Here is a 111,576-nt window from a genome sequence, read left to right on the forward strand (position 1 = left end):
CGCCGAAGGACCGCGACATCGCCATGGTGTTCCAGTCCTATGCGCTTTACCCGACGATGACGGTGCGCGAGAACATCACCTTCGGCATGGAAAGCCGCCGCGTCCCGAAGCCGCAGCAGGACGAGGCCGTCAAGCGGGTTGCCGCTTTCCTTCAGATCGAACCGCTGCTTGGACGCAAGCCCGGACAGCTCTCGGGCGGCCAGCGCCAGCGCGTCGCCATGGGCCGGGCGCTGGTGCGCGATCCCAAACTGTTCCTGTTCGACGAGCCGCTCTCCAATCTCGATGCCAAGCTGCGCGTCGACATGCGCACCGAAATCAAGAAGCTGCATCACCGCGTCGGCAAGACCACCGTCTACGTCACCCACGACCAGGTCGAGGCGATGACGCTGGCGTCGCGCATCGCCGTGATGCATCAGGGCGAGGTCCAGCAATTCGACGATCCCGCCACGATCTACAACCGTCCGGCCAACATGTTCGTCGCCGGCTTCATGGGGTCGCCGGCGATGAATTTTTTGGCCGCCGAACTGAGCCAGGAAGGCGGTCGCCGCACTGTTGTCCTGCAGACCGCCGACGGCAAGACGGCCAGCCTGCCGATCGTCCAGGCGCTCCCATCCGACACGCCGCGACAGCTCGTGCTCGGCATCCGTCCCGAGCACATCTACCGCTTCGATCCCGATCTTGCGCGCCGCAAGCCGGGCATCGCGCAGATCGATGCCGTGGTCGAGTTGGTCGAGCCGACAGGCGCGGAGACCATGGCCGTCCTGCGCCTGGGCGGCAAGGAGATCACCGGTCGTTTCGACCCCGACGGCACGCCGCTTATGGGTGAGACGGTGACGCTCGGCATCGACATGGCGCGTGCGTGCCTGTTCGACCCGACGACCCAACGCCTGATCTGACCCGATCTGACCGAAGCTTGATCTGAAAAGAGTTCCGCCTTGTCCTTCGCCACCTATCCGAGCCTGTCCGAGCGTGTCGTGCTGATCACCGGCGGTGCGTCGGGCATCGGCGCCGACACGGTCCGCGCCTTCGCCGCCAATGGCGCACGAGTGGCGTTTCTTGATCTGCAGCAGGAGGCCGGCGAGCAGCTTGCCCGCGACCTCTCCGCCACGGCAGCGCATCCGCCCCTGTTCCTGCGCTGCGACGTGACCGATATCCCTGCCCTGCAGGCCGCGATCGGCACGGTGCGCGACCGCCTAGGGCCTGTCGCGGTGCTGGTCAACAACGCCGCCGATGACAATCGCCTCTCCGTCGCCGACGTGACGCAGGAATATTGGGACCACGCCCAGGATGTGAACCTCAGGCACCACTTCTTTGCCGCTCAGGCCGTGCATCCGCACATGAAGGAAGTGGGCTTTGGTTCGATCGTCAATTTTTCCTCGATCGCCTGGCGTTTCGGCGCGTCAGAGATGGCGCCCTATGCGGCGGCCAAGGCTGCGGTGGTCGGGCTGACCTTCGCGCTGGCGCGGGCGTTTGGCCCCGACAACATCCGCGTCAACGCCATCGAGCCGGGCGCCGTCATCACCGACCGGCAGCGGGAGCTTTGGTACAAGACCCAAGGTTCGGTCGACCAGGTCGTGCAGCGCCAGGTGATCCGCAAGGTTCTGCTCGGCGAGGAGATCGCGCGCACGGTGCTGTTCCTCGCCGCCGACGACAGCCGCATGATCACCAAGCAGTCGATCACCGTGGATGCCGGCCTGCGATGACCACACCTGACTCAAAGGATCGCTTCATGCTCGAGGTCGGCCTGAACCCCTACGGCCTGACCTATCATCTCGGCCTCCAGGGCCGCGGCACGCCACGCGCCAATCCTAGACCTGCGGGGCTCGAAGGTTTCATCGCGCTCGCGACCGAACTCGGCGCGCGCGTGCTGGAGATCTGGGTGCCATGGCTGACCGAGCTTTCCGACGACGCGGTGATCGCGCTGCGCGAACGGCTCGCCGGCCTTCGCATCGCGCCGGTCGTCAGCGGCGGCCTGCTGGTGGGCGAACCGCTCGACGATGCCTTTCGGGCCGCGCGCCTGCTCAAGGCCAAAATCATCCGCACGGCGCTGACGCCCATTCTCTGCGGCGACCGCAACGCCGCCGGCGAAAAATGGAGCGAGTACGTCGGCATCATTCGAGAGCGATTGGTGGAATGGGGTCCCCGCGCGAATGCCGAAGGGTATGTCCTTGCGATCGAAAACCACCAGGACTTCACCAGCCGGGAACTCGTCGAATTCTGCGCGCTAGGTGGTGACAGTGTGGGCGTCACCTTCGACACCGGCAACACGTTCCCGGTCGGCGAAGCGCCGCTCGATTTTACGAAGGTGATCGCCCCCTATGTCCGCCATGTCCACCTCAAGGATTATCGCGTGCAGTTCACGACCGAAGGTTACCGGCTGATCCGCTGCGCCATCGGCGACGGTGCGGTGCCGTTTGCCGAGCTGTTCGCCATTCTTGGCCAACACCACGATCGCATGACCGCCGTTCTCGAACCGGGCGCATTGGAGGCGCGGCATGTCCGCTATCTCAGCGACGACTGGTGGCGCGGCTACCCCGCGAAGACGGCGCGCGAATTTGCCGCCTGTCTGGCGGCCGCGCAGCGCAACCGGCTGCCCGACGATGCCGACTACCGCACGCCTTGGGAGCGCGAGGACGACGTCTCACTGGTTTCCTATGAGCTCGACATGATCCGGCGCAGCGCCGCCAACATGCGCAAATTTGGTTTGATGGAGAAAATCCGATGACGGCACGTGAACTCGATGGATTGACCGCCTTCGTAACCGGCTCCGGCCGAGGCCTCGGCCGCGTGATGGCCGAGCGCCTGGCCGAACTCGGCGCCAATGTCGCGATCCACGACATGGACGAGGAAGCGCCGGCCAAATATGGCGAGTTCGCCAATCTGAGCGAAGTGGTCGAGCGCCTGAAGCGGCATGGGACGAAGGTCACGTCGGTGACCGGCAACATTGGCGACCAGAAGGCGGTGGCCGAGATGAAGCGCAGGATCGAGGCCGATCTCGGCGACGTCCATGTGCTGGTCAATTGCGCTGGCGGCGACATCGGCGCCAAGGGCGGCAAGCCGAACCCGAACAACGCCCTCGACATCGAACTGGACGACATCCGCGTGCTCACCGAGAACAATCTGATCGGCACGATGCTGGTCTGCCAGGCCTTCGTGCCGCCGATGAAGCAGCGCGGCGGCGGCTCCGTCATCAACATCGCCTCCGCGGCGGCACATCTCGGCTGCTCACCCGAGGTCGTTTACTCCACCTTGAAGGCCGCGGTCGTGCATTACACGCGCTGTCTCGCCAAGGAACTGATCGACGACGGCGTGCGCATCAATGCGGTCAGCCCAGGCGCCACGAAGACGGCTCGCTTCCAGGCGACCCGCGTGGTCGATCCCGAGCGCATGGACTCGAGCAGGAAATCGCTGAACCGCTATGCCGAGCCCGAAGAGATCGCCGAGGCGGTGGCGTTTCTGGCTGGCCCGCGGGCGCGGTTTATCAATGGGCAGGTGCTCCGCGTCGATGGCGGGTTTACGATCTTTCCGGGGTGATGGGGCGGGCCTCCAATTTCAATTTCGGGGCCGAAAGCTGAAGGTCCGTTTTCGGGATTCCTGGGTCAAATTGCCCCCTCACGCCTCGAGCTTTTCGCAGCGTCAAAACGGCTGTGGAGGGATTGGCAGGCTATACCGCTGACGAAGCGCACATGTGACGCACCGAGGAAAAGTAACCCCGCTTGGTCACGAGGGCGCTGCCGACCGGTTGGTCGAAACTGGCGCTGGTACTCGCTATTCACGAACTTGCCGATCACCCTGACGAGGTCCACTAAGCAATGGTGAACGTCATTTCTGAAGTTGCAAGCAACTCGGCCGCCCTACTCCATTGAGGTCAGCCATGCCTTCGCGGAGCCGACGCAATCTCTGCTGGAGCCTGCATGCTTCTTCAGGCGCAAGCGCTGTGTCTCAGTGCGGCATGAATCCTTTTCTCAGCCAAGCCAATATCTTGCTCCCATTGAGGACCCTGCGGACACGCCCGGCGGCCCAGCCAGCCTGCATGGTGGCGCCGGTGTGGCAACTGCAGACGATCTCATGCAACTGCCAATCGGAGAGTTCGAAGAAGCGTCTGGCTTCCCCGTAGGTATCCGATTGCATGCCCGATGCACGCAGCAGTGGATCGTCAAAGGCGACACTGATCGCCGATCCGACCGCGCGCGCTTCTCCGCGGACAGAGGGATGCAGATGCTCAGTCCCGGTGAGAGCCACAAGGGAGCGCGTCGGATTTCGATAGAGCAGTTCCGCCCACCGCTCTATCCGTTGCGTCCTTGTAGCCAGCAGAGCCGGCGATAGTGGACTGATGTCCGCGACTGACTGGAGTTGATCGAGTGTCTGGTGCTTCATGACTGCCTCCTGTTGGTCGTTCCAATCCCAAGGCCTTTGCTGCAGGATTGGCTCACACGCTAAGCCGCCTCGTAAAGGAGCGGCGGCCGATCAGGTGTTGCCACCAATCGCCCACAGGCACCACGCGGCGGCATCTGCAGCGACCCCAACTGCATTCCTTCGCCAATGTTCCAGCGGGATGAAAAAAACTGTGCGGCCGGCCGACCCGGCGGACCCGGCTGGCGCACGCAGGATCCTGAACTGCTGGACGATGATGACGCAGGCCTGGAAAGGCGGTTAGGTTGGACCTTGCTTTTCAGGCTTGACCATGATGTTTCACTACCCGCTCGGTCATCGGGGGAAGGCCAGGAGCAGAGCCGCTGGCAACGGTGAGTTGCGGACGAGGGCGGGCGGTGGAGCACGACGCCCTTGGGCCGCCAGGTCACTGAAGGACCAACCGAAGCGGCGCTTCGGGCGTAAAAGCGATGTCCTTGTAGGTCTGCAATGTCTGCTTATGGAGGAACGGCGGCAAGGCCTCTTTGACCGGCATGGGGCGCATTGCTGACCGGCAGATTTTCGGCCGACAGCAGACCCTCTGCTGCTTGGGTACCTAGCACGCAAGCTGACATGTGAGACCTCGGTGCGAAGGCCGGGACCAGGCCCACTGCGAACGTACGTGTTGGTTCGCATGTTGGCGCTGAAGCGCCTTATCGTTCAGCCTCGCGGCACATAGATCATATGAACCGTATCGTCATCGATCAATGTGCTCGACACCAGTTGCAGCGGAGGCCTTGCCTCGTGGAAGAAAGGCTTGCCCTTGCCGAGCACGAACGGCCTCACGTGCAGGTGATATTCCTCGATCAGGCCCAGCCCGGTCATAAGACCGGCCAGTTCCGGACCGGAAACGCTCAGGATACCCTCCGTGCGGGCCGCGATCTCGCGAATCTGCGTTTCAATATCGCCGGAGATGAGGGTGGCGTTCGGGCCGACCCGTGAAAGTGTGCGCGAAACGACCCATTTGGGCAGCTTGCGCCAGAGTGTCGCGAACTGGCGAAGCGAAGCATCCCATTCCGCGTGATCATCGTCCCAATAGCGCATGACCTCGTACATCCGGCGGCCATACACAGCGCCGGAATGGTTGCGAAGCGTCTCGATCCAGTACTCGAAGTGCTTCTGGCTTGGTGCGCCCATAACCAGATTTCCGGCAAGGTCATCGACATAGCCATCGATGGAAACGTTCATTCCCAAGATAAGTTTGGCCATAAGCAGCGCCTTCACATAGTCGGCTCACGGATTAACCGCTTGTAATTTGCAAGCAGCCAGACGCTATAGCAACTGATTGCAAATCGCAAGCAGCATGGAAGGAAGCGTTCGTTCCGCAAACGAGCCCTGCCTTGTCCCATCAACCCTGCATCCGTCCCGGCTATCGCCCTCTACGCCTGCCTTCCCGAATCAAGCTGCACCCCAAGTCGCTCGTTCCGTCTCCACCGCACCACGGCGCGATAGCTGGTATGATCGACAGGCACGTGAAGGACGAAACGGTCGGGGATTGCGATATCGGCCTTCACCCGCAGCTCCGCACCGTGAGCGTGCTGGTTGCAAACCAGACAATTGATACTGGCGTCGCCAACGCGGATTGTCGCTTCCTTCAGAACAAGATCACGGATATGCGACCGTCGCTCTATCGGTGGGTCAGCCGGCATTGCCTTATCCCTCTGATTTGACGACCTGAAACTCTTCTGAACCCGGAATGCAAAGCGCACTACCGGCCCAGCGGTTGCCTCGAAAGACTGACGAGCTCGGCTTCGTCGACCACGCCGGCCATATAGTTCGCGATAATCCGGGATGCGATGGCGTCGCGTGCTTCGGGCGACTGACCGTCGCGCTTAAGCTGCTCGAATACACGGCCCAACAGCTCGAGTTCGGATGGCTGCAAAACGCCGGCCTCCGTGGCTTTGCGTCGAATGGGCATTTGTGATCCTCCACTGCGGTCAACAACATACGACCGCGGCAGGGAAACTCAACTCACCTGTCGAGGGCGCCGCGCAGGCGGCGCCGACCACAAATCCCGTTTACCCGAGCGGGGAGTTTTTCACTCAAAGCCACAGTGATCTGGCGTCCATACAAAGCCCGCCAGCAAAGCCGGCGGGCGCAATAGTCATAAGATACCCCACTAGAACCAGCTTCGGTCGCGTTCCTGGCTTTGCCCGAGCAGCATGCCGATCAACAACCCGGCAATGCCGCCAAGCACGAAAGCGCTGCTGATGGTGCCGGGATTTTGCTGGACGGCTTCGGACACCGTCTGCGCCTGCGATCTCAGCTGCTGCGTTGCCCGTGCCGCGCGCTCGGTCACGCCGCCGTACCAGCCGCCGGCTTCGCCGACGGCATCTTCTGCGCGCTCGGCAAGCGTCCGGTTGATCTTGCTGATCTCGCGCTTCAGCGATGCGACCTGCTTCTCCAGGGCCTCCTGGGCCTCTCGGGCGGACATCTTCGGGGTGTCCTTGGGGGTGTCCTTCGGGGTGTCCTTCGGGGTGTCGTTCTCGGCCATGGCTGTTCCTCTCGTTGAGGCAGGGGGAACGGCCAACGGACAGGGATGGTTCCGCCGCCTGCGCTCACAGTCATTCACCCGGCCGGCCGCCAACTTTGGGAACACTCTCCCGATCCAACGGTTGTGGCTGATGGAGGGCACGCATTTGTCGAATCGATCGAGCCATGCTGAAACGCTGCGGACGGTCTCCGACCTGCTCCACCGCACCCGCCGTGTCATTCGCGACGGCGGCCATGCGGCGGCGATGTTCGAAATAGACACGCTGCTGCAGGTCGCACAAACAGAGGTTGCGCGCCGCCTCGAACGCAACGATCGCTGAACCTCGATAGGCCACCGCGGGCGGTGTTCATTTGCGGGCGGCGAAGGCCTCGTTTCCCTTTGCGATGGACTTGCAAGGCGCCCATCGAGCGGGTCGCCGTCCGCGCCACGCGTCGACATCGCAAAGGCGCAAAAGCCGAGGATGAGGGGCCATCATCGCGGCATCGACCCTCCCGGTTATAACGCTTGGGAGGCGGAACAAAGCTTGGCCGCACTGGTTAGGCTCACAGCACGATGTGTGCCCCAACGAGGATCTCTGTCCATGAAAACACGTGTTCTTCTAGCTTCGCTGGCCACCGCCACAGCCATGGTCTTCGCCCTGCCCGCCTTCGCCGCCGACAGTGCTCAGGACTTTGTCGACAAGGCCGCCATCGGCGGCATGTTCGAGGTGGATTCGAGCAAGATCGCCGAGGGCAAGGCGCAGGATCAAGGCGTCAAGGATTTCGCCAAGAAGATGATCGACGATCACGGCGCCGCCAACGCCAAGCTTGCGACCATCGCCGGCGAACAGAAGCTGAAAGTGCCGACGGAGCTGGACGCCAAGCACAAGGCCGATCTGGAGGCTCTGCAGAATGCCAACGATGCCGTCGACAAGCCCTATGTCCAGATGCAGCGCGATGCGCATTCGGAGGCGGTCACGCTGTTCGAGAGCTATGCCAAGGACGGCGACAACGCGCAGTTGAAGACTTTCGCCTCCGAGACCTTGCCGACGCTCAAAATGCATCAGGAAATGGTCGAGAAGATCGCTTCCACCGACAATGCATCGTCGACCACCAGCTCCACCACCCCGGCCGTGAGCACGACCGACACCACCAATCCGGCCGCCCCGGTCCCGGGTGCCAACAGCTTCACCGAGGATCAGGCGAAGAGCCGCATTCAGGATGCCGGCTTCTCCGGCGTGTCCAAGCTGACCAAAGACGACCAGGGCATCTGGCGCGGTCAGGCCACCAAGGATGGCAAGACCACGACCGTGGCGCTCGATTATCAGGGCAACGTCGTTGCCGGCGCCAACTGAACCTCTGAACCAGATCGAGGAGATCAAGACCATGAAAACCGTAACAGGACTTTTCGACAACTACGATGATGCCTCCGATGCCGTCGGCGAACTGGAGGCAATCGGCGTGCCGCAGGCCGACATCAGCATCGTCGCCAACAATTCGGACGACTGGTACGACGATGGCGGCACCTCCAACGCCGCCGAGGATGCAGCCGGCGGCGCCGGTCTCGGAGCCGTCATTGGCGGCGCCGGCGGGCTTCTGACAGGGCTCGGCATCATGGCCATTCCGGGCGTCGGTCCGGTCGTGGCCGCAGGATGGCTGGCCGCCACCGCGGTCGGCGCCGTTGGCGGCGCGGTCGTCGGTGGCGCTGCCGGCGGCATCGTCGGGGCGCTGACCGAGTCAGGCGTCCCCGAAAGGGATGCGCATGTCTATGCGGAGGGCGTTCGCCGCGGTGGCACGATGGTGACCGCCAGGGTCAGCGACGAACTCGCCGACGAGGCCGAGCGTATTCTTGGCGAGTCCAACTCGGTCGATCTGCAAGACCGCCGACGCGCCTATGAAGCCGGTGGCTGGACCGGCTTCGATGCCAATGCCGACCCCTACACCGACATCGAGGCCGAGCGCGACAGAACGCGCAACGCCAGCCCACTTTGATCATCGAGCCCCGTCGCCGCACGGCGGCGGGGCCAAGGGTGCTGTCGGCGCGCTGCAAGCGGCGTTCAAATTCGGCCATAAGGGGTGGGTTCTCATTGGACCTGCCCCTTTTCGCTGTTGCCTTGGCTTGACCGGCTCTTGCCGTGTTAACGTAGAACCAACGAAATCAGCCCCGGGAAAGCATGAGCCCGTCCCCGCAACTGATTGCCGAATGGCCGCTGTCGCCGTCAGCGACACTCGGGTCCGCCGTGCGCTCCAAGGGGATCGAACGTGAAGTCAGAGCCCGGCTGCCATGGGCAGTCAGGAAGCACGTCAAGGCCGAGACGGGCCGCATCGCATTGCGAATGTCGAAATCCGAAGCGGAAGCGTTCAAGGCCGCCTCTGCCAGTATCTCCAAAACACTGGAGGGAGTGGAGGCGCTGCCTGTGCTTCCGCGCGAGGTCGAGGATATCCTTACGATCTCTTCGCGCGAGCGCCACAAATGGCTCAAGGACGGTCGGCTGCAAAGCACCGGCACACGCACCGTCAAGATGCGTGGGCGATCAAAGTCTGTCACCTTCCACGTTTTCGACCCGCGCCACATCGAGGACGTCCTGGACCGCGATCTGGCAACCGTGTGGAGAGAGCAGGATGTCCAGGAAGTCGCCGAGAACAGGCGGCGCGGCGCGGGCAAGGCCGCGCTGACGCGCGCGGGAAAGGGCACCGGCCAGGCGCGCACTGCGAGGAAGGCCCGGAACACGGACGGCCCGGCGCCCGGATTGAAGGGCTGGGATGCGTTCGAGGACGAAGGCCTGCTGCGATAATGATGCTGGCGCTTGCCTTGTATTTTGGGCGTATGCGCGGGGCGAGCCTCAGCCTCAGCGCATCAATCCCGCTGCCCGCAGCGCGTCCTCGATGACCTTGGTAATCCCGCCCGCCGGACCGCCTGGCGGATTGACAGGCTCCGGGGCCGGATCGACACGGACGGCTCGCGGTTTTTCCTTCGGCGAGAAAGGCTGCAATGCAGTGCCTGAAGCGGCCTCGGCTTTCGCCGCGCGTCGTACCTCTGGCTTCGTCAGCCCCCAGAAACGGGCGATGTGGCGCGTCGAGGAAATCCCGACATCCAGCATGAACGGCCCTGCTTTGCCGAGAGCATTGTCGCCGCTCGCCTGCAATGGCGTGCCATGGCCCATGCCGGCAATGCTGTATGCCTCGACCACGTCGCGGCCTTTGCCATCGGACCAGGCTTTTCGGCTCTGACCGTCGACCTTTTCCGTGCGTGTCGGCGCTTGAGCGAGGCCGTGCACGCCCTGCCATTGCGCCAGCACCGCGTCGGCATTGGAAGGCACCACGGTCGTATCGGCCGAGCCCTGCCAGACCGAAATCCTCGGCCACGGCCCCTTGTGCGGCGAGGCCTCCCGCAACAGACGCTGCAGCTCGGATCTGGACGGTCCGCCATGGCCACGCATGCGGTCGAAGGCTTCGGGGATGGTCGAGGCGCTGCCATAGGCAAGCCCGGCAATGATCGCGCCACCGGCAAACACGTCCGGGTAGGTCGCCAGCATCACCGCCGCCATGGCGCCGCCGGCGGAAAGACCGGTGACGAATATCCGCTTGCGGTCGAGACCGTGGGTGACCACCGCCGCCTCGATCATCTGGCGGATGGACAGTGCCTCGCCGCTGTCGCGGCTTACATCGCCCGGCACGAACCAGTTGAAGCAAAGATTGGCGTTGTTGGCGCGCTGCTGCTCGGGGAGAAGCACGGCAAAACCCTGCTCGGCAGCAAGTTCGGTCCAGCCGGAACCATGATCGTACGCGGCTGCATTCTGGGTACAGCCATGCAGCACCACGACCAGCGCTGCCTGCTTCGGCAGGTTTTCAGGGAGATAAAACCGCGCGCGCAAGGCGCCGGGATTGGACCCGAACCCTGTCATCTCGGACAGGTGATCGTCCTTGCTCTGTCCTGCACCGGCTGGCCGGCCGCGCATCGCGCTCAGCCGGGCGATCGTATCGGATATGTCTCGCAAATCGTTATCCTTGCGCGCCGGAATGGGCAGACTCGTGCACACAACGCACACGCAGCAATATCGTTGCTGCACTGCACAATAACAAGCGGCGCGGTCGATTAAATGACCGATGGATCACAGGATCCGCTGCACAGCTTGTAACGACGAGCGCAATTTGCGCCCGGCCGACCTCTTGTCAGTCAGCCGGTCGAGGCCGGCAGGCGCTGGTTACCAGCGCTGATGCACGTAGGGCTTGATGTTCTCATCATAGACCGCCTTCACCTTGGCCATCAACTCGGAGGAAAACGGCGCAAGCTCCGCCGCTTCCGCATTGGAAACCGCCTGCGCCGGATTGCGGGCGCCGGGAATGACAACCGTCACAGCGTCGAACATCAGGATCCAGCGCAGAGCGAATTTCGCCATGGTGGTGTCGCCTGACACCAGCGGCCGCACCTTCTCGACCGCCGCCAGCCCGACCTCATAGGGCACGCCCGAAAACGTCTCGCCGACATCGAAGGCTTCGCCATTCCTGTTGAACAGGCGATGGTCGGTGGTCTCGAACTTGGTGTCCGCCCTGAACTTGCCGGACAGCAGGCCGCTGGCCAGCGGTACGCGGGCGATGACGGCGACATCGTTCTTCTTCGCCTGGTCGAAGAACAGCTCGGCCGGGCGCTGGCGAAAGGGGTTGAAGATGATTTGCACGCTGACGACACCGGGATATTGCATCGCCTTCAGCGCCTCTTCGACGCGCTCGACGCTGACGCCGTAATTGCGGATCTTGCCCTGCTCGGTGAGCTTGTCGAGACGCTCGAACACCTCCGGATGATAGTAGAGATCGGTCGGCGGGCAATGCAGCTGCACCAGGTCGAGCGTGTCGGTCTCGAGGTATTTCAGGCTGCGGTCGATCCAGCCGGTGAGGTTCTCGACGCTGTAGCCCTCGACCGTCTGCTTCGGCAGCCGCCGTCCGGCCTTGGTGGCGATGAACGGGCGCGCGCCACCGCGTTCCTTCATCACCCGTGCGATCAGCTTTTCCGAACGGCCGTCGCCATAGACGTCGGCGGTGTCGAGGAAGCTGACGCCGGCATCGAGCGCGGCATGCAGGGCGGCGACCGCATCGTCGTCATTGACCTCGCCCCAGGCGGCGCCGATCGCCCAGGCGCCGAAGCCGATCTCGCTGACTGATCTGCCGGTACGGCCAAATTTCCGTGACTGCATTTTGCTTCCTGACTTGCGGCTTTGGGATGACGGTTCTGATTTCGGGAGCCTCATACCGCATGGCAACGCGATTGACATCCCTCTTCCTAGGATTTACCAGATTACAGGGTTGTATGACAACGGGGTAAGACTGCAACAGTGGGAGCCGGGAGGAACATGTCGCTGATGCGCGAACTCTATCTCGGCGGGTCGCCGGATGAGCAGTCCGTCAACCGTGGTTAGCCCCCTAATCGTGAACAGCTTTGTCGCGCAGATCCTCGAACCTGGCATAACTTTTGGTCAGATGGCTGCGCATGGCGCGGCGCGCGGCGTTGACGTCCCTGGCTTCGATGGCCCCGAGAATGGCGCGGTGCTCGCGCTGCATGCGGTCGAGATATTTTTCCCGCTCGGCCTCCGTCATCCGGTCGAGCCGCGTCCAATGGCGCGGGACCATGGCGCTGCCGAACGTGTCGAACAGCCGGGTGAAATTCGGGTTCTGCGTCGCGGCGAGAATGGCGCGGTGGAAGCCGAAATCCTCTTCCGAGCCGGAGCCGCCGGCGCGCACCGCCGCTTCCAGCGCGTCGAGCCGCGCGCTCATCTGCTGGAGCGCCGCCTCGCTGCGCCGCTCGGCGGCAAGGCCGGTCGCTTCGACCTCGATGCCCATGCGCAGTTCGAGCACGCGCAGCACCTCGTCGATCGATTCGAGATCGTCGGGCAGCACGGAAAAAATCTTCGGCGGCGGATCCTTGGCGACGAAGGCGCCGAGCCCCTGGCGCGTGGTAATCAGCCCGCGCGCGCGCAGCGCCGCCAGCGCCTCGCGCACCACGGTGCGGCTGACGCCTGTGGCAGCAACAATCTCCTGCTCGGTCGGCAGCCGCTGCCCCGGCGCAAGGTCACCGGATTCGATCTGCGCGATCAGCGTGTTGACCAGACCCGTCCGCAGGTTGGGCGCCTGCGGTATGGCGTCGAAAGTCATGGGCTCCGCCATCGGTGGCACTCCGGTTCCATTCTTGTTCGAAGGCCGAATCTTATTCAAAGAATTGCATCGACGGGTGCCCGCCGCAAGGTGACGAAAGTTCGGCCCGCTGGCGCGGGTCATAGGAGAATTACATGAAAGAACCCGAGGATTGCATGAAAGAACGCATCGGCTTCATCGGCCTGGGCAGCATGGGCGCCGGCATGGCCGACAATCTGCTGCGCAAGGGCTGGCCGCTGACGGTGCATGTGCACCGCAGCCGCACCGCCGCCGACCGCCTGATCGCGGCCGGCGCCACCGAAGCGCCAAGCCCGCGCGAACTCGCCGCCGCCTGCGACATCGTGATCCTGTGCGTCACCGGTTCGCGCGAGGTCGAAGCGCTGGTCAAGGGCGCGGACGGGCTTGCTGCGGCCAAGACGCCGCTGCTGATCATCGACTGCTCGACCTCCAACCCGTCATCGACGACAGCGCTTGCCGCCGACCTCGCCCAGCAAGACATAACGCTGATCGACTCGCCGCTGGCGCGCACGCCCAAGGAAGCCACCGAGGGCAAGCTCGACGTCATGGTCGGCGGCCCGGCCGAAATCGTCGCCCGCGCGCGACCGGTGCTCGAAGCCTTCGCCGCGCGAATCGTCCACACCGGCCCGACCGGCAGCGGCCACACCATGAAGCTGCTCAACAATTTCGTCTCGATGGGCTATTCCGCGATCTACTCGGAAGCGCTGAGCCTCGGCACCAAAGCCGGGCTGACGCCGCAGGTCTTCAACAGCGTCATCTCCGGCAGCCGCATGGATTGCGGCTTCTACCAGGCCTTCTTCGATTTCGTGCTCAACCGCAACGAAAACGCCCAGCGCTTCGCCATCGCCAACGCGCTGAAGGACATGACCTACCTCGCCTCCTTCGCCCAGGCCGCCGGCATCGCCAACCCGATCGGCGCCGCCGTGCGGAATGGATTTGCCACAGCGGTTACCACCGGTCATGGCGAGAAGTTCGTGCCGGCGCTGTCGGATATTGTGGCTGGGCTGAATGGGGTGTCGCTGGTGGAGACGACGGGGGCGTGACGGAACGATGGAGGTATCCTCCAACCCACACCGCAGATTGTCGAGGTAGTGGGTCAGAAATGGCTGGGATTATTCTCTCATTTGCGCCTCTTACGCGCTTGTGCAATGATTGCAATGCCTGACCGTTCGAGAAAACGCCCGCGCGATATCAACGAGCTTGCCACGACCATCGTCGCGGCTGTAACCGGGAAATCGTCTGGCGAGAACGAGACCGATACGACTGGGAAAAGCCCAGCTGCGGTCGAGCTAGGCCGCTTGGGAGGGCTTTGGGGGAGGGAAGGCACGAGCGAACCGCTTGTCGTCTGACCGGCGAAGTGAGATTGCCCATAAGGCTGCTCAAGCGCGATATGGGAAGAAACCATAGAGCGACTTGGGAGTTAGTGATCGTACAAAAAGACGAGTTTCCGCCTCTGTTGCCAGCTGGTCTGCATAGAATGACTGAGGATGAGTTGAAAGTCCTTGTCGTTGACGCCTTTCCGCTTTCCACAAAGCGGCCGCTTTTGTGGCAGAGATTTCTCAACCTCATGGACGAAGCTCGTCAACTCAAGCTTGAGTTTGAAGTTTGGATAGATGGAAGCTTCCTTACACAGAAGATTGAACCTAGCGATGTCGACTTCGTTTTAGATTTTGATGTGGACGCAATAAACAACCCGGCACCAAGTCAAGTTCCCTTCCTCCGAGAATTGGCGAACCAGGCCTTCAAGCCACAAAAACTGCATAGTTTCATTATGTTTCACGCACCGACGGCGCATGGCCAACATGCTGAAGGCGAACGTTTACACGATCAGTGGGTGAAAGATTTTGGGTTTAGTTATGTCGCGCGTGAGCCTAAGGGAATAGCTGTTCTGGAGGTGATCCCATGAGCAGGATGCGCGCTATCCTCGACAGAATTAATGATGTCGAGTCGACAATATTGAAAATCGAACAGGCACAATCTGGTACGCCAACCCTTGCAACCGAATTAAGCTTGAGATCCTTGGAAGGTCGCCGTGAAAATTTGACCGCTGAACTCTCGGAAATAACAAGGACTGGCCTGATTGACGTTTGCGACTACAAGATTATTCCAGACAGTTTGCATTCATACGCCATATCTGCGGTAACCGCTGCCCTCCACGACTTCCAAGACTTGGTTTCAATTGTCTTTGCTTCTCTCGTATCAGGGCCACGCCGAAGCGCTAAGATTAGTGCTGATGTGGCGCAAAAGACAGAATTTGGATTTGGTTTTGCTTATTCCGGCTCGCTCGGCGTCGTCCTGACGATACCAAACGACAGATTAATAGGCGGTATGGAATCTGAGCTAGACCGGGCTGTATCGGAAGTCTTTGCGCTTTTGAGGATTAGGAATTCCAAAGCCGTCAACGAAGCTGCCACCCGACTTGGAGTTCCGGTAGTGAAAAAGCTTCATCACTGGACGAAAACTCACAGCCAGTACGGCATGAGTGCGGACATTAAATGGACCAGGGAAGAGGAAATACGAGATCGCGTTGTGGCTCAATCCAGAGAAATGGAATTGATCTACAAGTTAATTGAGGAAAGCGATAAGAGGATATCTGACCCCATAGAACTGACTGGAGAGTTGGTGGCTTGGAGTGTCCCGCGTCGCACGTTCGTGTTGACGTTTCCAGACTCCCCACCGATCTCTGGTCATTGGTCGAAGACATTTAACGGCCAAGCGCAACGCAAGGTGCCCAGTCGATATCGTGCGAGGCTGACTAAGGAAACGTTGGTTCGATATGGCGATGGAGATATTGAAACTTGGACGCTAGATGAACTGATAGATATGGTTGATACCGATTAAAACTGACTTTTGTGCTTGACCGATAAAGCATGATGATGCCGGTTGCGTGACTGGCAAGCCTTGGGAAATTTGCGACGTCATCGCGCTTGTCTAGACGAAGGAAGCCGATGGTGCGCGGACCATACAAACGTCCAAAGACTGGCTAGAATGGCGAATGGCCTACAATGGATTTCGATTGTGGCGGCCTTTCTAGGCGCATTTTTTTGGTTTTGGTCTGCCAGTGTTTCGATCCCGCCGGTCACCATGGCTTTATGGCGCGATGGGAAAATCACTAGGCCTCCCCACGAAAAGGCGCTCAAACGGCAGAGCCAACTTAGTGCGATCGCCGCTGTCTTTGCTGGTGTTGCATCCGCCTTCCAGGGTTTGAGTTTTTATCTGTCTATTTCAAGCTGACCCATTACCGACATCGGATATGGCGCTCCCCCTCTCCGTCGCGGCATCGCCGCGCCGAGACGGAGTGGGGGCCGGCGCTGCTACATCGGGACTAGACTGCGTGAAGCCGTCTTGCGGATAGGCAGGCTAGGCCACCTCATAGCAACCGCTAGCGGCCACCTGTCCATCCATGTCAAACCGCAAGATCGGTCGAGCGCGACATATCAGGCGGCGCCTATCTGGTGTCGCCACGCAGGACGAGACGATGAAGGCACCACTTGAAAACTACCATGCCCGGATGCAGCGGGTGCTGGACCACATAGACCAGCATCTGGACGACGATCTGGGCCTGGAAGCGTTGAGCGGCGTCGCGGCGTTCTCGAAATTCCATTTCCACCGGCAGTTCACGTCCACCTTCGGGTTGTCCGTGCATCGCTATGTCCAGCTCGCCCGCCTGAAGCGCGCTTCGTACCGGCTTGCCGAGAGCGACGCCCAAAGCGTCACCGACATAGCGATGGATGCCGGCTACGACGCGCCGGATGCCTTCGCCCGCGCCTTTCGGCAACGGTTCGGACAATCGCCTTCGTCGTTCCGGAAGTCTCCCGACTGGGGGTCGTGGCTCATGGCCTTCGGGCCGCTCGAAAAAGCAAGGACCACGCTCATGCAGATAATCTTCGAACACGACGACGTAACGATCCGCGATGTGCCGCCGACGCCGGTAGCTGTTATGGAGCATCGCGGCGACCGGGCGACGCTCCAGGACACCATCCAGCGGTTCATCGCCTGGCGCAAGGCAGTCGGCCTGTCGCCCGAGACCAGCCCGACCTTCAACATCTTCCGTTCCGAAAGGGAGCCGGCGAACCCGGCCGATTACAGCATGGATATTTGTGCCGGAACCGACCTGCCGGTAGAAGGCGGGCCGATCGAGGCCGCGCAGATGAAGGCCGGCGTGATCCCCGGCGGACGCTGCGCGGTGCTGCGATATCCCGGCAACACCAACAATCTCGAGCCGGCAGCGCTCTACCTCTACCGCGAATGGCTTCCGGCCAGCGGCGAGGAGGCGCGCGACTTTCCGATCTATTGCCAGCGACACTTTTCGTCGAACGGACCGGTGCGCGAGGTGGTGCTTGAGCTGTTTCTGCCGCTGAAATAGCGCGGTGGGGTGGCGGCCTATCTCCGGCCCTGAGCTGGTTGAGCCGACGACCGTGTGAAATCTGATATGGCGCTCCCCCACTCCGTCTCGGCTTCGCCGAGCCACCTCTACCCCCACATTCGTGGGGGAGAGGAAACCCAAGCTTTTTGANCCCCACTCCGTCTCGGCTTCGCCGAGCCACCTCTACCCCCACATTCGTGGGGGAGAGGAAACCCAAGCTTTTTGAAGGGCTGCGATCTCGGAGATTGGCATTTCCTCATCCCCCATGAAATGGGGGGTCCGAAGGACGGGCGAGACCCGTGGCTCGCCCCGGCAAGGTGGCTCGGCGAAGCCGAGACGGAGTGGGGGTCAGCGCCGCCATAGGCGATTGGCCCAGCGCGCGGATAAGGCAAGGCTATCCCTAAGCCTGCCCGCGCACAGCCTTCCGCAACCGCGAATGCCGTACCGGAGACGCTGCCTCGGGCCCCGGCGCTATCTCCGCAGCTTCCCCCTCATGCAACCCCACCCGCAGCGCCGCGCCCGCCAGATGGTCGCGCATCGCGGCTTGCGCCCCTTCGGCGTCGCCGGCACGGATCGCTCTCAGGATGCGCTCATGTTCGCCGAGCGTGATGCGGGCCATGTCGTCCGACTTTTGCTGGTTGCCGGCGGCGAGAATGCTTTCGCGCACCCGCTCGGACACGAAGACCAGGAATTGGCCCATGTAGGAATTGCGCGTCGCCTCGGCGACGGTGCGGTGGAATTCGAGGTCGCTGCGCAGCCAGGCGACGCTGCCATAGGGGGCGGCGCGCATGCCGGACAGCGCATCGCCCATGGCTTTGAGATCGGCGTCGCTGCGCCGTTTTGCGGCAAGGGCCGCCGCCTGCACTTCGAGGATGCCACGCAGTTCGAACAGATTGCGAAACGAGTCGGCGCGCTGCAGCGTCTCATGGTCGATGGTCAGCACCGTCGGGTTGTTGCTCTCGACCACGAAGGCGCCGCGCCCCTGCTGCGACCAGATTCGGCCTTCCGAGCGCAGCCGCGCGATCGCCTCGCGCACCACGTTGCGGCTGACCCCGAAAGTGGTTGCCAGCGCCGCCTCGGTCGGCAGCTGGTCACCCGGCTTCAGCCGGCCTTGCGCGATCTCGCGCGAGATGGAACTGGCCACCAGAGTGGAGAGGTGTGGGCCGCGATTGACCTTGTCGAGTTTCAGCGTCATCGCTCACCTATAGTCGACGGCGGGTGCGGACGCCAGAATGCGGCCGTTGCTGAGAATGTGGCGCGGGTCGAATGCGTCCTTGATGCCGGCGGCGAGGTCGAGCGTCACCGGATCGATGCGTTCGAGGAACGCCTTCTGCTTGACCCGGCCGATGCCGTGCTCGGCGCTGATAGAGCCGCCATAGCGATCGACGACGGTGAAGATCTCGGCTTCCGCCTGCTCGAACAGATGTTCCATCGCCTCGGTGCCCATGCCTTCCGGCGGCACGACGTTGAGGTGGATGTTGCCGTCGCCGACATGGCCGTAGGTGACGGCCAGCGCGCCGGGCCGGGCTTTCTCCAAGGCGGCCAGCGCATCGGTGACGAAATCGGCAAGCCTGGAGATCGGCACCGACACATCGGTGCGCAGGTAGCGCCCGCCCCTGCCCTGCCGCTCGACCATGATCTCGCGGTAGAGCCACAGCCGCTCGCCCTGCGCCCTGGTCGAAGCGATGACGCCATCCTCGACGATGTCCTCGACGCTGCCGAGAAACCCCAGAAGCATGTTGGAGAGGTCGATCAGCCCGCCCGACGACACCTCGATCAGCACATAGACGGGATAGGGCTGGCTGAGCGGATCGGGAAAATCCTGGCCTTCGCGCATGGTGATCTCGATGCCGACGCGCAGGATCAGTTCGAAGGCGGTGAGCAGGTCGCTGCAGTCGCGCCGGGCGCGGGCATAGAGCGCCATCGCATCCTCGACCGAGCGCAGGCCGACCAGCGCGGTTTCGATCTGCGTCGGCTTGGGGAACAGCTTCAGCGCCGCCGCGGTGACGATGCCGAGTGTGCCCTCCGAGCCGATGAAGATCTGCTTCAGATCATAGCCGCGATTGTCCTTGCGCAGCACTTTCAGCCCGTTCCAGATGCGGCCGTCGGCCAGCACCACTTCGAGGCCAAGCACCAGATCCCGCGTCATCCCGTAGCGCAGCACGTTGAAGCCGCCGGCATTGGTGGCGACATTGCCGCCGATGCGGCAGCTGCCCTGCGCGCCGAACGTGATCGGCAGCAGGCAGTCGCTCGCTTCGGCGGCGCGCTTGGCGTCCTCGAGGATGCAGCCGGCCTCGACCACCATGGCAAAGTCGATCGGGCTGATCGAACGGATACGGTTCATGCGCTCCAGCGAGATGACGATCTCGCCGCCATCCGCCGCCACTGCGGCGCCCACGAGCCCGGTCAGGCCGCCTTGCGGCACCACCGGAATGCGCTCGGCATGGCAGAACCTCATCAGCGCCGACATTTCCTCCACCGAAGAGGGCCGCGCCACGACCAGCGGCCGGCCGAAATGGTCGCCCGACCAGTCGCGGCTGTAGCGCGCCAGATCCGCTTCGTCGGTCAGCAGCCCGCCATTCGGCAGCACGCCGGCCAGGGCTGCGATCTGCGATGCGGAGGTTGGCGGCACGGCATTCATGGATTGGCTCTAGGCCCCTCGGCAAAACGACTGGACAAATACCGATGTTGTCGTGTTATCATACAACCCTGATTGAGAACATCAAGCGAGGCCGTCTTGCCGCCAGGCGTGCGATGTGGATGATCAGACCCGCAAATCACAGAATTCGGAGGACTCCCCCAATGAGCGACGCCCCGGGCTTTCGCTATATGCACACCATGATCAGGGTGCTCGACCTTGACAAGTCGATCGCCTTCTACACCGAGGTGCTCGGCATGACCCTGCTGCGCCGCGACGACTACCCCGGCGGCAAGTTCACCAACGCCTTTGTCGGCTATGGCCCCGAGGACAAGGAAGCCGTCGTCGAGCTGACGCTGAACTGGGGCCGCGAGGAACCCTACGAGATCGGCACCGGCTTCGGCCATCTGGCGCTCGGCGTCAACGACATCTACGCCGTCTGCGCCGAACTGGAAAAGCGCGGCGCCAAGATCCCGCGCAAGCCCGGCCCGATGCAGCACGGCACCACCCACATCGCTTTCGTCGAAGACCCCGACGGCTACAAGATCGAGCTGATCGGCCTCGACACGATGTGATCCGATCGGGCCGGACCGCATCGGCCTCGCGCCGATGCGGTCCCGTCCTGTCCGCGCTTGCCTGGGAGGCGGGATCACTTGATGACCGCGATCTTGCTGCGGTCGATGGTAATGGCGACGGCAGCGATCAGCACCGCGCCGAACACCATATTTTCCAGGAAAATGTTGACGCCGACAAAGGTCATGCCGATGCGCACGATCGAGATGATCAGCGCGCCGACCGCCGTGCGGGCAACGCCGCCGAGCCCGCCGGTGATCGCCGTGCCGCCGACGATGACGGCGGCGATGGCCGGCAGCAGCAGCTGGTTGGCCAGCACTGGCGAGCCGCTCGACAGCCTGGCCGCCAGCACGACGCCGGCGATGGCCGCGAGCATACCCGACGCGGCAAAGGCGATGATCTTGGTGCGGTCGACATTGATGCCCGCCGCCCACGCCGCCGGTTCGCCGGCGCCGACCGCAATCGCCTGGCGGCCGAAGCGCGTGTAGCGCAGCGCCAGAAAGGCGGCGATGCCGATCACCGTCGAAATCAGCACCACCACGGGAATGCCGGCGACAGTGGCGTTGATCCAGGCGGTGTTTTCGCGACCAGCCTCCTCGATGGTGATGGCGCGGCCGTTGGAGACCCATAGCGCAAGGCCGGTGACCACGCCGCCGGTGGCGAGTGTCGCCACGAAGGACGGCACGCGTAGCTTGACGTGAACGACGCCGCTCAACACGCCGAAGGCGAGCCCCGACAGGATCGCCACCGGAAAGGCGGCAAGGCCGAACGAAGGCAGCAATTGCGCCAGGATGACGCTGGCCAGCGATGCCACCGCCTGGATCGACAAATCGATGCCGCCAAGCAGGATGGCGAAGGTGACGCCGGTCGCCAGGATGAACAGCACGGCGGTGTTGGCAAACAAAAGCGCCACGGTCTCGCCGGTCAGGAAGCCGGGCGCGGCGATCTCGATGATCAAAAGCAGGCCGACAAGCAGCACCAGCGGAATGGCGCCTTGCGTCCACTTGCCTTCGAAAACCCGCCTGATGGAGAACGCTTCATTCATCGGTTCACACCATTGCCCTGAGGAGATCGACCTGGTTCGGCTTGTTGCCCGGACTGGCATCGAAGCGCGCGGTGATTGCACCGTCGCGCATCACCAGCACCTGGTGCGACAGACCGATCGTTTCCTCCAGCGTGTCGGAAATCAAAAGGATCGCCACGCCTTGCGCCGAGAGATCGCGCACCAATTCGTAGACCTCCTCCTTGGCGCCGACATCGAGGCCGCGTGTGGGATGGTCGAGCACCAGGATGCGCGAGCCCGCCGTCATCCAGCGCGCCAGCACCACCTTCTGCTGGTTGCCGCCGCTGAGCTTGCGGCAGGCGGCATCGGGACCGGGCGCCTTGATGCGCAGCCGCTTGATCCAGTCGGCGGCAAGCCGGCGCTCCTTGCCATAGTCGATGGCGCCATGGCGCATGACGCTGGAGAGATCGGCCAGCGAAATGTTCTCCGCGATCGACAGGAACATCACCAGCCCTTCGAGCCGGCGCTCGCGCGGGACATAGCCGATGCCCTTGCGCACAGCCGGCTCCGGCGAGGAGAAGCGCACGGCATCGCCGGCGATTTTCATCTCGCCGGCATCATGCTGGACGAAGCCGCCAACGGTGCGCGTCACCTCCTCGCGGCCGGAGCCGACGACGCCGGCAATGCCGACAATCTCGCCGGCCCGGATCGAGAGATCGACGCCGTGATAGTAACCGTTGGCGCCAAGCCCCTTGGCCTCGACCATCACGATATCGCGCGGCGCCAGCTGGCGGGCCTCGCGATAATACTCCGCCTGCAGGCCGCGCCCGACCATGATCTCGTGCATCTCAGGCGCGGTGACTTCGGCTGCACGATGTTCGGCAACGACGGCGCCGTCCTTCATCGTGTAGACGCGGTCGGAGATATTGAGCACCTCGTCGAGGCGGTGCGAGACGAAGACGAAGCTGGCGCGGGATTTGAGCGAGCGCACCCGCGCGAACAGCACCTCGATGTCGGCGGCGTTGAGCACCGAGGTCGGCTCGTCGAGCAGGATCAGCAACTGCCGCTCGACCACTTCCTCCAGGGTCAGCGCCTTGGCGAGCTCGACCATCTGGCGCGCGGCGAAGGTGAGTTCGGAGGTGCGCGCGGTGACGTCGATGTCGATGCCGATCTTGGCCAGTTGCCGCCGCGCCGCCGCGTTCATGGCGCGCCAATTGACGAGGCCGAAGCGGGTGAAGCGGTCCTCTTCGCCGAGATAGATGTTTTCGGCGACCGTCAGGTTCAGCACCAGCGACTGCTCCTGGAACACCATGCCGATGCCATGCCTGGCCGCATCACGGGCGTTGCGCATGCGCAGCTGTTCGCCATCCAGCGTGAGCGAGCCGCCATCCGGCCGGTAGCCGCCGGCCAGCACCCGCATCAGCGTCGACTTGCCGGCGCCGTTCTCGCCGATCAGCCCGACAACTTCATTGGGCCGCACCTCGATGGAGACGTCGCGTAGCGCCTGGACGCCGGGGAAATTCTTGATGATGTTGCACGCCTGCAGCATGGCGCTCACTTGACGATTTTCAGGCGGACGCGGTCGAGCGACAGCGCCACCGCGGCGATGATCATCAGCCCCTGCACCGTCTGCTGGATGTAGGGCGAGATGCCGAGCAGGATCATGCCATTGGCAAGCACGGTGACGATCAGCACGCCGATCAGCGTGTTGACGACACCGCCCTCGCCGCCGGTCAAAGCCGTGCCGCCGACGACCACTGCGGTGACCGCTGCAAACAGCCTGCCGTCGCCGATGACGGCATGCGACTGGCCGAGCTGTGCGGCGGCCAGCACACCGGCAATGCCGAAGAAGAACCCGGCCAGCGCAAAAGCGGTGATGCGCACGCGCACCACATTGACGCCGGAGAGCTTGGCGACATCCTCGTCGCCGCCGATCGCCAATATGTGGCGGCCGAGCTTGGTGTGATACTGGATGACGGTGGCGAGCAGGAAGGCGCCGAACGCGACCCAGACCGCCACCGGCAGGCCGAGGAAACGGTGCAAGGCCAGGTCGCGGATCGAGGCGTCGTTCAGCTTGATGGCCGTGCCGCCCAGCATATAGACCGACAGGCCGAGGCCGATGAACCACATGCCGAGCGTGCCCATGAAGGATGGGATGCGCAGCATGGTCTGGACGAGACCGCTGACGAAGCCCATGGCGGTGCCGGCGGCGATGGCAGCGAGCACCGCCCACCAGCCATAGTCGTTGCCGTTGCCGTCATTGGCGGCGAGCAGCACAAGCACCATCGCCGCCACCGAAAGCGTGCCTTCGACTGCGAGGTCGATGCTGCCCATCAGGATGATGAAGGTCAGCCCCATGGCCAGCGTCAGCGGCACGGCGGCGGAATTCGCAAGCCGCACCAGATTGCGCAGCTCGATGAAATTGGGATTGGCAATGGCGATGAGTACGCAGAGTACAATCAGCACCGCCAGCGGCGCCAGGCTGCGCCAGCGCCTGCCGCCCAGGAATGTCGCGATGCGGCCGGGGAACGGTGTCATGGGCGTCGTCCGCTCGATGTCCGAAACGGACTTCAGGGGTTCTGTATGGATTGTCAAGAAACCGCTTCCCGTCTGCTGGTGACAGCCGTCGCGACAAGGGGATCGCGACGGCTGCGGGAGGAAGCGGGCCGCCAGGGAGGTGCAGCCCACTCCGATGGATCAGGTACGGATTGCTCCGGTGACCCGGCCCCACAGATCGTTCCAGTCGATCTCGGGCTTCGCATCGACATTGGTCTTGTAATATTCCTCGACATTGTCGTGCGAGATCAGCACCGCCTTGCCGTAGAACTCGCGGTGCTCCGGGGGCTCCTTGGTCGGGTCGAACTTGCCGATCTTGGCGTTGTAGCCGATGGCGAGACCCATGCCGCCCTGCCAGAACGGATCCGAAGTGACCGTGCAGGCGAATTCGCCGGTGCGCACCGCATCGACCGCCGTCTTGATGCCGTCGACGCCGACGATCGGCACCTTGCCGGCGAGATTTTCGGCACGCAGCGCTTCCAGTGCGCCGGAGCCCATATCGTCATTGGCCGCCCAGATGCCCTTGATGTCGTCGCCGAAGCGGGTGAGCAGATTGCCCATCAGGTCGAAGGCTTCGGTCGACTTCCAGTTGGCGACCTGAAAGTCGAGCAGCTTGATGTCCGGGTTGGCGGCGAGCGCCGCATCGAGGCCCTTCTTGCGTTCGATCGCCGCCGTGGTCGAGATCAGGCCGCCGAGTGCGACGATGCCGCCCTTGCCGCCAATGGTCTTGAACAGGATCTCGGCGATGGTCTTGCCGCTGTCGATGCCGTCGAACTCGATATGCGAGACATAGTTCGGGTTGAAATCCTTCGGGTGCAGATCCCCAGGCTTGTTCCACTGCGTCACCACATAGGCGCCGGCCTTGGCGCAGGCCTCGACGATCGGGCGCGCATCGGGCGTGTCGTTGGGATCGGAATTCAGCACCATGTTGCCGCCGGTCTTGGCCAGCATCGCCTTGATGTCGGCAATGCCCTTCTCGCTGTTGCCTTCCGAAACCAGCGTGACGTGTTCCAGCCCGGCCCATTTGGCATACGCTTCGGCGCCGGTCTTCCACACCGCGTGATAGGGGTTGGACAGCGAGCGGATCGACGTCACCAGAGTCGGCTTGTCCTGCGCGCGCAGCACGCTCGGCATGGCGAGTGCCGCCACGCCGGCGGTGGCGCCCATCATCAGCGTGCGCCGGTTGACCGCAAAATTCTTCGTGTCGTTCATACCTCGAAACCTCCCGATTGAATTCTGTTCCGCCCGGCATCTTGCGCAGGGAGCGCGGCCGGGACCTCCTGGTGAGGATCGTCAAGCTCCTCCACTTGTACGACAACCCTTCAACACGATAACCATACCCTTTCTCTTGACGCGGCACAAGCGACTTGAGATCGTCGCGCGCAAGAGGAGGGCGGTGATTTTCATCGCCCGCCGGAGCATGATCCCTAGAAGTGGGAACCGGTTTTCTCGGACAAATCGGGAAACCGTTTTGTCCGGGAGATCATGCTCCAACAAAGAGAACCCGGGAGTGGAAATGACGGATTACATCATTGTCGGCGGCGGTTCGGCTGGCTGCATTCTGGCCGCCCGGCTGAGCGAGGACCCGGACGTGTCCGTCGTGCTGCTCGAGGCCGGTCCGCCCGACACCGATCGCTACATCCATCTGCCGGTCGGCTTCTTCAAGATGACGTCGGGGCCGCTGATCTGGGGCTATGACACCGCGCCCGGCAAGGAAATCGACGGCCGCACCATGGTCTATCCGCAGGCCCGCGTGCTGGGCGGGGGCTCCTCGATCAACGCCCAGGTGTTCACCCGCGGTTGCCCGCAGGATTATGACGGCTGGGCGGCTGACGCCGGCTGTGCCGGCTGGAGCTATGCCGACGTGCTGCCCTACTTCGTCCGCTCCGAGGGCAACGACACTTTTGCCGATGCGCAGCATGGCATTGACGGCCCGCTCGGCGTCTCCAGCGGCGCGCCGCATCCGCTGACCCGCATCTTCGTCAAGGCGGCGCAGCAGGCGGGCCTTCCTTTCCGCGCCGACTTCAACGCCGGTGAGCAGGCGGGCGCCGGCTTCTACCAGACGACGACGCGTCGGGGGAAACGCTCGAGCACGGCGGTCGCCTATCTGAAGCCGGCGCTCGGCCGCAAGAATCTGACGCTACGCACCGACGCCTCCGTCAGCCGCATCGTGGTCGAGAACGGCCGCGCCATCGGTGTCGAGATCATCGTCAATGGCCGCACCGAACTGCTCCGCGCCGAGCGCGAAGTCATCGTCGCCGCCGGCGCCATCGGCTCGCCGAAATTGCTGATGCTGTCCGGCATCGGCCCGGCCGTGCATCTCGGCCATCACGGCATCGAGGTGGTCCACGATTCCAAAAACGTCGGCCAGAATCTGCACGATCACATGGACGTCGATGTCGTCGCCGAGCTCAACGGACCGCATGGCATCGACCGTTACAAGAAGAAGCGCTGGCAAGCGGTCGCTGGTCTTGAATATGCGCTGTTCGGCAAGGGGCCGGTGGCCTCCAACATCGTCGAGGCCGGCGGCTTCTGGTGGGGCGACCGCGCGGAGAAGACGCCGGACATCCAGTTCCATTTCCTGCCCGGCGCCGGCGTCGAGGAAGGCATCGGCTCGGTTCCCGGCGGCAATGGCTGCACGCTGAACTCCTACCATGTGCGCCCGCGTTCGCGCGGCAGCGTCACGCTCAAGTCCGCGGACCTGCGCGATGCGCCCATCATCGACCCCAACCCGTTCGCCGAGCACTATGATCTCGAACGCGCCATCGACGGCATCGAGATCAGCCGCGAAATCCTGTCGCAGCCAGCCTTCGCCAGATACATCAGCCGCGAGCATCTGCCCGGCAAGGCGATGCAGGGGCGCTCAGCACTCGAAGCCTTCGCCCGAGAACATGGCCGCAGCGCCTATCACCCAGTCGGCACCTGCCGGATGGGCGGCGATGCCGACAGCGTCGTCGATCCCGAGCTGCGCGTGCGCGGTCTGCAAGGCCTGCGTGTCTGCGACAGCTCGGTCATTCCAAGCATCGTGTCGTCGAACACCAACGCCGCCGTGGTCATGATTGCGGAGAAGGCTGCGGATCTGATTGCGGGGCGAACGCTGCCGGTGGCGTAAGCAGGACAATCGCATGTGGTGGCGCCACGCGATTGCCCTGCCTTGAGCACCTGTCGCTGAGCGCATAGCACTCGAACCGCACTAAAAACGACAGCCTCCCGCAGCGCCTTCAACCGACGCTTGCGCAACCCACCAACCGACCGGAAACCCCCGGTTGCGGGCTCGTTGCCGACGCCGGCGCGGGGATGTGAAAGCGCTTTTGCGCCAGTTCCGCGATCACACCATATGAACCGATCCAAGCTCTGCTAGCTTGTGGGCGTGGGACGTGTCCCGCTTTGGCCGGTGCTTCAGGCAACCCCATCCCAACCCCCCGCCCCCTGCGGCACCGGCCATCCCCCTCCCCCTTTTGGCAGGCTTCTCGACCTGCCATCCTCAGCCGTCCCTGCCAACTTCGAGGTCGACGACGAGGCCTGATGCGTGGCATGCAAATCCAGACCATCGGCAGCGTATCGAGGGATTTCACATCGGCTGTCTGGACGACGTCCTGGAGAGCGACAGATCGGGGTCGAGCCGCCTCAGCTCCCGGTTGATGGCCGCCAGGCGCTCCGGTTCGCCTTCCGTGTTGCAGACATTGAGAGTAACGACGCGTAAGCGCATCAGCGAACCACCGCCGCGATGCGTTCCAACGTGGTGCGCGAAACGGCTCGGCCATCGGCGCGGTTCGGCTTGCCAAATGCCGCCATGCCGCCCATACACGGCTTGAACAACCGCCCCGAGGGTCCGCGCCCATTTTGCCAAAGGATACTCTCCGATGTCTGTGACGCCGTCCCCCTGGTCAAAGCCGTGACGGCCTCCCTCGCAAGCCTGGGCTGGACGGATTTCTTCGGCGACCAGCTTGAAGCCGATGAGGCAGACCTCGTGCCGACGCGCATCGCCTCGGTGCACCGCGACCGCCTGGCCGGCCTGTCCCGGGCAGGGCCAGTGGATCTGACGCTGCCGGCCAATGCCAACACCGGCGACTACGCCGTCGGCGACTGGGTGCTGGTCGAGCAGCATACACATCTGCTGCTCCGCCGGCTGACCCGCAAGACGGTGCTGGAGCGCCGTACCCAGGGCGGCAGGATCCCGCAGCTGGCCGCGGCCAATGTCGACACGCTGTTCATCGTGACGTCCTGCAATGCCGATTTCAACATCGCCCGGCTCGAGCGCTATCTGGCGCTGGCCAACGAGGCCGGAACGACGCCGGTGATCCTGCTGACCAAGGCCGACACCGCTGACGATGCCGAGAGATACCAAAGCCAGGCTGCCGCCCTTCAGCGTGGTTTGCCCGTAGTGACGCTGAACCCGCGCGTCGCCGATGCCGCAGCGGCGCTTGCTCCCTGGTGTGGCGCAGGGCAGACGGTGGCGCTGGTCGGCTCCTCCGGCGTCGGCAAATCGACGCTGGTCAACACGCTGGCCGGAGCGGCGCAGCAATCGCCGCAACAGACTGCGGGCATTCGCGAGCACGATGCCAAGGGTCGCCACACCACCACGGCGCGGTCGCTGCACCCCATCGCCGGTGGCGGCTGGGTAATCGACACGCCGGGCATGCGCACGCTGCATGTCAGCGACGTCGCATCCGGCATCGACACGCTGTTTGCCGAAATCACCGAGCTCGCACCGCTGTGCAAGTTCCGCGACTGCACCCATGTCCACGAACCGGGCTGCGCGGTGCAGGCTGCGTTGAAGGCGGGTACGCTCGACCCTGAGCGCCTTGCCCGCTGGCGCAAGCTGTCGGAGGAAAACCAGGGCAACACGCCGGTTCAGAGCGGCCCGCGCGGCAACAAATCGCCTGCCGGGCGCCCGAAGCGGCGTTGAGAGGATAGGAATTGCGGAACGAGACTTCGGAGGCCCGGCATGTGCCGGGCCTCCCTTTTTTCACTCTCCGCGCATCGTTGCCTGGAAGGTCGGCAGGTGCTTCTGCTGCGCCTCCAGCATGCGCTCGCGGTAGACGCCGTAGATGACGTCGGTGTCGTGCAGCGTCACGCCGGCAATGGTCGGCGAGGCGAAGACCGGCAGTTCGATGCCGCGCTTGGCGAGCTGCTCGGCCGTGCGCGCGATCAGCTCATGCGCCAGGATCATGGCAAGCACCGTCGATGAGCCCGACACCGGCCGGCTCCAGCCCTCGACCGGCACGATGGCGTCCTCGATCGGCGAACAGGTGTCGATGACGAGGTCGGCGGCATCCGCCAGCCGCTTGCCGGACGAGTGCGTCGCCGGCTTGTCCAGATTGTTCTTGCTGGTGACAGCGACGACGAAGATGCCGCGCTTCCTGGCGTAGAGCGCGGTGTCGATGCCCGACGAGTTGCGGCCGCTATGGCCGAAGATGATGATCGAATCGCCCTTGTTGAGCGGCTGGTGGTCGAGGAATTTTTCGGCGTATCTTTCCGTACGCTCCAGCCACAAAAGCTCGCGCACGCCGCCGGCGCCGAGCACATTGTGCCACATCACGCGCGGGTCGGTCAGGGGGTTGAAGCCGACATAGCTGCCATAGCGCGGAAACACTTCCTGCACCGGCAGCACCGAATGGCCGGAGCCATAGAGATGCACCAGCCCGCCGCCCTCGAGCGAGTCGGCAAAGCGGCTGGCGGCCTGGCCAAAGGCCTCTTCATTGGCTTTCGCAGCCTGGTCGATGAGGGCGGCGAGACGGTGGATGTAGAGATCGGACACGTGGGTACTCCTGTTTGCTGTGTCGGTCTGGAATGGATCAGCTTCTCGGGTTCAGCGGCACGCGTCCGGCGCGCAGCGTCGAGCGGATTTCGTAGCGGTCGCCGCGCATGATCGAGACGGTGAATTCGAACGGGCCGCGCTCGTCGGTGGTGATGCGTTCGACGACGAAGGCCGGGCTGCCGACAGCGAGGTCGAGCAGTTCGGCGTCCGCCGCGCCGACCGCGCCGACCCGGTAGTTTTCCCGCGCCGCCACCGGCACGATGCCGTAATGGCGCTCCAGCGCCTCGTAGAGCGAGCCCTGCAGCAGGCCGGCATCGAGGAAGCCCGGCACGCGCACGGCCGACAGCTGCGCCGTCTGAATGCCGATCGGCTCGTTGTTGCCGAGCCGCAGCCTGCGAATGCGCACCACCGGATCGCCTTCCTCGATCTCCAGCGCGCCGGCAGCCGCCGCGTTGGCGGTGGTCAGGCTGCAGTCGAGCAGGCGCGAGCCCGCGACCACGCCCATATTGCCCATCTCCTGGGTGAAGCTGGTCAGCTCGCGCGTGCCGGCGACCAGCGTGGTCGAGCGCACGAACGTGCCGCGGCCATGTTCGCGCCTGAGCAGTCCTGCCTCCTCGAGGTTGCGCAAGGCGTGGCGCAGCGTGATGCGGCTGACGCCGAACAGGGCGCACAGCCTGTCCTCCGCCGGGATCTGGTCGCCCGTTGCCCATTCGCCGCTCTTGACGATGGCGCGGATCGCCTCTTCGACCTGATACCAGAGCGGCTCCGGCCGTCTGCGGTCCGGCTGCTGAAAGCTTGCTTCGCTCATCGCACATGCCTCCACCCTTGCCCAACGGCGCCGGCCAGCGCCGCGCCGACGAGGCCGGCGCGGGGACCGAATTTTCCGGGCTTGACGTCGATGCCGCGCAGATGCGGCGGCAGTTGGCGTCGCAGCGCTGCAAGCAGCGGCGGCCGGATCACATCCAGCGCCTCCGCCAAACCACCCGAAATCAGAACCGCTTGCGGATCGAGCAGCGCGACAGCGCCTGCAAGCGCGGTGCCGAGCTGTCGCGCCGGCAGTTCAAGCAAGGTGAGTGCGGCCAGTTCGCCGGCCTGGGCAGCGGCGATCAGCTGGCGGCCGTCGGCAAGGCCGATCTGTCCGGCAAGGGCATCAAGCGCCCGGCCCGACGCGACGCGCTCCAGCCAGCCGCTGCGCTCTTCACCATGATCCCTCACGTCGGCGCAGGCCCAGCCGAACGAGCAGGCGCCGCCATGCGCGCCGGCAACGATGCGGCCATTGGCCAGCACCGCCGAACCGATGCCGGTGCCGATGGCGAGCAGGATCGCATCCGACATGTTTTTCGCACTGCCTTCGACAGCCTCCGCCAGCAGCGCAATCTGCGCGTCATTGCCGAGCGCTACGCGCAGTTTGGGAAACAGCGGCTGGATATCGACGCCGTCGAGGAACGGCAAGTTGGGGATCCAGCGGCAGATTGAGCCCTCGACCAGACCCGGCACCGCGATGCCAAGCGCTGAGACCGACCCGGCCTCAGTGCACAGCGCGTCGATGCGCGCAATGAAGGCATCAAGGGTTGCCGGCGCCGGCTCGCTGCCCAGCGCCTCCAACGCACCGACATCGCCCGTAGATACGGCAGCGCGCAGATTGGTGGCGCCGAGATCGATGGCGAGTACCCGCGTCATCGACCCGACCCTTTGCCGAAGGGGAGCGAGAACAGACCGCTGCCGGCATTCCACGAATGCGACGCCGCCGCGAAGGCCTGCGCATGGCGCGTGCCGCGCAGGCAGCCGCGCAGCCGGTAGAGCGAACTGTAATAGTCGACATAGGGGAAGCTGCTCAGGCCGCGCGCCAGCTCATACTCCATGACCGCGTCGCGCCAGGCCTCGAACCCGTCGCTGACATCGACGAGATGCTCGGGCCGGAAGCCGTCATCGTCCTCCCAGTTCTCGCCGAACAGCAGCAGTTGCGGCGTGTGCGCCGGATGGTCGCTGGCAACGGTCGGCAGTCCGGCGAAGAAGATACCGGTCTTCGTCAAATGCGCGGCGGCGCGATGGTCCTTGTGCCAACTGCCATGCCAATGGGTGATGACGATCTCGGGTTTCAGCTCGCGAATGATGTCGCCCACTTCGAGCGCCGTCTGATCGTCTGTGGGCAGGAAGCCGTCGCGCAGGCCAAAGCCACGCATGGTGACGCCGAGCCGCTCCGCCGCGCTGCCCGCTTCCTCTTCCTTCTGCACGCAATAATGCGCGGGAACCAGGTACGGATGGCCCTGCTCACCCATGGTCAGATGCAGGAAGGTCACCGTGGCGCCGCGCTTGACGGCAGCGGCCGCCAGCGGCCCGGCCATCACCTCGGCATCGAAGGCGTGCGCGCCGACCACCAGGATGGATTTCGCCGCATAAATTCTGTCTTCGATCATTTCATGCCTCCTCCGGTGCCCACGCCTTCGCGAATCTGGCGCGCCAGCAGACAATACATGATCAGGATGGGCGCCATGGAGATCGCCAGCGAGGCGAACACCAGGCCCCAGTCGGTGCGGAACTGGCCGACGAAGACGCTGATCGCCAGCGGCACCGTCTTGTAGCGGTCGTCGAAGATGAAGATCAGCGGGAAGAAGAAATCGTTCCACACCGCGATCGCGGTGAAGATGGCCACGATCGACACCGCCGGCTTGACCATCGGCAGGATGATCTGGAACAGGATGCGGACCTCGCCGGCGCCGTCCATGCGCGCCGCCTCGTCCAACTCGGAGGGCAAGACGCGCATGAAATTGGCGAAGATGAACACGGCGAAGGGAATGCGGATCGCCGAATAGACCAGGATCAGCCCGGTCAGCGAATCCAGCAGGCCGAGATTGCGCATCAGCGTGAACAGTTCGACCGAGGCCAACCGGATCGGCAGCATGATGCCGGACAGGAACAGGCCGAGCATGATGGCATTCCAGCCAAGCTTGTAGCGGCTGAGCGGATAGGCGGCCATCGCCGAGACGACGATGGTGAGGATGACGGCGCCGCCCGTGACGATCAGGCTGTTGATGAAATTCTGGCCGAGATCGGCGCGCGTCCAGGCGTTGATGAAATTGTCGAAGGCAAAGCTTTGCGGCAGGCCGAGGCTGTTGTCGTAGATCTCGGCCGTGGTCTTGAAACAGGAGACGATGAGGATGTAGAGCGGCAACAGCACGGCCGCCGTCCAAACGACCAGCACCGTCCAGCCGGGCAGCCGCGCAAGCTGCCGAGAGATGGCCGGTCTTTGCGCAATCGCCAGCGCGCTCATAGCTGCACCGTGCGGCGGTCGAAGAAGCGCAGCATCATGAGCGTGCCGATGCTGAGGATCAAAAACAGCACGGTGCCGAGCGCCAAAGCCAGACCAATATCGGTGATGCCGACAGCACCTTCCGCGCCGAAGGCCAGCCGGTAGAAGTACGTCACCAGCGTGTCGGTCGAATAGCTCGGATTGCCCTGCACGCCCTGCATGACATAGACGATGTCGAACTGGTTGAAGGTGTTGATGAACGACAGCGTCGTCAGCGTGCCCAGCGCCGGCATCAGCAGCGGCAGCGCGATCGAGAACAGCATGCGCGCATTGCCGGCGCCGTCAAGTTTTGCCGCCTCGAAAATCTGGCCGGAAATCTGCCGCAGACCTGCCGTGTAGGTCAGCACCGGCAGGCCCATCCAGTTCCAGGCATCGACGGCGATCAGCATGGCGAGCGCGGTGTGGCTGTTGCCGAGCACAGTCAGGCTGCCCTGGTGCAGGCCGAGCCCGTTCAGCGCCCATTCGACGACGCCGCCCGGTGCCAAAAGCAACCGCCACAGCGCGCCGACGATGACCGGGCTCAGCACGGCCGGAAAGAAGAACACCGACTGGAAGAAGGCCGCACCCTTGTCGCGCAGGAACAGCAGCCAGGCGAACAACAGGCCGAGGCCATTTTGGAAGACCATGATGCCGAAGAACCAGGCGGTGTTGTGCCACAGCGCGCCGTAGATCCGCGCGCCGCTGGGGAAAACGAACAGCCTTGAGAAATTCGACGGGCCGGCGAACTCGACCATGCGCAGCCCCTTCCAGACGAAGAAGCTGCCCCACAGCGACATCCCCAGGGGATAGAGGACGAACAGCGCATAGACCGCCAGCGCCGGCAGGATGAACAGCACGGCCATGCGCTGCTGCGTGCGGCGAAGGCTGCTGGTGCGGCGAAGGGTGCTCATGCGCTTTTCTGGTCCGTGAGAGGCCGGCCGCTTTTGCGACCGGCCGCGCCTACTGCTTCGGCTTGAACCAGGTGGCGACCGCGGCATGCATGTCGGCCGCCAGCTTCTCCGGCGCGATGTTGCCTTCGACCATGTCGATGATCTCCGACTGCAGCACCGAAGACGCCGTCGGCGACTGCCAGCGGAAGCCGACCAGCGTCAGATACGGCGTCGAATTCTTCGCCATCTCCATCATCGCGGCCAGCACTGGATCCTTCACCGTCACATCCGTGCGGGCCGGCGGCCAGCCGAGCTCGTCGGCGAACATCTGCGCGAACTCTGCCGAAGCGATGAAGCCCAGCACCTTGGTCGCGGCCTCCTTGTTCTGGCTCTCAGAGACCAGGCCATAGGAGCCGTCGGAGAAGGCCGAGGTGTAGAGTTTTGCACCGGCATCGTCGGCGGGGAACGGGAAGATCGAGAATTTCAGCTTCGGGTTCTGCGCCTTGAAGCTGCCGTTCTCGAACGAACCGCCGAGGAACATCGCCGCCTTGCCGCCGATGAACTGCTGCGTGGCGGTGGTGTAGTCGATGCCGGCGAAGCCGTCGGGGAAATACGGCTTCAGCTCGGCGAAGCGCTTCAGCGCCGCCACATAGCGCGGATCCTGGAAGGTCGCCTTGCCGCTCATCATCTCGTCGTAGAAATCAGGACCATAGATGGTCGGGCCGACGACGCCGACGGCGATCTCCAGCTCCCAGCCCGAGCCGTTGGCGCCGCCGGTGGCGATCGGCGTGATGCCGGCCGCCTTCAGCTTCTCGCAGACGGCGGTGAAATCCTTGTAGGTCTTGGGGATCTCGATGCCCTGGGCGGCGAAGATATCCTGGTTGTAGAAGACGCCCATCATCGGCACCGAGTAGGGCACGCCGTAGAGCTTGCCGTCAGCGCGGCCACGCACGCCGCCAAGCGCTGCGTCCTCCATGTTCTTCAGCTCCGGCACGTTGTCGTCCAGCGCGTCGAGATAGCCCGCCTCGACGAAGGGCTGCAATTCGCCATAGGCCTTGAGCTGGGCGATGTCGGGCCCGCGCCCGCCGCGCAGCGCCGTGCTCAGCCGGTTCTGGTAGTCGGCATCGGGCGTGAACTGGATGGCGACCTTGATGCCGGGATTCTTCACCTCGAAGGCATCGAAGATGCGGCGCATCGCGGCCTCGTCCTCGGTGCGCCAGCTCCACAGCGTCACCGTGCTGTCGGCGGCTCGCGCCGGCAATGAGGCGAAGACGCCGGCGCAGGCGGCGGCAAGGCCGCCGATCAGCCCAAGTGCTGCGCGCCGGTGAAGTGAAAGCATGCTCATTGCCAGTCTCCCATTGTTCTCTGTCCTTGGCGTCCCGCGGCGTTTCCGTGCCGTGAGAAGTCATTGGTTCGGCAAAAGTCATTATAACGACATAGCGGTATTCGCAAGAGGTCTGCTGCGCCTCAGGAATGGCGGCGTTGGCCCCCTCACGACATTGCAGTACCTGTATCCGTTTGTTACCTAACGATAAATATCCACATTCCAGCGCCGCAAAGAAATCTGTGACCGTACCATGTGAGACTTTTTCGCCAGCAAGCCCTTGCGTCGCCGCGCTGACTTGTCATAACCTCATGTGAACCGATAGGGAGGATGAGGAATGTCGTTTGCCTGGACGTCGAAACTGGCACTGGCCGCAGGCCTCGCCATCCTGCCCGCCACGGCCTGGGCGCAATCGGTCAACATCTCCTATCTCACCCACTGGTCGCCGGAGACGGTGGCGCTGCTGGAAGCGGCGGCCAAGGATTATGCCAAGACCAATCCGGATGTCAGCGTCACCGTGCGCGCCGTCCCCTTCGGCGACCTCCTGACCACGCTGCGCTCGCAAGGCGGCGGCGCGGACGGCCCAACCATCGGCGGCATCTACGATCTCTGGTTGCCGGAACTGGCGCGCGACAAGCTGGTCGCGCCCGCTCCCGATGCGGTGGCCAGCGAGGTCAAGGCCGCCTGGCCGGCGGGCATCACCAACGCCGCCTCGGTCGGCGGCACGCTTTATGGCATCCCCAACGAAATCGATGTTTATGCGCTGAACTACAACAAGGCGCTGTTCAAGCAGGCCGGCATCGCGGCGCCACCCAAGACCTGGGACGAATTCAAGGATGCGGCCAAGAAGCTGACCAACAAGGATGCGGGACAGCAAGGCTTCGGCATGATCAATTCATGGGCCGCCGGCGTCGTCCACCCCTTCGCCTCGCTGCTGGTGTCCAATGGCGGCGACCTGGTCAAGGACGGCAAGCCGGTGCTGGACAGCCCGCAGGCGACCGAGACCTTCCAGTTCTATGAGGACCTGATCAAGTCGGGCGCCAGCGTGCCGGCGATGGCGACCGCAGACGCCAACACCACCGGCCCCTTCCTCGACAATTTCGTCTCCGGCAAGACCGGCATGATCATCATGGCCAATTGGTGGGAGAGCGCGCTGAAGGCCGGCATGGGCGACAGATTCGCCGACATTGCAACGGCGCCGATTCCCGTCGGCCCGAGCGGCGACAAGCCGCATTCGATCTCCTATTCCTGGATGACCGTGGTCAACGCCAATGCAGGTGCGGCCGAGCAGAAGGCGGCATGGGACTTCCTCGCCTGGCTGAACAATCCAAAGTCCGGCAAGAGCGGCGCTTCCGCGATGTCGGATATCCTGATGTCGATGGGCATCCTGCCCTCACGCCTCTCCGACATCGAGGCGCACAAGGACAAGCTCGGCTCGGAATTCCTCTCCGGCTATGTCAGCGTGCTCACCGGCGCCAAGCCGTTCCCGGTGGTGCCGGGCGGCCAGGAATTCTCGGAATCGCTGCAGCAGACGCTCGAGGCGTTGCAGTATGGCCAGGTCTCGGCCAAGGATGCGCAGGCGACGGCGCAGGCCGACGCCATTTCGATCCTGGAGCGCGCCGCCAAATAATGATTCAGAGGTACCGTGCCTCGGCGGGCATCATGCTGGCGCCCGCCGTGACGCTGATCGGCATCTTCGTCCTGTTGCCGATGCTGCTCACCGTCTGGCTGTCGTTCCAGGACTGGTCGACGCAGACGCCGTTTTCCAGCGCCGGCTTCATCGGCCTCGACAATTTCCACGAGATTTTCGGGGTCTCCTCGGTTGGCCGCGATTTCAAGGCCGCGCTCGCCAACACAGCCGTCTACACCGCGCTCTCCGTCATCCTCATCCTGCCTCTGTCGGTGGCCTTCGGCCTGATGGTCTACCAGCAGGATGTGCCCGGCGGCACGGCGCTGCGCACGGTGCTGTTTGCCACCTACATGGTGCCGATGATCGCTGTCGCGCTGGTGTGGTCGAAACTCTATTCGCCGAGCGAAGGCCCTCTCAACCAGATGCTCGGCCTTATCGGCATCGGCCCGCAGCCTTTCCTGTCGTCGCCGCGCACGGCGCTGATCTCGATCGTCTTCCTCAATGTCTGGCAGCAGGTCGGCTATTTCACCGTGCTGGCGATCGCCGGGCTGACGCAAATACCCGGCAGCCTGTATGAAGCAGCAAAGCTCGACGGCGCCAACCGTTTCGAGCAGTTCCGCTTCATCACCCTGCCGCTGATGCGGCGCACGCTGTTGTTCAGCGCCGTCATCGCCATCATCAACGCCGTGCAGGTATTCGAGCCCGTGGCCCTGATCACGCAGGGCGGGCCGGTCGGCTCGACCAATGTGCTCACCTACCACATCCGCCGCGTCGGCATCGAGCGTGCGCAGGGTGGACTGGGTTCGGCCATGGCGGTGATGCTGATGCTGTCGCTGGTCGTCGTGGTCTGCGCGCTGTTTGCCTTCGCCAACCGGAAGAACGACGAATGAGCGCGGGATCGTCGAGCCGGCTGTCGCGCCGGCGCCCGTCCGGCCACAAGGCGCTGCTGGCGACGCTGATGCTGCTGGTCGCCGTTGCCTCGGCCTTCCCGCTGGTCTGGATGGCGCTGTCGAGCCTCAAGACGCCGGCCGAGAGCATGCAGGTGCCGCCGGTGTGGATCCCCGGCACGCCGAGCCTAGATGCCTATGAGAAGGTGTCGGGCGTGGTCAATGTCGGCCGCTCGATGTGGAATTCTCTGGTCATCGCCTCGATCACCACCGCCGGCATTCTGCTGACCAGCATGATGGCCGGCTACGCCTTCGCCAAATACCACTTCCCCGCCAAGTCGCTGCTGTTTTCTGTGTTGATCGCCACCATGTTCCTGCCGCCGATCGTGACGCTGATCCCGCTCTATCGCCTGGTCGGCTCGATCGGCCTCAACGCCAGCCTCGCCGGCATCATCGTGCCCAATCTCGCCAACGCTTTCGGCATCTTCCTGATGCGCCAGTTCATCTCCGGCGTGCCCGACGAGCTCATCGACGCCGCGCGCATGGACGGCGCCACGGAGTTCTTGATCCTCTACAAGATCGTCGCGCCGAGCGTCGCCCCCGCAATCGCGGCTCTGGCCCTCTTCGCCTTCGTCTATCACTGGAACAGCTATCTGTGGCCGCTGACCGTGCTGCAGGGCAATGCCGACGCCTATCCGATCGTCATCAGCTTGAGCCGCTTGCTCAGCTACAACAGAGGTGCGGTCAACACCGGCTTGGTGATGGCCGGCGCGACGCTGGCCGTGCTGCCGCCGCTCATCCTGTTCGTCTTCCTGCAGCGCTTCTTCGTCGATTCCATCGTCGGCTCGGCGATCAAGGGATAGCTGCACCAAGCCTTCAAGCGCTCGACCTGGTTCCGCCACAGATCAGATAGTAGCACTCGTCATAGCGCATGTAGTCAGCCGCGCCCTTGTCCGGCCATTCGCCCGTGTCGAAACGGATTTTGAGTAGGCTTCTGCACTGCGCCACCTTCGCTGCATTGCTGTCCGGGAACAGGGTGACGAGCAGGCCTTGCGGAGCGCCGAAGGAAACCGCCGAGAGAACGAGGCAGCCGAGGCTGGCAGCAAGGAAGAGAGACAAGTTGCGCATTGTTACCGAATACGGCTGGGCCGATGCTCTGACAATGAACAACCCATATCATGATTAACACATGCATAGCAGCGTTTTGCCCAGTAAAGCGACCGAAGAGTACTTGGCGCCCCGCCGCTGCCAGGTCTGCTGCGGCGGCGGTAGCGCCTTCGGCAGGTCAATCCCTTAGGGCAGCGTCAGTCCCCCACTCCGTCTCGGCTTCGCCGAGCCACCTCTACCCCCATGTTCATGGGGGAGAGGAAACGCCAACCGCCGGAGTCACTGCATCGAAAGACTTGGGTTTCATTTCCCATCAAAAAGCTTGGGATTTCCTCTCCCCCACGAATGTGGGGGAGAGGTGGATCGGCGAAGCCGAGACGGAGTGGGGGACCGCCCTAGGCGGCTGGCCTCTACATCCGCATCAGCCCCTCACCCAAACCGCGCCGAAGTCCATGTCCCACCCGCCGCATTCGACTCCACCGCCGCAGCAACAAACTTCACCCCGCGCGCGCCATCCACAACGTCGGGCACCTGCGCCGCACGCGCCGGATCGACCACCCCACCAGAGCGATGGGCGCGAATGATATCGGCGGCGTCGCGGTAGAAATTGGCGAAGGACTCGATATATCCCTCCGGATGCGCCGCCGGCATGCGCGACACGCGCTGGCTCTCAGTGGTCGAGCCATGGCCGCCGCGCACCAGCGTGCGGGTCTCCTCGCCGTAGATGGAGAAGCGCAGTTCTTCCGGCCGGCCGCCCGACCATTCGAGCCCGGCTTTGTCGCCATAGATGCGCACCGAGAGATCATTGTAGTGGCCGGGCGAGGTCTGGCTGGCGAGGATCGTGCCGCGCGCCCCGCCGGTCCAGCGCACCAGCACATGCGCATTGTCGTCGAGCCGGCGTCCCGGCACGGCAGTGAACAGATCGGCCGACACCGCCTCGGCCTCACAGCCGGAGATATAGCTTGCCAGGTTGAAGGCATGCACGCCGATATCGGCCAGCACCGCCGACTGCCCGGCGCGCGCCGGATCGGTGCGCCACTCCGCCTGCTTCTGGCCCTCGGCGTCGATCGGCTTGGTCAGCCAGTCCTGGATGTAGGCGCCATGCACGGACACGATGCGGCCAAGCGCGCCCGCCGCCACCATCTCGCGCGCCTGGCGGACCATGGCGTAGCCGGTGTTGTTGAGCGTGACGACGAAGCGACGCTTTTTCTCCCGCGCCAGCGCCACCAGCGCCTCGGCCTCATCCAGCGTCGTCGACAGCGGCTTGTCGCAGATGACGTTGATGCCGGCCTCCAGAAAGGCCGTGGCGATCGGCGCGTGCAGATGGTTGGGCGTGACGATGACCACCGCCTCGATGCCGTCCGGCCGAGCAGCTTCCGCCTTTGCCATGACATGGTAATCGGCATAGCTGCGCTCCGGCGCGATGCCGATCTCGGCAGCCGACGCGGCGGCGTTTTCCGGGTCCGACGACAGCGCGCCGGCGACCAGCACGATCTGGTCGTCGAGGCGCATGGCCAGCCGATGCACGGCGCCGATAAAGGCATTGCGGCCGCCGCCGACCATGCCGACCCGCAGCCGCTTGCCGGCTGATCCGTCCGATGTTGCGTAGACCATTTTCAAGCTCCTCCCGGCACACCGCTTTCGAACATGATTTCCAATTTTCATATTGTAAAACGATCGTATCGCGCTAGCCTGAAATCATGAGTGGGGCAAGCAAGGCATCCGCACGGTCCAGCACCGACGAGGCGGCGACGCGCAAGCGCGGACGCTCGCTGGCCGCGCTCGGCTACATCCAGCCGCAGACCTATGAGGAGCTGCGCGCCGTGCTGTCGTCGGGCACGGTGCACTTCCCCAAGCGGCTGCGCCAGGTGGCGATCTTCCTGTGGCAGCACCCGAGCGACGTCGCGCTCGGCACCATCGCGCAGGTTGCGGCACAGGCCGGCGTGCAGCCCTCGACGCTGGTGCGCTTTGCCCAGATCTTCGGCTATTCCGGCTTTTCCGATTTCCAGGGCCTGTTCAAGGAGCACATTAAGGGCTCATGGCCGGAAGGGCGCGGCGAACCGCGCACCGAGACCGAGCCAAATCTGCATTTCCTGCACGGCATGGTCGGCGCATCGCAGGCCTCGCTGGGCCGCATCGAGGCCGGCTTCGACGTCGAGAGTTTCGACAAGATGGTGGCGCTGCTGGCGGCGGCCGAGCTGATCTATGTCATCGGCTCCAAGCGCGCCTTTCCCGTCACCGCCTATCTCTCGCTGACGCTCTCGCAGCAAGGCGTGCGCAACGTGCTGGTCGACAATGTCGGGTCCTCCGCACTCGACCAGATCGGCTGCATCGGCGGCCGGGATGCCGTGCTCGCTGTCTCCTTCAGCCCCTACAATTCGATCACGCCCGATCTCGTCGCGGTGGCGCATGAGCGCAAGGCGCGTATCGTCACCGTCACCGACAGCACCTTCAGCCCGCTGATCCCGCTCTCGGACAGCTGGTTGGAAGTGGTGGAATCCGACTTTGCCGGCTTCCGCTCACTGGCGGCCTCGCTCGCCGTTGGGATGGCGCTGGTCCATGGCGTGGCGGCGCGGCGCGGCGAATGAGGCGTCACTGGTCCAATTGACTGTCGGGAATTGCCGTTCCATATTTCTCAAAATAGAAACTTTATTCCCGGGAGGAGGAATGGAGATCCGGCTTGACGGCAAGGTGGCTCTGGTCACCGGGTCGACGCAAGGCATTGGCCGCGCCATTGCCGAGACGCTGGCGCGTTCCGGTGCCGCCGGGCTGCTGGTCACCGGGCGCGAGAGGGCGCGTGGCGAGGCCGTGGCGGCCGAGCTTTCGCAATTGGGCATGCCGACCATCTTCGTCGCCGCCGACCTTGCCGATCCTGACGCCCCCACCCTTCTGGCGCAGGCCTGCATCGAGCGCTTCGGCCGCATCGATGCGCTGGTCAACGCCGCCGGCCTGACCGATCGCGCCTCTTTCCTCGACGCCAGCCTCGACGACTGGGCGTCACTGTTTGCCGTCAATGCGCGCGCGCCGTTCTTCCTGATGCAGGCGGCGATTGCCGACATGAAGCAGCGCGGCCAAGGTGGCGCCATTCTCAACATTCTGTCGATCAACGCCCATTGCGGCTCGCCGGAGCTTGCCGTCTATTCCGCCACCAAGGGCGCGCTAGCGACGCTGACCAAGAACGCCGCCAACGCCCACCGTTTCGACCGCATCCGCGTCAACGGCATCAATGTCGGTTGGACGGACACGCCGGCCGAACGCATCATGCAGGCGGAGACTTTGGGCAACGGCCCTGGCTGGCTCGAGAAGGCCAACGCCGCGCAGCCTTTCGGCCGGTTGCTGACGCCGGACGACATCGCCAGCCTCGCCGTCTTCCTGCTGTCCGACGCCGCCGGCCCGATGACCGGCGCGGTTGTCGACCAGGAGCAGGCGGTGATCGGAGCGAACCGGTGAGCGCTTCCATCGAAACGCTTGGGCCGGCGCTGCTCGATCGCTTGCCGGCATCGGTGCAGACACCGTCCTATGACCGTACGCTCCTCTCGCCCGGCATGGCGCATCTCGGCGTCGGCGCTTTCCATCGCTGCCATCAGGCCGAATACACCGACGATCTCATCTCGCTGCGCTTCGACCGTTGGGGCATCGTCGGCATCAACATCCGTCCGCCCCGCCTTGCCGACACGCTGGGACGGCAGGGCGGGCTCTACACAAGGCTGATCCGCGAGAACAGCCACATCGAGGCGCGCGTCATCGGCAGCATCGTCCGGGTGGTCGACAGCCAGGAGAGTGCGGCACCGGCGCTGGGTGTGCTGATCTCACCCGATATCGAGTTGGTGACGATGACGGTGACCGAAAAAGGCTATTGCCACGTCCCGTCCAGCGGCGAACTCGACCTTGGCCATCCCGACATCGTCCATGACCTCGCCAACCCCGAGACGCCACGCAGCGTTCCCGGCCTGTTGGTGCGGGCGCTGGAGCAGCGCAGGGCCACAAATGGGCGGCCGCTGACACTGCTGTCCTGCGACAACATTCCGGCCAATGGCGTTATCCTAGCCAATGTCGTGCAGACCTTCGCCAAGCAGCGCGGCAATGGCTTGGCCGCATGGATCGCAGCCAATTCCGCCTTCCCTTCGTCAATGGTCGACCGCATCGCGCCGGCGGTATCGCAAGATGACCTCGACAGTGTCGAGCAATGGTTCGGCTACCACGATGCCGCCGTCGCTGTCGGTGAGCCGTTCCGGCAGTGGGTGATCGAGGAAAAATTCGCCGGCCGCATGCCGCGCTGGGATCTGGTCGGCGCCACCTTCGTCGACGACGTCACGCCGTTTGAGCATCTCAAGATGCGGGTGCTGAATGGCGCCCAGACGGCACTCGCCACGCTCGGCGTTCTGGCTGGTCTCGAGCACACATCGGATGCCATGGCCGACCCGCTGCTGTCGGACTTCATCAGGCGCATGCTGGTCGAGGAGACTGTGCCGACGCTGATGCCGGTATCCGGCGTCCTGCCGCTTGCCTATGTCGAGCAGAGCCTTGCCCGGCTGAAGAACACCGCGATCCGCCACCGCAACCACCAGGTCGCCACCGACGGTTCGCAGAAGATCGTCCAGCGCCTGCTCAACCCGATCCGCGACCGGCTCGCGATGGGCCAGAGCATCGGCCTGCTGTCGGTGCCGGTCGCCGGCTGGATGGCCTATCTGATCCAGGCCTCGGAACGTTTCGGCAGACGCTGGCCGGTGTCGGATCCCTATGCCGGCAAGGTCGCCGCAATCGCCGACGCGACGGGTCCCGATGCCAGCGCGCTGGTGTCCGCCATCCTTGCCATCGACGGGATATTCGACCCCGGCCTTGCCGCTGACGGGACGTTCCGCGCGGCCGTCACATCGGCGCTGGGCGACCTGCTGTCGGACGATCCGACGGCGGCTGTCCGGCACAGTCTCGAACAAGATGAGGTCGCGAGGTTGAAGCGATCCAAACAATCGGCATTATAGTCGTCGGGTCTAGGGAGGCAGAATGAAACTTGGAGTTCTTACAGCACCGTTTGCGGAGACGCCGCTTGGCGAGGTCGCCGACTGGGCGCACTCGGCCGGCTTCGAGGCGCTGGAAATCGCCTGCTGGCCGAAGACCTCCGGCGCGACGCGACGCTATGCCGGCACCAGCCATATCGATGCCGCTTCCACCTCGCCCGCGCAGGCCAAGGAGATCGTCGCTTCGCTGACGGAGAAGAAGCTGACGGTCTCCGGCCTCGGCTACTATCCCAACCCACTGCATCCGGACCCCGCCCATCGCGAGGCCGTCATCGGCCATCTGAAGAAGGTCATCGTGCTGGCCGCCAATATGGGCGTGCCGGTGGTCAACACCTTCTGCGGTGGCGATGCCTCGAAGACCGTCGACGTCAACTGGCAGGACGCGCTGAAAGTCTGGCCCGAGACAGTCGCCTATGCGCGCGATCACGGGGTAAAACTCACCTTCGAGAACTGCCCGATGATCTTCAGTTATGACGAGTGGCCGGGCGGGCACAACATCGCCTATTCGCCCTACATCTGGCGGCGCATCCTCGAGGCCTGGGGCGGCGAGGTCGGCATGAATTTCGACCCCTCGCACCTGGTCTGGCAAATGATCGACCAGGGCCGTTTCATCCGGGAGTTCGGCCCCTACATGCTGCATGTCCACGCCAAGGATTTGATGATCGATCATGATGGTTTGTATGAGCGCGGAATCCTTTCCGCCGGGATAGGCTGGCAGGTGCCGCGCATAGATCGGAAGAGCACACGNTCTTTCCCTACACGACGCTCTTCCGATCTTTCCTGCTCGCCCGCGACGTGCTGCGTCCCTTCGTCAAATGACGAGGTAATGACTTGGTCCGATCCTGCCGAAGGGTCTGGCCCTGAGACGAAAAACAACAATGTGGAGGAGTACTGACATGAAGAAAATACTGACCATGGTCCCGTTGCTTGCGGGCGCTGCCTTGCTGGCATCGATGGGCGTGTCGTCGGCCGATGCCAAATATACGATCGGCATTTCCAACACCGTGCAGGGCAATGGCTGGCGCGAGGAAATGGTCTGCGCCATGAAGGCGCAGGCGCTGGCTTCGGGCGAAGTGACGAAGCTCAACATCGCCCACCGCAACACCGATGCCGCCGGCCAGCTCGAAGACATCCGCAATCTGATCAGCGCTAAGGTCGACGCCATCGTCGTCAACCCCGCTGATCCCGCCGGCATCAAGGCGGGCCTGGAAGAAGCCACCAAGGCCGGCATCGTCGTCGTTGCCGTCGACCAGGCGGTGACCGAACCGTCGGCCTACATCATCTCCAACAACCAGGAACAGTATGCCTATCTCGGCGCCAAATGGCTGTTCCAGCAGATGGGCGGCAAGGGCGAAGTGTTCTACATGCGCGGCGCCGCCGGCGCCTCGGCCGACAGCGATCGCGACAAAGGCTTCAAGAAGGCGCTGGCCGAAAACCCCGGCGTGAAGGTGGCGCAGGAAGTCTTCACCGGCTGGCAGCAGGATCAGGCCAAGCAGCAGATGCTGTCGTTCCTGGCCACCGGCACGCCGTTCAACGGCGTGTGGACGTCGGGCATCGACAACGTCATCGTCGACGCGCTGGTCGAATCGCAGGCGCCGCTGGTGCCGGTGGTCGGCGCCGACAATGCCGGCTTCGTCGGCCAGCTGAGCTCGGTGAAAGGTCTCGTCGGTGCAGCCGTCACCAACCCCGGCTCGATCGGCGGCGCGGGCGTGACGCTGGCGCTGCAGATCCTCGATGGCAAGAAGCCGGCGCAGCAGACAGTGCTGGTCGACCCGCAGCTGTGGGACAACGCCACCGACGAAGGCAAGGCCAAGCTGAAGGCAGCCGCCGACCCGTCGCTGAGCCCGGAATGGCCGGTCTCGATCTCGATCCCGGAGTGGACGACCTACACGAAGGACCAGATCGTGGCCTGCAAGGGGCCGGGGGAGTAAGCCTGGTTTGAATGAACGCGCGAGGACGGCGACCTGCCGTCCTCGCTGCACAGACTAGCGCTCTACGGCGCCCCCCTCTGTCCTGCCGGACATCTCCCCCACAGGTGGGGAGATTGGCTGTCATCTCGGCTTTCGCTAATTTTCTACGTCGCAAGACGAGGGGCGGCGCCGGAACTGCCAATCTCCCCCCTTGTGGGGGAGATGTCCGGCAGGACAGAGGGGGCGCCGTAGAGCGCCGACATTAGTTTCTGGAACCATCAATTTTGACAACAAACCATTTGACCACCAGCCCCGTCCTCGACGCCACCGGCGTCGCCAAGAACTACGGTGCAGTTGCAGCGCTTCGCAACGCGTCGCTCTCCGTGCTGCCGGGCGAGGTCCACGCGCTGATGGGCGCCAACGGCGCCGGCAAGTCGACGCTGGTGAAGATCCTGACAGGCGCCATTCCGGCGAACGCCGGCCGCATCCTGATCCGCGGCGAGGCGCGCGACATTCGCTCGCCGGCCGCCGCGCGCCGCGCCGGGCTGCTGCCCGTCTACCAGGAGCCGTCGCTGATCCCCGATCTCGACGTTCTCTCCAACCTCAGGCTCACCGGCACGCCGGTCGAGCTATTCCGCGCCTGGGTGCGCGAGCTCGGCATTCTTGACCTCGATCTGCGCGACACCGCGCGCGACATCCCGCTCGCCGTGCTGCGCGTGCTCGACCTGGCGCGGGCGCTCGCCGTCGAGCCCGACGTGCTGCTGCTTGACGAGATGACGGCGGCCCTGCCCGCCAACCTTGCCGAAAAGGTGCTGGAAGTGGTGCGCCGCCAGGGCGATTCGGGCCGCGCCGTGATCTTCATCTCGCACCGCTTCGTCGAGATCTCGGCGCTGTGCGACCGCGCCACCGTGCTGCGCGACGGCGAGACCGTCGGCGTCGTCGACATCGTGCCGGGCGTGGAAGAAAAGATCGTCGAGCTGATGCTCGGCACCCGCATCGTCAAAACCCATGTCGCTGCCCGCAGCGCTGCCGAGAAGGCCGCGCCCGCGACCACCCGGCCGCGCATTTCGGTGCGAAACCTGCGCGTCGGCGCCAAGCTCAGCGATGTCTCCTTCGATCTCGCCGACGGCGAAGTCGCCGGCGTCGTCGCGCTCGAAGGCCAGGGCCAGGACGAGTTGTTCGCAGCGCTTGCCGGCTCGATCCGGCCCTCCGGCGGCACCATCGAAGTCGATGGCCAGCCCGTGAAATTTTCCCACCCGATCGACGCCATCCGCGCCGGCATTGCCTATGTGCCGGGCGACCGCTCCGAGGCGCTCGCCATGCAGCGCTCGGTCCGTGAAAACATCGCCCTGCCCTTCAGTGCCGCGCTGCGCAACTGGGGGCCGATCAACATGCGCCGCGAGCGCGCGACCGTGCTCAGCGCCATCGAGCGGCTGCAGATCGACACCCGCGCCCAGGGCGAAGTGCAGCGCCTGTCCGGGGGCAATCAGCAGAAGGTGACCATCGCCCGCTGGATCGCGGCGGATGCCCGCACCATCCTGTGCTTCGACCCGACGCGCGGCATCGATGTCGGCACCAAGCAGGAGATCTACAAGCTGCTGCGCGAACTCGCCGGCAACGGCAAGTCGGTGCTGTTCTACACCTCCGAACTGGAAGAGGTGCAGCGCGTCTGCGACCGTGTCATCGTCATCTTCGGCGGCCGCCTCGTCGACATTTTTCCGGTCGAGGAGGCCGACGAGCCGGCGCTGATGCGCGCCGCCTACGGCCTGCCGCGCGGCGCCAAGGCCGATATCGGCATATTGGCTGATCCGACCGCGAACACTTCGGCTTCGCCGGAGGCCGCGCCATGAGCCATTTCCTGCGCCGCCAAGGCTGGGTCGTCGGCCTGTTCGCCCTGCTCATCGTCCTGTTCATCGCCACCAGGATCATCCAGCCGGCCTATGGCAGCAATGATTTCGGCTCGCTCGCCCGAGCCGTTCTGCCCTATGCCTTCGCAGTCGCCGCGCAGACCGTCGTCGTCATCGCCGGCGGCATTGACCTGTCGGTCGCCGCCATGATGGCGCTGACCAGCGTCACCGCGGCGTCGATGATGAATGGCGCGAGCGAGGAATACGCGCTGTTCGTGGTGCCCTTCGTGCTGGCCATGGGTTTCGTGCTCGGCGCACTCAACGGCCTGCTCATCGTCGTCACCCGCGTGCCCGACATTGTCGTGACGCTGGCCATGCTGTTCGTGCTGCAGGGTGCAGCCCTGCTGGTACTCGACGCGCCGGGCGGCGGCATCGCCGAATGGCTGAAGGCGCTGATCTCTGGCACCGTACCGATCCCCGGCCTGCCCGACGCCATAGACGCCTGGCTGCCCAAGGCGCTGCTGGTGCTGATCGTGTGCCTCTGCGTCATCTGGATACCGCTGCGGCGCTCGCGCCTCGGCCTCTCCATCTACGCCATCGGCTCTAGCGAACTGGCGGCGTTCCGCTCCGGCGTGCCGGTCAAGCGCACTCGCATCATCGCCTATGCGCTGTCCGGCCTGTTCGCCGCCTTTGGCGGCCTGGCGCTGACCATGAGCACCGGCATCGGCGCCCCCATCCCCGGCCCCTATCTGCTCGCCAGCGTCGCCGCCGTGGTGCTGGGCGGCGTCGCGCTCGGCGGCGGCAAGGGCGGCCTGCTCGGCCCGATCGTCGCCGTCTTCGTGTTGCGCCTGGTGCGCACGGATTTGACGCTGCTTGCCATCGACCCGAATGTCACCGCCATCATCGAGGGGCTGATCATGGTGGCGGTGGTGATGTTCGGGGCGTTTATCACGATGCGGGGGCGGCAATGATGGGTGTGCTGTCGCAGAGAGACGTCGGCGTTCCTTCGCGCCCCCCTCTGTCCTGCCGGACATCTCCCCCACAAGGGGGGAGATTGGATGTCGCGACGACCTTCGCCAATCTCCAACCTTGCAAGAATGAGCGAGGCGCTGAAGCTGCCAATCTCCCCACAAGTGGGGGAGATGGCCGGCAGGCCAGAGGGGGGCGCCGTAGAGCACTGTCCTCGCAGAACATTGGGCGCACCCCATGAGCACCACCGCCATCACCCCGGTCCCCTTCGGCCGCCGCATAAAGCGCTTCATGGCCGATCGCCCGCTCATCCCGCTGATCGTCCTGCTCGCCATCCTGGTTATAATCCTGCAGGTCCTGCGCCCCGGCATCGTCAACGAGCGCTGGATCGCCAACACCATCAAATTCGCCATCCCGCTGGCGATCCTCGCGGGATGCCAGACCATGACCATGCTGACCGGCGGCATCGACCTGTCGGTCGGCACGGTGGCAACGATGAGCGCCTTCATCATGGCGACGCAAGTGGTCAACCAGGACCCGGCGGTGGCGTTCCTGCTGGCGATGATGCCGGCGGTGCTGATCGGCCTCGTCAACGGCATCGGCGTCGGTGTCTTCCGCGTCCACCCGCTGATCATGACGCTGGGCACCAGCCTGATCGGCACCGGCTGCCTGCAGGTCTACCAGCGCACGGTGATCGCGTCGGGCGCAAAAATCCCCGACTTCTTGGCTTGGCTCGGCACCGGCGTGACATGGGGCTTCCCCAACGCGCTGCTTTTGTTCGTGCCGCTCGCCGCCCTCATCGTCTTCACGCTCGCCCGGACCGGCTTCGGCCGCCTGCTCTACGCCGTCGGCGACAATGAGCGCGCGACCCGCCTGTCGGGCGTGCAATACTGGCAGGTCATCACCGCGCTCTACGTCACCTCCAGCGCGCTCGCCGGCATCACCGGCCTGCTCTATATCGGCCTGATCAAGGCGCCGTCGCTGTCGCTCGCCGAACCGCTGGTGCTGCCCTCGGTCGCCGCCGCCGTCATCGGCGGCACCTCCATCTTCGGCGGCCGCGGCGGCTACACCGGCACCATCATCGGCGCGCTGATCCTGACCGTGCTGACAACACTGCTGACCATCCTGCAGATGCCGGAGGGGGCACGGCGGATCTTGTTCGGGCTGATCGTGCTGTTCGTGACGGCGGCGTATTTGCGGATTGTGGAGGAGCGGTAGGGGGCCGAGGCCAGCGCCAGCCCCCACTCCGTCTCGGCTCGCCGAGCCACCTCTACCCCCACGTCCGTGGGGGAGAGGAAATGCCAAGCTTTTCGAGCGAAGAAAAAACTCAACACTGTCGAGGCCGCAACCTCGAAAATTAGCGTTTCCTCTCCCCCACGAATGTGGGGGTAGAGGTGGCTCGGCGAAGCCGAGACGGAGTGGGGGGCACCCTAAGCGATTGCCATCACCCTGGGCGCCTGTGCCCACCCAGAGCTCGCCCGCCCCCCTACTTCAACGAAATCGCCATCCCGCTCAAATCTGCATTCACCTGCAGCCCCACCTGCCGGCCCGTAAGCTCGAGCTGGGCGCCCTTGTCGTTGGTCATGACGATCACCTGCGCGCCCTTGCCGAGCGCGCCGCCACCGCCGGCCGCGCCATAAACCCCGGTCGCATCCCGCACCCTGCGGATATGGCGCACGGTGCCCCGGAAATAGGTCTTGGAAACCCCGAAGGCGAAGCCGCCCGAAACGCCGCCGATCGTGATGGGATAGGAGCGGCCGTGGAAGGTCAGCGTCCCCTCGCCGCCGGAACCGCCGACGAAGAAGGCCGCCTTGTAGACGGCAAAGCGGATCGTGCCGCTATCGGCATGCGCGGCGCTGGCAGCGCTGACGGACACAGTTGTGATGGCCGCAACCGCGAGCGAACGAAAGCTGGACGAGATGGTCATGGTGGGAGCTCCTCAAGTGCGCCGCTCACCCAACCGGCAGGGCTCGTCGGCGTCGTAACCAACTTGAACAATCTAGCCCGTGATTTGGTTCCAGGCAGGCTGTGACAAGATCCGACGAAACGTGACGTGGTGTACTTTCGGGTTGCGGAGGAGGCGGCGGCTATTTCCTCTTCCTGAGCACTTTTCGCAGCGTTAACTTCAACCGCCTCATCTGGTAATGGCGCCGCAACTTGGCCAGCGCCGACTGGTGGGCGGTGTCGATTGCAGCCAGCGAGTCCGCCTCGGTAGCCTGCGGCAGCGCGAGCAGCGCGTCGGCCTGAAGATCGGCAAAGGGCTTGGGGTCATAGATGGCGAACGGCGTCGGCGGGTCGCTGAGCACGGTGGGGTTGCTGTTGATCTCGAACACTACAAGCCTGCCGTCCACGAAAGTGTAGTCGATGCGGCCATACTGCATGCGGGCTTTTTCGAAGACCTGCATGACCGCATTGGCGTCAGGATTCGTATCGACATAGGTCCTGATTTCTTCGATATGCGCCGGCAGCAATTGCTCGGGCGAATTCTTGACGAACCACGATTTCGACATGGCGCAATGCTGGCCGTAGATCGTATCGCCGACCCGAAACGCCGCGTACTTCCTGAAATAACCGTCCATTCCGGGGGTGCCGATCATCTCCACCACCATCGGCCGCACCAGATCGCTACCGTCCAGCCGGGCGATCGCGGCGTCCAGCGCCGGCCGGTCGTGCAGCAGCGGCGGCTCCCTGTAGAGTGCGCCCGTCTCGTCGCGGATGAAAACGGGATAGCGTATCGCCTCTTCCAGCTCGTCCGGCCTGAACACACGAAAAGCGTTGCTGCCGTCGGCATGAAGCAGGCGCAGCAGGTCGAAGCGCTGCAGGCTGGCGGTCGGGTGATTGAGCTGCGTCAGGCCGGTGTTGTCAGCCAGTTCGGCGCTGATGCCGGCCGCGCGGCTCAATTCGTCCGATGTCAGCCGGTCCATGTCGGACCAGATGACCACCCCGGCGCGAACGCCGCGCAGCAGCCCGGCATCCTCGTAGCGCACCAGCCGGAACCACGCCTCCAGGTCAGTCCGGTGATACAGAAGCACCACCGCCTGCGTGTAGGCGTGCTCCCGGTGCGCGACGTAAAATATCATGCGTTTCCGTTGTCCGTATGTAATTGCAAAGGGGAACCATGATAATTAGACAGGCTTGTGAAAGCCGTGAAATGGTTCTCGATCCGGCATGCGTCAAACAGGAGATAGAACAGGTTGACGTTTCCGTGAAGCTGCAAACCGCATTGGCAAGAAACTGCCATGCGCCATCAACGCGTTAGAAGTCGAGGCAGCCGACACATGAATTTAGACGATGTTGCGATACCCATCCGCCGGTTAGACCTGGAAGACATCCCTTTGCTGATGGAGCTTGAGGCTGCCGCCTGGGCCGCACCGCTGCAGGCGAGCGAAACGACCATCCGCCACCGGCTGGCACTTGGACACACCATGTTCGGCGCGATCGATGGCGATCTGCTTGCTGGCACCATCTGCTTTACCGAGACCAGCCAGGATCCGCTGGTGCGCGCCGATTTCCCCAGGAATTTCGATGCCTATGCATCGCTGCCGCGCAGCGAGCCGGTTTACGCACTTTACGCCTACAATCTCTGCGTCCGGCCGAGCCATCGCGGCTCCAACACGGCGGTGCGGCTCTTGAAGGAGATGGAGAGCCACGGCCGCCGCCTGGGCGCCAGCTGGCTGATCGGCGATGGCCGCTGCTCGTCCTATGCCGGCTCCTCGGGCGAAGAGTATGATCATGTCAAGGCCGATGCGCGGTTCCGCGCCACCATCGACCGCTGGAACCAGACCGGCACAAGACCGCCGCTGGAAGAGATCATCCGCGATCCGCTGCTGCGCATGCACTACCGCGTCTACGGATGCGAGTTCCTCTACGTCATGCCGGACTTCTTCCCGCAGGACGCCACGTCAGGCGGCTTCAGGGTCATTTCAGCCAAGAATCTCAAGGCATGAGATTCGAGCCGTCATGACAGCTCCGCATTTCGATCCGTTCGCGCTCGGCGACGACCCGTTTCCGCATTTCGCCCGCATGCGCGCCGCCGGCGGCATTGCGCGCGGCGTCGCGCCCTATCCCGAGCTGGCCGACGCGCATTATGTGTTCAGCCATGAGCTGGTGTCGGGCGCGCTGAAGCATCCCGCTCTTCTTCAGGCGCCGCCGGGTACATATGAAGAGGTCCGCCGCAAGCTCGTCGACCATGCGCCCATGGCTCTGCTCAGCCGCTCGGTGCTGCTCGCCGATCCGCCTCAGCATGGCGCCTTGCGCCGGCCGGTCGCTGGCTTTTTCTCACGGCCGGCCATCGAAGCTCTGACGCAAGGTCTTCGCGCGCTGAGCCACGAGCTGGTCGAGCGTGCGCTGGCGGATGGCCGCGTCGACGCCGTCGCCGGGCTCGCCGTGCCGGTGTCCTTCTGGCTGCTGCAGGAAATCCTCGGCATCGAGATCGAGGACCCTTGGGCGTTGAAATCGGTGACCCGCCGCATGGCCAGCGCATTCGACCTGCGAAGAGCGCAGCCGCCGGCAGCAAGCGCCGAGGCTTATCGCGAATGCCAGGCTTTTGTCGAGGAGCGGCTGGCTCGACAGGCCTACCGGCCGGACGGAATGGTTGCCGGCATGGTGCGGGAGGTTGCGCAAGGCCGCTGGTCGCGCGGGGACATGGTGGCCAACATCGTCTTCATGCTGTTTGCCGGACAGGAGACTGTCGTCGACGCTCTCGGCAACGCAATTGTTGCGCTGGATCGCTTTCCCGAACAGCGCGCGCTGCTCGAGCGCGGCGCTGTCGACTGGAGCAGCGCGGCGGCCGAACTGCTGCGCTATGGCGCCTCGGTGCAATACGCCGTCGCCCGCATCGCGGCGCAGGACATCGACCTCGGCGACGTCAGGATTGCGGCTGGCGAAGCGGTCGTGCCGGTGCTCGGCAGCGGCAATCGCGACGATGCCGTCTTCGCCGATGGCGACCGGCTGGACCTCACGCGCCCGCCAACCATGTCGATGACCTTCGGCACCGGCCTGCATGTCTGCCTCGGGCAGCATGTCGCCCGTATCGAGATCGCGGCGATGATAGAAGCCCTGTTCACCCGTGCGCCCGGATGGCGGCTCGATGCCGCAAATGCCGAGCGCCGCGCCTCGATGTCGTTTCATGGCATGGCTACCGCGCCGCTGATCCTCAACCCCGCTGCGTGAAAAGCGGCCGCGTCTGGGGGATGACCGCCGGGTCGAGCGACCTGACGATTTCCGAAACCTTTGCCCGCAAGGCGCCCACCGTCGCATCGTCGAGCGGATCGAGAATATCGTTCTGATCTCTCGATACCCGGTACTCGTCCAGCGACGGCGCCTCGCTCGACGGCGTGAAGCCGCCGCCGCGGGCATGCTTGTCGGCCAGTTCCTGCCTCGATTTCACGGCATAGTGGCGGATCCAGCCGATCTTCCATTCCATCGGCATGGCCGCCGGGTGCTTGTCGAGCGTCATGCCGTCGACCAGCGTCCTGCGCAGCGAGATGCGGAAACCGTGCGGGTGCGGCATGAACTGCCCGGGATCCCGCAGCGCCTTGCGCAGCACCGAGGACACGCGGGCAAACGACTTCTTCCAGCGCGCGGTCGGGGCGTCATGCGTGCCGCGCCTTTGAAACCGCACCGTCACCAGTTCGTCGTCATAGGCCTCTTTGCCGTCGCTGCCGAAATTCACCCAGCGAAAGGCGACGCTGCGCACGCCCGGGCGGCTCAAAAGCGAGCGGACCAGTTCGGCTCCGCTCCAGGGCGGCGCGTTGAGCGGCTCGAGGAACTCGTCGGCGTCCATGAAGCCCAGATAGCGATAGCCGTGGAGCAATGCCTGCCAGTAAAGATAGGAATAGGCCCGCCGCTGCGGCAGCACCGTGTCGTGTCGCCAGTCGACCAGCCGAATCCAGCCGGCATCGCGCAACGCCTGGAGCACCGCCGTCTGCGGTCCGGCGCTGCAGTTGTCGGCGATCATCAGGTCGAAGCCATGCAGCTTGTGCCAGGCGACCCACTCGATCACATAGGGCTGCTCCAGCTTCATGATCGCGCAGATCACCGGCCTGTTGACGGAAAACGGAATTCTCATCGCAACGCTTTCCCCGCGCCACCCGCTGCTGCTTGAGGCTCGACCTGCCGGAACGGGATCGCATCGCCATAAAATGCCGCAAGCTGCTCCGAAGAGCCCGTCCAGTCGCCCATGTCGAACTGGTGGAACCGATAGCGTGGGTCGTCAAGGGGCAGCAGGTCGATATCCGGCCTGATGCACCGGTCGAATATGCCGGCCACCGGCAGATGGATCGTCCGCGCCGAAGACAACCAACCGGCCAGCCAGGAGAAGCTGCTCACCCCCGTGACGAGATGGCTCGCCCGGCGCAGCGTCTCGAAATCGGTCAATGGCGACGCCTTCGGCGCGAAGACAGCATCGGGAAAACGCTGACGCAGGCGCCGGCAATAATCGTTGTCGTCATGGGTCTGGCCGACGAAGACCGGCTTGCGGCCGCTATCCTTGATGAGCGTCTCGAAGAAGCCGAATGGCATCGGGCAATAGTTGCGGTGGAAGCCGTCGAGGATGTCGCCGGCCCGCACATGGATGACGAGAAAATCGTCGCCATGGGTCGGCGCGGCGACGGCACGCCCGTCGAACAGCCCGGAGACCTCGTCCCGGTCATAATAACCCAGCCGCTGCGCGAAGCCCTTGAAGCGGATGCTCCGCGCCCGCCTGTCGCGGAACGCGGCTATGATCCCGTCGAGGTCGTAGCGGTGATAGCCGTCGACCCGAAGCAGCCGGTATTTCCACAACAAAGGCGGCCGCACCCTGGCAATGGACCATTCCGGCAGGTCGGCGTCGCAGACATAGCCACCGGGGATACGCTTCGCCAGCACATGGCAAAACATGTACTGGAACATCTTGTTCGCCATGCCGCCAAACGGCTGCATCACGATGGGCACTTGCCGCATTGGACCCCTTTCGCCAAAGACGGTCATTGTTACCCGAGCTGCGCGGGCCGGTCGACTGGCCTCTGACGCCAAGGGCGCATCATGATCGCCGCCGGCAAGCCACCCTCAGGGGTAATGCGTCGGCTTTGGCGCGTAGATCTTTGGATCGAAGTCCAAATCCTTCGGCAGCGGCAGGCTTGAGCACTGCAAATGCACCTCGCGCGCCAACAGCCTTCGCTGCTGCTGCTCATGCTCCTTGATCGCCGCCACGAGACCCATGCTGTAGGGCCCCAGCACGACGCCGGCGGCCCATCCCGGATGCTCCTTCTCGCGCGCGTCATAATTCATGGCATCGGTGCGGGCCTGCTGGCATTCCGGCGTCGCCCATTTCGGGTCTTGGGTCGAGAGCGAGGCTCCATACTGGACCGGAGACGATACGCACCCTGCCACTGTCGCAGTCAACGCGACGACCATTGCAATTCTCATCCGCAAGCCCCTCCTAATGTAGGACGCGACTACAAGACGATTCCAGCGGGAAAAAGGCAGCTTCAGGATGCGGATTTTGCAGGGGCCGCTCACCCCAGCAGGTTGCGCGCCGTGCGCATGAAGATCTTCGAACCGATCGGGATCAGATCGTCGGGAAAATCATAATCGGGGTTGTGCAGCGAAGGATGGCGCTCGCCGGCGCCGAGAAAGAACATGGCTGAGCTCGCCTTGTGGCCGAAGATGCCAAAATCTTCCGAAGCGCGCATCGGCAAGGCTTCCTCGCTGCGCGCGACGCCCTCTTCGTCCAGCGCGCGGTTGAGATGTTCCACCGCGTCTGGAGCGTTGACGCTGGCGACGAAGATCTCGTGATAGTCGCAGCGCACGGAAAGGTGATGCTCGGCCGCGATCCTGGTGGCCAACGCTTCCGCCGCCGCGACCAGTTCCGCCATGCGCTCGTCGCGCCTTGTACGCAGCGTCGCCCACACCTCGGCGTAGCCGGGCGCGATGCCGAACACGGCCTCGCCCATGGTAGCATGGGTGACGGTCACCATGCTGAAATCAGCATCGGCGAAAGTGCCGCGCCCCAGTGCCGGAAGCGCCGGCATCAGTTGGCTGATCGCCGGCATCGGCGACACGCCGGTTTCGGGCATGGAGGAATGCGCGGTCTTGCCCTCCAGCACGATGCGTATGCCGCGCGAGGCGCAGTTGACCACGCCGGGCTTGAGGCGAACCTCGCCGAACGGCACGCCCGGCAGATTGTGCAGGGAGAAAGCAAAATCCGGCGCGATCTCGTCAAAGCGCGCATCGGCGACGACGCCGGCCGCGCCATTGCCGGTCTCTTCCGCCGGCTGGAACATCAAGACGACGCGGCCGCGCGCCGGCCGTTCTCGTCCGAGCTGGCGGCCGAGTGCGGCCAGGATCGCGGTGTGGCCGTCATGGCCGCACATATGCGATTTTCCCGGCACCTGCGAGGCATGCTCGACGCCCGAAAGCTCCTCGATCGGCAGCGCATCGATCTCCGAGCGGAACAGCACCGTCGGCCCCGCCTGGCCGCTGTCATAGACCGCCGCCACGCCATGACCGCCGAGGCCGGTCAGCACCTTGTCCGGCCCTGTATCGGCGAGGAAGCTGACGACTTCCTTGGCGGTCTGTTCTTCCTCGTTGGAGATTTCAGGCCGCTGGTGCAGCTTGCGGCGCCATGCCGTCAGCTCGATGATATCGCGATTGGTCAGGGTCATGGCTTGGGCTCCGCTTTGGTGCTGCAGGTTACACAAACACGATAGGGTTTTTCTCACGCCGTGCCATACTGATCAATTCCACTAGTCCATCGGCAAATTCCCGAACCCATGGGTCGGTGCTGGATTCGATCAGTCGCAATTCGCGCTCAAGCTCGCCGAAGCTCGGCTCCTCGATGACGTCTCCAACACCGCTGGCTGAAAGGAGGACCATCCGTTCCAGCGCTGACCCTTCGCCGAGAAGACCGGCAATCAGCTCCCCGAGCGCCGCAATGTGGGCTATGTTTCCGACACGCCAGTCACGCGTTGTGACATCGTCCCAGGTGAGAGTCACGTCTTCGGGATGGATCACCTCGCATTCGCCGTTTTCCGGATCCCGCTGAAAGCGATAGCCGGGGAATTCCCGCTCCATGGTCGAAACGCTTTTAAAAACCGCCAAGTCGAGACCCATGCTCCCTCCCGCCTAACCGAAGATCATCCTTACATTCGGCTCCAACAATCGGTCAAAGCTCTTTTGGACCTATTCTCGAAACATTGGAGAAGAGATGGCCGACCGGTTGCACACTAAGGTCGTCAATCTCATCTCCGACATCTGGCGGCCAATCCTGAGGGGCATGGTGCTCGAGTCCGTGCCAATCTTCAGCAACTAGGCTCCATCCACCCGAAGGAACGGTTTCGGAGCAACAATGGCCAGGCGGTTTGCGTTTCTCTTGGTTCGCGACTTCACGCTGTCGCCGCTGTCGCTGTTCATCGACACGCTGCGGCTGGCCGGCGATGAAGGCGACCGCAGCCGCCGGATCGAGTTCGACTGGGAGATCGTCGGCGAGCGTGGCCTGCCGATCCGGGCGAGTTGCGGTGTCGAGTTGCTGCCGACCAAGGCGATCGGCAATCCGCAGGAGTTCGACAATGTCGTCGTGGTCGGCCTGCTCGACACCAACCGCAGCCTCAGCTCCGAAAAGGAGGCCTTCCTGTTGCGGGCGGCCGAAAAGGGCGTGCCGCTGACGGCACTCTGCACCGGCAGCTTCGTGCTCGCGCGCTACGGTCTGCTCGATGGCTACAGTGCTGCCGTCAGCTGGTTTCACATCAAGGATTTCCGCAGCCAATTCCCTGATGTGAACGCCCATGCCGACAGCCTGTTTTCCGTCGATAGGGGCCGCTCGACCTGCGCCGGAGGCACGGGTGCGGCCGACCTTGCCGGCCATTTCGTGTCGCAGTTCATCGGCCGCAAGGCTGCGGAAAAAGCCGCCAAGACCCTCGTGCTCGACCGCATCCGCTCGAGCCTGGATGTGCAGCCCGTCGGCGATCTCTTTCCGGCCGCGTCGAGCCGAGCGGTGAAACGGGCGCTGCTTCTGATGGAAAGCAATCTCCAGGAGACGCTGTCGGTCGCCGAGATCGCGGGCCGGTTGCATTTATCCCGGCGCCAGCTTGAGCGGCTGTTCGGCGCCGAGCTCGGCATCGGCCCGATGGCCGCCTATCTTGCGCTGCGCGTACATCAGGCCAAGTCGCTGCTGGAGGGGAGCGACTTGGCAATCGGCGACATCGCCTACCGCTGCGGTTTTCCCAATGCCGGCCATTTCAGCCGTGTCTTCCGCCAGCAGACCGGCATCACGCCGACCCATCTCAGGCATCCGAACCGAATGTCCGGTGTCTTTGCCGACGCCAAGGGGAGCGGTCCCTAAGCCTATATTGGGGCGTGCGATCTCGCCGTTGGTATGATAATATCATACCAACCTGATAGGAGGGATCCATGTCCGCCACCGAAAAACGCACCTTCAGCCTGCCGGCCGAGCAGGCTGCTTTCATCGACCAGCTCGTTCGGTCCGGCACATACGCGACCAGCAGTGAAGTGATCCGCGCCGGTCTTCGCGCATTGCAGGAACGCGACGCCGCTGTGGAGCGCTGGCTGCGTGAGGAGGTCGCGCCGACCTATGATAGGTGGAAGGCAGACCCCTCCCAGGCCATCCCGGCCGACAAGTCTTTTGACAGCATCCGCGCACATCACGCAGCTCGCCTCAAGGGGAACGTGTGAAGCGCCGGCATGTTGTCCTTTTGCCGGAAAGCCCAGACGGACCTGTTATGGATATACGATACGGTCGCTCACGCATCCGGCAACCTCACCGCCCTTCGCTACATCGAGCGGATCGAGCGATTTTGCCTGGGTCTCGACTATGCCTCGGAACGCGGAACCGTAAGGGATGATGTGCGGCCGGGGCTTCGCATCGTTGGCTTCGAGCGCCGCCTGACTGTGGCCTTCACCGTAGAAGGCGACCAGGTGGTGATTCTCAGGGTGTTCTACGGCGGCGTCAACTGGGAGGACGAGTTGGCGCCTATCGCTCCGTGAACGCCCGCGCGAACGAGTCCAGCATCGGCCGCGCCAGATATTCGAGGAAGGTTCGGTCGCCGGTACTGATAAACGCCTCGACCGGCGTTCCCGGGTAAAGCTGCTCGGCTTTCACGCCCTGCGGCAGCGTGTCGGTGATCTTCAGCCTGGCGCGGAAATACGCCTCATGCGTGGTTTCATCGATCAGCCGGTCGGCGGAAATTTGCGTCACCGTAGCCGGGACCTCAGGGGTGAGGCGCGCGTTCAGGGCGGACAGCCTGAGCTTCGCCGGCTGGCCGACGCGAACCAGATCCACGTCCTTCGGCCGCAGCTTCGCGTCGACGATGAGGCCCGACGCGGTCGGCAGGATCTCCATGATCTTCTGCCCCGGCGCAATCACGCTGCCTTTGGAGTTGTAGGTCGACGATACCACGATGCCGGCTGCCGGCGCCTTGATCGTCGTGCGCCCCAGCACCGCCTCGGCTGCGGTGATCTGTTCGCCGATGTCGGCCAGGCTGGTGCGGACCTCGTCGAGCTTGGTCAGCGCGTCCTCTACGCGTTGCGTCGTCGCCCGCTCGATCTGCGCCTGGGCTTCGACGATCTGCGTCTTGGTCGCTGCGATATCCGCCTCCAGCGCGCCGGCCTGGCCGACCAGATCGGCCTCGCTGCGCAGAAGCTGCGAATATTCGCTGCGGTTGGTGAGACCCTTGTCGAGCAGGCCGGTCTTGATGCCGAGTTCCTTCTTCACGATCTCGGCCTGTTGCTGGATGGCCAGTTTCTGCGCGTCCAGTCCCAGCGCCGACTCACGATGCATGGCGACGCGCTGCGCCAGGATCGACTGCTCGGAGCGGAACCGGGCGAGCCTGGCCTCGAACTCCTTCTGCTGTTCGTGCACCAGATTGTCGAAATCCCTCTGGAACGGCGCGGGTGCTGCTTCGGCGATCGGCGCCAGCCTGTCCGATCCGTCGCGCTCGGCCTCCAGCCGCGCGGCACTTGCCCTGAGCGCGATCGACTGTCTGGTCAGCCGGTTGAGGTCGGCCTCGGCCGCCGTGCGGTCGAGGAGGACCAGCGGTTCGCCTTGTTGCACGCGGTCGCCTTCATGCACCAGCAACTGCTCGATGATGCCGCCCTCGGGGTGCTGGATGAGGATGTTGCCGCCCGTTGCCGAGATCGTGCCGGAGGTGATCACCGCGCCGGAGAGCGGCGCGTTCGCCGCCCAATAGCCGAAGCAGCCGACGAAGAGCGCTATGGCCACGTAGCCGACGACGGCCATGCGGCGGAAGTCGGTGCGCGGTCGACCTTCGAAGGCGAGGCTCTGCTGCATCATCGTCTATGACCCGAAGCGGACGCTGTGCGGGCGCACGGTCGGCACGAACGAGCCTGTCACCACCGCGCTCCCGGCCTTGCCGGCCGCCGGTTGCCTCAGCACCTCGCTCGCAGGGCCGAAAGCTTCGACCATGCCGTTGCGCAGGACCATGACGCGGTCGCAGGCCGCGGCGATCGAAGGGCGATGCGTGATGACGACTGTCGTGACGCTTACACTTCGCGCGGCCGAAAGCATCCCTTCGAGCGCCGCCTCCCCACTGCCGTCGAGATGGGCGTTGGGCTCGTCCAGCACCAGCATGCGTGGCTTGCCGTAGAAGGCGCGCGCCAGCCCTATCCGCTGGCGCTCGCCGCCCGACAGCACGGTATGCGACGGGCCTATCATGGTCTGATAGCCGTCGCGCAGCGTGAGAATCAGCTCATGCGCCTCGGCGCGCCTGGCCGCTTCGACGATCGCGGCGTCATCGGCGTCGGGTTCGAAGCGGGCGACATTTTGCGCGATCGATCCCGGGAAAAGCTCCACCTCCTGCGCGAGATAGCCGATATGCCTGCCAAGCTGGGTTTCGCCCCAGCTCCTCAGGTCGGCGCCGTCGACCCTGACCGCGCCGCCGGTCGGCTGCAGCGCGCCCACAAGCAATTTCGCCAGCGTCGATTTGCCGGCCCCGCTCGGGCCGACGATCGCCACCGCTTCGCCGGCGCCGATGGCAAAATTCAACCGCTTGAGGATGGGCTCCGTGCCGAAAGCCGCAGTCGGCGCGATGAAGAACAGATCCTGCACCGAAATCGCGCCCAATGGATCGGGCAGTGCGAGCTTGCGCCCCTGCGCTGGTTGCGCCGCAAGGGCGGTGTCCAGCCGTTTCCAGCATCGCTTGGCGTCGACGATCTGCCGCCAGGATCCGATCAGCTGGTCGAGCGGCTGCAGCGCGCGCGACGACACCAGCGACGAAGCGAAGATCATGCCGGCGGTCATCTGCCCTTGTAGCACCAGCCACGCGCCGGCGCCGAGTATCGCCAGTTGCAGCATCATGCGCAGCGCCCGCGACGTCGCGCTGAAGATCGCATTGGCGCTTCCGGAACGGTCATGCAGGGTCAGCGCCTCAGCAACGTGCTGTCCCCAGACCGCGGCGGCATTTTGCACCATGCCCATGGCGCGCAGCGTGTCGGTGTTGCGGGCGAAGGCCTGCTCCGCCTGGCTGGCCACCGCCGAGCGTTCCGCCGACATGGCATCGTTCCTGCCGATGGCAAGCTGGTTGGCCACGACCAAGAGAAACAGCAGCACGGCGCCGGCGAGCGTCAGCCAGAACAGGACGGGATGGATGAAATACAGCAAGGCCAGGAAGACGGGCGCAAACGGCAGGTCGAACAACACCGCCACGCCGCGCGACCTGATGAAGGCGCAAGTCGTGGCAAGGTCGTTCAGCGGCGACAGCCCGCTGCCGGCATGTCTGGCGCCAAGCGAGGCGGCGAATGTCCGCGCGCCCAGTTTCTGGTCGACGGTGGCCGCAACACGTTGCGCGTAGATGGCGCGGACCGCGTCCAGCAGGCCGAGGAAGGCGAGCGCGAGGACCGCCATGGCCGAGAGATAAAGCAGCGTCTCGACGCTGGAGGACGGCAACACCCGGTCATAGACCTGCAGCAGATAGAGCGGGATCACCAGGAGCAGGATGTTGATCAGCAACGAAAAGATGCCGATGTCGGCGATGCCACGCAGGAAGACCGGGCGCAGGCCGATGGCCGCATCGCTGATTGGCGCGCGGTCTCGCGACATCTAGACCGCGTGCTCGGCTGTCGTGCTCAGATGGCTCTGCTGCACATCGTTCAGCGTATAAGCGTGGATATAGTCGATCTTCATTTGCGCGGGCGTCGCCAGATGGTCCGGTGGCGCGCCGGCTTGACCGCCGACCGCAAGGTCGACCAGCATATACATGGGCTTGTTCATATCGGACGGCGTCGCAGCTTCCGCTACCTGGACGCCATCATAGGTCCAGACCAGCTTGTCCGGCGTCCACAACAGGCCATAGGTGTGATAGCCGTCGGTGTTGGAGACATTCACCGTCGACCCGACCGTGGTGTGGGTTCCCGTCTCATTTGTGTGCGCGGTCATGAGAAGCGCATTCTGGTTCTGCCCATACATTTCGATCACGTCGAGTTCCGGGGGCCATGAACCGTCTTCGGGCAGAAGCCAGAAGGCCGGCCACGCGCCGGCGTTTTCCGGGAGATCGGCCCGCATTTCGAAATAGCCATAGGTCTGCGAGAAGGTGTCGTGCGTCGTCAGTATGCCGGAAGTGTATTCGTAATTGTTGATCAGCGGCTTGATGTCGTCGGGCGTATGCGCCGCGGTTATGGTGAGCACGCCGCTTGCGACGCTGAACGGATGGACCGAGCTGGTCGGCGCATAATTGGCGTCGATATACCATTGCAGCTCGCCGTTCTGGGGCTGCGAGCTGCCGTTCTGCGCCCCCCACCAGAAATTCGAATCCCAGATGCCGCTCTGGCCGTTCCACAGGCTCAGCGTGTTGAAATCGTCGTTGAAGGACAGCGTCATACCGGCCTTGTCGATCGGCAGCTCGAACTGGCCGGGCTGAAACTTGTCGATCGTGGTGTTGTGGAACACCAGCACCTCGCTCGAGCCGAGGTTCAGCTGCACGTTCGATCCCACCTGGACCATATTGGCGTGGACGGCCTCGAACGAGGTGAAGGCATAGCCGTTGAGGCGCACCGTGTCGGTCGCGCCGAAATCGGAGATAAGGTCGCTGCCATTGCCCTTGGTGATGATGAAGGTGTCGGCGCCGGCGCCGCCGATCAGCACGTCATTGCCCTTGCCGCCGTCCAGCGTCTGGCTGCCAGCGCCGCCCGTTATGATGTTGTCCTGACCATTGCCGAAGGCATAGTGGCCGTCGCCGGTGACGACGAGGTTCTCGAAATTCGCGGGCAGCTTGTAGCTCATCCAGGTATCGATCGTGTCGACGCCCGCGCCGTAGTTCTCGACCGCTTTGTTGATCGTCGAATAGAGATGGTAATAGTCGTCGCCCGCGCCGCCATACATGGTGACCTTGACGTTGGTGTCGCCCCAGAAGGAATCGTTGCCCGAGGTGCCGTAGCGGTAAGGCGCGCCTCCAGTCGCCGAGAACCAATGGGTGGAAGCGCCGGTATACGGAAGTGGAATGCCTTTGGCGTTGAGGACTGTGGTCATTCCGACACTCCTTGCGCGTGCTGCCTTGGTCGTTCGACAACCTTCGAGCGACCATTTCGGATCAACTCTTAAATTGATCCGTCGTTCCAGGGAATCATTCTATAGTACACCAAGGAGATCGTCGCCCATCATTTAATAGATAATGCCGAAGGCGTTAAGCTGATCCTAATACAACTTTGTAGGAGAGACTTACAATTTTAATAAATTGTGAGATCCGCGCCGAAAAGTTAGGCAACCTGTCAATGATGCATGCAATTTGACGCGACACGACCGCCTGCCTGAGGCGGCGGTCGAAGTCGCGGGCGGATGGCCGCGGGCAAAGGGCTCAAGAAAATTTGACAGGCTATGTCGGACCGGGTGAGGTTCACCCGTCCTTGGGGCATCGGACAACGAAACCACAAAGGATACCGAAGAGATGCCAAGCACCGTACGTTTGCACCGCGTTCTGACGACCAGCCCGGAGAAGGTCTACCGCGCATTCACAGAAGCCGACGCGCTGGCGAAATGGCTTCCGCCGAACGGCTTCACTTGCACCGTGCACAGCTTCGACGCGAAAGTCGGTGGCGCCTTCAAGATGTCGTTCCGAAACTTCACGACGGGCGGCAGCCATTCCTTCGGCGGCGAATATCTCGAACTCGTTCCCGGCGAGCGCCTGCGCTACACCGACAGGTTCGACGACCCCAATTTGCCCGGCCAGATCGAAGTGACCGTGCTCCTGAAGAAAGTGTCGGTCGGCACGGAACTCGACATCACGCAGGCCGGCATTCCGGACGTTATTCCGGCCGAAGCCTGCTATCTCGGCTGGCAGGAGTCGCTGCGCAATCTGGCAAAGCTCGTCGAACCCGAGATCAATCAGTAGAGCCCATCGGATCGGCGGCGCCGCCCAGCCAGTCCGCGCCGCCGACAATGCCGAGCCGAGGACTCATCCCTCACGGCCCGGTGCAGATCGGCAACGGTTGTGGCGGCGGTGGCGGGTTGTCCTTGGCGTATTGCGCGATGATCGGCTCAAGGCTCTTTCGCGGCCAGAATTTCGGCTTGCCGATCTCCTTCAGGCAGGACGCATTCCAATAGGCGCCCGATTTACCAACGGCGGTGATGTCGCGCGATTCCGGGTAGATATAGAGCGTCGTCGGATTGCCCTTCACCATCGAGATGATCTGGTCGGCGTCGGACGGCGGCCAGCTGGTGCAGCCATTGCTGCGGCCGCCGGCATAATCCACCAGCTTGCCGTATGGCACGAAGCCGTCATGGTCGGCATAGGAGCTGTTCGGGTTCTTGCGCACGCACATGCCGCGCAACAGCCGCGCCGCGTGGCCGCCGATCACCCGCTGCCTGGCATTCGCCGTCTCGCCCTCGCCGTCGAACTGGATGAAGGTGCGCAGCAGCGCCTGGTCTTTTTTTGCGCCGATGCGGTAAAAACCCTTGAATGAGGTCTTTGCCTCGCCGGTCATATAGGCGCCACCGGTCGTCAAGGACGAGTCCAGGGCATTGCCGAAGTTTCTCGCGCAGCGCTTCCCGTTGGAGAAATCGACCACGCCTTTCAAATTGCGGCCGCCGCCATGGCCCGACGAGATCGCCCTGAACGACTGCTTGGCCTCGCAAATGACGTAGTAGCGCCGCCCCAGCACGCCATTGCCGAGATCGCCGGGGCGCGTCGCATCCATGGCGAAATAGCAGCCATTATGGACCGCGCCTTGCGCGACCTTCTTCAGGTAAAGCGCGCGCGCCCGCTCCAGCACCACTTGCGAAATCTCGCCGTCGTCATTGCCGACATGGGCCTGCAGCCAGGCTGGTATATCGGAGGACGCGGCAAAAGACCGGGCAGACACCGTCAAGGCGTTGCCGGCGATGGCGAGGAGGCCAAAGACAAAGACAGCCAAAGATTTCAACCGCACCGGACAACCCTCCCGCCCGAACCGTTCTGCGATTCTCGGAGACCCATCATAAATCGTCACGCGCCGATCGGCGAAACACATCTTGTTCAGAACCGCGCAAGCAAGTCAGGTAGCTGCCTGTTCGCGTTTCACAGCGCCAGGCTGCCCTGTTCCGCCTCCGCGGCATTGGGGTCGCCCGGCGCCGTCGCCCAGGCGAGCTCGACCAGCGTCACCGTGCGGCGGCCGGTGCCGTCGAGCTGGCAGACGATGAGGCCCTGCTCCTCGATATAGGTGAGCAGCCGCCGGGCGCGCCGCAGCGAATGCGAGCCGTAGGCGCGCGCGATCGCCGCGTCGCTCGGGCACGGCCAGCCCTCCTTGGCGGCGCGGGCGATCATCATGAACACGCCCTGCATGTCCTCGGGCAGCAGCGAGGCGCGCACGGAAACGTCCTGCCAGGCGTCATCGCCTGCCATGTCGGCGCCGAGCCCGGCGCGGGCGCGCGTCAGCATGCGACGGAATTCTGAGAGGTCCGGCACCACCGAAGCGAGGCCTTCGATGCGGCAGCGGACGACGAACTCCTGATAAAGCACGCCGATGACGCGGAAACCCGCATCGGGCTGCGCCAGGATGGCGCGCAGGACACGGTCCACCCGCTCTCGCCGCTCGGCCATATCCTCGGCGCTTACCGCCGGTTCCGCAGGTTCGGGGCGGATGTCCAGCGCCGCCGATTTGGCCGCCATCAGCTGGTCGAGCAGCTCCGGCGACGCCATCCGGCGCGGCGCGCGGATCGTCTCGGGCGGCGGCGCCGCCAGGATGATGGCGCGTGCGTCTTCAAGCGCTGTTTCCGGCATTGCCATCAGCCGCGGCGTACCGTTGCGCGGGCTGGTCTCGGTCTGGCCGATGCGCACGCCGAGCGGGCGGCGCGACAGCGCCGGTCCCAGCGCCATGAAGTGCCCGCGCTCCAGATCGCGAAACGCCTCCGCCTGGCGCCGTTCCATGCCCAGAAGGTCGGCGGCGCGCGCCATGTCGATATCGAGGAAGGTACGGCCCATGAGGAAGTTGGAGGCCTCCGCCGCAACATTCTTGGCGAGCTTTGCCAGCCGCTGCGTGGCGATGATGCCGGCAAGGCCACGCTTGCGGCCGCGGCACATCAGATTGGTCATGGCGCCGAGCGAGAGTTTGCGCGCCTCGTCGGAAACCTCGCCGGCCACCGCCGGTGCGAACAGCTGCGCTTCGTCGACCACCACCAGCATCGGATACCAATGCTCGCGGGCGGCCTCGAACAATCCGCCGAGAAAGGCAGCGGCGCGCCGCATCTGGTTCTCGGCATCGAGCCCTTCGAGATTGAGCACCGTGGAGACGCGGTGGATGCGCGCCCGCTCGCCGGCTGCTTGCAGGCCACGCTCCGTATGCTCCTCGGCATCGATGACCAGATGGCCGTAATGGTCGCCCAGCGAGACGAAATCGCCTTCCGGGTCGATGATGGTCTGCTGCACCCAGGGCGCGCTCTGCTCCAGGAGCCGGCGCAAAAGGTGCGATTTGCCGGAGCCGGAATTGCCTTGCACCAGAAGCCGGGTCGCCAGCAGCTCCTCAAGGTCGAGCGCCGCCGGCGCACCCGCCGTCGTCTGTCCCATCTCGATGGCTACGGTCATGTCACGACTCTCCTTGCGGACAGGGCTTATCAACCCGGCCGCGAGCCGTCGAGCGCGCCATGGCAACTCGCCCGCTGTTCCACACCTATGCTGCCAAAGCGCCACACATCAGCCCATCTGCCCATAGGGAAGGCACATCAAGCGGAGTTGACCGGCGGCAGAAGCGGCGCTTCCAGCCCGTCGAAGGGATCGCGCCAGGCATCGATGGCTTCGAGCCGGCGATACCAACCCAGAACAGAGGGATAGTCCGCCAGCGGCAGGCCGGCTGCATCGTTGAACGGCAAAAACGTCGCCATGCGGAAATCGGCATAGGAGAGCGACTTGCCCACAAGCCATGGCCGCTTGGCGAGCTCCGCCTCGAGAATCGCTGCCGCGATGCGGAACTCCGCCAGCCCCTCCTCGACCTTGCCCTGGTCGACGGGCCCAATCCCGTAGCGCTGCTTGGTTCCGCGCTCGAAATGCACGGTGTCGCAGGCCCGCACGAAATTTTCCTTGCCCCAGCTTAGCCAGCGGATCATGTCGGGTTGGTCGCCGCCGCCGCGCCAGAAATCCGAACCCGCTTCGCGCGACAGAAGGCAGGCTATGGCGTCGGCTTCCCACAGGCTGCCGCCCGTCCATGCCAATATCGGCAGGGTAAGATTGGGATTGAGCTGACGAAACCGCTCAGCCTGCCCGGGCGCCATGGGTGCCGCGAACTCAAACTCGACCTTGGCCTGCAGATGACGTGCCGTTGCAACCGCGAGGCGCGGATTGGGATTGCGGCTGAAGTACAGTTTCATGTCCGGTCCTGGATGCTGTGGGCTCGATCCTATCAAACACGCAAACGTGCCCGCCAGGCAATCTGGTCGGACCACGATTCCGCTGGCGCACGACGCCGTTCGGCGTATTATTTCCTTCGGGAGAGGGTTCTTGGCAGGAGGAAGCCATGAACGTAGTGCCGAGCGTACCTGTCATCGACGTGACAACCCAGAACCTTGTTTCCTCTGCGCTTTCCAGATTCCGCGCCGGCGATACCGTCTCGACCAGGGCGGCGCTCGACGCCATCCGCCGCATGGATCCAACCTGTGTCGACAGCGACGACGATCTCGTCGAACTCGTCGTCATGGCGGCAATTGGTAAGACCATGGCGGTCGTGTTCGACCACCGCTCCCGCTAGCCCTGTTGGACGAACCTGTCCCGTTCAACTCGCTTGAGCTCGAGTGAGTTCGGTTGGCGAGCTTTTAGAACTGCAGCCCGGGAGGCACACGTCTTCGTGCGCGAAGGCCGGCAATAGCATAAGCGGCAAGACTCAGATCCCCAAGGGATGTGGCATGTAGCCGACGAAGCCGCCGATCTTCCAGTGGCCCGCCACCTTCCTGCAAAAATACAGCGTCTGCCATTTCAGCTTGTCGACGCTGCCATCGGCCTTGGCCACCGAGCCGTTGAACTTCTTGTGCAGCACGGCGCGGTCGCCATCGACGTCGATGTCGCGCATGTTGGTGACGCGAAACAGCGCCTCGCGCAGCGGCTCGGCGAATTCGGTCGCCGCCGTCTCCTTGGCCTGGCGCAGCCATTCGTCGCGATAGACGGCAAGGCTCGGGAATTGCAGACGCCAGGCGTCGGCATCGCTGAGGAAATGCGCATGCATGCCGAAGAAGCTGTCGGCGAGGAAATCATCCTCGACCATCGACCAGTCCTGACCGATAAAGGCGTCGATGTCGCGCCGCACCAGCATTTCCCAGAGCGCGTGACGATCGGCATCGCCCTCTGGAAACGGGTTCTTGTCGAAGGTCATTGAAATCTCCTGTCGGGAAAATGCGACGCGCAAGATGCTGGCGAGCCTGCGATAAAGCAACACGCGTTTGGAAAAATGTTGCTTTCCAAAAAGCCCCCTATGAGGATCACCGGGACAGGCGTAGAGCGGTCGTCGAAAACGGGGCGCGGCCCGCCATTCTGAACAGGAGTTTCCTTTGCCTAAAGAGTGTTTTGGAACATCCCACGTGCCGCTGTCGCCGGCCGTGCGCGCCGGGGATTTCGTCTACATCTCAGGTCAGGTGCCGGTCGACGGCGACCGCATTGTGGTCAAGGGCGGCATTACCGAGCAGACCGAGCAGGTGCTGCAGAATGTGAAGGCGGCACTCGCGCTGGCCGGCTGCACCATGGACGATGTCGTCAAGACCACGGTCTGGCTCGAGGACGCGCGCGACTTCGGCGCCTTCAATGCCGTCTATGCCAAGCACTTCCCGAAGAATCCGCCGGCCCGCACCACGGTCGAATCGCGGCTGATGATCGACATCAAGATCGAGGTCGAAGCCGTCGCCTACCGGCCGGTTTGACCAGTCGGGGCATGATCCCGAAAGTGGAAACCGGTTTTCTCGGACAAACGGAAACCGTTTTGTCCAGAGATCATGCCCCAAAACGAAGAGAGGCAGGCGCCGATGCAGTTCGATCTCCTGATCAAGGGCGGCCGCCTGATCGATCCGGCCTCGGGCCTGGACGCGCCGCGCGATGTCGCCGTTGCGGGCGGTCGCGTCGCGGCCATCGAGACTGCCATCGACGCCGAGCATGCTACGCAGGTCGTGGATGCCAGGGATTGCATCGTCACGCCCGGCCTCATCGACCTGCACAGCCATGTCTATTGGGGCGGCACCTCGCTGGGCGTCGACGCCGACCGGCTGGCGGCCAAGAGCGGAACCACCACCTTCATCGATGCCGGCAGCGCCGGCGCCGGCAATTTTCTGGGCTTTCGCCGCCATGTCATCGAGCGCTCGAAGGTGCGTATTCTCGCCTACGTCAACATCTCCTTTGCCGGCATATTCGGCTTCTCGCAAAGCGTCTCGGTCGGCGAATGCAGCGATCTCAGGCTCTGCGAGCCACGCGAGACGGTGGCCGCGGTGCGCGAGCACGCCGATGTCGTCGTTGGGGTAAAAGTGCGCTCCGGCAAGCATGCCGGCGGCGCCAGCGGCATCGCCCCGGTCGATCTTGCGCTGGAAGCCGCCGACCAGGTCGGTCTGCCGCTGATGGCGCATATAGACGAGCCGCCGCCCGGCCGTTCCGAGGTGCTGCCACGGCTGCGCCGCGGCGACATCCTCACCCATTGTTTTCGGCCATTCCCCAACGCGCCGGTGTTCGCTTCCGGCGCGGTGCGGCCGGACATGCGGCTGGCCCGCGAACGCGGTGTCATCTTCGACATCGGCCACGGCATGGGATCGTTCGACTTCGCCGTGGCGAAAGCGATGCTGGCCGAGGGCCTCGCGCCCGACGTCATCTCCAGCGACGTGCATCTCTATTGCGTCGACGGTCCGGCCTTCGACATACTGGTCTGCATGTCGAAGCTGATGGCGCTGGGCATGCCGCTGGTCGAGGTGCTGCGCGCCGCCACGCAAAGGCCAGCCGAGGCGATCGCCAGGCCGGAGCTTGGGACGCTGAAAGTTGGCGGTGTCGGCGATGTCGCGGTGCTGAGACTGCGCCCCGGGCGCTTTACCTTCGTCGATGCGGTCGGTGCGGCGCTGATCGCGGATCAGCGGCTCACATCGGACGGCATCGTCGTGGGTGGTGTCTGGTGGCCGAACGAAGCCGCCGACCACAACGAGACCGAGCGCTTCGAGGCCCACACGCACCATACGCATGTCGAGGTCGCGGCACGGCATTTCGGGCGTAGGCACGATTAGCTGGTCTCCCCTTCATGGGAGATGGTCTGTCTTTCGGCGGCGCGTTTGAGGACCGCCTTCCCCCACTCCGTCTCGGCTTCGCCGAGCCACCTCTCCCCCCTCCGGAGGGAGAGGAAAGGCGCCAGCTGGAATCGCTTCGCGCCATTCCTCTCCCCCGTCGATCGGGGGAGAGGTGTCGAGCGAAGCTCGACGGAGTGGGGGTCGAACCTTACCCCGAATTACTCACCGCCCCAAACACCGGCGTCGCAATCCCTTCCATCCGCGCCTTGATCTGCAGCGCCACATATTTCGAGTAAAACCGCGACAGCGCCAGATTGCCGCCGTGGAACCACAGCGCGTCGTGGGCCGTCGGCTTCCACATGTTGCGCAGCTCGCCTTGCCAAGGACCGGGATCGCCCTTGACGCCGGAGCCGAGGCCCCAGCATGGCCCTACCTTGTCGGCGACCTCGCGCGAGACGATGGCCGCCACGGTCTCGTTCATCGACTGGTAGCCGGTACAGGCGACGATCGCATCGACGGCCAGCTCGCTGCGGTCGTCGAACAGGATGCCGGTCGGCGTCAATGAACTGATGCCGACGCCGCTCTTCACTTTGATCTCGCCATTGATGATCAGTTCGCAGGCGCCGACATCGATGTAGTAGCCGGAGCCGGTGCGGTAGGCCTTCATCAACAGCCCGGTCTCGTCCTCCCCGAAATCGATGGCGAAGCCGGCGGCGCGTAGCTGGTCGTAGAAGTCTGCGTCGCGTGCCTTGATCACCTCGTAAAGATCCCGCTGGCCCTTGGGTACAAGCGCGAACGGCGTGGACGCGACGATCAGGTCGGCCTTGTCGGTGCTGATGCCGCGCGCCAAAGCCTTTTCCGAGAAGATCTCGAAGCCGACTTCCATCAGAGTGTCGGATTTCACCACTGTCGTCGGCGACCGCTGGATCATGGTGACGTCCGCGCCGCTCTCCCAGAGGTCGACGCTGACATCGTGCCCCGAGCTTGCCGCGCCGATGACAGCGACACGTCTGCCGCGGAATTTCTCGCCGCTTGCATACTGGCTGGAATGCAGGAGTTCGCCCTTGAAGGTCTCGGCGCCGGGCAGCGCGATCTGGCGTGGCGGGCCATAGGCGCCGGTGGCAAAGACAATGTGCTTCGGCTTCAGCGTGATCTGCCGGCCGACACGGTCGACCACCACAGTCCACACCTTCTCGGTCTCGTCATAGCTGGCGCCGACGCATTTGGTGGCGACCCAGTAGTTGAGCTCCATCACCCTGACATACATCTCCAGCCAGTCGCCCATCTTGTCCTTGGGCGTGAACACCGGCCAGTTCTCCGGGAACGGAATGTAGGGCAGATGGTCGTACCAGACCGGATCGTGGAGCACGAGCGAGCGATAACGGTTGCGCCAGGAATCGCCGGGGCGCGCATTTTTCTCGATGATGATGGTGGGCACACCGAGCTGCCTCAGCCGCGCGCCGAGCATGATGCCGCCCTGCCCGCCGCCGATCACCAGGCAATAGGGCTGCTCGGTGGCGCCGAGGTCGCGCGTCTCGCGCGCCCGCGCCTCCGCCCAGGTTTCGCGCTTCGGATCGGCCTTGTGACGGATACCAAGCGGCCGCGCCGGTCCCTTTTGTTCCTCGAACCCCTTGAGCTCACGCACCGCCGTGAACAAGGTCCGGCAGCGGCCGTCCGTAAGGCGCACAATCCCTTCGCCCCGCGCGACCGCCGTTTCGAACGTGAACCAGGCCTCGACGGTGCCCTCATCCGAGGTCGCCTCGCCGGACAGCGTCCAGTGTGAGGGCTTCGCTTCCGCCAGCGTCGCTTGCAGCATGTCGCGGATCTCATCGCGGCCTTCCATCGTGGTGATGTTCCAGGTGAAAGCCAGCAGATCGCGCCAGTAGCAATCCTCGACGAACAGGTTGGCGGCCGCCTCGGCGTCATCAGCTTCCAGCGCCCGTGCAAGCGCGCAAAGCCATGTCGCCGCCTGTTTCGATGGTGCCATGTCGAGCATCTGTTTTTCCCTCACTTTGCGTTCCCATTGTTTCGAAAGACGGAGCCGCCGCAAGAGGGGTCGCGATATCATGGCGTCGGTTTCTAGCGGCCCGGAACGGAGCCATCTCCCGGAAATCTTTATAGGAATTTTATATCTTTCCTCCCGGCCCCGTCTCGAACCTTTATGGCGATCGGGTCCATATTCCATCTCGAGCAAAACGCTGCGGACGCCGTGACCCCAGAGTTACGGCGGGCCGTTCTCATGGAATTTCTGGCTCGCCAGTCGCTGGCGCCAAATACAAGCAGAAGCAAGGACCAACACATGGACATTGTCGTCATCGGGATCGACGTTTTGTTTTTCACGCTTTCCCTCGCCTACATCAAAGCCTGCGACGCTCTTTAGCGGAAGGATCGCACCATGCTTGTCGATTACATCCTCGGTGGCGGCGTGACCTTGTTCCTGCTCGTCTACCTGACATACGCCCTCGTTCGCCCAGAACGCTTCTGAAGCAAGGCACGGAAAGCCATGACACTCAACGGATGGATACAGATCCTGGTTTATTGCGGGATCGTCGTTTTGCTGGTGAAGCCGCTCGGCGGCTACATGTACCGCGTCTTCAATGGCGATCGCACCTTTCTCTCGCCCATACTCGGGCCCGTTGAGCGCGGCCTCTACCGCATTTCGGGAACCAGCGAGCGCGAGGAGCAGCACTGGACGACCTACGCGGCAGGAATCATCTTCTTCAGCCTTGCCAGCTTCCTGGTGCTGTACTTTCTGCAACGCCTGCAGGGCGTCCTGCCTTACAATCCGGCCGGGATGGCATCGGTCGAACCCAATCTCGCCTTCAACACTGCCGTCAGCTTCGTCACCAACACCAACTGGCAGAATTACGGCGGCGAAAGCACGTTGTCCTACCTCGTGCAGATGGCCGGCCTGACCGTGCAGAACTTCATGTCGGCCGCCGTCGGCATTGCCATCGCGGTGGCGCTGATCCGCGGCTTCGCCCGCGCCTCGGCAAAATCGATCGGCAATTTCTGGGTCGATATGACCCGCTGCACGCTCTACATCCTGCTGCCGCTCAGCATCGTGCTCACCCTCGTCTATGTCTGGCTCGGCATGCCGCAGACGCTCGGGCCTTATGTCGACGCCACCACTCTGGAGGGCGCCAAGCAGACGCTCGCCCTTGGGCCGGTCGCCTCGCAGGTCGCCATCAAGATGCTTGGCACGAATGGCGGCGGCTTCTTCAACGCCAATGCCGCGCATCCTTTCGAAAACCCCGACGCCATCTCCAACATGATCCAGATGGTGACGATCTTCGCGCTGGGTGCTGCACTCACCAACCTCTTCGGCCGCATGGTCGGCAACCAGCGCCAGGGCTGGGCGATCCTGGCCACGATGGGTGTGCTGTTCATCGCTGGCGTCGTTATCTGCTACTGGGCGGAAGCCGCGGGCAATCCGCTGGTCCATGCGTTGGGCGTCGACGGCGCCAACATGGAAGGCAAGGAGAGCCGCTTCGGCATTGCCGCTTCGGCACTATTCGCCGTCATCACCACGGCTGCGAGCTGCGGTGCGGTGAACGCCATGCATGACTCGTTCACAGCACTTGGCGGCCTGGTCCCGATGCTCAACATGCAGCTCGGCGAAGTCATCGTCGGCGGCGTCGGCGCCGGCTTCTACGGCATCGTCATGTTCATCGTCATCACCGTGTTCGTCGCCGGCCTGATGGTTGGCCGCACGCCCGAATATCTCGGCAAGAAGATCGAGGCCAAGGAGGTCAAGATGGCAATGCTCGCCATCCTCGCTCTGCCGTTGGTCATGCTGGTCTTCACGGCAATAGCGGTCGTGCTGCCAAGCGCCGTCGCCTCGATGGCCAATGGCGGTCCGCATGGCTTCTCCGAGGTTCTTTATGCCTACACTTCGGCGGCGGCCAACAACGGCTCGGCCTTTGGCGGCCTTTCCGGCAACACGCCCTGGTACAACATCACGCTCGGCATCTCCATGTGGGTGGGTCGCTTCTTCGTCATCATTCCAGCGCTTGCCATTGCCGGCTCGCTAGCGACGAAGAAGACGGTTCCGGCTTCCGCCGGCACCTTCCCGACCGACGGCCCGCTGTTCGTCGGCCTGCTCGTCGGCGTCATCCTGATCGTCGTCGGCCTGACCTTCTTCCCGGCACTGGCGATCGGACCGATCGTCGAGCACCTGGCTGCCATCAACGGCCAGACATTCTGAGGCTTGTCATGTCCTGGTTCTACCCAAAACGCATGAAGGCCCGGCCGCGAGCCGGCCCACGAGCCGGCAATGAGGGGGAGGAAACGCCCCCTCCCTTCCCCAGCGTATCTACCTTCCTCGGCCTCGCGGCAGTCATGATCGTGATCTGGCTGCTGGCCTATGGTCCGCCGCCCCTCTTTTCGGCATCCGATCGGTCGGTGCCGGCCAACAGTTCAGATACTGGAGCCACCAAATGAGCCAGTCCAAATCCGCGAGCATCATGGATGCCCGCATCCTGTGGCCGGCCATCGGCGGCGCCTTCAGGAAACTCGACCCCCGCACGCTGGTCAGGAACCCGGTGATGTTCGTCGTCGCCATCGTCTCGCTTCTTACCACGGTCCTGTTCGTCAAGGATCTCGCCACCGGCGGCGGCGATTTCGGCTTTACGCTGCAGATCATCATCTGGCTGTGGTTCACCGTGCTGTTCGCCAACTTCGCCGAGGCCGTCGCCGAAGGCCGCGGCAAGGCGCAGGCCGATTCGCTGCGCAAGGCGCGCACCGAAACCCAGGCCAAGCTGCTTGCCGGCGAAGACCGCTCCAGGTTCAAGCTGGTGCCCGGCACCAGCCTGAAGGTTGGCGACATCGTGCTGGTCGAAGCCGGCGACATCATCCCGTCCGACGGTGAAGTGATCGAAGGCGTGGCCTCGGTCAACGAGGCGGCAATCACCGGCGAGTCCGCACCCGTCATTCGCGAATCCGGCGGCGACCGTTCGGCGGTCACCGGCGGCACGCAGGTTCTGTCCGACTGGATTCGCGTGCGCATATCAGCGGCCTCCGGCCACACCTTCCTCGACCGCATGATCTCGCTGGTCGAGGGTGCCTCGCGCCAGAAGACGCCCAACGAGATCGCGCTCAACATCCTGCTCGTCGGCATGACGCTGATCTTCGTGCTGGCCACCGCCACGATCCCGAGCTTTGCCTCCTATTCCGGCGGCTATATCCCGGTGACGGTGCTGGTCGCGCTGTTCGTCACCTTGATCCCGACCACCATCGGCGCCCTGCTGTCGGCCATCGGCATTGCCGGCATGGACCGCCTGGTGCGCTTCAACGTGCTGGCCATGTCCGGCCGTGCCGTCGAAGCGGCGGGCGACGTCGATACGCTTTTGCTCGACAAGACCGGCACCATCACGCTCGGCAACCGCCAGGCCACCGAATTCCGCCCGGTCAAGGGCGCCACCGAACAGGAACTGGCCGATGCCGCGCAGCTCGCCTCGCTCGCCGACGAGACGCCTGAGGGACGCTCGATCGTCGTGCTGGCCAAGGAGAAATACGCCATCCGCGCCCGTGACATGGCAACCTTGCATGCCAGCTTCGTGCCCTTCACCGCGCAGACCCGGATGAGCGGCGTCGACATCGATGGCTCGTCGGTGCGCAAGGGCGCCGTCGATTCGGTTCTCGCCTATGTCAGCCAGTCGTCATCGGCCACTCACGGCACGCGCCCCGGCAGCGACACCGTCAAGGATCTCCAGGCGATCGCCGACGAGATCGCCAAGTCGGGCGGCACGCCGCTGGCCGTCGAGCGTGACGGCCGCCTGCTCGGCGTCGTCCACCTCAAGGACATCGTCAAGGGTGGTATCCGCGAGCGCTTTGCCGAACTGCGCAAAATGGGCATCCGCACCGTGATGATCACCGGCGACAATCCGATGACTGCGGCGGCGATCGCAGCCGAAGCCGGCGTCGACGATTTCCTCGCCCAGGCCACGCCCGAGGACAAGCTGAAGCTGATCCGCGACGAACAGGCCAAGGGCAAGCTGGTCGCCATGTGCGGTGACGGCACCAACGACGCGCCGGCCTTGGCGCAGGCCGATGTCGGCGTCGCCATGAACACCGGCACGGTTGCCGCCCGCGAGGCCGGCAACATGATCGACCTCGATAGTGACCCGACCAAGCTGATCGAGATCGTCGAGATCGGCAAGGCGCTGCTGATGACGCGCGGCTCGCTGACGACCTTCTCGATCGCCAACGACGTCGCCAAATACTTCGCCATCATCCCGGCCATGTTTGCCGTCTTCTACGTTGCGCCGGGACATACAATCGGCCCCCTGCAAGCGCTCAACATCATGCATCTGGCGACGCCGCAGAGCGCCATCCTGTCGGCCATCATCTTCAACGCGCTGATCATCATCGCTCTGATCCCGCTGTCGCTTAAAGGCGTCAAATACCGCGCCATCGGCGCCGGCGCGCTGCTCAGCCGCAACCTGCTGGTCTACGGCCTCGGCGGCATCATCGTTCCCTTCGTCGGCATCAAGGCGATCGACATGATCGTCACCGGCCTCGGCCTCGCTTAAGGAAATACGTCCATGCTCACTCAGATAAGACCCGCTGTTATCATGATCGTCTTTTTCACCGTTTTGACCGGCCTGATCTATCCCCTGGGCATGACCGGCATCGCCCAGGCGCTGTTTCCGCACCAGGCCAATGGCAGCTTGATCGAGAAAAACGGCACGGTCATCGGCTCCGAACTGATCGGCCAGGGCTTTGCCGACGACAAGTATTTCCATGGCCGCCCCTCGGCTGCCGGCGACGGATACAACGCCGCAGCGTCCAGCGGCTCCAATCTCGGTCCAACCAACCCCAAGCTGATCGACCGCATCAAGGCCGACGCCGAAAAGCTGAAGGCGGAGAACCCGAACCAGCCGGTGCCGATGGATCTGGTGACGACGTCCGGCAGCGGCCTCGACCCCGCCATCAGCCCGGACGCCGCCTATTTCCAGGTCGCTCGGGTGGCCAAGGCCAGGGGCTTCGACGAAGCCAAGGTCAAGGCGCTTGTCGACAGCCATGTCGAAGGCCGCGAACTCGGCTTCCTCGGCGAGCCGGTCGTCAATGTGCTGGCGCTCAACCTGGCACTGGACGATACCAAGCAGTGAGAGACAATCTCTGAAGCCAGGGGCCAGGGATCGACACGATCCTCGGCGCCGTTCATGATCGAGCCTGATGCCGGACGCCAGAAGCAACTATACCAGACCCTCTCCGGACGCGCTGCTCGAGCATGCGGAACGGGAAGAGCGCGGCCGCCTGCGGATATTTCTGGGTGCTGCACCCGGTGTCGGCAAGACCTACGAAATGCTGATGGCCGGCCGCGCCATGCTTGCCGACGGCATCGACGTGGTCATCGGCATCGTCGAAACCCACGGCCGCAAGGAAACCCTGGCGCTGGTCCAAGGCTACGAGGTCATCCCGCGCCAGAAGGTCGACTACAGAGGCCGCGTGCTGGACGAGATGGACATCGATGCCATTCTCGCCCGCCGGCCGGCGCTGGTGCTCGTCGACGAACTCGCCCACACCAATGCGCCAGGCAGCCGCCACCCCAAGCGCTATCTCGACGTCCAGGAAATCCTGACGCGCGGCATCGATGTCTACACCACGCTCAACATCCAGCATGTCGAGAGCCTGAATGACGTGGTGGCGCAGATCACCCGGGTCAGGGTGCGCGAAACGGTCCCGGACTCCATCATCGACCAGGCCGATGACATCGAGATCATCGACCTCACGCCCGACGACCTGATCAAGCGGCTGAAAGAGGGCAAGGTCTATTTCCCCAACACTGCCCAGCGCGCAGTCGAAAACTATTTCTCGCCGGGCAATCTGACCGCGCTTCGGGAATTGGCGCTGCGCCGCACCGCCCAGCGCGTCGACGAGCAGTTGCTCAACCACATGCAGTCGCACGCGATTCCCGGCCCTTGGGCGGCGGGCGAAAGGGTGCTCGTCTGCGTCGATGCGCGTCCGGGCGGAGCGTCTCGTGTCCGCTATGCGCGCCGGCTGGCCGACCGGCTGCGCGCACCGTGGACGGCGCTGCATGTCGACACGCCGCGTTCGGCCGCCATGTCGGAGGAAGACAAGGACCGGCTGGCCACACTGTTGCGCCTGGCCGAGCAGCTCGGCGCCGAGGTGACGACCATTCCGGGCCAGAACGTCGCCCAGGACATCGTCCGCCACGCCATGGCCAACAACTTCACCCATATCGTCGTCGGCAGGCCGACCCGCTCGCGCTGGCGCGAACTGATCGAGGGTTCGCTCACCTACGATCTGATCCGCAATGCCGGCGATATCAGCGTCCATGTCATTTCAGGAACGGAGCGCGACAACGAGGCCACGTCGAGGGTCAAGGCGGCGGCCGAGCAGACGCCATTTCAAATCTGGCCTTATCTTTTCTCGACCGTCTATGTCGCCGGCGCGCTTGCCGTCAGCGCCGTCCTCGATCAGTTCCTCGACGTTCGCAACCTTGCCAGCGTGCTGCTGCTGGCGGTGCTGACATCGGCAGTGACCTTTGGCCTGTGGCCGGCGCTGTACGCCTGTTTCCTCAGCGCCATTGCCTTCAACTTCTTCTTTCTCGAGCCGCGCTACACGATGACGATCCGCGATCCGGAGAAGATCGGAAGAGCACACGTCTGAACTCCAGTCANGTCTTCCTCGTCGTTGCCGTCATCGCCAGCAATCTGACGGCGCGTGTGCAGCGTCAGGCAGCCGCCGCCCGTTCACGCGCCCGGGCCACCGAGGACATCTACCTCTTTTCAAAGAAGCTCGCCGGCGCCGGCACGCTCGACGACGTTTTGTGGGCCACAGCCTTCCAGATCGCCTCGATGCTGAAGCTGCGCGTGGTGCTGCTTTTGCCGGAAGAAGGCACGATCACCGTCAAGGCCGGTTATCCCCCCGATGACACGCTGGCCGAGGCCGACATCGCGGCTGCACGCTGGGCTTGGGAACACAACCGGGCTGCCGGCCGTGGCGCCGATACCCTGCCCGGGGCAAAACGCCTCTACCTCCCCTTGCGCACCGCACGCACGGCCGTCGGCGTCGTCGGCCTCGACAATGACAAGCAAGGCCCGCTGCTGACGCCCGAGCAACAGCGCCTGCTCGACGCGCTGGCCGATCAGGCGGCGGTTGCCATCGAGCGCATCCAGTTGGTCGCCGATGTCGATCGCGCGAGGCTGGCGGCCGAGGCCGACCGCTTGCGCTCGGCACTGCTGACGTCGATCTCGCATGATCTGAAGACGCCGCTCGCGGCCATCATGGGCGCGGCCGGCACGCTCAGGGAATTTGCGCCGGCACTGCCCGAGAACGATCGGGCCGAGCTGCTGACCACCGTGCTCGACGAGTCCGAACGGCTGAACCGCTTCATCGCCAATCTGCTCGACATGACCAAGATTGAATCGGGCGCCATGGAACCGAATTTCGCCCTGCACTATGTCGGCGATGTCGTGGGCTCGGCCTTGCAGCGGGCACGCAAGATCACTGCCGGGCACAAGACCGAGGTTGATATTCCGGCCGACCTGCCGATGCTGAAGCTAGATCCGGTGCTGTTCGAGCAGGTGCTGTTCAATCTGTTCGACAATGCCGCGAAATACGCGCCACCGGGATCGACAATCCGGCTGCAGGGCTGGGCCGACAATGGCTCCGTCGTGCTGCAGATCATGGATGAGGGATCGGGCATTCCGCCCGCCGACCTGGAGCGCGTCTTCGACAGCTTTTACCGGGTGCGCAAGCGCGATCAGGTCCAGGCCGGCACCGGGCTCGGCCTGTCGATCTGCCGGGGCTTCATCGAGGCGATGGGCGGCACGATCATGGCGGCGAACCGCAGCGATCGCCAAGGCGCGGTCTTCACCATCCGCATGCCGAAGCCGGCACGATCGCCCGGCCTGGACGAACGGAACGCGGACGGGCAAAACTCTGGTGATCCGGCATGACAAATTCCAACGTCAGCATACTGGTCGTCGACGACGAGCCGCCGATCCGCAAACTGCTGCGCGTCGGCCTCGGCAGCCAGGGTTATGCGGTCAGCGAAGCGCCCAACGCCAAGGCTGCGATCGAACTCGTCGATGCACAAAAGCCGGATCTGATCCTGCTCGACCTCGGCCTGCCCGGCATGGGTGGCCTCGATCTCCTGCGGAAATGGCGCGACGACGGCCTCGACGTGCCCGTGGTCATCCTGTCCAGCCGCACCGACGAAGCCGGCATCGTCGCGGCGCTCGAACTCGGCGCTGACGACTACATCACCAAGCCGTTCGGCATGAACGAGCTGGTCGCCCGCATCCGCGTCGCGCTGCGCCACAAATTCCAGCAGCAGGGCGAAAAGCCGGTGTTTCAGACCGGCGATCTCTCGGTCGACCTGGTCAAGCGCATCGTCAAGGTCGAAGGCAAGGAGATAAAGCTCTCCCCCAAGGAATACGACATATTGCGTATTATGGTGCAGCATGCCGGCAAGGTGCTGACCCACCATTTCATTCTGAGGCAGGTGTGGGGCGATTCGACCGACGTGCAGTATCTCAGGGTCTATGTCCGCCAGCTCCGGCAGAAGATCGAAAAGTCGCCCGACCAGCCGCGCTACATCACCACCGAAACCGGGGTGGGATACCGGCTGCGCGAGGTTGAGTAGCCGCGCGCTCGCTGCTCAGTCCGCCGAGAGTTCCGCGGTCCGTGCCAGTGCGCCGCCGAAGCCGTTGAGCGGGATGGTGAAACTCACCGCTTGACCGGTGTCGGCCGCGAAGGCGTCGATCTTCAGCGTGGTGGCTGCCTTGAGCAGCGGCGTGACGCTGGCATCGAACGCCACCGGCACCAGGCAGCCGACGGCCTGGCAGGTGTTGAACGGCAAGCTGCCTTCCAGCTTCTGGTCGTCGATGGTCAGGCTGACTCCTTTGGCGAGCGCCAGGCCGAACGGCAGCGCCAGCGTTCCGGCGGCATCCTCGCCGCTCTTGCTCGACAGCTCGATCGCCAGCAGGCGCTGATTGGATTGCTTGTTGAACTGCTGATGCGACAGGCTGCAAACCTTGGCCGTGCCGGTTACCTGGCAATTGACCGTCCAGTCGCCATGTGTCTCGGACAGCGCCGAGGCGCCGCCAGGCAATGTCGGGCCGGCAGCAGGGGCGGGCGCTGCGGCGGCAGGCGCCGTCTTGTCGGTCTTGGTTTGCGCCGCGACTGCCACCGGGCCAAGAATACAGATGCTGCCCAGTAGCGCCGCGAAATATACTTGCCTGCTTTTCATCAATATGCTCCCGATTGTGCCTCGAGTCAGCAGCGATTGAGCCCGAGATCCGCGCCCGATAGAGCGGTCAATCGATCTTTTCTGTCAAGTGCGGCCAGGCCGCTTCCTCAGGGATTTCGCCAACCCGTGGCAGATCGGCCCATGGCAGACCCGCCCATGGCAGATCGAGACGAACGCCCTATATAGAGAGGAGGTTATATCTGTACGGGAATGAACTGATGTCGACGCTTCGCCTATCGACAGTTCTGATGTCGGCAATGCTGGCAGCAGCAACGCTCGCCGGCATCATGCAATCTGCTGCGGCTCAATCCGTCAATCCCAGCGCCAACCGGCTGATCCAGCAGAACCAGCTGCAGCAATTGCGCAACAGCCTGCAGCGGCAGCAGTTCCAGCAACAGCAGCAGCAATATCGCGAGCAGGACCGTCGGATCGTGCCGCAGCCGCGCCCCGAAGTGCCCGTCGTCCGGCAAGCTTGTCCGATTCAGATCGTCAACAACCAGATTGTGCGTGTTTGCCGTTGATATCGGTCGCTTGCGATTTACTTAGTCGACTTATTTACTAAAAATGCTCATTGCCTCGCGGGCATATCAGGGTTTGCAGGCGGCGTGCGGCGGTGCGCCCGCCGACCGGATTTTCAGCACATGGCGACGACGAAGAAAAAGGCGGTACGCAAGGCAAGGCGAGGCGAACGCATTCGCCAGGTCGCCGCCATTCCCTTTCGCCTGGACGTTTCAGGCAATTTCGAAGTGATGCTGGTGACGTCGCGAGCGACGAAGCGCTTTATCGTGCCCAAGGGCTGGCCGATGAAAGGAAAGAGCGGGCGCAAGGCCGCCACCATCGAGGCGCGCGAAGAAGCCGGCGTGCTCGGCAAGACCCGCAAGGCGCCTGCCGGCAGCTATTCCTACTGGAAACGGCTGGAGCACAATTTCGTGCGCGTCGACGTCGTCGTCTATCTGTTGGAGGTGTCCGAGGAACTGGCCAACTGGCAGGAGGCCAAGAGCCGCCAGCGGGCATGGCTCAAGCCGCAGGACGCGGCGTTGCTCATCGATGAGCCGGATCTCTCGACGCTGATGGCCAACCTGGCGCCGCCTCAGCCGGCAGTGCCGGACCCGGCCTGACCAACCTCACTTGCCCTCGTCCCCTTCAGCGGGACCCTGGTCCCCTGGAAATGGCCGCAGCGGCGTGCCCGTATAGGCCCACAACCATTCGCGCGGCAGCGGCCCTTTGTTGCGCTCGCTTTGCTGCGACTGCTCCCATGCATGCGCCAGGATGCCGACCGAGCGCGAGAGCACGAACAGGCCGCGCGTCAACGGCGGCGGAAAGCCGAGCTCGCCATAGATGACGGCGGTGGCGCCGTCGATGTTGAGCGGTATTTTCTTCCCCTTGCGGCGCGCGACCTCCGCCTCGACGGCCTCGGCGATGTCGGCAAAGCGTCCGCTGACGACGCCGCGCGCGGCAAATTCGCGCGTAACTGCGATCAGGCGCGGCGCGCGCGGATCGACCGGGTGGAAGCGATGGCCGAAGCCCGGCACATAGCCTTTTTCCTCGGCGAAGAAACGGTCGAGCCGTGCGGCTACGGCTTGGTCCAGCGCAACACCCTGGTCAAGTGCCACGGCAATGTCGCCATAGAAGGACAGCGCCTGTTCGCCGGCGCCGCCATGCACGTCGCCCAGCACGTTGACGGCGGACGCCATGGCGCTGTTGATGCCGACTCCGCAGGTGATGGCCATGCGGGCAATGGCGATCGACGGCGCCTGCGGCCCGTGGTCGACGGCCGCCCCCAGCGCAATGCCGAGCAGCGCCGCCTGCTCCTCGCTTGGCAATTCGCCACGCAGCATCAGCCAGATCGTGGCCGGAAAGCTGACGCGGCCGATCAGCTCCTGGATTTCATAGCCGCGCAGCCGGATGATGCCGGGGCCCATCTCGATGATGCCGGTCTGCCACCACTCCTCGCCGCGCTCGCGGCCGGTTTTTCTCTCGCTCACGCGCTTCTCCTGGCGCGCGGCGGCAGGGTGGAAAAAACCTCGTCCATATGCTCACCCAGCACCGGCGGCGGCAGGACCGGCAAGGGTGCCGCGCCATCGACCATGAAGCCGCCGCGCACCACTGTCAGCGGCTGCTCCATGCCGGGCAGGCCCTGGAAACGCGTGGTCATGTCGCGCTCGACCACCTGGCGCTCGCCAAGCACCTGCGGGATCGTCAGCACCCGGCCCGCCGGAACGCCGGCGCGGTTGAACTTTTCTTCCCAGGCAGCCGCCGAGGCGCTCGCAAGCGCTGTCTCGATCAGCCCTCTCAAGGAGGCGCGGTTCTGCTTGCGCGTCTCGCGCTCGGCAAAGCGCGGATCGTCGGCCAGTTCCGGCTGGCCGATCAGCCGGCAAAGCGTGACGAACTGCTCCTGCTTGTTGGCGGCGATGTTGAGCAGGCCGTCGCCGGTGCGAAACGCGCCGGAGGGCGCAGCCGTCATGTTCTCATTGCCCATCGGCTGCGGCTCGACACCGGCGGTCAAATAGTTGGACACCGGCCAGCCCAGCGCCGACAGCGTGCATTCGAGCATCGAGACATCGAGAAACGCGCCCTCGCCCGAGGTCTTCTGCTTGACCAGCGCCGCGGCGATTGCGAAGGCCCCGACCAGCCCCCCCAGCGTGTCGGCGACGGGATAGCCGACCCGCAAGGGTGCTGTCTCCGGCGTGCCGGTGATGCTCATGATACCGGACAGCCCCTGGATGATCTGGTCGTAGGCCGGATTGTCGCGCATCGGCCCGCTCTGGCCGAAACCGGATATGGCGCAATAGACGAGACCGGGGCGGACCGCTTTCAGCACCTCATAGCCGAGACCCAGCCGCCCCATCACGCCCGGTCGAAAATTCTCGACCAGCGCGTCGGCCGAGGCGACGAGATCGAGGAAGCGTTCGCGGTCGGCTTCGCTTTTGAGATCCAGCACCACCGATCGCTTGCCGGCATTCTGCGCCAGGAACGACGCGCCCATCCCCGCCTCGTTGAGCGCCGGCGAGGCGCCGAGCTGGCGCGCCAGATCGCCGCCTTGCGGCGTCTCGACCTTGATGACATCGGCGCCGAGCAGCGCCAGCTGGTAGGCACAATAAGGGCCCGCCAGCACATTGGTCAGGTCGAGAATGCGGATGCCGGCAAGCAGATCGGTCATGATGCTCCAGGTCGCTCAGGCATCGCCCGGCACATGCTCGGGTCCGCGCCGGCGCCGATGCTCGATGAAGGCCCAGATATGCGGACCGGCGAGCCCGATGAAGGCAAGGATCAGCAGCACCAGCGACAGCTTGTGGGTGTAGAACACCGACCAGTCGCCGTTCGAGATCGTCATCGCCCGGCGGAACTGCGTTTCGGCAAGCGGCCCCAGGATCATGCCGATGATGACCGGCGCGGTCGGGAAATCGAAGCGCCGCATCAGGAAGCCGGCGGCCCCCAGGAGATAGAGGATGACGAGGTCGATCGGCGATTGCGAGATGCCGTAGGTGCCGACGGTGGCGAACACCAGGATGCCAGCATAGAGCTGCGGCGCCGGGATTTTCAACAGCCGTACCCACAGCCCGATCAGCGGCAGGTTGAGAACGACCAGGATGACGTTGGCGATGAACAGGCTGGCGATCAGGCCCCAGACCAGATCGGCCTGCGTCGTCAACAGCAGCGGTCCCGGATTGATGCCGTAGCTCTGGAAGGCCGACAGCATGATTGCGGCGGTCGCCGAGGTCGGCAGGCCAAGGGTGAGCATCGGCACCAGCACGCCGGCGGCAGACGCATTGTTGGCGGCTTCCGGTCCGGCAACGCCCTCGATGGCGCCGACCGTGCCGAACTCCTCCTTGTGCTTCGACAGCTTCTTTTCGATGGCGTAGGACAGGAAGGTCGGGATCTCGGCGCCTCCGGCAGGCATGGCGCCGATCGGGAAGCCGATGAAAGCGCCGCGCAGCCATGGCTTCCACGAGCGCCCCCATTCGGCCGCGGTCATGTAGAGCGAGCCCTTGAGCGGCACGATCTCGTCCTTGCCGGCATAGCGGCGCGAGGCCATGTAGAGCGTCTCGCCGACGGCAAACAGGCCGACCGCGGCAATGATGACATCGACGCCATCGAGCAGTTCGTTCATGCCGAAGGTGAAGCGCGGCTGTCCCGTCTGCAGGTCGACGCCAATCATGCCGATGACGAAACCGATGAACAGGCTGGTGAGGCCGCGCACGGAGGACGAGCCGAGCACCGCCGACACCGTGATGAAGGCAAGCACCATCAGCGAGAAATATTCGGCCGGCCCGAAGGCGAGCGCGAACTTCACCACCACCGGGGCCAGGAAGGCGACGCCCATCGTGCCGATGGTGCCGGCGACGAAGGAGCCGATCGCCGAGGTCGCCAGTGCCGCGCCGCCGCGACCCGAGCGGGCCATCCTGTTGCCTTCCAGCGCGGTGACGATGGTGGCGCTTTCGCCCGGCGTGTTGAGCAGGATCGAGGTCGTCGAGCCGCCATACATGGCGCCGTAATAGATGCCAGCAAACAGGATGAAGGACGCCTCCGGCGCCACCTGGTAGGTGATCGGCAGCAGCAGCGCGATGGTCAGCGCCGGCCCGAGGCCGGGCAGCACGCCGATGGCCGTGCCGAGCGTGGTGCCGACCAGGCACCACAGCAGGTTCATCGGCGAGAAAGCGACGGAGAATCCGTGGGCGAGATGGCCGAGCGTCTCCATGGCGTCAGCCCCTCGCAGTGGCGATGATCGCGTCGATCACCGTGTTCAGCTGGTTTTCGATGAAGCCGGCGCCAATGTTGACGCCGAGCGCCCTGGCAAAGCCGAAATAGGCGGCAAGCGCCAGGATCAGGCCGGTCAGCGCATCGCGCAGCGTGTGCTTGCTGCCGAAGCCATAACAGACGAGCACGAACATGATGACCGAGGCGGCGGTGAAGCCGAGCGGCTGGATCAGCACCAGATTGGCGACCAGGCCGGCAACGACGATGCCCATGGCCTTCCAGTCGGTCGGCGTTTCCTTTTCCTCCTGCGGCTGCCAGCCGCCGCGCAGCGCGGCGACGATGAGCAGCAGCGAAAGCACGATCATGCCTGTCATGGTGATGTAGGGGAAGACGGTCGGCCCGACCTTGGAATAGAGCGGCGAAACCGGGATGGCCAGGGTCTGCCACGCCACGGCCGCGGCACAGGCGAGAAGCCCGATGCCGATCAACAATTCGGGCATGGCAAGGCGCGGGGGCGCCGGCTGCTGGTCGCTGGTGCTCATCGATGTCCTCCCGAGATGGCCGGCATCCTCCCGCCGGCCGCATCCGCAGTTTCACTCCCAGCGCATGATATGTCCATGCCGCAGGCTAATGTCGGAAGGGGCGGCCGTGGCCGCCCCTGAAGACATCAGGTGAAGACATCAGGCGAGGCCGAGATCCTTGAGGATCGCGGTGATGCGGGCGGTGTCGTCGACGAGGAATTTCGCATAATCGTCGCCGGTCAGAAGGATGGGGGTCCAGTTGCGGTTCTTGCATTCGGCTGCCCAGGCATCGCTCTTGGCCATGGTCTCGATCATCGTGACCATCGCCGCCTTGTCGGCGTCGGAGACGCCTGGCGGTGCGAATACGCCGCGCCAGTTGAACAGTTCGACGTCAATGCCGGCTTCCTTCATCGTCGGTGCGTCGATGCCGTCCTGGCGCTTGTCGGCGGAGATCGCCAACAGCCGAAGCGCGCCCGCCTTGACCTGCTCGGAGAACTCGCCGAAGCCGGAAATGCCGGCCGCCACCTGGTTGCCGAGCAGCGCCGACAGCGCCTCGCCGCCGCCGGCGAAAGGCACATAGGAGAGGTTGGTTGCCGGAACGCCGACCGTCTTGGCGATCAGCCCGAACAGGATGTGGTCGGAGCCACCGGCCGAGCCGCCGGCCACCGGAACCTTGGTCGGATCCGCTTTGAGCGCGGCGACGAAATCGCCGGCCGTCTTGAACGGCGAATCCGCCGGCACCACCAGCGCCTCGAACTCGCCGGTGAGGCGAGCGATGGGCGTCACTTCGGAGAGGTTGTTGGCCGATTTGTTGGCGATGATGGCGCCGACCATGACCATGCCGGCCACCATCAGCGAATTGCCCTTGCCCTTCCATTGGCTGATGAACTGCGGCAGGCCGACCGTGCCGCCGGCGCCGCCGACATTGGTGATCTGCGAGCCGGAGATCAGTTTTTCACTGCGCAGCACCTGGTCGATGGTGCGCCCCGTCTGGTCCCAGCCGCCGCCGGGCGCGGCCGGCACGAAGATCTGGATCTGCGGTGCATCCTGAGCGAGGGCGGGCGTCAAATGCGTTGCAACGAATCCGGCAGCGCCTGCGGCCGCGGTGCTCATCAAAAATCTGCGTCTGTTCAGCATGGGATTCCTCCAAATCACGACACCTCCTCCGGTGCCTGCCAGAAACGTAGCCTGAAAACAGACCCGCTCGGCAAAAATTCATGCCGATTTCGGTACGTTCTGTCAACAGGAACGCTGTTCTACTAGACAGAACCATGGATGTGCGGCACAATCGCTTCGGCCGGCCTTTGTCCGAGCAGGTAAACTGGAATGAAACTGTTCGTGAGATGACCGAAGCGCGATCCCAGCCGTTGCCGGCCGATGGTGTTGCCGCGCTCGACCGCGCGATCGCCATTCTCGACGCGTTCGCGACCGCCGACCGCTCGCTCAGCCTGGCCGAGATCGCGGCGCGCACCGGGCTCTACAAAAGCACCATTTTGAGGCTAGCGAACTCATTGCTGCGTGGGCAGTTGCTGGAGCGGCTCGACGATGGCCGCTACCGCATCGGACCCGCCACCTTCCGGCTTGGCGCGCTTTACCAGCGCTCGGTCGTGGCGGTCGACATCTTGCTGCCGATCATGCGCGATCTTGCCGAACGCAGCTGGGAAAGCGTGGCGTTCTATGTCCGCTCGGGCGACGCCCGCACCTGTCTCTACCGCGTCGAATCCAAGCACCCGATCCGCTACACGATCCGGGAAGGCGACCTGCTGCCGTTGCTCACCGGCTCTGGCGGCCGCGTGCTGGCAGCGTTTTCAGGCCAGCCGGGCGAACCATACGAGACCATCCGCAACGCCTGCCACTATCTGTCGATCGGCGACCGCGACCCTGAGACGGCGGGCGTCTCGGTGCCGGTGTTCGGACCGGGCCGCGTTCTGCTCGGCGCCTTGACGCTCGCCGGCCCGTCGACACGCGTCGACACGGCGTTCCTGCGCCGCATGACACCGGACCTGCTGGAGGCCGCCGCTCGCGCCACCCGCGCCTTCGGCGAGGATGCCTCGATGCTGGAGCAGGCAGCGCGCCTAGCCGGCGCTGAAACCGTGATCGGCCTCAGTTCGCCTTGACCAGCACCACACGGCGGTTCTTGGCGCGGCCGGTTTCGCCGTCATTGCTGGCGACGGGCGCCATCATGCCGGCGCCGGCGGCGGTCAGCCGGCCGCCATCGATGCCGTATTTCGAGACCAGCGCCGCCTTCACCGACTGCGCCCGCCGCGACGACAGATCGATATTGTAGTCGAAGGCGCCCTGGTTGTCGGTATGACCGACGACGATCACCGCCATACCGGGCTCGTTGGTCAGAAGCGTCGAGATCTCCTTCAGCGTCGGTTCCGATTCCGGCTTGATGTCGGCCTTGTCGGTGTCGAATAAGATGCCGTAGAGCGAGATGGAGCCGGTGGCCGACAGCGAATCCGCCATCTTGGCCGCTTCGACCACCACCATCTTCTTGTCGCGCGCCTTGGGCTCCAGCACCTGGACGACGGCGATGGTGCGGCCGTTGAGTTCCTTGCAGTAGAGGTCGTCGATCAGCGAATAGGCCTGAACAGTGACATAGGCGTCGCCGCCATCCTGCGGCACCTTGGCAGCGAAGAAGCGCTGGTCGTTGATACCGGTGGTTACCGCACAGGCGCCATTGGAAAAGGCCGCGTCCTTGACGTCGCTTTCATGGAAGAAATACATCATCAGGCTCATGTCGCCGCCGCCACCGCTCGACGACCGGTCGGCGGCGCCGCCGCACTCTTCCTTCTTGCATTCGAACAGGACTTCGCCGCCGGCGGCCGCGATCACATCCTGGTAGTTGCGCAGCACTTCGAGCGGGGAGCGCTCGGCCGGCAGCACATAGGCGATGCGGGTCAGCGCGCCTTCGACCTCAGCCTTCTTGTCCGGCGCGAACACACGGTTGTTCATCGTGTCACGGGCATCCGGATCGGCGCTCGGCTTCAGCGGCGACAGCGGCACTGTAAAATCGGTATAGGCGAATTTTTCGTAGGAGACGATGAACGACCCCTCGTAGCGCTTGGCCAGATGATTGTCGGCACCGCCCTCGATGTCGGCGGTCGGCACCGTCGCATCGGCGCCCGCCAGTTGCACGGCCGCCAGGAGCAGCAGCCCCGCCCAGAAAAGCTTCAGAAATATCGCATTGATCGCACGCATGGTCGGCTCCCCCAAAGAGCAATTCCAGGAAAAGTGTGAGCGGTTTTCCCACAGGAATTGCGTAGCTAGATTAGAATAGCCAACCCTAGCAGAACGTGGAAATTGCGTCGATGAAGCGCTTCACACCCGCCGTTCGAGCAGGATCGTCAGCCCGTCGTGATAGGTGGTTTCCAGGACCTTGGTGTAGCCGCACTTTGCCGCAACGTTCAACGAACCGGTGTTTTCCGGATCGATGATGCAGACGGTTCTCGCGCCGGCAAAGGTTTCGTCGCCCCAGGCCAGGGCCCTTCTGACGACTTCGCTGGCAAGACCCTTGCCATGCGCTTGCGGCGCCAGCGCCCAGCCGGCTTCCGGAATGCCCTCGAGCGACGGCTCGATGTCGCGCTTCAGATCGTGGAATCCGGCCTCGCCGATGAAGCGACCGCTGGCCTTGTCCTCGACCGCCCAGAAGCCGTAGCCGAGCAGCGACCACAGGCCGGCATGCCGCAGGAACCGCATCCAGCTTTCCTCCCGCGTCCGCGGCTTGCCGCCGATGAAACGGGTGGTGACGGGGTCGGCCCACATGACAGCATAGTCGTCGAAATCTTCGATCCGGTGCGCCCGCATGATGGTCCGTTCCGTTTCGAGAACCGGGACGCCGGCTGTTTTTGGACTGCCCATGAAACTCTGCCTCCGTTGACGGTCAGCGCTTAGCAAACCAGCGCGCCCGGACAAGGGCCAAGCCGGATCATCATTCAGCCAGGGAAGCTTCCGAACGGCCTGGCGCGACCAGGCGGTCGAAGCGAACAGCGTCGGCTTACTTTCAGCCGTGCCAGACCATCTTCATGTAGAGCCCACCGCGCCGCAATTCGTCCAGCATCTGGTCGAGCCGCTTCTGCCTGGTGTCGCTGCGTTTGGCGCGGGCGACCCAGCCGAGATAATCGTTCTTCTGGTAGTCCGGCCGCGCCTCGTAGGCCGCTGTCAGTCCTTTTTCGGTCAGGGCGATGCGGATGTCGTCCGGCATCGGGTTCAGGGCGCGCTTCAGTCCGGTCATTTCAGAAAACCCCAGCTGTCAGGATGGCGACGCCGATGGTCCAACCCAGGTCCGCCTCTGGGAATTCTGCCGAACGATGCTACCTTTCGCAACCGGTCCGGCAAGGGCCGGTCTCGATACCGCCAATGGGAGGAGAACGCCATGGACACCACCGATCTCGTGCTTGCCATTTTCCATCATCTGCTGGTGTTCTCGCTGGCCGGCATCGTCGGCGCCGAATTTGTCCTGATCCGCGGCGACCTCTCCGCCGCCACGCTCAAGCGGCTTGCCGGCATCGACCGCCATTATGGCATCATCGCCATGCTGATCATCATCATCGGCATCTGCCGCGTCATCTACGGCCTGAAGGGCTGGGAATTCTACGTCTACAACTGGGTGTTCTGGGCCAAGATGGCGGCATTCGGCATCGTTGGCCTGCTGTCGATCATCCCGACCATCCGCTTCATCTCCTGGAACCGGCAGGCCAGTGCAAATCCCGGCTTTCAGGTGCCGGTGGCGGAACTCGCCTCGGTGAAGACCTATGTGCGCGCCGAAGCCTTCATCTTCCTGCTGATCCCGATCTTCGCGGCGGCGATGGCGCGCGGCTACGGTTATTGAAGCAACGCCAACACCAAACCCATCTCCTCCGGGCATACTCCCCACTGATCGCCATGGTTGCGCACGACTGTATTTTGCAGTTTGCGTCAGGCGACAATCTGTTAGCTTGCCTTTGTTGCACCCTCGCTGCCTGACCTGCACAGCGATCGGAGATTGATATCCTGGGAGGAGAATTACGATGAGGAAAATTGTAGCCGCCCTGGCCGCCGTCGCGGCCGTCACGCTTTATTCGTTCACCGCCAGCGCACAGACCTATCCCGAGCGCACCATCACCGTCGTCGTGCCGTTTGCGGCCGGCGGTCCGACCGACACGGTTACCCGGCTCGTCGCCGAAGCCATGTCGAAGGATCTCGGCCAGCAGATCATCGTCGAAAATGTCGGCGGCGCCGGCGGCACGCTGGGCGCCGGCCGCGTCGCCAACGCCGACCCGGATGGCTACACGCTGCTCCTCCATCACATCGGCATGGCGACCAGCGCGACCCTCTACAGAAAACTCGCCTACGACACGCTGAACGCCTTCGAGTATGTCGGCCTCGTCACCGAGGTGCCGATGGCGATCGTCGCCCGCAAGGACCTGGAGCCGGCCGACCTGAAAGGGCTGGTCGAATACGCCAAGACCAACAAGGACACCATCACCGTCGCCAATGCCGGCATCGGCGCTGCCTCGCATCTGTGCGGCATGCTGTTCATGAGCGCCATCGGCACGCCGCTGGTCACCGTGCCCTACAAGGGCACCGGTCCGGCCATGACCGACCTTCTCGGCGGCCAGGTCGACATTATGTGCGACCAGACCACCAACACCACCAAGCAGATCCAGGGCGGCACGATCAAGGCCTATGCCGTCACCACGCCGGAGCGCCTCGACGTGCTGAAGGACGTGCCGACGACCATCGAAGCCGGCCTGCCCGCGGTGCAGGTCGGCATCTGGCACGGCCTCTATGCGCCGAAGGGCACGCCGGCCGAGATCACCGGCCGACTGTCGAAATCGCTCCAGGTCGCGCTGAAGGACCCCAACGTCATCGCCCGCTTTGCCGAACTCGGCACCAAGCCGTCGTCCGAGTCCGACGCGACGCCGGCAGCGCTGAAGGCCAAGCTGGAAGGCGAGATCACGCGCTGGAAGCCGATCATCGAAGCCGCCGGCCAATACGCCGACTGAGGCTTGAACGGGGCGCTGCCGGCGCCCGTTTTCGCTTTGACATCCGTTTCACATTTGCAACGGCAGCCCGTCGCAAGGTCAGGGGAGGACCGCCATGAAACCTTTCGCCATCGACAGGACAAACGGCCTGTGCGCCGCGCTGTTCATCTTTTTCGGCGCCTTTTTCGCGATACAATCGCTCGGCCTCGAAATCGGCACCGCCTTCCGCATGGGACCGGGCTATTTCCCGCTGGTGCTTGCGATCGTGCTGATCGTGCTCGGCGCCATCATCCTCGTCCAGGCGGTGCGCGTCGAGGGCGAGCCGATCGGCCCCATTGCCTGGCGCGGCATGCTCTTCATCCTGCCGGCGCCGATCTTTTTCGGCATGACCGTGCGCGGCCTCGGCTTCGTCCCGTCGATCTTCCTGACGGCGCTGATCGCCTCTTTTGCCAGCGCCCGCATGAAGCCGCTGACGGCACTTCTGCTGTCGGCCGGCCTGACGCTGTTTTCGGTGCTGGTCTTCAGCTACGCGCTCGGGCTGCCATTCCAGCGCTTCGGCCCCTGGTTGCCCCAATGGCTGGCATTGTGAGGCGCTGAGATGGACCTCCTCAGGAACCTCGAACTCGGCTTTTCGACGGCCACCACGCCGGCCAATCTGGGTTTTTGCCTCATCGGCGTTCTGCTCGGCACGCTGATCGGCGTCCTGCCCGGCATCGGCGCCACCGCAACCATCGCCATGCTGCTGCCGATCACCTTTCAGATCGGCGACCCGGTTTCGTCCCTCATCATGCTGGCCGGCATCTACTACGGCGCCCAGTATGGCGGTTCGACCACCGCCATTCTCATCAACATGCCCGGCGAATCCTCCTCGGCCGTGACCGCCATCGACGGCTACCAGATGGCCAGGAACGGTCGCGCCGGGGCGGCTCTGGCGATCGCCGCGATCGGCTCGTTCTTCGCCGGCACGGTGTCGACCTTCCTGGTCGCCGTCTTTGCCCCGCCGCTGACGGCAATAGCCCTGCAATTCGGCGCGGCCGAATATTTTTCGCTGATGATCGTCGGCCTCGTCTCGTCCATCGCTCTCGCCCATGGCTCGATCGTCAAGGCGCTGGCGATGGTCGTGCTCGGCCTGCTGCTCGGCATTGTCGGCACCGACATCTACACCGGCACGCCGCGCTTCACGCTCGGCATCCGCGAATATGCCGACGGGCTGAACTTCGTCGCGGTGGCGGTCGGCGTCTTCGGCGTCGCCGAGATCCTGCGCAATCTCGAAAACGAGCACGAGCGCTCGGTGATGATCAAAAAAGTCTCCGGCCTGATGCCGACCCGCGACGACTTCAAGGCGATGGCAGCACCCATCGTGCGCGGCACGATCATCGGTTCGGCGCTCGGCATCCTGCCCGGCGGCGGCGCGGTGCTTGCCGCCTTTGCCTCCTACACGGTCGAAAAGCGCGTGTCGAAACACCCGGAGGAGTTCGGCAAGGGCGCCATCGCCGGCGTCGCCGGCCCGGAATCGGCCAACAATGCCGGCGCCCAGACCTCCTTCATTCCGATGCTGACGCTGGGCATTCCGGCCAATCCGGTCATGGCGCTGATGATCGGCGCCATGATCATCCAGGGCATCGTGCCCGGCCCCAATGTCGCGATCGAGCAGCCGGCGCTGTTCTGGGGCATCATCGCCTCTATGTGGATCGGCAATCTGATGCTGATCGTGCTGAACCTGCCGCTGATCGGGCTGTGGGTGAAGCTGCTGACGATCCCCTATTATGTGCTCTTCCCGATCATCATGGCGTTCTGCTCGATCGGCGTTTACAGCGTCAACACCAACGCCTTCGATCTCTACGCGGTCGCATTCTTCGGCCTGCTCGGCTACATCCTGACCAAGCTGCGCTGCGAACCCGCACCCCTGCTGCTCGGCTTCGTGCTCGGCCCGCTGCTCGAGGAAAACCTGCGCCGCGCCATGATCCTGTCGCGCGGCGACCCCTCGACCTTCGTGACGCGGCCGATCAGCGCCGGCCTGCTGCTCGTCGCACTGGCCGTGCTCGTCGTCGTCTTCCTGCCGTCGGTCAAGAAGAAGCGCGAAGAGGTGTTCGTGGAGGAAAGCTAGTTGTCGGGACGCCGGGCGCCGCGATTTCCACGAGCGGCGCCGGCACGTCTGTCGTCTTCACCTCGGCCTTGCAGAGATCGGCGATGACGCAGGCCGGGCAATCGGGCTTGCGCGCCTTGCAGACATAGCGGCCATGCAGGATCAGCCAGTGATGCGCATGGCGCATATACTCGTCCGGGATGATCCGCAGCAGCCCTTGCTCGACCTGTTCGGGCGTCTTGCCTGGCGCCAGGCCGAGGCGGTTGCCGATGCGGAAAATATGGGTGTCGACCGCCATCGTGTGCTGGCCGAACGCCATGTTGAGCACGACATTGGCGGTCTTGCGCCCGACCCCCGGCAGCTTGACCAACTCATCGCGCTCGCTGGGCACCTCGCCGCCGTAATCGCGTATCAGCGCCTCCGAGAGCGCCACGACATTCTTGGCCTTGTTGCGCCAGAGTCCGATGGTGCGGATGTACTCGCCGACCCTGGCTCCGCCCAGCGCCAGCATCTTTTCAGGTGTGTCGGCGACCTTGAACAACGCCCGCGTCGCCTTGTTGACGCCGGCATCGGTCGCCTGCGCCGACAGCACCACGGCCACCAGCAGCGTGAAGGCGTTGACGTGCTCGAGCTCGCCCTTCGGCTCGGGCCGCTGCACCGAAAACCGCCGGAAGATCTCATGCACCTCGGCGGCGCTGTAGAGCGAACGGAGCCGCGCCGGCCGCGGTCGCGGCTTGGCATTCGAGCCGTCGCGCCGCCCGGGCGGCAGTTCACTTTTGGATAGGGAAAGATTTTTGGACTTGGGGCTGGCCATTTCCCTCCTATAATATCCTGGGATGAGCGACACAAACGCCTCGTTTCAGGCCGACGAGCCATTCTTCCAGGCGCTGCTGACACCGCACCGCTCGCTGGGCCGCACCGGCTTTGCCGTGCTGATGGGCGCGCTGCTGTTCGGCTGGGTGGTGACCGGGGCGTTTTTCCTGTCGCGCGGCGCTTGGCCGGTGTTCGGCTTCTTCGGCCTCGACGTCATCGCCGTCTACATCGCCTTCCGCGCCAACTATCGTGCCGCCCGTGCCCGCGAGGAAGTGTCGGTGTCGCGCACCAGCCTCGACATCCGCAAGACGGCGCCCTCGGGAAAGTCGGAAGCGCATCGCTTCAACCCTTTCTGGGCACGCTTTTCCGTCGCTCGCCATGCCGAGATCGGCATCACCATGATGACGGTGGAAGCACAAGGACAGAATGTGCCGATCGGGTCATTCCTGGACCCTGACTCCCGCGAGAGTTTTGCCACTGCATTTTCACGTGCTCTGACAAAAGCCAGGACGCGTTAGAGCCGGCGCGTCAGAACCGGTAGCGTAAAATCCTGCCGACCTTGCGCAATGCGGGAATGTGTCTCCAGAGCCCGATAAACAGTTTTGCGGACCAGCTCATATGCGCTGTGCATTCCGCGCTGTAGGCCGAGATATCGTCGACAAAGCGCAGCTTCGGAACGGCACGCTCCAGTACCTGCGGGTCGTCGATCGCCCAGTGAACCTCGGCGCCCGTCGCCCTGATGGTCGGATTGAGGCGCAGCATCTTCAGGCCGAAGTGGCTGTAGGCGTCGAACATCAGCTCGCCGCCGGCAAGATGCGCGACAAGGCGTGACAGCAGCCGTGGCCCCTCCTCTACCGGGAGATAAGGCGTCAACCCCTCCATCACCACGACGGCCGGACGATTGCGCGGCACTTCTGCCAGCCAGTCCGGGTCGGTTACCGAAGAGCCGACGAGGTGGTAATGGTCCCGGGACGGGTAAAGCTTGCGCCGGAGCGCGATGACATCCGGAAAATCGACATCGAACCACTCCACGCCTTCGGGTGGATCGACACGGAAAATGCGCGTATCGAGCCCGCAGCCGAGATGCAGCACGATGGCGCCGGGATTTCTGGCGATGAAGTCCTGAACGCGGACATCATACGTCTTGGCCCGGATCGCCAGGCCGATGCCGAGATTGGTGTCGACCTTGAGGCGCGAGAAATCATAGTCGATCTTGCGCACGGCCTCGTCGGCGAAGCGATCCCCGAGCAGCGAATGCGGCAGCCGGCTTTCCAGTGCCTTGCCATAAAGCGTCATCAGCAAGGTCTCCCTTGCTCCGCTCAGATTCACCCTTTCGCCGGCCATTGGCATCTCCCGGGGCGCAATCCAGTATTTATCTGGGAACAGGCGGCAACAAGGCAAGTTTCGGGTGGTTGCAAGGGGCGGAAAGACCGATATTCGCGGTCAAGGAGATATTGCCATGAACGCCCAGATGACCATGAATACGCAGATGAAACCGACAGCGATCCTGCAGCACGACATCACCCCCGAGGGCAGCGACTACGAGGTCGTACGCCGCGCCATCGAGAAGATCAGCCTCGACTATCGCGACCAGCCCTCGCTGGAAGCCCTGGCAGCCGATGTCGGCGAGACACCCACGGGCCTGCAAAAACTGTTCACCCGCTGGGCCGGCCTGTCGCCAAAAGCCTTCCTGCAGGCGGTCACCCTCGACCATGCCCGCAAACTGCTCGATTCCGGCATGCCGCTCCTCGAAACATCGTTCGAACTCGGCATGTCCGGCCCCGGCCGGCTGCACGATTTGTTCGTCACCCACGAGGCGATGTCGCCGGGCGACTACAAGACGCGCGGCGCCGGCCTGACCATCCGCTACGGCTACCACATCTCGCCCTTCGGCATCGCCCTGATCATGGTCACCGACCGTGGCCTTGCGGGGCTCGCCTTCAACGATCCGGGCGGCGAGCGGGCGGCTTTCGCCGACATGTCGGGCCGCTGGCCGAACGCCACCTATGTCGAGGACATGAGCGCCACCCAGCCCTATGCGGCGCGCATCTTCGATCCGACATTGTGGCGCGCCGACCAGCCGCTGCGCGTGGTGATGATCGGCTCCGACTTCCAGCTGCGCGTCTGGGACGCGCTGCTCAGGATCCCGATGGGCAAGGCCTGCACTTATTCTTCGATCGCCTCCAGGATCGGCGCGCCAAACGCCAGCCGGGCGGTGGGGGCGGCGGTCGGCGCCAACCCATTGTCCTTCGTCGTCCCTTGCCATCGGGCGCTGGGCAAGTCCGGCGCACTCACCGGCTACCACTGGGGCCTGACCCGCAAACGCGCCATCCTCGGTTGGGAAGCGGGCCAGACCGCGTCCTGAAGCTGCCCGCATCAAACAACACCGGCGAAATCCCTTCGCCGGTGTTTTTCTTTTTGCGAGCTCCCGGCGCAAAACATCCGCACGCTCTGGCAAGCCGCCGGCTTACAGGTTAGCTTCCCGCGCATTCCGCAGGAGGCTTTCTTGATCATCGTTGTCGGCTCGATCAACCTCGACCTTATCGCCAATGTCGGCCGCCTGCCTTCGCCGGGCGAGACGGTCCGCGGCTCCGGCTTCACCACCGCGCCCGGCGGCAAGGGCGCCAACCAGGCGCTGGCTGCGGCGCGCGCCGGCGCCAAGGTGCGCATGGTCGGCGCCGTCGGCAAGGACAATTTCGCAACCGAAGCCCTCGCTTTGCTCGTGGCCGGCAAGGTCGATCTCTCCGGCGTCGGCCAGAGCTTCGCCTCCACCGGCACGGCGCTGATCCTCGTCGGCGCCGATGGCGAGAATGTCATCGCCGTGGTGCCGGGCGCCAATGATTCGGTGCTGCCCGGCGATCTCGCCAAGGCTTTCCTTGCGAAGGGCGACGTCGTCCTGCTGCAGCACGAGATCCCGTTACAGACTGTCGATGCAGCGCTCGACGCCGCACGCGCCGCCGCCGCGGTCACCGTGCTCAACACCGCGCCGTTCCGTAGCGAGGCGGCAGCGTTGCTCGGCAAGGCCGACTACGCCGTCGCCAACGAAACCGAATTCGACCTTTACGGCGAGGCGCTGTCGCTGAAAGGCCGCGACCGCCCGGCGCGCATGCGCGACTTCGCCGGCAAAACCGGCCGCACCATCGTCGTCACGCTCGGCGGCGACGGCGTGCTGGCGGCGACCCCGGAGGATTTCCTGACCGTGCCGGCGCTGAAAATCACGCCGGTCGACACGGTCGGGGCCGGCGATACTTTTTGCGGTTATCTCGCTGCCGGGCTGGCGTCCAACCTGCCGCTGGAGCAGGCTCTCACTCGCGCCGCAGCCGCCGGCTCGCTCGCCTGCCTGAAGCCCGGCGCCCAGCCGGCCATCCCGCTGGCGGCGGATGTCGACACCGCCCTGCGCAACAACGCCGGATGACAGCCCTGCGCCCCGCAACGAAGCACGCCGTGCCCCCCGCCGGCGACATCTGCCGGATGTCCGCTGTCGACCTGGCCGAGGCGATCCGGCTGCGCCGCCTGTCCGTGCGCGAGTTGGTCGCCGCATTCCTCGACCGCATCGACGCGGTAAACCCGCTGGTCAATGCCATCGTCTCGTTGCGCGAGCGCTCCGACATCCTGCGCGAGGCCGACGCGGCGGACGCCGATCTGGCGCAAGGCGGGCCGGCCGGCTCGCTGTTTGGCCTGCCGGTGGCGATAAAGGACCTCGCCATGACTCGAGGCTTGAGGACCAGTTTCGGCTCGCCGATCTTCGCCGATTTCGTGCCGCAGGAGGATGATTTCTTCGTCGAGCGCATCCGCAAGGCCGGCGCCATCATCATCGGCAAGACCAATGTTCCCGAATTCGGGCTGGGATCCAACACCTATAACAACGTGTTCGGCCCGACGCTGAACGCCTTCGATCCGGCGCTCACCGCAGGCGGGTCGAGCGGCGGCGCTGCGGTCGCCCTTGCACTCGACATGGTTCCGGTCGCCGACGGCAGCGATTTCGGCGGCTCGCTGCGCAATCCGGCGGCGTGGAACAATGTCTATGGCTTCCGCCCGTCGCAGGGCCTTGTCCCCGGAGGGCCGGACCTGGAAGTCTTTCATGCTCAGATGGGCATAGACGGGCCGATGGGCCGCAGCATCAGCGACATGGCGCTGCTGCTCGACGTGCAGGCGGGCTACCATCCGCATGCGCCCTTGTCCTGGGAAAAGCCTGGTTCATTCCTCGGAGGGCTGGCAACGCCGGCAAGCGGCGGCCGCGTCGGCTGGCTCGGTGATCTCGGCGGTCACCTGCCGGTAGAGCCTGGCATCCTCGATCTGTGCGAGGCCGCACTCGGCCGCTTCGCGGAGGCATCCTTCCTGACCGAGCCCTTGCTGCCGGATTTCGATTTCGAGGCACTGTGGCAAGCCTTCGTGACGCTGCGGCAGGCGAGCAGCGGCTCGGCGCTGAAAGTCCATTATGACGACCCGCACAAGCGCGCCCTGCTGAAGCCGGAAGCCGTCTGGGAGGTGGAGAACGCCATGCGGCTGACGGCGCCGCAAATCCGCGCGGCCTCGGTCATCCGCACCGCCTGGCACCGGACGCTGCTGTCGCTGTTCGAGCACTTCGATCTCATCGCGCTGCCGACTGCGCAGGTGTTTCCTTTCGACGTCGACACGCATTGGCCAAGTGAGGTCGCCGGGCGGACGATGGACAGCTACCATCGCTGGATGCAGGTTTCGGCCTTCGCCACGCTCGGCGGCTGTCCTGCGCTCAACGTGCCGGTCGGCTTCGACGACAAAGGCCGTCCCATGGGCATGCAGCTGATCGGACGCCCGCGCGGCGACCTCGCCGTGCTCAGGGCCGGCGCGGCCTATGAGGCGACCTTGCCTTGGCAGGCGGGGGCGTCCTGACGCGAGGGGCGGCACGGTCTGCGACGGCTTGCACCAGCCCCGCCGCCATGCATTGATTGCAGCCAGCCGCCTAAGCGCATCCTCGAGGAAATCCCCATGTCGCTGGAACTCTACGCCGCCTATGTCCTTGCCTGCATCGTCATCATCCTGGTGCCCGGTCCGACGGTGACGCTGATCATCGCCAACAGCATCCGCCATGGCTACCGCGCCGGCCTTGCCAATGTCGCCGGCACGCAGGCTGGGCTCGCCGTGATGATCGCCATTGTCGGCATCGGCCTCAACACGCTGATATCGGGCATGGGCCACTGGTTCGAATGGGTACGCCTGATCGGCGCCGCCTATCTGATCTGGATGGGCGTGCAGATGTTCCGCGCCAAGGGCACGCTGAACGCCGACGGCACGGCGAGAAAGCCGCGTGGCGGCTTCTTCCTGCAGGGTCTGCTGGTGGCGCTCAGCAACCCCAAGACCCTGGTGTTCTTCGGCGCCTTCTTCCCGCAATTCATCGCCCCGCAGGGCAATTACACCCTGCAGATCGTCGTCATGGGCCTCACCGCCATGATCTTCGCCGCCGTCTCGGATTCCACCTATGCTCTCGCCGCCAGCCGCGCCGGCCGCCTGCTCTCGGCCAGCCGCATCAAGCTGATGTCCAGGATCAGCGGCAGCTTTCTGGTCGGCGGCGGCCTGTGGCTGGCGTTTTCCAAGGCGAAGTGACGACCGCCAACGGTCGTTCCCAACGGAGCCGGTACGTGAAGGCTGATTGAAAGTCAGTCTTCACGCCACCACATGAATCGGCGTGGGGGATTCACGTCGATGTCATGGACTTACGCTGGCATAAAAAGGGACGCGCCCGGCGTGGTCCTGATCGTCGTCCTGTTTGCGGTGATGGTTCCTTCGGCTCTCTACAAATGGACGAATGATGCGAGCTCCATCCGGTCGGTCGAGCCAATCGACGCAACGGTCAAAAGTACCCATTCGGACAACGGCCGCACGCTTTATCTGGTTGCACTCGAAACCGGTTCGTCCATTCTGGTCGAAGACGACCTCCCGCATCTGATCGGCGCGCCGGCAAGATTGGAGCGCGTCACGCGCGAGAATGGAATGGTCTTCTATCGATTTGCAAAGTGAACGGCGGCGGCGCCTTCCTTCTCCCCTGTGGGAGAAGGTGGATCGGCGCGATAGCGCCGAGACGGATGAGGGGTGTTCCAGCGGAGTGAGACGTGGGCGTTCCCTGGAACACCCCACATCCGCCGCCTTCGGCGACACCGCCCGGGGGCGAGCCACTTGTCTCGCCCCGTCCCTTCGGAACCCACAATGGGGAGAAAGGAAAGACAGAGCTAAAGCCGAGCCAACCGCTCCACCAGCAGCGCGAAAAAGGGGTCATGGTCGATGTCGCGCATCACCATGGCGTTCTTCGGCCGCTTGGTCACGCCCCACCAGTCGATCACGGTCATGCCCATGGTGAGTTCGGAGGTGGTTTCGACGGTGACGTTGCAGTTGCGGCCCTTGAACAGCTCCGGCTTCAACAGATACGCGATGACGCAGGGGTCGTGCAGCGGGCCGCCATCGGTGCCGTATTTCTCCTCGTCGAAGCGCTCGAAGAACTCCAGCATCTCGGCCGTCGCGGTGCCGACCCGGGTGCCGAGCTGGCGGATGGCCTGCGTGCGCTTGGCCGTGGTCAGCGCCTTGTGTGTAACGTCGAGCGGCATCATGACGATCGGAATGCCGGATTTGAACACCAGGTCGGCGGCTTGCGGATCGACATAGATGTTGAATTCTGCGGTCGGCGTGACATTGCCGCCTTCGAAGAAACCGCCGCCCATCAGTACGATTTCCTTGATGCGCGGCGCGATCTTCGGCTCACGGATCAGCGCCAGCGCGACATTGGTGAGAGGGCCGAGCGCGCACAGGGTGATCGTACCGGCCTCTTCCTTCATCAGGGTCTCGACGATGAAGTCGACCGCATACTGGCCCTGCAGCTTCATCTTCGGATCTGGCAGTTGCGGGCCGTTGAGGCCGGTCTTGCCATGCACTTCCTCGGCGGTGACCAGTTCGCGCGCCAACGGGCGGATGGCGCCTGCATAGACCTTGATATCGGGCCGTCCGGCCAGTTCGCAGATTTTCCTGGCGTTCTTTTCGGTCAATTTCAGCGGCACGTTACCGGCAACAGCAGAGATGCCGACGATTTCCAGCTCGGCGCTGCCGAGCGCCAGCAATATGGCGACGGCATCGTCCTGGCCGGGATCCGTGTCGATGATGATCTTGCGGGTCTGGGGCATTTCATTTCCTTATGCGGGGGAGTCTTTTTGGCGGGGGTGTTCGGCGGCTTGAACTTGGCCGCGGCGCGGACCATATCAAGACCATCGGGAAAAATGCCATCCGGGTTTTTCCAGTTTATGTCGCTCCAAAGAGGACAGTGTAACATGAGCCGAATGACGCCCTTCTCCAGCCCGCTTCTCCTTGGTTTCGATGCCATGGAAAAGACCCTGGAACGACTGGCGAAATCCGGTGACAGCTATCCTCCCTACAACATCGAGCGCCTCAGCGGTGCCGACGGCAAGGCCGAAAGGCTGCGCATTACGCTGGCTGTCGCGGGTTTCGCCGAAAGCGATCTCGATGTCACCACGGAGGAAAACCAGCTGGTCGTGCGCGGCCGTCAAACCGACGACACCGAGCGCGAATTCCTCCACCGCGGCATCGCCGCGCGCCAGTTCCAGCGCTGTTTCGTGCTGGCCGACGGCATGCGGGTGATCGCAGCGGAACTGAAGAACGGCCTTTTGTCGATCGATCTCGATCGGCCGGATACCGAACGGCTGGTACGGAAAATAAATATATCGGTGAAAGACTGATCTTTACCGATGGCTCTCATGCGGGATGGCCTTGAGCGGCGTCCTCGCGCCAAGGAGGCTTGAAATGACCAGAACTGACGAAACCATCATCATGACCAGCGGCGAATTCGCCCATCTCGGCGAAGGCTCGGTCGCTTATCTGCGCAAGGTCTCGAGCGACGAATTGCTCGGCCGCTTCCCCAATCTGGGCGAAATCGCGCCCGGCATGGTGCTGTGGGCGCTGTTTGCCGCCAACGGCCAGCCGATCCTGCTTTCGGATGCGAAGGACCGGGCTTTGGCCGGCGCCATGGAAAACGACCTGACCACTGTCGCCATTCACTAAGGCGACCGCTGGCGGTTGAAATGGAGAGGGCCGCCTTCGGCGGCCCCTGGAAGACTTAATTCCAAAGAACTTCAGGCGGCGTGCGAGGCCTGCGTGTCCGACAGCAGAGCGTGGATGGCGACCGCGTCGCGCGTGCCCCTGATCTTGGCCACCGTGTCGGCGTCGCGCAAAACCCTGGCGATGCGCGACAGTGCCTTGAGGTGATCGGCGCCGGCGCCTTCCGGGGCCAGCAGCAAAAACACCAGATCGACCGGCTGGTCATCCAGGGCCTCGAAATCGACCGGCGTCTCCAGCCGGGCAAAGACGCCGGCGATGCGCTTCACCCCGGCGAGCTTGCCGTGCGGAATGGCGATGCCGTTGCCGACGCCGGTGGAGCCCAGCCGTTCGCGCTGCAGGATGGTGTCGAACACTTCGCGCTCCGGAATGCCGGAAATCGCCGCCGCTCTCTCGGACAGCAACTGCAAAAGCTGCTTTTTGGAGTTCGCCTTCAACGCCGGCAAGATCGCCGGAACGTTGAGAAGATCGCTCAGATCCATATTTGAAATCCCTTATTCGCCTGCCGTCGCCAGTCCTCGCCCCTCGGGCGGCTGGCTATTATCCCTGTGCGACCATTGTCGTCACCTGTGCGACCATTGTCGTTGTCGTCACGCCTGTGCGACTTTGGTCGTCGACGGGTCGATCCAGCCGATATTTCCGTCCGGCCGCCGATAGACGATGTTGAGGTGGTCGTTTCCGGCGTTGCGGAAGACGAAAACCGGGCTGTCCTTGGTGTCGAGTTCGATAACCGCCGACGCCACCGACATGGTCTGCAGCGTCATGGTTGATTCGGCGACGATGGCCGGGGCGTAGTCCTCCGGAATGTCCTCATCGTCATCGGTCAGCGGCGCCATCACCGTATAGGCGATGTCGGTGATTTCACCATTTCCAGTGCCTGAATTGTGCGATTTCAGACGGCGTTTGTAGCGCCGCAGCCTGGTTTCGAGGCGGTCCGCGGCCGCCTCGAAGGCAAGTGTCGGATCCTGGGAATCGCCGGTTGCCTGCAGCGAAGCGCCGGAATCCAGCCTGATCATGCAATCGGCCGAGTAACGCGACCCCGATTTGATGACCGTGACGTGCCCTGAAAAACCGCGATCGAAATATTTTCCAATCGCCTCGCCGACACGATCGGTAATGCGCGTACGCAACGCATCGCCGATATCCATGTGTTTACCCGATATGCGCAATTTCATCTGAAAACTGACCTTCCTTGCTCAGGCTTCAAACTGGCCAGAGTTTATACTCGTGATCCGTGCGCACAAGCTTTGCGGCGTCAACTCGCGCCGATTTTAGATCCGAACTTTCCGGTTGATCACAATCCGCCTTCTTGGCCGTCCCGTGGCCTTCATCGTGACGGACCATCCGCATGCGGGCCGCGAGCCCGTCTCATGCGGGCGGGCTTCTAGACACTTCATTGCAGCTTGTCAATTAATGCATGTCGCCCAGAAGTGCGCTGCGGTTCTGGGACAACGACATGCATCAAAACAAAGACTTAAAGCGCGTCGCATGAATCCGTTTCAGCGCGACGCGCTTTAAGNGCGGCCAAGATCCAGGCGCACGTGATCGTGGCTACGGTCTAATGCATGTCGCCCAGAAGTGTGCCGCGGTTCTGGGACAACGACATGCATCAAAACAAAGACTTAAAGCGCGTCGCATGAATCCGTTTCAGCGCGACGCGCTTTAAGGTCGAAAGTTGTGGAAATCCAACCATAGCAAAAGCCTTGCCGGGCAAGCAGAGCTAGCGCCCCGCGCTCGCCAGAGCGCGCTTTTCACGCCGCCGCTGCACCGACGAGGGAATATTCATACCCTCCCGGTACTTGGCCACCGTGCGCCGGGCAATATCGACGCCGCTTTCCTTCAACATATCGACGATTGCGTCATCGGACAGCACATCGGCGGGTTTTTCCTCGTCGATCAGCTGCTTGATGCGGTCGCGCACCGCTTCCGAGGAATGCGCATCACCGCCGCCCGACGCCGCGATCGAAGCCGTGAAGAAATAACGCAGCTCGAACACGCCACGCGGCGTCAGCATGTATTTGTTGGCCGTCACCCGGCTGACGGTCGATTCATGCATGCCGATGGCATCGGCCACCGTGCGCAGGTTGAGCGGCCTGAGCTGGCGCACGCCATGGACGAGAAAAGCGTCCTGCTGGCGCACGATTTCCGACGCCACTTTCAGGATCGTCTTTGCCCGCTGGTCGAGGCTCCGCGTCAGCCAGTTGGCATTCTGCAGGCATTCGGCCAGGAAATCCTTCTCCGCCTGATTCTTCGCATGCGGCGAGACCTGGGCGAAATAGATGTGATCGACCAGCACGCGCGGCAGCGTCTCGGCATTGAGCTCGACCGTCCAGCTACCGTCATTGGCGGCACGGACTTCGACATCGGCGACGATGGCATCGCTGGCGCCGCCTGAAAATGCCGTGCCCGGACGCGGATCGAGCGCGCGGATTTCGGCCAGCATGTCGAGAAGATCCTCCTCGTCAACCCCGCAAAGCCGCTTCAGCGTCTGGAAATCGCGCCGCGCCAGGAGTTCGAGGTTGCCGATCAGCGTTTTCATCGCCGGATCGAGACGATCGCGCATGGCAAGTTGCAGCGACAGGCATTCGGCAAGGTCGCGCGCAAACAGGCCGACCGGCTCGAATGTGTGGCAGGCTGCCAGCACATTGGCCACCATCGCCTGATCGGCGCCGAGCCGTTTGGCGATCTCGGCGGGATCGGCGCGCAGATAGCCGGCCTCGTCCAGGCCGTCGGCCAGTTCGGCTGCGATCAGCCTTGCGGCCGGATCGGCAAAGGCAAGCGCGATCTGCTCGCCGACATGCTGGCGCAGCGTGATCGCCGCGGCGGCCATGTCGCCGACGTCGAAGCCTTCGGAAGAACCGGACGAACTATTGCCGGTGGCCGACTTCCACTGCGCCGTCAGGTCCGGACCGAGCCGCTCGCTGGTGCCGGGATCGTCGGGGAACAGATTTTCCAGCGAGCTGTCGAGCTTGTCGGAGATCGCTTCGGCGCTCCACGCCGTCTCGTTTTCGAACCAGTCGCCATCGGCGGCAGGCTCAGGAGCGGCATCGCCCTTCTGCACCTGGTCGCTTGCGGCGTCATCCTGGGGCTCGGCGCGCTCCAGCAGCGGATTGCGCTCGATCTCGTCGTCGATGAAGTGGTCGAGCTCGACATGGGTGAGCTGCAACAGCCTGATCGACTGCATCAGCTGCGGCGTCATCACCAGCGACTGGGATTGTCGTAGCTGTAGTTTCGCCGCCAACGCCATGGTTCGGTTTCAAACGCCCTTCTGCACCCGGAAGCCTACACATCAGAAGCTGCCGGAAAATGAATTTTTCCGACCTTCCATAGAAACTGGCCCGGCTTTTGCTTGTCAAGGCGAACGATGGCAAAAGGCCCCTACCGAAGCATTATCTCACGCAAAATCGGAGAAAAAAGCCCGGCGGGGCGGCAAAAATCACGTCAGGAAACAAATTTCACGCTCAGAGCGTGAAACCTTCGCCGAGGTAGAGCCGGCGCACATCGGGGTTCGCCACCACCTCGTCGGCACGGCCATGAGTCAGCACCTGGCCGGCATGGATGATGTAGGCGCGGTCGATGAGGCCGAGCGTTTCGCGCACATTGTGGTCGGTAATCAGCACGCCGATGCCGCGCGCCGTTAGATGACGAACCAGCTGCTGGATGTCGGCGACGGCAATCGGGTCGATGCCGGCGAACGGCTCGTCGAGCAGCATGTAGGCCGGGCGCGTCGCCAAAGCTCGGGCGATCTCAAGACGCCGCCGCTCGCCACCCGACAGCGACATGGACGGCGACTTCCGCAGATGGCTGATGTGAAATTCCTCGAGCAGTTCGTCGAGATTGCGCTCGCGCATCTTGCGGTCCTTCTCAACCACTTCGAGCACGGCGCGGATGTTCTGCTCGACATTCAGGCCGCGGAAGATCGAGGCTTCCTGCGGCAAATAGCCGATGCCGAGGCGGGCGCGGCGGTACATCGGCATCGAGGTGACGTCGAAACCGTCGATCTCGATCGTGCCCTCATCGACCGGCACCAAGCCGGTGACCATGTAGAAACAGGTGGTCTTGCCGGCGCCGTTCGGCCCGAGCAGCCCGACAGCCTCGCCGGCGCGCACGCCGATGGTGACACCGCTGACCACCTTGCGGCCCTTGTAGCTCTTGGTCAGACCCTTGGCGATCAGGGTGCCCTTGAACTTCGAGGAATCAACGGTGACTGTGGCCGGTGCTGCAAGTTTACTGGCCGCCCGTCCCGGAAGGCGGGTCAGCAGCGAAGACACGCCAGTCATTCGGGCTTCGGGGCCTCGGATTTCGGTGGCGGCGTCATCGACATGATGACGCGCCCGCCGCAGCCATCGACCTGAGCAAGGCCGCTTTTCATCTGCACGGTGAGCTTGCAGCCCTTAAGGACGTTGGGTCCTTGGGACAAGACGACCTCCTTGCCCGACAGAACTAGCACCTGCGTCTTCATGTCGAACGTGGCGTTGTCGCCGGTGGCGATCTGGTCATTCGACTTGATGTAGACTTTGTTCTTGACCACCAGATGGTCGATATTGGCCGAACCGGTCATCGCCGAAGCGCCGGCGGCAGCACCTTTGGCGGCGTTGGGGTCCTTGACGTAGTAGACCTCCATGCTGCCGGCCTTGAGCAGCGTTGGCCCTTGCGTGACGGTGACGTTGCCGCTGAACAGCGCCATGCTGTCGGCCTGGCGGACCTCAAGTTTGTCGCTCTCGATCTGGATCGGCTGGTCGCCCGACAGTTTGAGCCCGGACTGGCTGCTGGCGCTGGACTGAGCCCAGGACGGCGCCATACCCAGCAACAGCAAGGCCGAAGCTGCGGCGACTAGCCGTGCCGAATTACTGGGACGCATTCGTTTCTCCGCTCTTTGCCTCTGCCGCCTTCATAGTGGCCGGATCGATGTGAACGCTTACCTTGTTCTCGAAAACGATGACCTTGCCATTGTCTTCGACCGACATTGAACCCGCGGTGATCCGCGAGCCGTTACGGCTGACATCGACCGCATCACCTGTCTTCATAGAGCCTTTGCCCATATCGAGGAAGACCGATTTGAAGATGGCAGCGACGCCGTCGGTGGTGGTGACGGTAACGTCGCTGGTCATGTCCATCGTGTTGGCGTTTCTGTTGTAGATCCCGCGCTTGGCGTCGACGGTCGCCACATTGTCGGCCGTCAGCGGCAATTTGGCATGGATGCCTTCGAGTTCGATGATGTCCTGCTTGCCGACATCCTGGATGGCGCGCAAGGCCGTCAGCGAATAGGGCAGCTTGTCCTTGGTGAAGCCGTTGAGCTTCGGATTGGCCATCACCAGCTTGCCATCCGCGAAAGCGGTGCCGTCTGCCTGTATCGAAATGTTGATCGGCGCCGCCAGATAGGAATAGACCGGAAACGCAACCGCGATCCCGGCGGCAAGCACCGGCACGGCAAACTTAAGCACGCGCACGCGGCGCGAGTGGCGCTGGGCGCGGTCGAAGGCGTCGCCGCGCGTGCCCGCTGGCGCCCTGGGCGCCAAGGCCGCATCGGCATTGGTCGGTTCGTTCGATCGCGCAAGCATGACTGACTTCTAATAAACCCTTGTCCGCCAAAACACCTGCTATAGGTGGGTTGCCGGCCCCCGCAAGCAAGCACAAGCGGAGGAAAACCGCAAAAATGTGACGGCCGCTGTTTTACAGACGGAACTCAGGCGACACAATTTCGTCACTTCATAGCAGAAACGAACGCGCCGCGTCATTTTTTCCTGAAATGCCTCCGTCGTGAAGGTCGCTTCGTCGCAGGCTCTTGAGGAAGAGGTAGCCGGGCGCGGACGCTTGCTTTAAAAGCATCGCTTCCCACCGACTGTGAGGCAGACCATGGCACTGAGAGCCGACGACCTGATCGACCGCCGCCGCTTGCGGCGCAAGCTGACCTTCTGGCGCGGCGCCGCCATTGCCATCGTGGCCCTTGGGGTGATTGCGCTTGCAAGCTGGTTCTATGGGGGCGACCTCGGCGGTTCTTCCGTCGACCACATCGCCAAGGTCAGGATCGAAGGCACCATCACCGAGGACGAGGAACTGATCAAGCGGCTGGAAACCATCCGCACATCCCCGCAGGTCAAGGGCGTCATCCTGGCGATCGATTCGCCCGGAGGCACAACGGTCGGCGGCGAATCGATCTACGAGGAGGTGCGCAAGCTTGCCGCCGACAAGCCGGTGGTGGCCGAGGTCGGCACGCTGGCCGCATCGGCCGGCTACATGATCGCCAGTGCCAGCGACCATATCGTTGCCCGCAAGACGTCGATCGTCGGCTCGATCGGTGTGCTCATCCAGTATCCCGATGTCAGCGGTCTGATGGACAAGGTCGGCATCAAGCTCGAGGAAGTGAAATCCTCGCCGCTGAAGGCATCGCCCTCGCCCTTCAAGCCGACCAATGAAGACGAGCGAGCCATGGTCCGCAAGCTCATCCTCGACAGCTATGACTGGTTCGTCGGCATCGTCGCCGAGCGCCGCAAAATGACCCGCGATCAGGCACTGGCCCTTGCCGACGGCTCGATCTTCACCGGCCGCCAGGGCCTTGCCAACGGTCTGATCGACGCTGTCGGCGGCGAGAGCGTGGCGATCGACTGGCTGGCGACCAAGGGTGTCGACGCCAAGCTCAAGGTGGTGGAATGGAAGGACACCGAGCGGCGTGGCGGCTTCCTGTTCTCGAAAGCAATAGCG

At 64.0% G+C, this 111,576-nt stretch carries 113 protein-coding genes (2 of these 113 only partly in view); 56 read left to right on the forward strand and 57 right to left on the reverse strand.

Annotated elements, in window-relative coordinates:
• The 4 genes in view from ugpC to X771_RS162050 are tightly spaced (at most 39 nt apart) and all read left to right on the forward strand, a layout consistent with a single transcriptional unit that may run on beyond the window.
• On the forward strand, positions 1–896 hold the 3' portion of the coding sequence (gene ugpC, locus X771_RS162065; RefSeq protein WP_023686485.1) for a sn-glycerol-3-phosphate ABC transporter ATP-binding protein UgpC. 211 nt of this gene lie to the left of the window's left edge; 896 of the gene's 1,107 nt are visible here — the last part of the coding sequence; the start codon falls outside the window, past its left edge; the stop codon is at positions 894–896.
• A 39-nt stretch (positions 897–935) separates the two neighbouring features.
• A complete protein-coding gene (locus tag X771_RS162060; protein WP_023686486.1) occupies positions 936–1,703 on the forward strand; it encodes an SDR family oxidoreductase in 768 nt (255 codons plus the stop codon).
• Entirely contained in the window at positions 1,700–2,725 is a 1,026-nt protein-coding gene (locus tag X771_RS162055) for a TIM barrel protein (protein ID WP_023686487.1), read from the forward strand. Before X771_RS162060 ends, X771_RS162055 begins: the two co-directional genes overlap by 4 nt.
• Positions 2,722–3,534: an SDR family oxidoreductase gene (locus X771_RS162050; protein ID WP_023686488.1), complete on the forward strand. Its 813-nt coding sequence runs from the start codon at positions 2,722–2,724 to the stop codon at positions 3,532–3,534. Before X771_RS162055 ends, X771_RS162050 begins: the two co-directional genes overlap by 4 nt.
• 408 nt (positions 3,535–3,942) lie before the next feature.
• Here the strand turns inward: X771_RS162050 and X771_RS162045 are convergent, their stop codons facing one another.
• The 5 genes from X771_RS162045 to X771_RS162025 form a co-directional block, all read right to left on the reverse strand.
• Positions 3,943–4,377, reverse strand: coding sequence for a hypothetical protein (locus X771_RS162045; RefSeq protein WP_023671095.1), 435 nt, complete (start codon positions 4,375–4,377; stop codon positions 3,943–3,945).
• Positions 4,378–5,070: 693 nt separating this feature from the next.
• Entirely contained in the window at positions 5,071–5,619 is a 549-nt protein-coding gene (locus tag X771_RS162040; protein ID WP_023686491.1) for a dihydrofolate reductase family protein, read from the reverse strand.
• 170 nt (positions 5,620–5,789) lie between these two features.
• Positions 5,790–6,059, reverse strand: coding sequence for a PilZ domain-containing protein (locus X771_RS1000000169055; protein ID WP_023726509.1), 270 nt, complete (start codon positions 6,057–6,059; stop codon positions 5,790–5,792).
• Between the two features lie 59 nt (positions 6,060–6,118).
• Complete coding sequence (locus X771_RS162030; RefSeq protein ID WP_023671091.1) at positions 6,119–6,328, reverse strand: hypothetical protein; 210 nt, start codon at positions 6,326–6,328, stop codon at positions 6,119–6,121.
• Positions 6,329–6,529: 201 nt separating this feature from the next.
• Complete coding sequence (locus tag X771_RS162025; RefSeq protein ID WP_023686492.1) at positions 6,530–6,904, reverse strand: hypothetical protein; 375 nt, start codon at positions 6,902–6,904, stop codon at positions 6,530–6,532.
• Between the two features lie 130 nt (positions 6,905–7,034).
• On the opposite strand from X771_RS162025, the gene X771_RS1000000168670 reads away from it, so the two are divergent.
• The 4 genes from X771_RS1000000168670 (at position 7,035) to X771_RS162005 (ending at position 9,677) form a co-directional block, all read left to right on the forward strand.
• Positions 7,035–7,223 (forward strand): hypothetical protein, encoded by a 189-nt coding sequence (locus X771_RS1000000168670; protein WP_023686493.1) that lies wholly within the window; start codon positions 7,035–7,037, stop codon positions 7,221–7,223.
• Positions 7,224–7,484: 261 nt separating this feature from the next.
• Positions 7,485–8,237: a DUF4142 domain-containing protein gene (locus X771_RS162015; RefSeq protein ID WP_023686494.1), complete on the forward strand. Its 753-nt coding sequence runs from the start codon at positions 7,485–7,487 to the stop codon at positions 8,235–8,237.
• 31 nt (positions 8,238–8,268) lie between these two features.
• Positions 8,269–8,874, forward strand: a complete 606-nt coding sequence (locus X771_RS162010; RefSeq protein ID WP_023686495.1) for a hypothetical protein — start codon at positions 8,269–8,271, stop codon at positions 8,872–8,874.
• 182 nt (positions 8,875–9,056) lie between these two features.
• Positions 9,057–9,677 (forward strand): hypothetical protein, encoded by a 621-nt coding sequence (locus tag X771_RS162005; RefSeq protein ID WP_031202398.1) that lies wholly within the window; start codon positions 9,057–9,059, stop codon positions 9,675–9,677.
• Positions 9,678–9,731: 54 nt separating this feature from the next.
• On the opposite strand, the gene X771_RS162000 is transcribed toward X771_RS162005, so the two are convergent.
• From X771_RS162000 to X771_RS161990, 3 genes are all read right to left on the reverse strand, one after another.
• Positions 9,732–10,880 (reverse strand): PHB depolymerase family esterase, encoded by a 1,149-nt coding sequence (locus X771_RS162000; RefSeq protein ID WP_023686497.1) that lies wholly within the window; start codon positions 10,878–10,880, stop codon positions 9,732–9,734.
• A 207-nt stretch (positions 10,881–11,087) separates the two neighbouring features.
• Positions 11,088–12,074, reverse strand: coding sequence for an aldo/keto reductase (locus X771_RS161995; RefSeq protein ID WP_023686498.1), 987 nt, complete (start codon positions 12,072–12,074; stop codon positions 11,088–11,090).
• Between the two features lie 226 nt (positions 12,075–12,300).
• Positions 12,301–13,041 (reverse strand): FadR/GntR family transcriptional regulator, encoded by a 741-nt coding sequence (locus tag X771_RS161990; protein WP_023686499.1) that lies wholly within the window; start codon positions 13,039–13,041, stop codon positions 12,301–12,303.
• A gap of 143 nt (positions 13,042–13,184) precedes the next feature.
• Here X771_RS161990 and X771_RS161985 point away from each other — a divergent pair, with 143 nt between their 5' ends.
• The 5 genes from X771_RS161985 (at position 13,185) to X771_RS161975 (ending at position 17,413) form a co-directional block, all read left to right on the forward strand.
• Positions 13,185–14,090 (forward strand): NAD(P)-dependent oxidoreductase, encoded by a 906-nt coding sequence (locus tag X771_RS161985; RefSeq protein WP_023686500.1) that lies wholly within the window; start codon positions 13,185–13,187, stop codon positions 14,088–14,090.
• 320 nt (positions 14,091–14,410) lie between these two features.
• Positions 14,411–14,953 (forward strand): hypothetical protein, encoded by a 543-nt coding sequence (locus X771_RS1000000165790; protein ID WP_050587392.1) that lies wholly within the window; start codon positions 14,411–14,413, stop codon positions 14,951–14,953.
• On the forward strand, positions 14,950–15,888 hold the full coding sequence (locus tag X771_RS161980; protein WP_023686502.1) for a hypothetical protein: 939 nt from the start codon (positions 14,950–14,952) through the stop codon (positions 15,886–15,888). The genes X771_RS1000000165790 and X771_RS161980 overlap by 4 nt, the downstream gene beginning before the upstream one ends.
• A gap of 147 nt (positions 15,889–16,035) precedes the next feature.
• Positions 16,036–16,281, forward strand: a complete 246-nt coding sequence (locus X771_RS1000000167895; RefSeq protein ID WP_156935965.1) for a hypothetical protein — start codon at positions 16,036–16,038, stop codon at positions 16,279–16,281.
• A gap of 244 nt (positions 16,282–16,525) precedes the next feature.
• On the forward strand, positions 16,526–17,413 hold the full coding sequence (locus tag X771_RS161975; protein WP_023686503.1) for an AraC family transcriptional regulator: 888 nt from the start codon (positions 16,526–16,528) through the stop codon (positions 17,411–17,413).
• 400 nt (positions 17,414–17,813) lie between these two features.
• Here X771_RS161975 and X771_RS161970 read toward each other — a convergent pair whose 3' ends face one another.
• Positions 17,814–18,608 carry a FadR/GntR family transcriptional regulator gene (locus X771_RS161970; protein WP_023671079.1) on the reverse strand — a complete coding sequence of 265 codons (795 nt, stop codon included), beginning with the start codon at positions 18,606–18,608 and terminating at the stop codon, positions 17,814–17,816.
• Between the two features lie 3 nt (positions 18,609–18,611).
• Positions 18,612–20,054, reverse strand: coding sequence for an FAD-binding oxidoreductase (locus X771_RS161965; RefSeq protein ID WP_023686504.1), 1,443 nt, complete (start codon positions 20,052–20,054; stop codon positions 18,612–18,614).
• Positions 20,055–20,215: 161 nt separating this feature from the next.
• Between X771_RS161965 and gloA the strand changes: the two genes are divergently transcribed.
• Positions 20,216–20,626, forward strand: coding sequence for a lactoylglutathione lyase (gene gloA, locus X771_RS161960; RefSeq protein WP_019856614.1), 411 nt, complete (start codon positions 20,216–20,218; stop codon positions 20,624–20,626).
• A gap of 74 nt (positions 20,627–20,700) precedes the next feature.
• Here gloA and X771_RS161955 read toward each other — a convergent pair whose 3' ends face one another.
• The 4 genes from X771_RS161955 to X771_RS161940 form a co-directional block, all read right to left on the reverse strand.
• Positions 20,701–21,669, reverse strand: a complete 969-nt coding sequence (locus X771_RS161955) for an ABC transporter permease (protein ID WP_023686505.1) — start codon at positions 21,667–21,669, stop codon at positions 20,701–20,703.
• Positions 21,670–21,673: 4 nt separating this feature from the next.
• A complete protein-coding gene (locus X771_RS161950) occupies positions 21,674–23,176 on the reverse strand; it encodes a sugar ABC transporter ATP-binding protein (RefSeq protein WP_023686506.1) in 1,503 nt (500 codons plus the stop codon).
• Positions 23,177–23,181: 5 nt separating this feature from the next.
• Entirely contained in the window at positions 23,182–24,222 is a 1,041-nt protein-coding gene (locus X771_RS161945; protein WP_245262508.1) for an ABC transporter permease, read from the reverse strand.
• A 102-nt stretch (positions 24,223–24,324) separates the two neighbouring features.
• Positions 24,325–25,395: a sugar ABC transporter substrate-binding protein gene (locus tag X771_RS161940; protein WP_023683136.1), complete on the reverse strand. Its 1,071-nt coding sequence runs from the start codon at positions 25,393–25,395 to the stop codon at positions 24,325–24,327.
• A 304-nt stretch (positions 25,396–25,699) separates the two neighbouring features.
• On the opposite strand from X771_RS161940, the gene X771_RS161935 reads away from it, so the two are divergent.
• Positions 25,700–27,295: a GMC family oxidoreductase N-terminal domain-containing protein gene (locus tag X771_RS161935; RefSeq protein WP_023686508.1), complete on the forward strand. Its 1,596-nt coding sequence runs from the start codon at positions 25,700–25,702 to the stop codon at positions 27,293–27,295.
• Between the two features lie 459 nt (positions 27,296–27,754).
• Here the strand turns inward: X771_RS161935 and X771_RS1000000167900 are convergent, their stop codons facing one another.
• Positions 27,755–27,892 (reverse strand): hypothetical protein, encoded by a 138-nt coding sequence (locus tag X771_RS1000000167900; protein ID WP_023691904.1) that lies wholly within the window; start codon positions 27,890–27,892, stop codon positions 27,755–27,757.
• Positions 27,893–28,066: 174 nt separating this feature from the next.
• On the opposite strand from X771_RS1000000167900, the gene rsgA reads away from it, so the two are divergent.
• Positions 28,067–29,092 carry a ribosome small subunit-dependent GTPase A gene (gene rsgA / locus X771_RS161930; protein ID WP_023683132.1) on the forward strand — a complete coding sequence of 342 codons (1,026 nt, stop codon included), beginning with the start codon at positions 28,067–28,069 and terminating at the stop codon, positions 29,090–29,092.
• Positions 29,093–29,152: 60 nt separating this feature from the next.
• On the opposite strand, the gene X771_RS161925 is transcribed toward rsgA, so the two are convergent.
• From X771_RS161925 to X771_RS161895, 7 genes are read right to left on the reverse strand one after another with little or no spacing between them, the layout of a single operon-like run.
• The gene (locus X771_RS161925; RefSeq protein WP_023686509.1) at positions 29,153–29,944 is read right to left on the reverse strand and encodes an SIS domain-containing protein; all 792 of its coding nucleotides are present in this window, start codon (positions 29,942–29,944) and stop codon (positions 29,153–29,155) included.
• Between the two features lie 37 nt (positions 29,945–29,981).
• Positions 29,982–30,752, reverse strand: coding sequence for a GntR family transcriptional regulator (locus X771_RS161920; protein ID WP_023683130.1), 771 nt, complete (start codon positions 30,750–30,752; stop codon positions 29,982–29,984).
• On the reverse strand, positions 30,749–31,624 hold the full coding sequence (locus X771_RS161915; protein ID WP_023686510.1) for an ROK family protein: 876 nt from the start codon (positions 31,622–31,624) through the stop codon (positions 30,749–30,751). Before X771_RS161915 ends, X771_RS161920 begins: the two co-directional genes overlap by 4 nt.
• Positions 31,621–32,361 carry a PIG-L family deacetylase gene (locus X771_RS161910; RefSeq protein ID WP_031195993.1) on the reverse strand — a complete coding sequence of 247 codons (741 nt, stop codon included), beginning with the start codon at positions 32,359–32,361 and terminating at the stop codon, positions 31,621–31,623. Before X771_RS161910 ends, X771_RS161915 begins: the two co-directional genes overlap by 4 nt.
• On the reverse strand, positions 32,358–33,215 hold the full coding sequence (locus X771_RS161905; protein WP_023686512.1) for a carbohydrate ABC transporter permease: 858 nt from the start codon (positions 33,213–33,215) through the stop codon (positions 32,358–32,360). The genes X771_RS161910 and X771_RS161905 overlap by 4 nt, the downstream gene beginning before the upstream one ends.
• The gene (locus X771_RS161900) at positions 33,212–34,144 is read right to left on the reverse strand and encodes a sugar ABC transporter permease (protein WP_031202401.1); all 933 of its coding nucleotides are present in this window, start codon (positions 34,142–34,144) and stop codon (positions 33,212–33,214) included. Before X771_RS161900 ends, X771_RS161905 begins: the two co-directional genes overlap by 4 nt.
• Before the next feature lie 49 nt (positions 34,145–34,193).
• Positions 34,194–35,468: an extracellular solute-binding protein gene (locus X771_RS161895; RefSeq protein WP_023686514.1), complete on the reverse strand. Its 1,275-nt coding sequence runs from the start codon at positions 35,466–35,468 to the stop codon at positions 34,194–34,196.
• A gap of 316 nt (positions 35,469–35,784) precedes the next feature.
• Between X771_RS161895 and X771_RS161890 the strand changes: the two genes are divergently transcribed.
• Genes X771_RS161890 through X771_RS161880 form a run of 3 tightly spaced genes read left to right on the forward strand, consistent with a single transcriptional unit; the run spans position 35,785 to position 38,827 of the window.
• Positions 35,785–37,077 (forward strand): extracellular solute-binding protein, encoded by a 1,293-nt coding sequence (locus X771_RS161890; protein WP_023686515.1) that lies wholly within the window; start codon positions 35,785–35,787, stop codon positions 37,075–37,077.
• Complete coding sequence (locus X771_RS161885; RefSeq protein ID WP_023686516.1) at positions 37,077–37,967, forward strand: sugar ABC transporter permease; 891 nt, start codon at positions 37,077–37,079, stop codon at positions 37,965–37,967. The genes X771_RS161890 and X771_RS161885 overlap by 1 nt, the downstream gene beginning before the upstream one ends.
• Positions 37,964–38,827 (forward strand): carbohydrate ABC transporter permease, encoded by an 864-nt coding sequence (locus tag X771_RS161880; protein WP_023686517.1) that lies wholly within the window; start codon positions 37,964–37,966, stop codon positions 38,825–38,827. Before X771_RS161885 ends, X771_RS161880 begins: the two co-directional genes overlap by 4 nt.
• Before the next feature lie 13 nt (positions 38,828–38,840).
• On the opposite strand, the gene X771_RS161875 is transcribed toward X771_RS161880, so the two are convergent.
• Together X771_RS161875 and X771_RS161870 are read right to left on the reverse strand one after the other, a co-directional pair.
• Positions 38,841–39,083: a hypothetical protein gene (locus tag X771_RS161875; protein ID WP_198025806.1), complete on the reverse strand. Its 243-nt coding sequence runs from the start codon at positions 39,081–39,083 to the stop codon at positions 38,841–38,843.
• Between the two features lie 417 nt (positions 39,084–39,500).
• Entirely contained in the window at positions 39,501–40,685 is a 1,185-nt protein-coding gene (locus tag X771_RS161870) for a Gfo/Idh/MocA family oxidoreductase (RefSeq protein ID WP_023686519.1), read from the reverse strand.
• An 86-nt stretch (positions 40,686–40,771) separates the two neighbouring features.
• On the opposite strand from X771_RS161870, the gene X771_RS161865 reads away from it, so the two are divergent.
• From X771_RS161865 to X771_RS161830, 7 genes are all read left to right on the forward strand, one after another.
• Positions 40,772–41,659 carry a MurR/RpiR family transcriptional regulator gene (locus X771_RS161865; protein WP_023686520.1) on the forward strand — a complete coding sequence of 296 codons (888 nt, stop codon included), beginning with the start codon at positions 40,772–40,774 and terminating at the stop codon, positions 41,657–41,659.
• Positions 41,660–41,738: 79 nt separating this feature from the next.
• Positions 41,739–42,521, forward strand: a complete 783-nt coding sequence (locus X771_RS161860; RefSeq protein ID WP_023686521.1) for an SDR family oxidoreductase — start codon at positions 41,739–41,741, stop codon at positions 42,519–42,521.
• Positions 42,518–44,053: a mannitol dehydrogenase family protein gene (locus tag X771_RS161855; RefSeq protein WP_023686522.1), complete on the forward strand. Its 1,536-nt coding sequence runs from the start codon at positions 42,518–42,520 to the stop codon at positions 44,051–44,053. Before X771_RS161860 ends, X771_RS161855 begins: the two co-directional genes overlap by 4 nt.
• A 932-nt stretch (positions 44,054–44,985) precedes the next feature.
• Entirely contained in the window at positions 44,986–46,020 is a 1,035-nt protein-coding gene (locus X771_RS161845; protein WP_023686524.1) for an ABC transporter substrate-binding protein, read from the forward strand.
• A gap of 278 nt (positions 46,021–46,298) precedes the next feature.
• The gene (locus X771_RS161840; protein WP_023686525.1) at positions 46,299–47,849 is read left to right on the forward strand and encodes a sugar ABC transporter ATP-binding protein; all 1,551 of its coding nucleotides are present in this window, start codon (positions 46,299–46,301) and stop codon (positions 47,847–47,849) included.
• The gene (locus X771_RS161835) at positions 47,846–48,817 is read left to right on the forward strand and encodes an ABC transporter permease (protein WP_023669686.1); all 972 of its coding nucleotides are present in this window, start codon (positions 47,846–47,848) and stop codon (positions 48,815–48,817) included. The genes X771_RS161840 and X771_RS161835 overlap by 4 nt, the downstream gene beginning before the upstream one ends.
• A gap of 235 nt (positions 48,818–49,052) precedes the next feature.
• Complete coding sequence (locus X771_RS161830) at positions 49,053–50,033, forward strand: ABC transporter permease (protein ID WP_023669687.1); 981 nt, start codon at positions 49,053–49,055, stop codon at positions 50,031–50,033.
• A 268-nt stretch (positions 50,034–50,301) separates the two neighbouring features.
• Here X771_RS161830 and X771_RS161825 read toward each other — a convergent pair whose 3' ends face one another.
• Both X771_RS161825 and X771_RS01000000164645 read right to left on the reverse strand, forming a co-directional pair.
• Positions 50,302–50,742: a hypothetical protein gene (locus X771_RS161825; protein ID WP_023686526.1), complete on the reverse strand. Its 441-nt coding sequence runs from the start codon at positions 50,740–50,742 to the stop codon at positions 50,302–50,304.
• A gap of 160 nt (positions 50,743–50,902) precedes the next feature.
• Positions 50,903–51,895 carry a hypothetical protein gene (locus X771_RS01000000164645; protein ID WP_023686527.1) on the reverse strand — a complete coding sequence of 331 codons (993 nt, stop codon included), beginning with the start codon at positions 51,893–51,895 and terminating at the stop codon, positions 50,903–50,905.
• A gap of 198 nt (positions 51,896–52,093) precedes the next feature.
• Here X771_RS01000000164645 and X771_RS1000000168675 point away from each other — a divergent pair, with 198 nt between their 5' ends.
• Together X771_RS1000000168675 and X771_RS161815 are read left to right on the forward strand one after the other, a co-directional pair.
• Positions 52,094–52,762, forward strand: coding sequence for a hypothetical protein (locus tag X771_RS1000000168675; RefSeq protein ID WP_031202403.1), 669 nt, complete (start codon positions 52,094–52,096; stop codon positions 52,760–52,762).
• 13 nt (positions 52,763–52,775) lie between these two features.
• Entirely contained in the window at positions 52,776–53,987 is a 1,212-nt protein-coding gene (locus X771_RS161815; RefSeq protein ID WP_023686529.1) for a cytochrome P450, read from the forward strand.
• Here the strand turns inward: X771_RS161815 and X771_RS161810 are convergent.
• The 5 genes from X771_RS161810 to X771_RS161790 all read right to left on the reverse strand — a co-directional run bounded on the left by X771_RS161810 (position 53,971) and on the right by X771_RS161790 (position 57,908).
• Entirely contained in the window at positions 53,971–54,885 is a 915-nt protein-coding gene (locus tag X771_RS161810; RefSeq protein WP_023686530.1) for a glycosyltransferase family 2 protein, read from the reverse strand. The two genes, X771_RS161815 and X771_RS161810, sit on opposite strands and share 17 nt — an antisense overlap.
• Complete coding sequence (locus tag X771_RS161805; RefSeq protein WP_023686531.1) at positions 54,882–55,757, reverse strand: alpha-1,2-fucosyltransferase; 876 nt, start codon at positions 55,755–55,757, stop codon at positions 54,882–54,884. The genes X771_RS161810 and X771_RS161805 overlap by 4 nt, the downstream gene beginning before the upstream one ends.
• 105 nt (positions 55,758–55,862) lie before the next feature.
• A complete protein-coding gene (locus tag X771_RS161800; protein WP_023686532.1) occupies positions 55,863–56,222 on the reverse strand; it encodes a hypothetical protein in 360 nt (119 codons plus the stop codon).
• Positions 56,223–56,311: 89 nt separating this feature from the next.
• On the reverse strand, positions 56,312–57,460 hold the full coding sequence (locus tag X771_RS161795) for an amidohydrolase (RefSeq protein WP_023686533.1): 1,149 nt from the start codon (positions 57,458–57,460) through the stop codon (positions 56,312–56,314).
• Positions 57,461–57,488: 28 nt separating this feature from the next.
• Entirely contained in the window at positions 57,489–57,908 is a 420-nt protein-coding gene (locus X771_RS161790) for a hypothetical protein (RefSeq protein WP_023683109.1), read from the reverse strand.
• A 235-nt stretch (positions 57,909–58,143) separates the two neighbouring features.
• On the opposite strand from X771_RS161790, the gene X771_RS161785 reads away from it, so the two are divergent.
• The 3 genes from X771_RS161785 to X771_RS161775 all read left to right on the forward strand — a co-directional run bounded on the left by X771_RS161785 (position 58,144) and on the right by X771_RS161775 (position 59,798).
• Positions 58,144–59,136, forward strand: coding sequence for a GlxA family transcriptional regulator (locus X771_RS161785; protein WP_023683107.1), 993 nt, complete (start codon positions 58,144–58,146; stop codon positions 59,134–59,136).
• 68 nt (positions 59,137–59,204) lie between these two features.
• Positions 59,205–59,486 (forward strand): type II toxin-antitoxin system ParD family antitoxin, encoded by a 282-nt coding sequence (locus X771_RS161780; protein ID WP_023669694.1) that lies wholly within the window; start codon positions 59,205–59,207, stop codon positions 59,484–59,486.
• A 9-nt stretch (positions 59,487–59,495) separates the two neighbouring features.
• Positions 59,496–59,798 (forward strand): type II toxin-antitoxin system RelE/ParE family toxin, encoded by a 303-nt coding sequence (locus tag X771_RS161775; protein WP_031196911.1) that lies wholly within the window; start codon positions 59,496–59,498, stop codon positions 59,796–59,798.
• Here X771_RS161775 and X771_RS161770 read toward each other — a convergent pair.
• Genes X771_RS161770 through X771_RS161760 form a run of 3 tightly spaced genes read right to left on the reverse strand, consistent with a single transcriptional unit; the run spans position 59,785 to position 64,293 of the window.
• Entirely contained in the window at positions 59,785–61,104 is a 1,320-nt protein-coding gene (locus X771_RS161770) for an HlyD family type I secretion periplasmic adaptor subunit (protein ID WP_023686534.1), read from the reverse strand. The two genes, X771_RS161775 and X771_RS161770, sit on opposite strands and share 14 nt — an antisense overlap.
• A 3-nt stretch (positions 61,105–61,107) precedes the next feature.
• Positions 61,108–62,868: a type I secretion system permease/ATPase gene (locus tag X771_RS161765; protein ID WP_023686535.1), complete on the reverse strand. Its 1,761-nt coding sequence runs from the start codon at positions 62,866–62,868 to the stop codon at positions 61,108–61,110.
• Positions 62,869–64,293, reverse strand: a complete 1,425-nt coding sequence (locus tag X771_RS161760; RefSeq protein ID WP_023686536.1) for a family 16 glycosylhydrolase — start codon at positions 64,291–64,293, stop codon at positions 62,869–62,871.
• 415 nt (positions 64,294–64,708) lie between these two features.
• On the opposite strand from X771_RS161760, the gene X771_RS161755 reads away from it, so the two are divergent.
• Positions 64,709–65,152 carry an SRPBCC family protein gene (locus X771_RS161755; protein WP_023683102.1) on the forward strand — a complete coding sequence of 148 codons (444 nt, stop codon included), beginning with the start codon at positions 64,709–64,711 and terminating at the stop codon, positions 65,150–65,152.
• 70 nt (positions 65,153–65,222) lie between these two features.
• On the opposite strand, the gene X771_RS161750 is transcribed toward X771_RS161755, so the two are convergent.
• The 3 genes from X771_RS161750 to X771_RS161740 all read right to left on the reverse strand — a co-directional run bounded on the left by X771_RS161750 (position 65,223) and on the right by X771_RS161740 (position 68,598).
• Positions 65,223–66,188, reverse strand: a complete 966-nt coding sequence (locus tag X771_RS161750; RefSeq protein WP_023686537.1) for a hypothetical protein — start codon at positions 66,186–66,188, stop codon at positions 65,223–65,225.
• A gap of 128 nt (positions 66,189–66,316) precedes the next feature.
• The gene (locus X771_RS161745; protein WP_023686538.1) at positions 66,317–67,819 is read right to left on the reverse strand and encodes an ATP-binding protein; all 1,503 of its coding nucleotides are present in this window, start codon (positions 67,817–67,819) and stop codon (positions 66,317–66,319) included.
• A 137-nt stretch (positions 67,820–67,956) separates the two neighbouring features.
• A complete protein-coding gene (locus tag X771_RS161740; protein ID WP_023686539.1) occupies positions 67,957–68,598 on the reverse strand; it encodes a glutathione S-transferase family protein in 642 nt (213 codons plus the stop codon).
• A 146-nt stretch (positions 68,599–68,744) separates the two neighbouring features.
• Between X771_RS161740 and X771_RS161735 the strand changes: the two genes are divergently transcribed.
• Positions 68,745–68,975 carry a hypothetical protein gene (locus X771_RS161735; protein ID WP_023669703.1) on the forward strand — a complete coding sequence of 77 codons (231 nt, stop codon included), beginning with the start codon at positions 68,745–68,747 and terminating at the stop codon, positions 68,973–68,975.
• A gap of 132 nt (positions 68,976–69,107) precedes the next feature.
• Here X771_RS161735 and X771_RS161730 read toward each other — a convergent pair whose 3' ends face one another.
• Entirely contained in the window at positions 69,108–69,593 is a 486-nt protein-coding gene (locus X771_RS161730; protein WP_023686540.1) for a hypothetical protein, read from the reverse strand.
• Between the two features lie 175 nt (positions 69,594–69,768).
• Here X771_RS161730 and X771_RS161725 point away from each other — a divergent pair, with 175 nt between their 5' ends.
• Both X771_RS161725 and X771_RS161720 read left to right on the forward strand, forming a co-directional pair.
• The gene (locus tag X771_RS161725; RefSeq protein ID WP_023683098.1) at positions 69,769–70,134 is read left to right on the forward strand and encodes a RidA family protein; all 366 of its coding nucleotides are present in this window, start codon (positions 69,769–69,771) and stop codon (positions 70,132–70,134) included.
• Between the two features lie 102 nt (positions 70,135–70,236).
• Positions 70,237–71,469 carry an amidohydrolase/deacetylase family metallohydrolase gene (locus X771_RS161720; RefSeq protein ID WP_023686541.1) on the forward strand — a complete coding sequence of 411 codons (1,233 nt, stop codon included), beginning with the start codon at positions 70,237–70,239 and terminating at the stop codon, positions 71,467–71,469.
• Positions 71,470–71,677: 208 nt separating this feature from the next.
• On the opposite strand, the gene X771_RS161715 is transcribed toward X771_RS161720, so the two are convergent.
• Positions 71,678–73,465 (reverse strand): NAD(P)/FAD-dependent oxidoreductase, encoded by a 1,788-nt coding sequence (locus X771_RS161715; RefSeq protein ID WP_023686542.1) that lies wholly within the window; start codon positions 73,463–73,465, stop codon positions 71,678–71,680.
• 399 nt (positions 73,466–73,864) lie between these two features.
• On the opposite strand from X771_RS161715, the gene X771_RS26165 reads away from it, so the two are divergent.
• From X771_RS26165 to X771_RS161685, 5 genes are all read left to right on the forward strand, one after another.
• On the forward strand, positions 73,865–73,954 hold the full coding sequence (locus X771_RS26165) for a K(+)-transporting ATPase subunit F (protein ID WP_023669708.1): 90 nt from the start codon (positions 73,865–73,867) through the stop codon (positions 73,952–73,954).
• A gap of 18 nt (positions 73,955–73,972) precedes the next feature.
• Complete coding sequence (gene kdpA / locus X771_RS161705; protein WP_023686544.1) at positions 73,973–75,676, forward strand: potassium-transporting ATPase subunit KdpA; 1,704 nt, start codon at positions 73,973–73,975, stop codon at positions 75,674–75,676.
• A 232-nt stretch (positions 75,677–75,908) separates the two neighbouring features.
• The gene (kdpB, locus tag X771_RS161695) at positions 75,909–78,002 is read left to right on the forward strand and encodes a potassium-transporting ATPase subunit KdpB (RefSeq protein ID WP_023686546.1); all 2,094 of its coding nucleotides are present in this window, start codon (positions 75,909–75,911) and stop codon (positions 78,000–78,002) included.
• Positions 78,003–78,014: 12 nt separating this feature from the next.
• Positions 78,015–78,581, forward strand: a complete 567-nt coding sequence (kdpC, locus tag X771_RS161690) for a potassium-transporting ATPase subunit KdpC (RefSeq protein ID WP_023686547.1) — start codon at positions 78,015–78,017, stop codon at positions 78,579–78,581.
• Positions 78,582–81,394: 2,813 nt separating this feature from the next.
• Positions 81,395–82,087, forward strand: coding sequence for a response regulator transcription factor (locus tag X771_RS161685; protein ID WP_023686548.1), 693 nt, complete (start codon positions 81,395–81,397; stop codon positions 82,085–82,087).
• Between the two features lie 15 nt (positions 82,088–82,102).
• Here the strand turns inward: X771_RS161685 and X771_RS161680 are convergent, their stop codons facing one another.
• Complete coding sequence (locus X771_RS161680; RefSeq protein ID WP_023686549.1) at positions 82,103–82,693, reverse strand: invasion associated locus B family protein; 591 nt, start codon at positions 82,691–82,693, stop codon at positions 82,103–82,105.
• Between the two features lie 248 nt (positions 82,694–82,941).
• Here X771_RS161680 and X771_RS161675 point away from each other — a divergent pair, with 248 nt between their 5' ends.
• Together X771_RS161675 and X771_RS161670 are read left to right on the forward strand one after the other, a co-directional pair.
• The gene (locus X771_RS161675) at positions 82,942–83,214 is read left to right on the forward strand and encodes a hypothetical protein (protein ID WP_023669716.1); all 273 of its coding nucleotides are present in this window, start codon (positions 82,942–82,944) and stop codon (positions 83,212–83,214) included.
• A gap of 120 nt (positions 83,215–83,334) precedes the next feature.
• Positions 83,335–83,811, forward strand: coding sequence for an NUDIX hydrolase (locus X771_RS161670; RefSeq protein WP_023669717.1), 477 nt, complete (start codon positions 83,335–83,337; stop codon positions 83,809–83,811).
• Between the two features lie 6 nt (positions 83,812–83,817).
• On the opposite strand, the gene X771_RS161665 is transcribed toward X771_RS161670, so the two are convergent.
• From X771_RS161665 to X771_RS161650, 5 genes are all read right to left on the reverse strand, one after another.
• On the reverse strand, positions 83,818–84,678 hold the full coding sequence (locus X771_RS161665; protein ID WP_031202406.1) for a citryl-CoA lyase: 861 nt from the start codon (positions 84,676–84,678) through the stop codon (positions 83,818–83,820).
• On the reverse strand, positions 84,675–85,853 hold the full coding sequence (locus X771_RS0133255; RefSeq protein WP_031202407.1) for a CoA transferase: 1,179 nt from the start codon (positions 85,851–85,853) through the stop codon (positions 84,675–84,677). Before X771_RS0133255 ends, X771_RS161665 begins: the two co-directional genes overlap by 4 nt.
• 15 nt (positions 85,854–85,868) lie before the next feature.
• Complete coding sequence (locus tag X771_RS161660; protein ID WP_023686551.1) at positions 85,869–87,392, reverse strand: tripartite tricarboxylate transporter permease; 1,524 nt, start codon at positions 87,390–87,392, stop codon at positions 85,869–85,871.
• 4 nt (positions 87,393–87,396) lie between these two features.
• The gene (locus tag X771_RS161655) at positions 87,397–87,933 is read right to left on the reverse strand and encodes a tripartite tricarboxylate transporter TctB family protein (RefSeq protein ID WP_023683087.1); all 537 of its coding nucleotides are present in this window, start codon (positions 87,931–87,933) and stop codon (positions 87,397–87,399) included.
• A gap of 138 nt (positions 87,934–88,071) precedes the next feature.
• Positions 88,072–89,049: a tripartite tricarboxylate transporter substrate-binding protein gene (locus tag X771_RS161650; RefSeq protein ID WP_023686552.1), complete on the reverse strand. Its 978-nt coding sequence runs from the start codon at positions 89,047–89,049 to the stop codon at positions 88,072–88,074.
• 206 nt (positions 89,050–89,255) lie between these two features.
• Between X771_RS161650 and X771_RS161645 the strand changes: the two genes are divergently transcribed.
• Positions 89,256–90,029 (forward strand): IclR family transcriptional regulator, encoded by a 774-nt coding sequence (locus X771_RS161645; protein WP_023686553.1) that lies wholly within the window; start codon positions 89,256–89,258, stop codon positions 90,027–90,029.
• Here the strand turns inward: X771_RS161645 and X771_RS161640 are convergent.
• From X771_RS161640 to X771_RS161630, 3 genes are all read right to left on the reverse strand, one after another.
• Positions 90,016–91,116 (reverse strand): OmpA family protein, encoded by a 1,101-nt coding sequence (locus X771_RS161640; protein WP_023686554.1) that lies wholly within the window; start codon positions 91,114–91,116, stop codon positions 90,016–90,018. The genes X771_RS161645 and X771_RS161640 overlap by 14 nt on opposite strands.
• 120 nt (positions 91,117–91,236) lie before the next feature.
• Positions 91,237–91,776, reverse strand: a complete 540-nt coding sequence (locus X771_RS161635) for a GNAT family N-acetyltransferase (RefSeq protein WP_023686555.1) — start codon at positions 91,774–91,776, stop codon at positions 91,237–91,239.
• Between the two features lie 142 nt (positions 91,777–91,918).
• Entirely contained in the window at positions 91,919–92,149 is a 231-nt protein-coding gene (locus X771_RS161630) for a YdeI/OmpD-associated family protein (RefSeq protein ID WP_023683083.1), read from the reverse strand.
• Between the two features lie 141 nt (positions 92,150–92,290).
• On the opposite strand from X771_RS161630, the gene X771_RS161625 reads away from it, so the two are divergent.
• The 4 genes from X771_RS161625 to X771_RS161610 all read left to right on the forward strand — a co-directional run bounded on the left by X771_RS161625 (position 92,291) and on the right by X771_RS161610 (position 95,988).
• A complete protein-coding gene (locus tag X771_RS161625) occupies positions 92,291–92,746 on the forward strand; it encodes a DUF2214 family protein (RefSeq protein WP_023686556.1) in 456 nt (151 codons plus the stop codon).
• A gap of 178 nt (positions 92,747–92,924) precedes the next feature.
• Positions 92,925–93,902, forward strand: coding sequence for a tripartite tricarboxylate transporter substrate-binding protein (locus X771_RS161620; protein ID WP_023686557.1), 978 nt, complete (start codon positions 92,925–92,927; stop codon positions 93,900–93,902).
• A 94-nt stretch (positions 93,903–93,996) separates the two neighbouring features.
• A complete protein-coding gene (locus tag X771_RS161615; protein WP_023686558.1) occupies positions 93,997–94,470 on the forward strand; it encodes a tripartite tricarboxylate transporter TctB family protein in 474 nt (157 codons plus the stop codon).
• 9 nt (positions 94,471–94,479) lie between these two features.
• On the forward strand, positions 94,480–95,988 hold the full coding sequence (locus X771_RS161610; protein ID WP_023683079.1) for a tripartite tricarboxylate transporter permease: 1,509 nt from the start codon (positions 94,480–94,482) through the stop codon (positions 95,986–95,988).
• Here the strand turns inward: X771_RS161610 and nth are convergent.
• Positions 95,948–96,781 (reverse strand): endonuclease III, encoded by an 834-nt coding sequence (gene nth, locus X771_RS161605; protein WP_023683078.1) that lies wholly within the window; start codon positions 96,779–96,781, stop codon positions 95,948–95,950. The genes X771_RS161610 and nth overlap by 41 nt on opposite strands.
• A gap of 22 nt (positions 96,782–96,803) precedes the next feature.
• On the opposite strand from nth, the gene X771_RS161600 reads away from it, so the two are divergent.
• Complete coding sequence (locus X771_RS161600) at positions 96,804–97,298, forward strand: DUF2244 domain-containing protein (RefSeq protein WP_023686559.1); 495 nt, start codon at positions 96,804–96,806, stop codon at positions 97,296–97,298.
• Positions 97,299–97,308: 10 nt separating this feature from the next.
• Here the strand turns inward: X771_RS161600 and X771_RS161595 are convergent, their stop codons facing one another.
• On the reverse strand, positions 97,309–98,124 hold the full coding sequence (locus tag X771_RS161595) for a class I SAM-dependent methyltransferase (RefSeq protein WP_023686560.1): 816 nt from the start codon (positions 98,122–98,124) through the stop codon (positions 97,309–97,311).
• 115 nt (positions 98,125–98,239) lie between these two features.
• On the opposite strand from X771_RS161595, the gene X771_RS161590 reads away from it, so the two are divergent.
• From X771_RS161590 to X771_RS161570, 5 genes are all read left to right on the forward strand, one after another.
• The gene (locus tag X771_RS161590) at positions 98,240–99,145 is read left to right on the forward strand and encodes a methylated-DNA--[protein]-cysteine S-methyltransferase (RefSeq protein WP_023669734.1); all 906 of its coding nucleotides are present in this window, start codon (positions 98,240–98,242) and stop codon (positions 99,143–99,145) included.
• Between the two features lie 141 nt (positions 99,146–99,286).
• Positions 99,287–100,195, forward strand: a complete 909-nt coding sequence (locus X771_RS161585; protein WP_023686561.1) for a ribokinase — start codon at positions 99,287–99,289, stop codon at positions 100,193–100,195.
• Positions 100,192–101,652, forward strand: a complete 1,461-nt coding sequence (locus X771_RS161580; protein WP_031202408.1) for an amidase — start codon at positions 100,192–100,194, stop codon at positions 101,650–101,652. Before X771_RS161585 ends, X771_RS161580 begins: the two co-directional genes overlap by 4 nt.
• A 96-nt stretch (positions 101,653–101,748) precedes the next feature.
• Positions 101,749–102,363 carry a LysE family translocator gene (locus X771_RS161575; protein WP_023686563.1) on the forward strand — a complete coding sequence of 205 codons (615 nt, stop codon included), beginning with the start codon at positions 101,749–101,751 and terminating at the stop codon, positions 102,361–102,363.
• 141 nt (positions 102,364–102,504) lie between these two features.
• Positions 102,505–102,777, forward strand: a complete 273-nt coding sequence (locus X771_RS161570) for a hypothetical protein (protein WP_245262509.1) — start codon at positions 102,505–102,507, stop codon at positions 102,775–102,777.
• 209 nt (positions 102,778–102,986) lie between these two features.
• Here the strand turns inward: X771_RS161570 and X771_RS161565 are convergent, their stop codons facing one another.
• Positions 102,987–103,928: a nucleoside hydrolase gene (locus X771_RS161565; RefSeq protein WP_023686565.1), complete on the reverse strand. Its 942-nt coding sequence runs from the start codon at positions 103,926–103,928 to the stop codon at positions 102,987–102,989.
• Between the two features lie 144 nt (positions 103,929–104,072).
• Here X771_RS161565 and X771_RS161560 point away from each other — a divergent pair, with 144 nt between their 5' ends.
• Both X771_RS161560 and X771_RS161555 read left to right on the forward strand, forming a co-directional pair.
• The gene (locus tag X771_RS161560) at positions 104,073–104,498 is read left to right on the forward strand and encodes an Hsp20 family protein (protein WP_023669741.1); all 426 of its coding nucleotides are present in this window, start codon (positions 104,073–104,075) and stop codon (positions 104,496–104,498) included.
• Positions 104,499–104,562: 64 nt separating this feature from the next.
• The gene (locus X771_RS161555) at positions 104,563–104,820 is read left to right on the forward strand and encodes a DUF1150 family protein (RefSeq protein ID WP_023686566.1); all 258 of its coding nucleotides are present in this window, start codon (positions 104,563–104,565) and stop codon (positions 104,818–104,820) included.
• Positions 104,821–104,891: 71 nt separating this feature from the next.
• Here the strand turns inward: X771_RS161555 and ptsN are convergent, their stop codons facing one another.
• The 6 genes from ptsN to lptC all read right to left on the reverse strand — a co-directional run bounded on the left by ptsN (position 104,892) and on the right by lptC (position 110,435).
• Positions 104,892–105,356, reverse strand: coding sequence for a PTS IIA-like nitrogen regulatory protein PtsN (ptsN, locus tag X771_RS161550; RefSeq protein ID WP_023669743.1), 465 nt, complete (start codon positions 105,354–105,356; stop codon positions 104,892–104,894).
• A gap of 108 nt (positions 105,357–105,464) precedes the next feature.
• A complete protein-coding gene (gene raiA, locus X771_RS161545) occupies positions 105,465–106,049 on the reverse strand; it encodes a ribosome-associated translation inhibitor RaiA (RefSeq protein ID WP_023683071.1) in 585 nt (194 codons plus the stop codon).
• 545 nt (positions 106,050–106,594) lie between these two features.
• Positions 106,595–108,121, reverse strand: a complete 1,527-nt coding sequence (gene rpoN, locus X771_RS161540) for an RNA polymerase factor sigma-54 (protein ID WP_023686567.1) — start codon at positions 108,119–108,121, stop codon at positions 106,595–106,597.
• Between the two features lie 214 nt (positions 108,122–108,335).
• Positions 108,336–109,154 (reverse strand): LPS export ABC transporter ATP-binding protein, encoded by an 819-nt coding sequence (lptB, locus tag X771_RS161535; protein WP_023686568.1) that lies wholly within the window; start codon positions 109,152–109,154, stop codon positions 108,336–108,338.
• On the reverse strand, positions 109,151–109,735 hold the full coding sequence (locus X771_RS161530; RefSeq protein ID WP_023683069.1) for an LptA/OstA family protein: 585 nt from the start codon (positions 109,733–109,735) through the stop codon (positions 109,151–109,153). The genes lptB and X771_RS161530 overlap by 4 nt, the downstream gene beginning before the upstream one ends.
• A complete protein-coding gene (gene lptC, locus X771_RS161525; RefSeq protein WP_023686569.1) occupies positions 109,722–110,435 on the reverse strand; it encodes an LPS export ABC transporter periplasmic protein LptC in 714 nt (237 codons plus the stop codon). The genes X771_RS161530 and lptC overlap by 14 nt, the downstream gene beginning before the upstream one ends.
• Positions 110,436–110,730: 295 nt before the next feature.
• Between lptC and sppA the strand changes: the two genes are divergently transcribed.
• Positions 110,731–111,576: the 5' portion of a signal peptide peptidase SppA gene (gene sppA, locus X771_RS161520; protein WP_023686570.1), read on the forward strand. The gene runs 111 nt beyond the window's last position; 846 of the gene's 957 nt are visible here — the first part of the coding sequence; the start codon lies at positions 110,731–110,733; the stop codon falls past the right edge of the window.

It is taken from the genome of Mesorhizobium sp. LSJC269B00 (assembly GCF_000502815.1).
Taxonomy (GTDB): domain Bacteria; phylum Pseudomonadota; class Alphaproteobacteria; order Rhizobiales; family Rhizobiaceae; genus Mesorhizobium.

Coding starts and splice junctions, on each gene's coding strand:
- X771_RS162055 (WP_023686487.1), top strand. CDS start 1,700: ATGACCACACCTGACTCAAAGGATCGCTTCATGCTCGAGGTCGGCCTG.
- X771_RS162050 (WP_023686488.1), top strand. CDS start 2,722: ATGACGGCACGTGAACTCGATGGATTGACCGCCTTCGTAACCGGCTCC.
- X771_RS162045 (WP_023671095.1), bottom strand. CDS start 4,377: ATGAAGCACCAGACACTCGATCAACTCCAGTCAGTCGCGGACATCAGT.
- X771_RS162040 (WP_023686491.1), bottom strand. CDS start 5,619: ATGGCCAAACTTATCTTGGGAATGAACGTTTCCATCGATGGCTATGTC.
- X771_RS1000000169055 (WP_023726509.1), bottom strand. CDS start 6,059: ATGCCGGCTGACCCACCGATAGAGCGACGGTCGCATATCCGTGATCTT.
- X771_RS162030 (WP_023671091.1), bottom strand. CDS start 6,328: ATGCCCATTCGACGCAAAGCCACGGAGGCCGGCGTTTTGCAGCCATCC.
- X771_RS162025 (WP_023686492.1), bottom strand. CDS start 6,904: ATGGCCGAGAACGACACCCCGAAGGACACCCCGAAGGACACCCCCAAG.
- X771_RS1000000168670 (WP_023686493.1), top strand. CDS start 7,035: ATGGAGGGCACGCATTTGTCGAATCGATCGAGCCATGCTGAAACGCTG.
- X771_RS162015 (WP_023686494.1), top strand. CDS start 7,485: ATGAAAACACGTGTTCTTCTAGCTTCGCTGGCCACCGCCACAGCCATG.
- X771_RS162010 (WP_023686495.1), top strand. CDS start 8,269: ATGAAAACCGTAACAGGACTTTTCGACAACTACGATGATGCCTCCGAT.
- X771_RS162005 (WP_031202398.1), top strand. CDS start 9,057: ATGAGCCCGTCCCCGCAACTGATTGCCGAATGGCCGCTGTCGCCGTCA.
- X771_RS161995 (WP_023686498.1), bottom strand. CDS start 12,074: ATGCAGTCACGGAAATTTGGCCGTACCGGCAGATCAGTCAGCGAGATC.
- X771_RS161990 (WP_023686499.1), bottom strand. CDS start 13,041: ATGGCGGAGCCCATGACTTTCGACGCCATACCGCAGGCGCCCAACCTG.
- X771_RS161985 (WP_023686500.1), top strand. CDS start 13,185: ATGAAAGAACGCATCGGCTTCATCGGCCTGGGCAGCATGGGCGCCGGC.
- X771_RS161980 (WP_023686502.1), top strand. CDS start 14,950: ATGAGCAGGATGCGCGCTATCCTCGACAGAATTAATGATGTCGAGTCG.
- X771_RS1000000167895 (WP_156935965.1), top strand. CDS start 16,036: ATGGCGAATGGCCTACAATGGATTTCGATTGTGGCGGCCTTTCTAGGC.
- X771_RS161975 (WP_023686503.1), top strand. CDS start 16,526: ATGAAGGCACCACTTGAAAACTACCATGCCCGGATGCAGCGGGTGCTG.
- X771_RS161970 (WP_023671079.1), bottom strand. CDS start 18,608: ATGACGCTGAAACTCGACAAGGTCAATCGCGGCCCACACCTCTCCACT.
- X771_RS161965 (WP_023686504.1), bottom strand. CDS start 20,054: ATGAATGCCGTGCCGCCAACCTCCGCATCGCAGATCGCAGCCCTGGCC.
- gloA (WP_019856614.1), top strand. CDS start 20,216: ATGAGCGACGCCCCGGGCTTTCGCTATATGCACACCATGATCAGGGTG.
- X771_RS161955 (WP_023686505.1), bottom strand. CDS start 21,669: ATGAATGAAGCGTTCTCCATCAGGCGGGTTTTCGAAGGCAAGTGGACG.
- X771_RS161950 (WP_023686506.1), bottom strand. CDS start 23,176: ATGCTGCAGGCGTGCAACATCATCAAGAATTTCCCCGGCGTCCAGGCG.
- X771_RS161940 (WP_023683136.1), bottom strand. CDS start 25,395: ATGAACGACACGAAGAATTTTGCGGTCAACCGGCGCACGCTGATGATG.
- X771_RS161935 (WP_023686508.1), top strand. CDS start 25,700: ATGACGGATTACATCATTGTCGGCGGCGGTTCGGCTGGCTGCATTCTG.
- X771_RS1000000167900 (WP_023691904.1), bottom strand. CDS start 27,892: ATGCGCTTACGCGTCGTTACTCTCAATGTCTGCAACACGGAAGGCGAA.
- X771_RS161920 (WP_023683130.1), bottom strand. CDS start 30,752: ATGAGCGAAGCAAGCTTTCAGCAGCCGGACCGCAGACGGCCGGAGCCG.
- X771_RS161915 (WP_023686510.1), bottom strand. CDS start 31,624: ATGACGCGGGTACTCGCCATCGATCTCGGCGCCACCAATCTGCGCGCT.
- X771_RS161910 (WP_031195993.1), bottom strand. CDS start 32,361: ATGATCGAAGACAGAATTTATGCGGCGAAATCCATCCTGGTGGTCGGC.
- X771_RS161905 (WP_023686512.1), bottom strand. CDS start 33,215: ATGAGCGCGCTGGCGATTGCGCAAAGACCGGCCATCTCTCGGCAGCTT.
- X771_RS161900 (WP_031202401.1), bottom strand. CDS start 34,144: ATGAGCACCCTTCGCCGCACCAGCAGCCTTCGCCGCACGCAGCAGCGC.
- X771_RS161895 (WP_023686514.1), bottom strand. CDS start 35,468: ATGAGCATGCTTTCACTTCACCGGCGCGCAGCACTTGGGCTGATCGGC.
- X771_RS161890 (WP_023686515.1), top strand. CDS start 35,785: ATGTCGTTTGCCTGGACGTCGAAACTGGCACTGGCCGCAGGCCTCGCC.
- X771_RS161885 (WP_023686516.1), top strand. CDS start 37,077: ATGATTCAGAGGTACCGTGCCTCGGCGGGCATCATGCTGGCGCCCGCC.
- X771_RS161880 (WP_023686517.1), top strand. CDS start 37,964: ATGAGCGCGGGATCGTCGAGCCGGCTGTCGCGCCGGCGCCCGTCCGGC.
- X771_RS161870 (WP_023686519.1), bottom strand. CDS start 40,685: ATGGTCTACGCAACATCGGACGGATCAGCCGGCAAGCGGCTGCGGGTC.
- X771_RS161865 (WP_023686520.1), top strand. CDS start 40,772: ATGAGTGGGGCAAGCAAGGCATCCGCACGGTCCAGCACCGACGAGGCG.
- X771_RS161860 (WP_023686521.1), top strand. CDS start 41,739: ATGGAGATCCGGCTTGACGGCAAGGTGGCTCTGGTCACCGGGTCGACG.
- X771_RS161845 (WP_023686524.1), top strand. CDS start 44,986: ATGAAGAAAATACTGACCATGGTCCCGTTGCTTGCGGGCGCTGCCTTG.
- X771_RS161835 (WP_023669686.1), top strand. CDS start 47,846: ATGAGCCATTTCCTGCGCCGCCAAGGCTGGGTCGTCGGCCTGTTCGCC.
- X771_RS161830 (WP_023669687.1), top strand. CDS start 49,053: ATGAGCACCACCGCCATCACCCCGGTCCCCTTCGGCCGCCGCATAAAG.
- X771_RS161825 (WP_023686526.1), bottom strand. CDS start 50,742: ATGACCATCTCGTCCAGCTTTCGTTCGCTCGCGGTTGCGGCCATCACA.
- X771_RS01000000164645 (WP_023686527.1), bottom strand. CDS start 51,895: ATGATATTTTACGTCGCGCACCGGGAGCACGCCTACACGCAGGCGGTG.
- X771_RS1000000168675 (WP_031202403.1), top strand. CDS start 52,094: ATGAATTTAGACGATGTTGCGATACCCATCCGCCGGTTAGACCTGGAA.
- X771_RS161815 (WP_023686529.1), top strand. CDS start 52,776: ATGACAGCTCCGCATTTCGATCCGTTCGCGCTCGGCGACGACCCGTTT.
- X771_RS161810 (WP_023686530.1), bottom strand. CDS start 54,885: ATGAGAATTCCGTTTTCCGTCAACAGGCCGGTGATCTGCGCGATCATG.
- X771_RS161805 (WP_023686531.1), bottom strand. CDS start 55,757: ATGCGGCAAGTGCCCATCGTGATGCAGCCGTTTGGCGGCATGGCGAAC.
- X771_RS161800 (WP_023686532.1), bottom strand. CDS start 56,222: ATGAGAATTGCAATGGTCGTCGCGTTGACTGCGACAGTGGCAGGGTGC.
- X771_RS161795 (WP_023686533.1), bottom strand. CDS start 57,460: ATGACCCTGACCAATCGCGATATCATCGAGCTGACGGCATGGCGCCGC.
- X771_RS161790 (WP_023683109.1), bottom strand. CDS start 57,908: ATGGGTCTCGACTTGGCGGTTTTTAAAAGCGTTTCGACCATGGAGCGG.
- X771_RS161785 (WP_023683107.1), top strand. CDS start 58,144: ATGGCCAGGCGGTTTGCGTTTCTCTTGGTTCGCGACTTCACGCTGTCG.
- X771_RS161780 (WP_023669694.1), top strand. CDS start 59,205: ATGTCCGCCACCGAAAAACGCACCTTCAGCCTGCCGGCCGAGCAGGCT.
- X771_RS161775 (WP_031196911.1), top strand. CDS start 59,496: ATGTTGTCCTTTTGCCGGAAAGCCCAGACGGACCTGTTATGGATATAC.
- X771_RS161770 (WP_023686534.1), bottom strand. CDS start 61,104: ATGATGCAGCAGAGCCTCGCCTTCGAAGGTCGACCGCGCACCGACTTC.
- X771_RS161765 (WP_023686535.1), bottom strand. CDS start 62,868: ATGTCGCGAGACCGCGCGCCAATCAGCGATGCGGCCATCGGCCTGCGC.
- X771_RS161760 (WP_023686536.1), bottom strand. CDS start 64,293: ATGACCACAGTCCTCAACGCCAAAGGCATTCCACTTCCGTATACCGGC.
- X771_RS161755 (WP_023683102.1), top strand. CDS start 64,709: ATGCCAAGCACCGTACGTTTGCACCGCGTTCTGACGACCAGCCCGGAG.
- X771_RS161745 (WP_023686538.1), bottom strand. CDS start 67,819: ATGACCGTAGCCATCGAGATGGGACAGACGACGGCGGGTGCGCCGGCG.
- X771_RS161740 (WP_023686539.1), bottom strand. CDS start 68,598: ATGAAACTGTACTTCAGCCGCAATCCCAATCCGCGCCTCGCGGTTGCA.
- X771_RS161735 (WP_023669703.1), top strand. CDS start 68,745: ATGAACGTAGTGCCGAGCGTACCTGTCATCGACGTGACAACCCAGAAC.
- X771_RS161730 (WP_023686540.1), bottom strand. CDS start 69,593: ATGACCTTCGACAAGAACCCGTTTCCAGAGGGCGATGCCGATCGTCAC.
- X771_RS161720 (WP_023686541.1), top strand. CDS start 70,237: ATGCAGTTCGATCTCCTGATCAAGGGCGGCCGCCTGATCGATCCGGCC.
- X771_RS161715 (WP_023686542.1), bottom strand. CDS start 73,465: ATGCTCGACATGGCACCATCGAAACAGGCGGCGACATGGCTTTGCGCG.
- X771_RS26165 (WP_023669708.1), top strand. CDS start 73,865: ATGCTTGTCGATTACATCCTCGGTGGCGGCGTGACCTTGTTCCTGCTC.
- kdpA (WP_023686544.1), top strand. CDS start 73,973: ATGACACTCAACGGATGGATACAGATCCTGGTTTATTGCGGGATCGTC.
- kdpB (WP_023686546.1), top strand. CDS start 75,909: ATGAGCCAGTCCAAATCCGCGAGCATCATGGATGCCCGCATCCTGTGG.
- kdpC (WP_023686547.1), top strand. CDS start 78,015: ATGCTCACTCAGATAAGACCCGCTGTTATCATGATCGTCTTTTTCACC.
- X771_RS161685 (WP_023686548.1), top strand. CDS start 81,395: ATGACAAATTCCAACGTCAGCATACTGGTCGTCGACGACGAGCCGCCG.
- X771_RS161680 (WP_023686549.1), bottom strand. CDS start 82,693: ATGAAAAGCAGGCAAGTATATTTCGCGGCGCTACTGGGCAGCATCTGT.
- X771_RS161675 (WP_023669716.1), top strand. CDS start 82,942: ATGTCGGCAATGCTGGCAGCAGCAACGCTCGCCGGCATCATGCAATCT.
- X771_RS161670 (WP_023669717.1), top strand. CDS start 83,335: ATGGCGACGACGAAGAAAAAGGCGGTACGCAAGGCAAGGCGAGGCGAA.
- X771_RS0133255 (WP_031202407.1), bottom strand. CDS start 85,853: ATGACCGATCTGCTTGCCGGCATCCGCATTCTCGACCTGACCAATGTG.
- X771_RS161660 (WP_023686551.1), bottom strand. CDS start 87,392: ATGGAGACGCTCGGCCATCTCGCCCACGGATTCTCCGTCGCTTTCTCG.
- X771_RS161655 (WP_023683087.1), bottom strand. CDS start 87,933: ATGAGCACCAGCGACCAGCAGCCGGCGCCCCCGCGCCTTGCCATGCCC.
- X771_RS161650 (WP_023686552.1), bottom strand. CDS start 89,049: ATGCTGAACAGACGCAGATTTTTGATGAGCACCGCGGCCGCAGGCGCT.
- X771_RS161645 (WP_023686553.1), top strand. CDS start 89,256: ATGACCGAAGCGCGATCCCAGCCGTTGCCGGCCGATGGTGTTGCCGCG.
- X771_RS161640 (WP_023686554.1), bottom strand. CDS start 91,116: ATGCGTGCGATCAATGCGATATTTCTGAAGCTTTTCTGGGCGGGGCTG.
- X771_RS161635 (WP_023686555.1), bottom strand. CDS start 91,776: ATGGGCAGTCCAAAAACAGCCGGCGTCCCGGTTCTCGAAACGGAACGG.
- X771_RS161630 (WP_023683083.1), bottom strand. CDS start 92,149: ATGACCGGACTGAAGCGCGCCCTGAACCCGATGCCGGACGACATCCGC.
- X771_RS161625 (WP_023686556.1), top strand. CDS start 92,291: ATGGACACCACCGATCTCGTGCTTGCCATTTTCCATCATCTGCTGGTG.
- X771_RS161620 (WP_023686557.1), top strand. CDS start 92,925: ATGAGGAAAATTGTAGCCGCCCTGGCCGCCGTCGCGGCCGTCACGCTT.
- X771_RS161615 (WP_023686558.1), top strand. CDS start 93,997: ATGAAACCTTTCGCCATCGACAGGACAAACGGCCTGTGCGCCGCGCTG.
- X771_RS161610 (WP_023683079.1), top strand. CDS start 94,480: ATGGACCTCCTCAGGAACCTCGAACTCGGCTTTTCGACGGCCACCACG.
- nth (WP_023683078.1), bottom strand. CDS start 96,781: ATGGCCAGCCCCAAGTCCAAAAATCTTTCCCTATCCAAAAGTGAACTG.
- X771_RS161600 (WP_023686559.1), top strand. CDS start 96,804: ATGAGCGACACAAACGCCTCGTTTCAGGCCGACGAGCCATTCTTCCAG.
- X771_RS161595 (WP_023686560.1), bottom strand. CDS start 98,124: ATGGCCGGCGAAAGGGTGAATCTGAGCGGAGCAAGGGAGACCTTGCTG.
- X771_RS161590 (WP_023669734.1), top strand. CDS start 98,240: ATGAACGCCCAGATGACCATGAATACGCAGATGAAACCGACAGCGATC.
- X771_RS161580 (WP_031202408.1), top strand. CDS start 100,192: ATGACAGCCCTGCGCCCCGCAACGAAGCACGCCGTGCCCCCCGCCGGC.
- X771_RS161575 (WP_023686563.1), top strand. CDS start 101,749: ATGTCGCTGGAACTCTACGCCGCCTATGTCCTTGCCTGCATCGTCATC.
- X771_RS161565 (WP_023686565.1), bottom strand. CDS start 103,928: ATGCCCCAGACCCGCAAGATCATCATCGACACGGATCCCGGCCAGGAC.
- X771_RS161560 (WP_023669741.1), top strand. CDS start 104,073: ATGAGCCGAATGACGCCCTTCTCCAGCCCGCTTCTCCTTGGTTTCGAT.
- X771_RS161555 (WP_023686566.1), top strand. CDS start 104,563: ATGACCAGAACTGACGAAACCATCATCATGACCAGCGGCGAATTCGCC.
- ptsN (WP_023669743.1), bottom strand. CDS start 105,356: ATGGATCTGAGCGATCTTCTCAACGTTCCGGCGATCTTGCCGGCGTTG.
- raiA (WP_023683071.1), bottom strand. CDS start 106,049: ATGAAATTGCGCATATCGGGTAAACACATGGATATCGGCGATGCGTTG.
- rpoN (WP_023686567.1), bottom strand. CDS start 108,121: ATGGCGTTGGCGGCGAAACTACAGCTACGACAATCCCAGTCGCTGGTG.
- lptB (WP_023686568.1), bottom strand. CDS start 109,154: ATGACTGGCGTGTCTTCGCTGCTGACCCGCCTTCCGGGACGGGCGGCC.
- X771_RS161530 (WP_023683069.1), bottom strand. CDS start 109,735: ATGCGTCCCAGTAATTCGGCACGGCTAGTCGCCGCAGCTTCGGCCTTG.
- lptC (WP_023686569.1), bottom strand. CDS start 110,435: ATGCTTGCGCGATCGAACGAACCGACCAATGCCGATGCGGCCTTGGCG.